This window comes from Sinorhizobium chiapasense (genome assembly GCF_045277575.1).
GTDB classification, from domain to species: Bacteria; Pseudomonadota; Alphaproteobacteria; order Rhizobiales; family Rhizobiaceae; genus Ensifer; species Ensifer chiapasense_A.
The window spans coordinates 171,205-285,412 of sequence record NZ_CP144206.1; the positions used below are offsets into that span (position 1 = coordinate 171,205).

Annotated in this window: 100 protein-coding genes and 4 pseudogenes (2 of these 104 running past the window's edge); 54 read left to right on the forward strand and 50 right to left on the reverse strand. The window is 62.8% G+C overall.

The window, feature by feature from the left end; translation table 11 throughout:
* The 4 genes in view from QM996_RS19760 to QM996_RS19775 are tightly spaced (each overlapping or abutting the next) and all read left to right on the forward strand, a layout consistent with a single transcriptional unit that may run on beyond the window.
* Positions 1-1,630, forward strand: the 3' portion of a protein-coding gene (locus QM996_RS19760) for an IucA/IucC family protein (protein WP_334197769.1). The gene continues 107 nt to the left of window position 1, outside the view; 1,630 of the gene's 1,737 nt are visible here — the last part of the coding sequence; its start codon lies beyond the left edge, outside the window; its stop codon occupies positions 1,628-1,630.
* Entirely contained in the window at positions 1,627-2,907 is a 1,281-nt protein-coding gene (locus QM996_RS19765; RefSeq protein WP_334197770.1) for an AMP-binding protein, read from the forward strand. The genes QM996_RS19760 and QM996_RS19765 overlap by 4 nt, the downstream gene beginning before the upstream one ends.
* Positions 2,904-4,214, forward strand: a complete 1,311-nt coding sequence (locus QM996_RS19770; protein WP_334197771.1) for a DUF6005 family protein — start codon at positions 2,904-2,906, stop codon at positions 4,212-4,214. The genes QM996_RS19765 and QM996_RS19770 overlap by 4 nt, the downstream gene beginning before the upstream one ends.
* Positions 4,211-5,056, forward strand: coding sequence for a sugar phosphate isomerase/epimerase family protein (locus QM996_RS19775; RefSeq protein WP_334197772.1), 846 nt, complete (start codon positions 4,211-4,213; stop codon positions 5,054-5,056). Before QM996_RS19770 ends, QM996_RS19775 begins: the two co-directional genes overlap by 4 nt.
* A gap of 121 nt (positions 5,057-5,177) precedes the next feature.
* Here the strand turns inward: QM996_RS19775 and QM996_RS19780 are convergent, their stop codons facing one another.
* Positions 5,178-7,013: an ABC transporter ATP-binding protein gene (locus tag QM996_RS19780; protein ID WP_334197773.1), complete on the reverse strand. Its 1,836-nt coding sequence runs from the start codon at positions 7,011-7,013 to the stop codon at positions 5,178-5,180.
* A 51-nt stretch (positions 7,014-7,064) separates the two neighbouring features.
* On the reverse strand, positions 7,065-8,264 hold the full coding sequence (locus QM996_RS19785; RefSeq protein WP_334197774.1) for an aminotransferase class V-fold PLP-dependent enzyme: 1,200 nt from the start codon (positions 8,262-8,264) through the stop codon (positions 7,065-7,067).
* 214 nt (positions 8,265-8,478) lie between these two features.
* Here QM996_RS19785 and QM996_RS19790 point away from each other — a divergent pair, with 214 nt between their 5' ends.
* Positions 8,479-9,288 carry an IclR family transcriptional regulator gene (locus tag QM996_RS19790; protein WP_334198731.1) on the forward strand — a complete coding sequence of 270 codons (810 nt, stop codon included), beginning with the start codon at positions 8,479-8,481 and terminating at the stop codon, positions 9,286-9,288.
* Between the two features lie 15 nt (positions 9,289-9,303).
* Here the strand turns inward: QM996_RS19790 and QM996_RS19795 are convergent, their stop codons facing one another.
* From QM996_RS19795 to QM996_RS19815, 5 genes are all read right to left on the reverse strand, one after another.
* Positions 9,304-9,795 carry a RidA family protein gene (locus QM996_RS19795; protein WP_334198732.1) on the reverse strand — a complete coding sequence of 164 codons (492 nt, stop codon included), beginning with the start codon at positions 9,793-9,795 and terminating at the stop codon, positions 9,304-9,306.
* Positions 9,796-9,841: 46 nt separating this feature from the next.
* Positions 9,842-11,053, reverse strand: coding sequence for an amidohydrolase/deacetylase family metallohydrolase (locus tag QM996_RS19800; protein WP_334197775.1), 1,212 nt, complete (start codon positions 11,051-11,053; stop codon positions 9,842-9,844).
* A 3-nt stretch (positions 11,054-11,056) separates the two neighbouring features.
* Positions 11,057-11,926, reverse strand: a complete 870-nt coding sequence (locus QM996_RS19805) for an ABC transporter permease (protein ID WP_334197776.1) — start codon at positions 11,924-11,926, stop codon at positions 11,057-11,059.
* On the reverse strand, positions 11,926-12,867 hold the full coding sequence (locus tag QM996_RS19810; RefSeq protein WP_334197777.1) for an ABC transporter permease: 942 nt from the start codon (positions 12,865-12,867) through the stop codon (positions 11,926-11,928). The genes QM996_RS19805 and QM996_RS19810 overlap by 1 nt, the downstream gene beginning before the upstream one ends.
* 112 nt (positions 12,868-12,979) lie before the next feature.
* Positions 12,980-14,509, reverse strand: a complete 1,530-nt coding sequence (locus tag QM996_RS19815) for an ABC transporter substrate-binding protein (protein ID WP_334197778.1) — start codon at positions 14,507-14,509, stop codon at positions 12,980-12,982.
* A gap of 259 nt (positions 14,510-14,768) precedes the next feature.
* Here QM996_RS19815 and QM996_RS19820 point away from each other — a divergent pair, with 259 nt between their 5' ends.
* On the forward strand, positions 14,769-15,467 hold the full coding sequence (locus tag QM996_RS19820; RefSeq protein ID WP_334197779.1) for an aspartate/glutamate racemase family protein: 699 nt from the start codon (positions 14,769-14,771) through the stop codon (positions 15,465-15,467).
* A gap of 113 nt (positions 15,468-15,580) precedes the next feature.
* Here QM996_RS19820 and QM996_RS19825 read toward each other — a convergent pair whose 3' ends face one another.
* Positions 15,581-15,874, reverse strand: coding sequence for a hypothetical protein (locus QM996_RS19825; RefSeq protein WP_334197780.1), 294 nt, complete (start codon positions 15,872-15,874; stop codon positions 15,581-15,583).
* A gap of 214 nt (positions 15,875-16,088) precedes the next feature.
* Positions 16,089-17,035 (reverse strand): annotated as a pseudogene (locus QM996_RS19830) (LysR substrate-binding domain-containing protein).
* Positions 17,036-17,180: 145 nt separating this feature from the next.
* Between QM996_RS19830 and ycaC the strand changes: the two are divergent.
* On the forward strand, positions 17,181-17,807 hold the full coding sequence (ycaC, locus tag QM996_RS19835; protein WP_173518979.1) for an isochorismate family cysteine hydrolase YcaC: 627 nt from the start codon (positions 17,181-17,183) through the stop codon (positions 17,805-17,807).
* A gap of 75 nt (positions 17,808-17,882) precedes the next feature.
* On the opposite strand, the gene QM996_RS19840 is transcribed toward ycaC, so the two are convergent.
* Together QM996_RS19840 and QM996_RS19845 are read right to left on the reverse strand one after the other, a co-directional pair.
* Positions 17,883-19,061 carry an MFS transporter gene (locus QM996_RS19840; protein WP_334197781.1) on the reverse strand — a complete coding sequence of 393 codons (1,179 nt, stop codon included), beginning with the start codon at positions 19,059-19,061 and terminating at the stop codon, positions 17,883-17,885.
* Between the two features lie 309 nt (positions 19,062-19,370).
* On the reverse strand, positions 19,371-19,787 hold the full coding sequence (locus QM996_RS19845) for a DUF2000 domain-containing protein (RefSeq protein WP_334197782.1): 417 nt from the start codon (positions 19,785-19,787) through the stop codon (positions 19,371-19,373).
* Between the two features lie 131 nt (positions 19,788-19,918).
* Between QM996_RS19845 and QM996_RS19850 the strand changes: the two genes are divergently transcribed.
* Positions 19,919-20,404: an Lrp/AsnC family transcriptional regulator gene (locus QM996_RS19850; protein WP_334197783.1), complete on the forward strand. Its 486-nt coding sequence runs from the start codon at positions 19,919-19,921 to the stop codon at positions 20,402-20,404.
* A gap of 16 nt (positions 20,405-20,420) precedes the next feature.
* Here QM996_RS19850 and QM996_RS19855 read toward each other — a convergent pair whose 3' ends face one another.
* Positions 20,421-21,326 (reverse strand): LysR family transcriptional regulator, encoded by a 906-nt coding sequence (locus tag QM996_RS19855; protein ID WP_334197784.1) that lies wholly within the window; start codon positions 21,324-21,326, stop codon positions 20,421-20,423.
* Between the two features lie 131 nt (positions 21,327-21,457).
* On the opposite strand from QM996_RS19855, the gene QM996_RS19860 reads away from it, so the two are divergent.
* The 4 genes and pseudogenes from QM996_RS19860 to QM996_RS19875 all read left to right on the forward strand — a co-directional run.
* On the forward strand, positions 21,458-21,937 hold the full coding sequence (locus tag QM996_RS19860) for a carboxymuconolactone decarboxylase family protein (RefSeq protein WP_334197785.1): 480 nt from the start codon (positions 21,458-21,460) through the stop codon (positions 21,935-21,937).
* Positions 21,938-21,994: 57 nt separating this feature from the next.
* On the forward strand, positions 21,995-22,747 hold the full coding sequence (locus QM996_RS19865; RefSeq protein WP_334197786.1) for an SDR family oxidoreductase: 753 nt from the start codon (positions 21,995-21,997) through the stop codon (positions 22,745-22,747).
* A 50-nt stretch (positions 22,748-22,797) separates the two neighbouring features.
* The gene (locus QM996_RS19870; RefSeq protein ID WP_334197787.1) at positions 22,798-23,205 is read left to right on the forward strand and encodes a cupin domain-containing protein; all 408 of its coding nucleotides are present in this window, start codon (positions 22,798-22,800) and stop codon (positions 23,203-23,205) included.
* A 67-nt stretch (positions 23,206-23,272) separates the two neighbouring features.
* A pseudogene (locus QM996_RS19875) lies at positions 23,273-23,371 on the forward strand (mechanosensitive ion channel family protein); the annotation flags it as partial.
* 101 nt (positions 23,372-23,472) lie between these two features.
* On the opposite strand, the gene QM996_RS19880 reads toward QM996_RS19875, so the two are convergent.
* On the reverse strand, positions 23,473-23,961 hold the full coding sequence (locus QM996_RS19880; protein ID WP_334197788.1) for an RrF2 family transcriptional regulator: 489 nt from the start codon (positions 23,959-23,961) through the stop codon (positions 23,473-23,475).
* 139 nt (positions 23,962-24,100) lie between these two features.
* A complete protein-coding gene (locus tag QM996_RS19885; RefSeq protein WP_500270458.1) occupies positions 24,101-25,375 on the reverse strand; it encodes a GGDEF domain-containing protein in 1,275 nt (424 codons plus the stop codon).
* A 187-nt stretch (positions 25,376-25,562) separates the two neighbouring features.
* Between QM996_RS19885 and QM996_RS19890 the strand changes: the two genes are divergently transcribed.
* Both QM996_RS19890 and QM996_RS19895 read left to right on the forward strand, forming a co-directional pair.
* Positions 25,563-26,129 carry a methylated-DNA--[protein]-cysteine S-methyltransferase gene (locus QM996_RS19890; RefSeq protein WP_334197790.1) on the forward strand — a complete coding sequence of 189 codons (567 nt, stop codon included), beginning with the start codon at positions 25,563-25,565 and terminating at the stop codon, positions 26,127-26,129.
* Positions 26,130-26,444: 315 nt separating this feature from the next.
* Entirely contained in the window at positions 26,445-27,218 is a 774-nt protein-coding gene (locus tag QM996_RS19895; protein ID WP_334197791.1) for a LuxR C-terminal-related transcriptional regulator, read from the forward strand.
* On the opposite strand, the gene QM996_RS19900 is transcribed toward QM996_RS19895, so the two are convergent.
* The 6 genes from QM996_RS19900 to QM996_RS19925 form a co-directional block, all read right to left on the reverse strand.
* Complete coding sequence (locus QM996_RS19900) at positions 27,187-27,456, reverse strand: transposase (RefSeq protein ID WP_334197792.1); 270 nt, start codon at positions 27,454-27,456, stop codon at positions 27,187-27,189. The two genes, QM996_RS19895 and QM996_RS19900, sit on opposite strands and share 32 nt — an antisense overlap.
* 96 nt (positions 27,457-27,552) lie before the next feature.
* Positions 27,553-28,980, reverse strand: a complete 1,428-nt coding sequence (locus tag QM996_RS19905; RefSeq protein WP_334197793.1) for an HlyD family type I secretion periplasmic adaptor subunit — start codon at positions 28,978-28,980, stop codon at positions 27,553-27,555.
* Between the two features lie 19 nt (positions 28,981-28,999).
* On the reverse strand, positions 29,000-30,715 hold the full coding sequence (locus QM996_RS19910) for a type I secretion system permease/ATPase (RefSeq protein WP_334197794.1): 1,716 nt from the start codon (positions 30,713-30,715) through the stop codon (positions 29,000-29,002).
* A 188-nt stretch (positions 30,716-30,903) separates the two neighbouring features.
* The gene (locus tag QM996_RS19915) at positions 30,904-31,500 is read right to left on the reverse strand and encodes a PE-PGRS family protein (protein ID WP_334197795.1); all 597 of its coding nucleotides are present in this window, start codon (positions 31,498-31,500) and stop codon (positions 30,904-30,906) included.
* A gap of 280 nt (positions 31,501-31,780) precedes the next feature.
* The gene (locus tag QM996_RS19920) at positions 31,781-32,845 is read right to left on the reverse strand and encodes a hypothetical protein (protein ID WP_334197796.1); all 1,065 of its coding nucleotides are present in this window, start codon (positions 32,843-32,845) and stop codon (positions 31,781-31,783) included.
* 184 nt (positions 32,846-33,029) lie between these two features.
* Entirely contained in the window at positions 33,030-34,019 is a 990-nt protein-coding gene (locus QM996_RS19925) for a GlxA family transcriptional regulator (RefSeq protein WP_334197797.1), read from the reverse strand.
* A gap of 404 nt (positions 34,020-34,423) precedes the next feature.
* Between QM996_RS19925 and QM996_RS19930 the strand changes: the two genes are divergently transcribed.
* Together QM996_RS19930 and QM996_RS19935 are read left to right on the forward strand one after the other, a co-directional pair.
* Positions 34,424-35,452, forward strand: a complete 1,029-nt coding sequence (locus tag QM996_RS19930; RefSeq protein WP_334197798.1) for a four-carbon acid sugar kinase family protein — start codon at positions 34,424-34,426, stop codon at positions 35,450-35,452.
* Positions 35,453-35,455: 3 nt separating this feature from the next.
* Positions 35,456-36,157: a FadR/GntR family transcriptional regulator gene (locus QM996_RS19935; RefSeq protein WP_334197799.1), complete on the forward strand. Its 702-nt coding sequence runs from the start codon at positions 35,456-35,458 to the stop codon at positions 36,155-36,157.
* Positions 36,158-36,320: 163 nt separating this feature from the next.
* On the opposite strand, the gene QM996_RS19940 is transcribed toward QM996_RS19935, so the two are convergent.
* The 3 genes from QM996_RS19940 to QM996_RS19950 are packed head-to-tail and all read right to left on the reverse strand — an operon-like array spanning position 36,321 to position 39,593.
* Positions 36,321-37,439, reverse strand: coding sequence for an iron-containing alcohol dehydrogenase (locus QM996_RS19940; protein ID WP_334197800.1), 1,119 nt, complete (start codon positions 37,437-37,439; stop codon positions 36,321-36,323).
* 4 nt (positions 37,440-37,443) lie between these two features.
* Positions 37,444-38,400: a 4-hydroxythreonine-4-phosphate dehydrogenase PdxA gene (gene pdxA, locus QM996_RS19945; RefSeq protein WP_334197801.1), complete on the reverse strand. Its 957-nt coding sequence runs from the start codon at positions 38,398-38,400 to the stop codon at positions 37,444-37,446.
* On the reverse strand, positions 38,397-39,593 hold the full coding sequence (locus QM996_RS19950) for a sialidase family protein (RefSeq protein ID WP_334197802.1): 1,197 nt from the start codon (positions 39,591-39,593) through the stop codon (positions 38,397-38,399). The genes pdxA and QM996_RS19950 overlap by 4 nt, the downstream gene beginning before the upstream one ends.
* 262 nt (positions 39,594-39,855) lie before the next feature.
* On the opposite strand from QM996_RS19950, the gene QM996_RS19955 reads away from it, so the two are divergent.
* The 6 genes from QM996_RS19955 (at position 39,856) to QM996_RS19980 (ending at position 46,682) form a co-directional block, all read left to right on the forward strand.
* Positions 39,856-40,695 carry a DMT family transporter gene (locus QM996_RS19955; protein WP_500270459.1) on the forward strand — a complete coding sequence of 280 codons (840 nt, stop codon included), beginning with the start codon at positions 39,856-39,858 and terminating at the stop codon, positions 40,693-40,695.
* A 56-nt stretch (positions 40,696-40,751) separates the two neighbouring features.
* Entirely contained in the window at positions 40,752-42,221 is a 1,470-nt protein-coding gene (locus QM996_RS19960) for an ABC transporter substrate-binding protein (RefSeq protein ID WP_500270523.1), read from the forward strand.
* Positions 42,222-42,308: 87 nt separating this feature from the next.
* Positions 42,309-43,223 (forward strand): ABC transporter permease, encoded by a 915-nt coding sequence (locus tag QM996_RS19965; protein WP_334198733.1) that lies wholly within the window; start codon positions 42,309-42,311, stop codon positions 43,221-43,223.
* A 10-nt stretch (positions 43,224-43,233) separates the two neighbouring features.
* A complete protein-coding gene (locus QM996_RS19970) occupies positions 43,234-44,157 on the forward strand; it encodes an ABC transporter permease (protein WP_334197805.1) in 924 nt (307 codons plus the stop codon).
* Positions 44,150-45,769 carry an ABC transporter ATP-binding protein gene (locus QM996_RS19975; protein WP_334197806.1) on the forward strand — a complete coding sequence of 540 codons (1,620 nt, stop codon included), beginning with the start codon at positions 44,150-44,152 and terminating at the stop codon, positions 45,767-45,769. Before QM996_RS19970 ends, QM996_RS19975 begins: the two co-directional genes overlap by 8 nt.
* Before the next feature lie 28 nt (positions 45,770-45,797).
* Positions 45,798-46,682: a dihydrodipicolinate synthase family protein gene (locus QM996_RS19980; RefSeq protein ID WP_334197807.1), complete on the forward strand. Its 885-nt coding sequence runs from the start codon at positions 45,798-45,800 to the stop codon at positions 46,680-46,682.
* A 42-nt stretch (positions 46,683-46,724) separates the two neighbouring features.
* On the opposite strand, the gene QM996_RS19985 is transcribed toward QM996_RS19980, so the two are convergent.
* The 3 genes from QM996_RS19985 to QM996_RS19995 all read right to left on the reverse strand — a co-directional run bounded on the left by QM996_RS19985 (position 46,725) and on the right by QM996_RS19995 (position 51,430).
* A complete protein-coding gene (locus QM996_RS19985; RefSeq protein ID WP_334197808.1) occupies positions 46,725-49,760 on the reverse strand; it encodes an AsmA family protein in 3,036 nt (1,011 codons plus the stop codon).
* A 76-nt stretch (positions 49,761-49,836) separates the two neighbouring features.
* Complete coding sequence (locus QM996_RS19990; protein WP_334198734.1) at positions 49,837-50,784, reverse strand: DUF817 domain-containing protein; 948 nt, start codon at positions 50,782-50,784, stop codon at positions 49,837-49,839.
* Between the two features lie 163 nt (positions 50,785-50,947).
* Positions 50,948-51,430 carry a hypothetical protein gene (locus QM996_RS19995; protein ID WP_334197809.1) on the reverse strand — a complete coding sequence of 161 codons (483 nt, stop codon included), beginning with the start codon at positions 51,428-51,430 and terminating at the stop codon, positions 50,948-50,950.
* 533 nt (positions 51,431-51,963) lie between these two features.
* Between QM996_RS19995 and QM996_RS20000 the strand changes: the two genes are divergently transcribed.
* The 4 genes from QM996_RS20000 (at position 51,964) to QM996_RS20015 (ending at position 59,665) form a co-directional block, all read left to right on the forward strand.
* Positions 51,964-53,682, forward strand: a complete 1,719-nt coding sequence (locus QM996_RS20000; protein WP_334197810.1) for a hypothetical protein — start codon at positions 51,964-51,966, stop codon at positions 53,680-53,682.
* A gap of 129 nt (positions 53,683-53,811) precedes the next feature.
* Positions 53,812-55,854: a type I secretion protein gene (locus QM996_RS20005; RefSeq protein ID WP_334197811.1), complete on the forward strand. Its 2,043-nt coding sequence runs from the start codon at positions 53,812-53,814 to the stop codon at positions 55,852-55,854.
* A gap of 172 nt (positions 55,855-56,026) precedes the next feature.
* A complete protein-coding gene (locus QM996_RS20010) occupies positions 56,027-58,318 on the forward strand; it encodes a type I secretion system permease/ATPase (protein WP_500270524.1) in 2,292 nt (763 codons plus the stop codon).
* 6 nt (positions 58,319-58,324) lie between these two features.
* Positions 58,325-59,665, forward strand: coding sequence for an HlyD family type I secretion periplasmic adaptor subunit (locus QM996_RS20015; protein ID WP_334197813.1), 1,341 nt, complete (start codon positions 58,325-58,327; stop codon positions 59,663-59,665).
* A gap of 49 nt (positions 59,666-59,714) precedes the next feature.
* Here QM996_RS20015 and QM996_RS20020 read toward each other — a convergent pair whose 3' ends face one another.
* Positions 59,715-60,338: a hypothetical protein gene (locus QM996_RS20020; protein ID WP_334197814.1), complete on the reverse strand. Its 624-nt coding sequence runs from the start codon at positions 60,336-60,338 to the stop codon at positions 59,715-59,717.
* A gap of 467 nt (positions 60,339-60,805) precedes the next feature.
* Between QM996_RS20020 and QM996_RS20025 the strand changes: the two genes are divergently transcribed.
* The 4 genes from QM996_RS20025 (at position 60,806) to QM996_RS20040 (ending at position 64,592) form a co-directional block, all read left to right on the forward strand.
* On the forward strand, positions 60,806-61,222 hold the full coding sequence (locus QM996_RS20025) for a hypothetical protein (protein WP_334197815.1): 417 nt from the start codon (positions 60,806-60,808) through the stop codon (positions 61,220-61,222).
* A gap of 117 nt (positions 61,223-61,339) precedes the next feature.
* Positions 61,340-62,311 carry an aldo/keto reductase gene (locus QM996_RS20030; protein ID WP_334197816.1) on the forward strand — a complete coding sequence of 324 codons (972 nt, stop codon included), beginning with the start codon at positions 61,340-61,342 and terminating at the stop codon, positions 62,309-62,311.
* 113 nt (positions 62,312-62,424) lie between these two features.
* Positions 62,425-64,158, forward strand: a complete 1,734-nt coding sequence (locus tag QM996_RS20035) for an adenylate/guanylate cyclase domain-containing protein (protein ID WP_334197817.1) — start codon at positions 62,425-62,427, stop codon at positions 64,156-64,158.
* A 53-nt stretch (positions 64,159-64,211) separates the two neighbouring features.
* Positions 64,212-64,592 carry a VOC family protein gene (locus QM996_RS20040; protein WP_334197818.1) on the forward strand — a complete coding sequence of 127 codons (381 nt, stop codon included), beginning with the start codon at positions 64,212-64,214 and terminating at the stop codon, positions 64,590-64,592.
* A gap of 66 nt (positions 64,593-64,658) precedes the next feature.
* Here the strand turns inward: QM996_RS20040 and QM996_RS20045 are convergent, their stop codons facing one another.
* Positions 64,659-65,084 (reverse strand): OsmC family protein, encoded by a 426-nt coding sequence (locus tag QM996_RS20045; protein WP_334197819.1) that lies wholly within the window; start codon positions 65,082-65,084, stop codon positions 64,659-64,661.
* Positions 65,085-65,242: 158 nt separating this feature from the next.
* On the opposite strand from QM996_RS20045, the gene QM996_RS20050 reads away from it, so the two are divergent.
* A complete protein-coding gene (locus QM996_RS20050) occupies positions 65,243-65,725 on the forward strand; it encodes a methyltransferase family protein (protein WP_334197820.1) in 483 nt (160 codons plus the stop codon).
* A gap of 56 nt (positions 65,726-65,781) precedes the next feature.
* On the opposite strand, the gene QM996_RS20055 is transcribed toward QM996_RS20050, so the two are convergent.
* Entirely contained in the window at positions 65,782-66,987 is a 1,206-nt protein-coding gene (locus QM996_RS20055; RefSeq protein WP_334197821.1) for an aromatic amino acid transaminase, read from the reverse strand.
* Between the two features lie 25 nt (positions 66,988-67,012).
* On the reverse strand, positions 67,013-67,924 hold the full coding sequence (locus tag QM996_RS20060) for a DMT family transporter (RefSeq protein ID WP_334197822.1): 912 nt from the start codon (positions 67,922-67,924) through the stop codon (positions 67,013-67,015).
* Between the two features lie 116 nt (positions 67,925-68,040).
* On the opposite strand from QM996_RS20060, the gene QM996_RS20065 reads away from it, so the two are divergent.
* The gene (locus tag QM996_RS20065; protein ID WP_334197823.1) at positions 68,041-68,496 is read left to right on the forward strand and encodes an Lrp/AsnC family transcriptional regulator; all 456 of its coding nucleotides are present in this window, start codon (positions 68,041-68,043) and stop codon (positions 68,494-68,496) included.
* A gap of 24 nt (positions 68,497-68,520) precedes the next feature.
* Here QM996_RS20065 and fabF read toward each other — a convergent pair.
* From fabF to QM996_RS20080, 3 genes and pseudogenes are all read right to left on the reverse strand, one after another.
* Positions 68,521-69,796 (reverse strand): annotated as a pseudogene (gene fabF, locus QM996_RS20070) (beta-ketoacyl-ACP synthase II).
* A gap of 125 nt (positions 69,797-69,921) precedes the next feature.
* The gene (locus QM996_RS20075; RefSeq protein WP_334197824.1) at positions 69,922-71,115 is read right to left on the reverse strand and encodes an acetyl-CoA C-acyltransferase; all 1,194 of its coding nucleotides are present in this window, start codon (positions 71,113-71,115) and stop codon (positions 69,922-69,924) included.
* 45 nt (positions 71,116-71,160) lie between these two features.
* Positions 71,161-71,766, reverse strand: coding sequence for a TetR/AcrR family transcriptional regulator (locus QM996_RS20080; protein ID WP_334197825.1), 606 nt, complete (start codon positions 71,764-71,766; stop codon positions 71,161-71,163).
* Positions 71,767-71,978: 212 nt separating this feature from the next.
* Between QM996_RS20080 and QM996_RS20085 the strand changes: the two are divergent.
* Positions 71,979-72,149: pseudogene (locus QM996_RS20085) on the forward strand (AraC family transcriptional regulator); the annotation flags it as partial.
* Here the strand turns inward: QM996_RS20085 and QM996_RS20090 are convergent.
* Complete coding sequence (locus QM996_RS20090) at positions 72,130-73,188, reverse strand: adenylate/guanylate cyclase domain-containing protein (RefSeq protein WP_334197826.1); 1,059 nt, start codon at positions 73,186-73,188, stop codon at positions 72,130-72,132. The pseudogene QM996_RS20085 and the gene QM996_RS20090 sit on opposite strands and share 20 nt — an antisense overlap.
* A 146-nt stretch (positions 73,189-73,334) precedes the next feature.
* Between QM996_RS20090 and QM996_RS20095 the strand changes: the two genes are divergently transcribed.
* Positions 73,335-73,793: an SRPBCC family protein gene (locus QM996_RS20095; protein ID WP_334197827.1), complete on the forward strand. Its 459-nt coding sequence runs from the start codon at positions 73,335-73,337 to the stop codon at positions 73,791-73,793.
* A 127-nt stretch (positions 73,794-73,920) separates the two neighbouring features.
* Here the strand turns inward: QM996_RS20095 and QM996_RS20100 are convergent, their stop codons facing one another.
* Positions 73,921-75,072, reverse strand: a complete 1,152-nt coding sequence (locus QM996_RS20100; protein ID WP_334197828.1) for an efflux RND transporter periplasmic adaptor subunit — start codon at positions 75,070-75,072, stop codon at positions 73,921-73,923.
* Between the two features lie 15 nt (positions 75,073-75,087).
* Positions 75,088-78,231 (reverse strand): efflux RND transporter permease subunit, encoded by a 3,144-nt coding sequence (locus tag QM996_RS20105; protein ID WP_334197829.1) that lies wholly within the window; start codon positions 78,229-78,231, stop codon positions 75,088-75,090.
* Between the two features lie 443 nt (positions 78,232-78,674).
* On the opposite strand from QM996_RS20105, the gene QM996_RS20110 reads away from it, so the two are divergent.
* The 7 genes from QM996_RS20110 to QM996_RS20140 all read left to right on the forward strand — a co-directional run bounded on the left by QM996_RS20110 (position 78,675) and on the right by QM996_RS20140 (position 86,650).
* Positions 78,675-79,277, forward strand: a complete 603-nt coding sequence (locus QM996_RS20110) for a TetR/AcrR family transcriptional regulator (RefSeq protein ID WP_334197830.1) — start codon at positions 78,675-78,677, stop codon at positions 79,275-79,277.
* A 228-nt stretch (positions 79,278-79,505) separates the two neighbouring features.
* Positions 79,506-80,732, forward strand: coding sequence for an MFS transporter (locus QM996_RS20115; protein ID WP_334198735.1), 1,227 nt, complete (start codon positions 79,506-79,508; stop codon positions 80,730-80,732).
* A 492-nt stretch (positions 80,733-81,224) separates the two neighbouring features.
* Positions 81,225-82,802: a nickel ABC transporter substrate-binding protein gene (locus QM996_RS20120; protein WP_334197831.1), complete on the forward strand. Its 1,578-nt coding sequence runs from the start codon at positions 81,225-81,227 to the stop codon at positions 82,800-82,802.
* 12 nt (positions 82,803-82,814) lie between these two features.
* Complete coding sequence (locus tag QM996_RS20125; RefSeq protein ID WP_334197832.1) at positions 82,815-83,750, forward strand: ABC transporter permease; 936 nt, start codon at positions 82,815-82,817, stop codon at positions 83,748-83,750.
* The gene (locus QM996_RS20130) at positions 83,741-84,649 is read left to right on the forward strand and encodes an ABC transporter permease (protein ID WP_334197833.1); all 909 of its coding nucleotides are present in this window, start codon (positions 83,741-83,743) and stop codon (positions 84,647-84,649) included. The genes QM996_RS20125 and QM996_RS20130 overlap by 10 nt, the downstream gene beginning before the upstream one ends.
* Positions 84,642-85,637, forward strand: a complete 996-nt coding sequence (locus QM996_RS20135) for an ABC transporter ATP-binding protein (protein ID WP_334197834.1) — start codon at positions 84,642-84,644, stop codon at positions 85,635-85,637. The genes QM996_RS20130 and QM996_RS20135 overlap by 8 nt, the downstream gene beginning before the upstream one ends.
* Positions 85,634-86,650, forward strand: a complete 1,017-nt coding sequence (locus QM996_RS20140) for an ABC transporter ATP-binding protein (RefSeq protein ID WP_334197835.1) — start codon at positions 85,634-85,636, stop codon at positions 86,648-86,650. The genes QM996_RS20135 and QM996_RS20140 overlap by 4 nt, the downstream gene beginning before the upstream one ends.
* A gap of 152 nt (positions 86,651-86,802) precedes the next feature.
* Here the strand turns inward: QM996_RS20140 and QM996_RS20145 are convergent, their stop codons facing one another.
* Together QM996_RS20145 and QM996_RS20150 are read right to left on the reverse strand one after the other, a co-directional pair.
* Positions 86,803-87,270, reverse strand: a complete 468-nt coding sequence (locus QM996_RS20145) for an SRPBCC family protein (RefSeq protein WP_334197836.1) — start codon at positions 87,268-87,270, stop codon at positions 86,803-86,805.
* A gap of 367 nt (positions 87,271-87,637) precedes the next feature.
* Positions 87,638-88,999 (reverse strand): dicarboxylate/amino acid:cation symporter, encoded by a 1,362-nt coding sequence (locus tag QM996_RS20150; protein ID WP_334197837.1) that lies wholly within the window; start codon positions 88,997-88,999, stop codon positions 87,638-87,640.
* Between the two features lie 515 nt (positions 89,000-89,514).
* Between QM996_RS20150 and QM996_RS20155 the strand changes: the two genes are divergently transcribed.
* The 5 genes from QM996_RS20155 to QM996_RS20175 all read left to right on the forward strand — a co-directional run bounded on the left by QM996_RS20155 (position 89,515) and on the right by QM996_RS20175 (position 93,962).
* The gene (locus tag QM996_RS20155; protein ID WP_334197838.1) at positions 89,515-90,867 is read left to right on the forward strand and encodes an LLM class flavin-dependent oxidoreductase; all 1,353 of its coding nucleotides are present in this window, start codon (positions 89,515-89,517) and stop codon (positions 90,865-90,867) included.
* Between the two features lie 9 nt (positions 90,868-90,876).
* Entirely contained in the window at positions 90,877-91,737 is an 861-nt protein-coding gene (locus tag QM996_RS20160; protein WP_334197839.1) for an ABC transporter permease, read from the forward strand.
* A 32-nt stretch (positions 91,738-91,769) separates the two neighbouring features.
* The gene (locus QM996_RS20165) at positions 91,770-92,750 is read left to right on the forward strand and encodes an ABC transporter substrate-binding protein (protein WP_334197840.1); all 981 of its coding nucleotides are present in this window, start codon (positions 91,770-91,772) and stop codon (positions 92,748-92,750) included.
* A 9-nt stretch (positions 92,751-92,759) separates the two neighbouring features.
* On the forward strand, positions 92,760-93,530 hold the full coding sequence (locus tag QM996_RS20170; protein ID WP_334197841.1) for an ABC transporter ATP-binding protein: 771 nt from the start codon (positions 92,760-92,762) through the stop codon (positions 93,528-93,530).
* Between the two features lie 141 nt (positions 93,531-93,671).
* Positions 93,672-93,962: a hypothetical protein gene (locus tag QM996_RS20175; RefSeq protein ID WP_500270460.1), complete on the forward strand. Its 291-nt coding sequence runs from the start codon at positions 93,672-93,674 to the stop codon at positions 93,960-93,962.
* Positions 93,963-94,059: 97 nt separating this feature from the next.
* On the opposite strand, the gene QM996_RS20180 is transcribed toward QM996_RS20175, so the two are convergent.
* The 5 genes from QM996_RS20180 to QM996_RS20200 form a co-directional block, all read right to left on the reverse strand.
* The gene (locus tag QM996_RS20180; RefSeq protein WP_334197843.1) at positions 94,060-95,790 is read right to left on the reverse strand and encodes an adenylate/guanylate cyclase domain-containing protein; all 1,731 of its coding nucleotides are present in this window, start codon (positions 95,788-95,790) and stop codon (positions 94,060-94,062) included.
* A 139-nt stretch (positions 95,791-95,929) separates the two neighbouring features.
* Complete coding sequence (locus QM996_RS20185) at positions 95,930-96,952, reverse strand: LLM class flavin-dependent oxidoreductase (protein WP_334197844.1); 1,023 nt, start codon at positions 96,950-96,952, stop codon at positions 95,930-95,932.
* 131 nt (positions 96,953-97,083) lie between these two features.
* Positions 97,084-97,398, reverse strand: coding sequence for a cupredoxin domain-containing protein (locus tag QM996_RS20190; RefSeq protein WP_334197845.1), 315 nt, complete (start codon positions 97,396-97,398; stop codon positions 97,084-97,086).
* Between the two features lie 8 nt (positions 97,399-97,406).
* The gene (locus tag QM996_RS20195; RefSeq protein ID WP_334197846.1) at positions 97,407-97,928 is read right to left on the reverse strand and encodes a DUF4142 domain-containing protein; all 522 of its coding nucleotides are present in this window, start codon (positions 97,926-97,928) and stop codon (positions 97,407-97,409) included.
* Between the two features lie 89 nt (positions 97,929-98,017).
* Positions 98,018-98,719 carry an RNA polymerase sigma factor gene (locus QM996_RS20200; RefSeq protein ID WP_334197847.1) on the reverse strand — a complete coding sequence of 234 codons (702 nt, stop codon included), beginning with the start codon at positions 98,717-98,719 and terminating at the stop codon, positions 98,018-98,020.
* A 333-nt stretch (positions 98,720-99,052) separates the two neighbouring features.
* Here QM996_RS20200 and QM996_RS20205 point away from each other — a divergent pair, with 333 nt between their 5' ends.
* The 3 genes from QM996_RS20205 to QM996_RS20215 all read left to right on the forward strand — a co-directional run bounded on the left by QM996_RS20205 (position 99,053) and on the right by QM996_RS20215 (position 102,800).
* The gene (locus tag QM996_RS20205) at positions 99,053-99,463 is read left to right on the forward strand and encodes a hypothetical protein (protein ID WP_173518918.1); all 411 of its coding nucleotides are present in this window, start codon (positions 99,053-99,055) and stop codon (positions 99,461-99,463) included.
* Positions 99,464-99,884: 421 nt separating this feature from the next.
* Positions 99,885-101,588 (forward strand): amidohydrolase, encoded by a 1,704-nt coding sequence (locus QM996_RS20210; RefSeq protein WP_334197848.1) that lies wholly within the window; start codon positions 99,885-99,887, stop codon positions 101,586-101,588.
* Between the two features lie 273 nt (positions 101,589-101,861).
* Positions 101,862-102,800: a LysR family transcriptional regulator gene (locus QM996_RS20215; protein WP_334197849.1), complete on the forward strand. Its 939-nt coding sequence runs from the start codon at positions 101,862-101,864 to the stop codon at positions 102,798-102,800.
* 95 nt (positions 102,801-102,895) lie between these two features.
* Here QM996_RS20215 and QM996_RS20220 read toward each other — a convergent pair whose 3' ends face one another.
* On the reverse strand, positions 102,896-104,290 hold the full coding sequence (locus QM996_RS20220) for an NAD(P)/FAD-dependent oxidoreductase (RefSeq protein WP_334197850.1): 1,395 nt from the start codon (positions 104,288-104,290) through the stop codon (positions 102,896-102,898).
* A 14-nt stretch (positions 104,291-104,304) separates the two neighbouring features.
* Positions 104,305-104,682 (reverse strand): cupin domain-containing protein, encoded by a 378-nt coding sequence (locus QM996_RS20225; RefSeq protein WP_334197851.1) that lies wholly within the window; start codon positions 104,680-104,682, stop codon positions 104,305-104,307.
* A 384-nt stretch (positions 104,683-105,066) separates the two neighbouring features.
* Here QM996_RS20225 and QM996_RS20230 point away from each other — a divergent pair, with 384 nt between their 5' ends.
* Positions 105,067-105,951, forward strand: coding sequence for a helix-turn-helix transcriptional regulator (locus tag QM996_RS20230; protein WP_334197852.1), 885 nt, complete (start codon positions 105,067-105,069; stop codon positions 105,949-105,951).
* Positions 105,952-106,235: 284 nt separating this feature from the next.
* Entirely contained in the window at positions 106,236-106,556 is a 321-nt protein-coding gene (locus tag QM996_RS20235) for a hypothetical protein (RefSeq protein WP_334197853.1), read from the forward strand.
* Between the two features lie 73 nt (positions 106,557-106,629).
* On the opposite strand, the gene QM996_RS20240 is transcribed toward QM996_RS20235, so the two are convergent.
* The 4 genes from QM996_RS20240 to QM996_RS20255 are packed head-to-tail and all read right to left on the reverse strand — an operon-like array spanning position 106,630 to position 110,554.
* Positions 106,630-107,427, reverse strand: a complete 798-nt coding sequence (locus QM996_RS20240; protein WP_334197854.1) for an ABC transporter permease — start codon at positions 107,425-107,427, stop codon at positions 106,630-106,632.
* A gap of 10 nt (positions 107,428-107,437) precedes the next feature.
* The gene (locus tag QM996_RS20245; protein WP_334197855.1) at positions 107,438-108,340 is read right to left on the reverse strand and encodes an ABC transporter permease subunit; all 903 of its coding nucleotides are present in this window, start codon (positions 108,338-108,340) and stop codon (positions 107,438-107,440) included.
* Positions 108,341-108,349: 9 nt separating this feature from the next.
* A complete protein-coding gene (locus QM996_RS20250) occupies positions 108,350-109,417 on the reverse strand; it encodes an ABC transporter ATP-binding protein (RefSeq protein ID WP_334197856.1) in 1,068 nt (355 codons plus the stop codon).
* A gap of 30 nt (positions 109,418-109,447) precedes the next feature.
* The gene (locus QM996_RS20255) at positions 109,448-110,554 is read right to left on the reverse strand and encodes a polyamine ABC transporter substrate-binding protein (RefSeq protein WP_334197857.1); all 1,107 of its coding nucleotides are present in this window, start codon (positions 110,552-110,554) and stop codon (positions 109,448-109,450) included.
* 238 nt (positions 110,555-110,792) lie between these two features.
* Between QM996_RS20255 and speB the strand changes: the two genes are divergently transcribed.
* Entirely contained in the window at positions 110,793-111,746 is a 954-nt protein-coding gene (speB, locus tag QM996_RS20260; protein WP_334197858.1) for an agmatinase, read from the forward strand.
* Between the two features lie 71 nt (positions 111,747-111,817).
* Here speB and QM996_RS20265 read toward each other — a convergent pair whose 3' ends face one another.
* Positions 111,818-112,786, reverse strand: coding sequence for a DUF808 domain-containing protein (locus tag QM996_RS20265; RefSeq protein WP_334197859.1), 969 nt, complete (start codon positions 112,784-112,786; stop codon positions 111,818-111,820).
* 248 nt (positions 112,787-113,034) lie between these two features.
* Here QM996_RS20265 and QM996_RS20270 point away from each other — a divergent pair, with 248 nt between their 5' ends.
* Positions 113,035-113,637, forward strand: coding sequence for a TetR/AcrR family transcriptional regulator (locus QM996_RS20270; RefSeq protein WP_500270461.1), 603 nt, complete (start codon positions 113,035-113,037; stop codon positions 113,635-113,637).
* A gap of 57 nt (positions 113,638-113,694) precedes the next feature.
* Positions 113,695-114,208: the start of an efflux RND transporter periplasmic adaptor subunit gene (locus QM996_RS20275; RefSeq protein WP_334197861.1), read on the forward strand. The gene runs 635 nt beyond the window's last position; the window shows 514 of its 1,149 coding nt (coding positions 1-514); it begins with the start codon at positions 113,695-113,697; the stop codon falls past the right edge of the window.

Genomic DNA, 114,208 nt, shown 5'->3' on the forward strand with positions numbered 1-114,208 from the left:
GGGGGATGCGGTCGAGTTTCAATGGTCGCTCGGCGGCCGGGACTATCATTGCCGCGGCGCCATTGGCCCCTTTGGACGGCTTCGCCTGGTGCCGGGTTCCGTGGAAGTCCGCGAAGGCGCGGACAACTGGATTACGCCGGCGCTGGCGCAACTGGTCGCCGCCTTGCCCGGCAGCGGTCCCACACGCGGAAAGCTGCTCGACGAGCTTTCGCAGACGATCGCCTTTTGCACGTGGAACGAACGCCATCTGCCCCAACGCGCTCGCCGTGCCCTGTCGTTCGCCGAGCTCGAAGGCGCGCTTGACGAGGGGCATCCGTACCATCCCTGCTTCAAGGCGCGCACTGGGTTTTCCTTCGTCGACCATGCAGCCTACGGGCCGGAAGCAGGTCGGGCGTTTCAACTCGTCTGGCTGCTTGTCGCGCGCAAACATCTTCACCAGGCGTTGCCCGGAGGCGAGGATGCATTCTGGCGGGCGGAACTCGGGCATGAGGCATGGTGCAAGCTGACCGCGAAGCAGCAGCAACTCGGCGTCTCGCCGGAAGAATTCGGGCTCGTCCCGCTCCACCCCTGGCAGTGGCGCGAACTGCGTGAAACCGAGCTTGCCGGGTGGATCGCGTCGGGGAAGGCTCTTTGCCTGGGGCCGGCGGGCGACCGTTATACGGCGACGCAGTCGGTGCGCTCGCTTTTGAACCGGGACCGGCCTGGTGCCGCCAGCCTCAAGCTGCCGCTCAACATCGTCAACACTTCGTCGCGGCGGACGCTGGAGCCGCATTCGGTCTGCACGGCGCCGGTGATCTCGCGCTGGATTGCCGGGATCGTTGCGAGCGATCCGGCTTTTGGTGAACGCTATCCGCTGACAATCCTTCAGGAATATGCGGGCATCATCGCCGATCGCGACGGACCTCTGGCGGGACAGGTCGCTGCCATATGGCGCGAAAATGCCGAAGCCACGCTTGCAGCTGGCGAGGCCGTCACTCCCTTCAATGCCCTGATGATGGTGGAAGGAGACGGACGTCCGTTCGCCGACGACTGGATCCAGCGCCACGGGCTGATGCCGTGGATCAACCGGCTGATCGAGGTCGTGGTTCTCCCGGTCTGGCATCTGCTCGTTCACCACGGTCTCGCGGTCGAGGCGCACGGGCAGAACACGCTGCTCGTCCATCGCGACGGCTGGCCGGCCAGGCTTATCCTGCGCGATTTCCACGAGAGCATCGAGTTCTCACCGAGCTTCCTGCGCGAGCCGGGCCACGCGCCGGATTTCCTGGCGCTGAACCCGGTCTACCGGGATGCCGAGCCGGACCGGTTCTACTGGACGGACAATCTGGATTCGCTGCGCGAATTGGTGATGGACACGTTGTTCGTCTTCAACCTCAGCGAAATCTCGCATTTGCTCGACCACGCTTATGACCTGCCGGAGGCGCTCTTTTGGCAACGCGTCGCAGCCGTGCTCGCTTCTTACGAAGTGGCGCATGCGGCGACGGAGCGGCTGGCCGCGCTCGGCTGCGGCCGACCCCGTATTCTCACCGAATCCCTGATGACCAGGAAGCTCCTCGCAGCCAGGCCGGAATACCACCACAGCATACCGAACGCCTTGGCCGCGAAAGTGCTTCAACGAAGGAGAAAGTCATGATCCGCATCGATGACAGGCTCTACGACGAGACCTATTTCAGCGAAAGTTCCGCGCGACTGGCAGCCGAGATCGGCCTTGGCGAGCGAGACACGGGCCGCTACGCGGTCTGCTTTGCAGAGACGGTCGACTGGCTGGCGCTGTTCTTTTCTATCCGCAAGGCGGGTGCAAGTGTGCTGCCGATCCATCCCGGCACGCCATACCCGGCGGCCCGCAGGCTCGCGATCGCTGCTGGCTGCGATCGTCTGTTTTACAATAGCCTTAAGGCCGAAGTCCTCGATGCGCCGGAGGTGACATCGACGCAGGGCATGCTGCTGCAGATGAGCTCCGGTACCACGGGTGCTCCGAAATGCGTTGCGCGGAGCTGGCAAGACATCGATGCGGAGATCGACAGCTACGTCCGTACCTTCCGCGAGCCGGAAGACATGACGCCGATCATTGCCTGCCCGGCCACCCATTCCTATGGGCTGATCTGCGGCATCCTGGTGGCGTTGAAGCGCGGCCAGACGCCGGTCATCGTCAATACGGCCAATCCGAAATACCTGCTGAAGGTGCTGCGCGAGATCGAGCGGCCTCTGTTCTATTCGTCGCCAGCGATCCTGTACACGCTGGCGCGACTGCTGCCTCAGGGCGAACAGATCCACGCGACGATGACCTCGGGCACGCTGCTTCCCGATCCCTGGTTTGCCGACATCCGCGTGAAGAGCCGGTTCATGTTCCAGCAATATGGCTGCTCGGAATCAGGCTGCATCGCGATCAATCCGGATGTTGCCGCCGCAGGCGACATGGGCTTTGTGCTGCCACATCTCTCTGCCGAAACGGGCACCAGCGCCGAGGACGCCGGCGAGATCGTCGTTAGCAATGGCGATGGCACACCGATCCACACGCGCGATCTCGGCTACCGTCGCGCCGATGGCATGCTGGTCTTCGTTTCGCGTTTGGACGACATGATCAACGTCTCTGGCCTCAACGTCTATCCGAAGGACGTCGAGGACACGGTCATGGCGATGCCGGCGATCACCGATGCGGTCGCCTTCCGCAAGAGCGACCGCTTCGCCGGTGAGCGCGTCGCTTTGCTCTTCAGCGCTGAAGGGCCGGTGCCGCCGCAAGCGGTGCGCGAATGGTGCAGCCGCCATCTCGCCGGCCACCAGTTGCCGATGGAAATCCTGCAGGTCGATGCGGTCCCCCGGCAGGCCAACGGCAAGATCAGCCGCCGGGACGTCGCGGCGCGCCATCTGGCCGGGGAATTCAACAAGCCGATGGCAGGAACCGCATCATGACCGAAATTGAAATCATGACGGCGATCGAGACCGTTCTGAATGAAAAGATGGTGCATGGGCATATGGAGGGCTTCGGTCCGGATGCCCGGCTCAACGAGGATCTCTATCTCGATTCCGTCCTGATCCTGGAGATATTCCTCAATCTTGAGCTCGAATACCGGCTGTCCGTGCCGGAGGAAGCGATCGCGAAACAGGAGATCGAAACGATCTCCGATCTCGTCTCGCTCTATCTGCCGAAAACGACAGCGACTGTCGTTCCAGCCTTTCCGCTCACCGGCGGGACGACGGACGAGGGTGTCCATGGTGAAGCCTATTATGACATCAAGGTCCATTGCTTCGTCAGTTGCGTCTCCGATGGCTTGAAACGAAACGGGCTGGACCAGCGGCCGTTCTATTTCGGTGTCTGGGACGCCAAGTTCGCGATGAGCGACCGGTTCGAGCTTCTCTATCACGCGCCCGACATCACCCAGGAGTTCTTCCGCGGCTGGTTCGAGCGACTCTACGGCGTCTCCGTAATCGAATGGTACGATCCGGAGCGCACCAAACTCGACAACCTGGCGGTGCTCACCGGTCTTCTCAAGCAGCGCAGCGAAACCGGCTCGGTCATGGTCATGCTCGACATGTTCCATCTGCCGGAGCGCGAGAACAAGTTCAATCAAAACCCGTTCCCGCATTACCTGATGCTGCAGGAGACCGCCGATCCGAAGACCTGGTTCGTGCATGATCCGGACTACCGCTGGGAAGGCGAGATCGCGCGGGAGAAGGTTATCCACGCCATCATGCAGCCGACCGTCGGCGGTGGTTACGTCTTCGACACTGCCGAAGCGCGGGCCCCACATGCCGAAGACCTGAAGGCTTATTTCGAGGCGTGCTTCGTCAGAGACAGAAACCCGCTGATCGATGCGGTCCGCGCGATCGTTGCCGCGCATCTTGAAGAACGGGATGGCCTCCCGCTTTCGAACCTTGGTGCCGCGGTCCGCGAACTGCCCGTCATCACCATCCGCAAATACGCCTATGAACACGGTTTCGCCTTCTATTGGCGGGCGCTAAAACTGCCGGCGGCAGAGTTCGAAAGGTGGTGCGAGGAGATCGAGGCGTTGGTTCAGGCGCTGAAGACCCTGCACTACGCCTGCATGAAGCTTGCCCAGACCGGCGATCGAACCCTGGCCGGCACCGTGTTCGAGCGCCTTGACGAGGCAGATCGGCTGGAGAGGAAGCTCAAGGTCAGGCTCGCCGAGGTCTTCGATCTCTGGTGCGATCTCGTCCTTCCCGAAGAAATTCCTGCGTTGAAGAGAATTGCACGATGAGAGTTTCGCTCTGCACCATTACGTTCCGGCATCATCTCACCTCGCTTGACGAGATTGCCGCCTGGGCTGAGGCCAACGATTTTCAAGGCATCGAGCTCTGGGGCGCGCACGCGCGCAACCTGGCGCCGCGATCGGATCGCAATGCCGAATGGCTCGACGGCTACGGCCTCGCGGTGCCGATGATCAGCGACTACCTGCCGCTCGATGGCGAGGTGGAGACCTTGCGACACAAGGCGGTGGAGCTGTGCCGGCTCGCGCGCCGATGGCGCACGCGCAAGATCCGCACCTTTGCTGGCAGCGTCGGAAGCCGTGCGGCCAGCGCAGAAGAGCGGCAGCGCGTTGTCGCCCGGTTGAAGGAGATCTGCGTGATCACCGCCAGCTATGGCATCCATCTGCTCGCCGAGACCCATCCGAAGACGCTGGCCGATACGGCGGCCTCGACCATGCAGCTCATCGAAGAGGTCGATCATCCCTATTTTGCAATCAACTTCGATACGCTGCATGTGTGGGAGGGGGGTGACGATCCCGTCGCGGTCCACCGAACGATGAAGCCGCATATCCGCCACTACCACCTGAAGAACATCGTCGCCCGCTCGGATTTGTCCGTTTTCGAACCGGCCAATGTCTATGCCGCCGCCGGCAGCCGGAGGGGGATGACGCCCCTGTTCGAAGGGATTGTCGACTACGACCGCATTCTTGGGGAGATTTCAGGCGATCCGCAGGCCGATGCGTCGCTGGAGTGGTTCGGCAATGATTGCCTGGAAACACTCGAGCGCGATCGCAGGCGCGTGCGCCAGTCGATCGAGAGCCGCGAAAGACCGCTGCGAGCGGCGCAGCTCTAAAGCACGGTGACAAGAAGTACCTTGGTGACGGCACCTTGGCTGTGCCGCGGACGGCGAGTGGATCGCCGCGCGTGGCCCGACTGGCCTTGCGGGCGGGTACTGCCGGATGGACGCAGTCCATCTACACCTGGACGAAATGGTCCTCCCCGACCTGCCGGTAACGCCGTTCGGCCGGAACATAGTCGGGCGCGCGCAACGGGCTCTTGAGTTCGTCGCTTGCAATGCCGCGGCGGGCATGGCGGCGTGTCGGATCGGCAATCGGCACGGCGGCGATCAGCTTCTTCGTATAGGGGTGCTGCGGGTTCTCGAACACCTGCGCGCGTGAGCCGATCTCGACGATTTCGCCGAGATGCATGACCGCGACGCGGTGGCTGACGCGCTCGACCACGGCCATGTCGTGCGAGATGAAGAGGTAGGCAAGACCGAGGCTCGCCTGCAGATCGAGCAGCAGGTTGATGACCTGCGCCTTGATCGAAACGTCGAGTGCGGAGACGGATTCGTCGGCGACGATGACCTTCGGGTCGAGCGCAAGCGCCCGGGCGATGCAGACGCGCTGGCGTTGGCCGCCGGAGAATTCATGCGGGTAGCGCGTGGCCATGTCGGCCTGCAGCCCGACCCGTTCCAGAAGGTCGGCAGCCTTCTCGCGCGCCTGTTTGGCCGTGCCGAGCCTGTGCTCGAGATAGGGTTCGGCGATCGCGGCCCCCACCGTCATGCGCGGGTTGAGGCTGGCAAAGGGATCCTGGAAGATCATCTGCATGGTGCGCCGCATCTCGCGGAGCCGCTTGCGGTCCATTGCCAGCACGTCCTGGCCGTCGAGCATCACCGAGCCGCTTTCCGGTTCGATCAGGCGCATGATGGCGCGGCCGGTCGTTGACTTGCCGCAGCCGGATTCGCCGACGAGCGACAGCGTCTCGCCCGGCTGCAGGCTGAAGGAGACGTTCTCGATCGCGTGCACGCGCCCCTTGAGCTTGCCGAGAAGGCCGGCGTGGATGTCGAAGCGCTTGACGAGGTTCTTGACCTCGAGGATCGGCTGGTGGCCGGATTGAACCGTATCGGTCGCTTCGGCCGAGGCCGTCGGCAGCCCTGTCGCCGCGTCGATGACAGGAAAGCGCATCGGCTGGCTCTCACCCTTCATCGAGCCGAGCATCGGCACGGCCGAAAGCAGTGCGCGGGTATAGGGGTGTTTCGCCCGGAGGAAGATGTCCTCCGTGCGGCCGGTTTCGACGGCGTCGCCACGGAACATCACCACGGTACGATCGGCGATCTCGGCTACCACGCCCATGTCGTGGGTGATGAAGAGCACCGAGGTGCCTTCCTCCTCCTGCAGCACCTTGATGAGGTCGAGGATCTGGCCTTGGATCGTTACGTCGAGCGCCGTCGTCGGCTCGTCGGCGATCAGAAGTTTCGGGCGGCTGGCAAGCGCCATGGCGATCATCACGCGCTGGCGCATGCCGCCGGAGAAACGGTGCGGATATTCGTCGAACCGGGACGCAGCGGAAGGGATGCGGACCTTTTCGAGCAGGCGGATGGTTTCTGCCCGGGCGTCGGCCTTCGACATGGGCTTGTGGCACAGCAGCGCCTCGGAGATCTGGTCGCCGATGGTGAACAGCGGATTGAGGCTGGTCATCGGCTCCTGGAAGATCATCGCAACGTCGTTGCCGCGCACATTTCGCATCTTGCTCTCGGGCAGGTCGAGGATGTTGCGCCCGCCCATCATCACCCGTCCCTCGATGCGGCTCGTCTCCTTCGGCAGGAGCCGCATGATCGAGAGCGAGGTGACGCTCTTGCCCGATCCGGATTCGCCGACGATCGCGACGGTTTCGCCGGGGGAAACCTCAAAGGAGATGTCGCGCACAACCGGCTTCCAGGCGCCGTCGACCAGGAATGAAGTTGTCAGGTTCTCGACAGAGAGAACGGGTGCCGTCGAACGGTCCTGCTGAGCTTGGGTCTCGGTCATATCGGCTCCTCCGCCTGGTATTGTGCGTCTCGTCGCTTTCGGATGCTGCGATCAGTCGGGCCAGCGCAGAAGGCCGGCGAAGCGGCGGGCGTTGCGCTCGCTGAGCGAGGTGGCAATGATCTCGTTTGATGCTCTCGCCTTGTCGAGTTCTTCGGCAAGGCGGCTTGCGACGATCTTCTCCTGACCGGGATGCAGGTTGCAGGGGTCCAGGTAGAAGTAATTATGTTCGACCTCGTGGTCGCGCACGATGATCGGCGGCGCGCCGCGCGCGAGCGCATCGGCGAGATCCCAGGCGGTGGTGTGGGCCTCCTGCGGATCGATGGCGACGCGCAGACGGTCGAGCGGGTTGTTGGTCGGATCGGCCTCGATCACCGGCTTGATGCCGGGACGACCGCTCAGCGTCTCGTGCCAGAGGTTCAGGTAACCGGTTTCGCGTTCGCGGATGCCGGCATGGTCGCGCCTCTCCCAGGCTTCGAGTGCCGCCATCACGCCGAGCATGCTTTCCTTGCCGACCTTCATGCCGCGGCCGATGCCGAGGTTCTGCAGGAAGGTGTTGCGCACCAGGTCCTTTTTGCCGGCGACGATGCCCGAGGTCGGGCCGCCCAGGAACTTGTGGCCGGAATAGAGCACGATGTCGGCGCCCTGCTCGAGGAAGATGCGCAGGTCATATTCGGAGGCCGCGTCAACGATGACCGGGATGCCCTTCGAATGGCAGACCTCGGCAAATTCCCTGAGGCCCACGAGCCCGTACTGCACGACATGGTGCGAGACGACATAGATGGCGCAGGCCGTGCGCTCGTTGATCGCACCTTCGATATGATAGCGATAGGCCGAGGTCGCCTGGCCGACGAGCACCGGCTTGGCGCCGGCGATGCGGATGGCCTGGTCGACGGGGGCGCCGTAGCTCACCACGTGGCCCATCTGGATGATGACCTCGTTCTTGAGGCCGGTCGTTTCCGGCAGGCGCTCGATTGCGGCGAGATTGTTGCCGGTCATGGTGCCGGCGACGGCGAGGGTGATGCCCGCGGAGCAGGAAGCGGTTACAAAGCCGGCCTCGGCACCCGTGAGCCGTGCGATGACCGGGCTGACCTTGCGCTGCAGATCGTTGATCTCGACAAATTGCGGCAGTATGCCTGTCATTGCGGCAATTGCTTCCGGGACCACGATCGATGCGCCGAGGCTGGTCATCGTGCCGGAGACGTTGATAACGGGACGAAGTCCGAGGGCTTCGCGAATGTCACGGTCAGGCATAGTGGTCTCCATGTGATTTTCTGGCAGGCAATTTTCTGGTTGTCGAGGCGGCTAGACTATTCCGTTTTCGCGGAATATCTACCATAGTAATGAAGTATGCGTGAGGCGTTTCGCCGTACGGTCCAGCCGTCTTGAGCGGACCTGCATGGCTGCAGCCTCGCATTTCGCTGTTGATGTTAGGTCCAAGCCGCGCGGGAGTGGAGCAGTGGACAAGATGACGACCGGCGCCGAGCCGAACGACGACATTGAAACGACCGGCAAGCCGCGCCGTTCGCGCGTGAGCGGCATGGACCGCGCCTTGCAGGTTCTGGATTTCCTTTACGAGACGGGCGCGCCGAGCGGCGTCTACGCCATCGCCAAGGCGGTCGGTGCACCGCTGTCGACGGCTTACGTCATCGTCGACGACATGGTCGAAAAGAACCTGCTCAGCCGTGATGCCGATGGTCTCGTCTGGCTTGGCGACCGGCTCTATCACTATGGCCTGGCCTACGCCCGCTCGCTCGATTTCCTCGGCGTTGCCACCCGCGAGATGCACGACCTCGGCCGTGTGGTCTCCGAGACGATCCAGCTTTGCGGTCGCGACGGCGACTACATGCAGGTGCTCGCCATGGCCGACGGTCCCGGCCATTTCCAGGTGACGTCGCGTGTCGGCACGCGCGTGCCACTCAACTGGACGGCCTCCGGCCGGCTGCTCGTCGGCCATCTGCCGGCTGATGAACGGCTCGAGCTGTTCCGCCGTTGCGCCCGCACGTCGCCGACCGGCCGCGCCGATATCGATCCGGCGACCCTTTCCGCCCAGGCCGAAAGCACGCTGGCCGCGCGGCTGTCGATCCAGGCGGGTGAATCCGATTACGCGGTCGCCTGCGTTGCCGCGCCGATCCTCGACGACAAAGGCAATTGCGCTGCCACGATCTCGATCGTGCTGCCGGAGCAGAAGATCCTCGACGATCGGGCGTTTTACGCCGATCACGTCAGGGTTTCCGCCGAGCGGATCGAGAAGATGATGGGCTGGCGCAGCCATTGATCCGACCTCCCGTCGTCACTCGTGCAGAGCGACGATCGCCTCGATCTCGACGGTGATGTTGCCGGGTAGAGACCCGAAACCCACCGCCGAGCGCGCATGGCTGCCGGCCGCTCCAAAAACGTCGATCATCAGGTCCGAGCAGCCGTTGATGACGCGCGGATGCTCGGCAAAATCCGGCACGGCGTTGACCATGCCGAGGATCTTGACGATGCGCTTGACCCGCGCGAGATCGCCCAGAGCGTCGTGCATGACGGCAAGCAGGTTGATACCGGTCAGCCGCGCATGGTCATAGGCGCTGTCGATATCGACATCCGCACCCACCTTGCCCGCATGCAGATGTCCGTCGACCTCGCGCGGTCCTTGGCCCGAAAGGTAGAGGATGTTGCCCTCGCGCACATGCGTCACGAAGTTGGCGATCGGCGGCGGTGCCGGTGGCAGGTCGATGCCGAGGGCCTGAAGCCGGTGATAGGGTGAGGCAGCTTCGGAGCTGTCTTTCTTCTGATCCAGACTGTTCACGCGATGTCCTGTCGTTTCTGTATTCGATGGCCTTGGGTCAGCGGTAGCCGTAGCCATGGCTGTGGTCCGGGCAATCGACGCGCTGCGGCTGATAGCGGTTGGCCGTGACCACATCGGTGCCCATCACGGCGTAACGCGGTTCGAAGAGGCGATTGAGATGCGCCTCTGCGCCGAGTGAATCGAGGACCCGCAGTTCGGAGTCGACGAGGTCGAAGAGGGTGAATTCGGCGCGAGCGCCGACAGCGAGCAGATTGTCCATCGGCAAGCGGATCACCGAGGCTGGCGCGTGGGTTACGGCCTCGACCACTTTCTCGAAGGGCATGCCGACGCTGAGCAGTTTCGACATAGTGGTGCCGAGGTCCCAGACGGACTGGTTCATGCTGCGCAGATGCACGTCGGTGGAGATGGAGAAGGGCAGGAGCCCGCGGGCGATTGCGACTTCTGCGACGCGGAAGGAGAAGGAGGCGCCGCCGTGGCCGATGTCGAGGCGGATGCCTTCGCCGGCGCAGCGCTCGGCAAGTTCGAACAGGTCCTCGTCCTCGATGATGCTCGACCCTGTCTTGCCGTTGAAGCAATGGGTAACGATGTCACCGGGACCGAGGATCTCCAGAACCTCGTCATAGAGCGCCGGCGGCTCGCCGACATGGACCATCATCGGGACCTTCAGGATCTTGGCGATCTTCTTGCCGAGCTTCACCGGCGTCACGCCCCAGGAACCGGTGATGACGTGGCTGGCGCGGACTTTCAGCCCGACGATGTGCTCGTGGTTTTCCTGGTAGCAGGCAATGATGCGGTCGATGTCGATCGAGCGGATGTCGGAGAGTTCGCTGACGCGATTGCAGGCGACGAGACCGATCGAGCCGAGATTGAGGAACGCCTTGATGCGCTCGCGTGCCGGCTCGATGATGTATTCGCGAAAGCCGTGGAAATTGGCCTCGCCGGCCGAACCCGCATCGACGATGGTGGTGACCCCGCGCTCCATGCCGCAGAGCTGCGGGCGCACGGAGATGTCGGTGCCGCCATGCCAGACATGGGCGTGAAGGTCGATCCAGCCGGGGGAGATCCAGGCACCCCTGCCTTCAATGCGGCGCACGCCGGCGGAAACCTCGAGGTTCGGGCCCAGTGCCGCAACGCGGCCTTCGCCGTCGACGAGAATGTCGATCGTCTCAGTCGGCGCCGCCATGCCGAAGGCGACGGGCTTCACCTGGCTGATCAGCACGGGATCAGCGCTGGGAGTTGCGTTCGTCATGACTTACAGATCCTTTCTGAGGCGGGGGTCGAGCATGTCGCGCAGGCCGTCGCCGACCATCTGCAGCGACAGGACCGAAAGCACGATGGCGATGCCGGGGAAGAGCGTCACCCAATCGGCCTGGCCGATATATTGGCGACCCGAGGCGATCATCGTGCCCCAGGTCGGAATTTCCGGGCTGACGCCGACGCCGAGGAAAGAGAGACCGGCTTCGGCGAGCATGGCGTGGGCGAAGAGGAAGGTGCCTTGCACGAGCACCGGTGAAAGAAGATTGCGCAGCACGTGCCGCGTCATGATGTGCGGCGTCGAGATACCGAGCGCGCGTGCCGCCTCGACATAGGGCAACTCGCGGATCACCAGCGTCGAGGCGCGCACCACGCGGGCGAGCCTCGGCGCATAGACGATGCTGAGCGCGATGATGACCGTCGTCAGCGATGGCCCGAGGGCGGCGACAAGCGCGATTGCGAGGAGGATGTCCGGGAAGGCCATCATCGCGTCGATGACCCGGGCGATCGGCGTGTCGAGCTTCGGGAAGAAGCCGGCAAGCAGCCCGAGCACGACGCCGATCACGGTCGCAAGCGTGACGACGGCCGCGCCGACGAAGAGCGACAGCCGGCCTGCATAGATGGTGCGGGAGAAAACGTCGCGGCCGAATTCGTCGGTGCCGAAGAACCATTGCATGCCGGGTGGCGTCAGCCGGTTGACGATCGACAGCTTGCCGGGCGCATAGGGCGCAATCAACGGTGCGAAGGCGGCGAGCAGCACAAAGACGGTGAGGACGATCAGGCCGAGAGCAACCGTCTTGCGCTTCAGGAGCCGGCGGATGAACTTGCGGCCCTCGCTCTCGGAGGGGACGGATACGGTGATAGCCATCAGTAGCGCACCCTTGGATCAACGAGGAGATAGAGCATGTCGATCGCAAAATTGATCAGCACGTAAAGCGCGGCGATGACGAGCAGTGCGCCCTGGATCACCGGATAGTCGCGGCGAAGCACGGCGGAGACGACGAGGTTGCCCACACCCGGCAGGCCGAACACGGTCTCCGTGACGACCGCGCCGGAAATCAGCACCGCGGCGGTAAGGCCGATGATCGTCAGGATCGGGATGAGCGCGTTCTTGAGCGCGTGTTTCATCACCACCTTGCGTTCGCCGAGCCCCTTGGCCCGGGCGGTGCGGATGAAATCGTCGCCGAGCACGTCGAGCATCGAGGCGCGGGTAAAGCGCAGGATCAGTGCGGAGGAGACGACGCCGAGCGCAATCGCGGGCAAGGTCAGGTGATGCATGCGCTCAGTGAACGAGGAGCCGGGACCGCCATAGCCGGAGACCGGAAACCAGCCGAAGCGGACGGCGAGCACCTGGATCAGGATCAGGCCGAGCCAGAAGCTCGGTATGCTCGCCGCCAGCATTGCGAGCGTCGTTGCCGCCTGGTCGACGAGGGAACCGCGCTTATAGGCGGCATAGATGCCGATCGGCAGCGCGATGGCGCAGGCGATCACGATCGAGAACAATGTCAGGAAGAAGGTCGGTTCGGCCCGTTCGGCAAGGGCCGAGGTGACCGGCTGATTGAGGAAGATCGACTGGCCGAGATCGCCCCGCAGCAATTGCCCGATATAGTAGACATATTGCAGCCCGAGCGACTGATCGAGGCCAAGCCGGGTGCGCAATGCCGCGATATCTTCCTGGGTTGCTTCCGGACCGAGCATCACCGCAGCCGGGTCGCCCGGGGTCACGCGGACGATAACGAAGACGATCGTGACGACGAGCGCCATGACGACGATCATGCCCATCAGCCGCTGGAGAATGTAGCGTAACATGGTGGCCTCGAAACTTTCCTGTGCGCGTCAACCGCCGAAGCGGATGAAGACCGGTGCGTCCTTTCGGCGGGCGATGATCGTGTGCCCGCCGAAATCCCTGGGAGGTGGGAGCTTACTTCTTGATCGAAGCGTTCCAGAAGTATGGCCACGGCGCCGGCGAGACGCCTTCCAGTGTCTTCGACTTCGCCGAGAGCGCGTTGAAGTCGCCGATCTTGATGAACGGAACTTCCTCGTAGATCACCTTCTGCACGTCAGCCCAAAGAGCCACACGCTTGGCCGGATCGGATTCGGCGTTGAAGGCATCGACCGCCTTGGCACGCGCCGGGGTATCCCAGTTGCCGGGTGCCTTGGTCGACATCATGCCGATCAGCGCCGGTTCCGGCAGGAAGGGGCTGTGGGTGATGTAGATGTCCCAGAGCGTCGGGTCGGCGCGGCGCTGCGTGAGCGTTGCCCAGTCGACCACCTGCAGATCGACCGTGAAGCCGGCAAGCTTCAGATACTCGGCCGCGACCTGGGCCATCTTGTAGTGGAACTCGTACTGGCGGCTGGTCAGGATACGCAGCGGCTCACCCTTGTAGCCGGCGGCTTTCAACAGTTCGCCAGCCTTCTCCGGATCGGCGATGTTGTAGGCGCCTTCGGTGCCTGCATCGGTCCGCCAGGCGTATTGCGACGGGTAGAGGGCCGCGTCGAGCGCATAGAAGTCGGTGCTGCCGAAGGCGGCGGCCATCATGTCTTCCATGCTGAGCGAGGCGCGGATCGCCTTGCGCAGCTCGAGATTCTTGGTCATGCCGTTGCCGGAGTTCAGCACGAAGACCGGCCAGCCGAAGGGCTGCAGCATGACAGGGTCGGAGGCGCCCGAACCCTTCACGCGCTCGAAGGATTCAACCGGCAGCGAGTCGACATAGTCATACTGGCCGGAAACGGCAGCCTCGACGCGGGTGTTCGGGTCCGGAACAGGCACGAAACGGATTTCGTCGGCATACTGATGGCGGGCGCCGCCATAACCGTTGGCCTCACCTTCTGGCGACTTGTAGGTGTCAAAGCGGGTGAGCTGGATATACTGGTCCGCCTTGCGCTCCTTGAGCTGATAGGGGCCGGTGCCGACGAAATCGGTCATCGGTTCGGCCTGCTTCTCCGACGGAAGCACGATCGCTGCGGAGTTGTTGAAGGCCAGCAGCGAGACGAGCGGCGCGTAAGGGGTGTTGAGCGAGATCTTCACCGTCAGCGGGTCGACCGCCTCGATACCGGCGATCGTCGTTGCCGTCTGTTTGCCGCGCGAGGCAACCTTGGTCCAGCGCGCGAGCGAGGCGACAACGTCCTTGCTGTCGAGGTCGGTGCCGTCATGGAACTTGACGCCGGAGCGCAGCTTGATCGTGTAGGTCTTGCCGTCGGCGCTGATCTCCGGCAGCGCGCTGGCCAGAAGCGGCGTCGGCTTCCAGTCCTTGTCGAAGGTGTAGAGCGTCTCGAAGATGTGCTGCGAGACGATGCCGACGAGATCGGCGGTCGAGGCCATCGGATCGAGCGTCGGCGGTTCGCCGACCGTCGCGACATTGATGACGCCACCCTTTTCCTGCGCAAAGGCGAAGGATGCCGATGCAATGAGCGCCGTTCCGACAAGCAAGGCAAGTTTAGTCGATTTCATGATTGCTCCACCTCTTATTCCATAGTTATGCTATGACGTTCTTTATTTTGGAATATAAAAGAACACAAAGTCGGAAATGTCAACCGGAGGCCGTCGTGTCACGGGCATTGTCGAACGCCAGGCTTGATGGAGGCGGGCAGGGCCGGCTCGGTTTCGGGCGAGGAAATGCCTGTCTCATCAGGGAAATCCCGCGCGCAGGAGCTTTCGCTATCGCCTGCGATTTGTTAGCCCGAAGATCGTTGGAAAGAGGAGACGCCAGGTGAAGGTCATTGGGCTAATCGGCGGGATGAGCTGGGAGAGCTCCGCCCAGTATTACCGCATCATCAACGAAACGGTCCGCGACCGGCTCGGCGGCGTGCATTCGGCAAAGTCGCTGATGTGGTCGATGGATTTCGGTGAAATCGAGCGGCTTCAGCACGATGGAAATTGGCCGGCGCTGACGGCGGAAATGATCGCGGCCGCCCGCCGACTGGAAGCAGGCGGCGCCGATTTCCTGATGATATGCACCAACACCATGCACAAGATGGCCGCCGACGTTTCGGCAGCCGTCTCCATCCCGCTGCTTCATATTGCCGACCCGACCGCCGAGAAGATCAGGGCGGCAGGCCTCGGCAAGGTTGGCCTGCTCGGCACCGCCTTCACCATGGAGCAGGATTTCTACAAGGGCCGCCTGAAAGACGCGTTCGGGCTGGATGTGCTGGTGCCGGAGGCGGAAGACCGCGCCAAGGTGCACGAGATTATCTATCGCGAACTCGTCGCCGGCATCGTCAAGGACAGCTCGCGCGACGCCTATCGCGCCATCATCGCGCGGCTTGTCGCTGCGGGCGCGGAAGCGATCATCATGGGCTGCACGGAGATCATGCTTCTGATTTCGCAGGTAGACAGCCCAGTCCCGGTCTTCGATACCACCGAGATCCACGCGCTCGCTGCGGTGGATCTCGCCCTCGAAGGCGCTTGAGTGGCTGAGATACCATCGGCTGCTGCCGGGTCGGGCAGGGGATGCTGGCGGAGGGGCGCAGGCCGCGCGATGCTTTGACGGCCGGCGGAACCGCCGGCCGTAGTCTCAAGCCTTTAGTGCAAGGTGAACGCTCGGGGCTCGCCCGGAAACAGGCTGAGCAACGCGATGCCCTGCTGCAGCAGAAGTTCGGCTGCCGGCAAGTCGCCAGCGATCAGATCGTCGGCACAACTGGTGATGATGTTGGCGAGGCTGATCGAATTCTCTGCGAACCGATCATCGCCGATCTCGTAGGCCTTTTCGGCCGTCGCCTCGAGTGCGTCTGCGACGAGCGCCATCATGTCCGAACGCTCGTGAAGCGTCATCTTGTCCAGTGTCTTGGCGTCAAGCGTCTTGGCAGATGTCTGCATGATTACCTTCCCTGTTGTTCAAGCCGGAATTGGCCGCGCCGGCCGAGGGCCGGGGGGAAAAGTCTACGACTGTGATGGAATGCTGAAGGGAGCCGGCGTCGAACGCGGCTTCCTCATTAAGATCGTGAATAGCGGCGCGGGATGCAAGGAATGGCTACTATGCGCCCCGCGCATGGGTCGGCGACCCGCGGCAGAGAGTTGCCTTTGAGGCGCTTCAGCCGCCCATATGGGTGGTCTTCGTCGGCCATGCCAGGCTCTCGTCGATCGTCAGGCGGTCGGCAGCGCATTCCAGGGCGAGGAAGTCGATGAAGGTGCGAACCGACGGCAAAAGCCCGCGTCGTGAGGGAAAGACGGCGTGCACGATGCCTGACGCCGGCCGCCATTGCGGCAGCACCGGCACCAGGGTTCCGGCCACCAGGTCCTTCCAGATCATCATCGTCGGCAATTGCACGATGCCGGCGCCGTCGAGCGCGGCTTCGCGCAGCGCCGCCATATCGTCGGTCAGGAAGCGTGGCTCGTGCCGGACGACCGCCTGCTCGCCTGCGGCACTTTCCAGCCGCCATTCATAGCTATGGGTGGCGGATGTCCAGGCGAGGCTCGCGAGCCCCGTCAGTTGTTCCGGTGCCTGGATCGGTTCCTTCAGGAATCCCGGTTTGGTGACGAGATATTGCGAGCTGTCGTCGAGCTTTCGCATGACGAGCTCGCTTCTTTCCAGCGGCGGAAACCGCACCCGGATCGAGACGTCGAAGCCCTCGGCGATCACGTCCACGCGGCGGTTGGTGCTTTCGAGCTGCAGGCTGATTTTCGGATGGGCGGTCATGAACCGGGCGAAGAGCCGGCCGAATTGGAAGGAGATCAGCGCCGTCGGGCAGCTCACCCGGATGGTGCCCTGCGTTCTCCCTGGTGCTGCGCGATGAAGGCGTCGGCCGCTTCGGCCTCGATCAACACGGCGACGCAGCGCTGATAGTATTCGCGGCCGACATCGGTGACGAAGAACCGGCGCGGCGAGCGCTGGATCAGCCGGACACCGAGCCGGTCCTCCAGCATCGCGATCCGTCGGCTCAGTCGGGACTTTTGTGTTCCGGTCGCCCGTGCCGCTGCCGCAAAGCCGCCATGCTCCACGACTTGCACGAAATAATAGAGGTCGTTTAGGTCTTGCATCGTTCTACAAATAGAACGCTGCGTCGAAACTCACAATCTTTTTGCATAGTTCGTCCTGCAGTAGCCTAAAGTCAATCACAGCGGATCAGGCAGCGACGAACGCACCGCCGGCGGTGATGAAACCAAGCGAAGGAAAGGACTTCCGATGACCAAGCCCTACGTACGTCTCAACAAGGATGATGTTGCCGTCCTGCTCGTCGACCATCAGACCGGTCTTCTGTCGTTGGTGCGCGACTTCGATCCGGACAAGTTCAAGAACAATGTCCTGGCGCTCGGCGATCTCGCCAAATATTTCAAGCTGCCGACGGTTCTCACCACCAGCTTCGAAGACGGCCCGAACGGCCCGCTGGTGCCGGAACTGAAGGAACTGTTTCCCGACGCGCCTTTCATTCCCCGTCCGGGTCAGATCAATGCCTGGGACAACGCGGATTTCGTCAAGGCGGTGAAGGCCACCGGCAAGAAGCAGCTGCTGATCGCCGGCGTGGTGACCGAGGTCTGTGTGGCGTTTCCGGCGCTTTCAGCGATCGAAGAAGGCTTCGAGGTCTTCGTGGTCACTGACGCCTCCGGCACGTTCAACGAGGTGACCCGCGATTCCGCCTGGTCGCGCATGACGGCCGCCGGCGTTCAACTGATGACCTGGTTCGGCGTTGCCTGCGAACTGCACCGCGACTGGCGCAACGACATTGAGGGTCTCGGTACGCTCTTTTCCAACCACATCCCCGACTACCGCAACCTCATCACCAGTTACAACACCATGGCGGCGCGCAAGTAAGCACGCCTGCCGCTGACGGCGAAAGCCCCGGTCGATTTCGGCCGGGGATTTTCGCATCGCATATCGCGGCGGCCGTTACGCGCGGCTGGCGGCCTGTCGAGCATCCTGCGTGGTTACGCGGGCGGCGGGCTTTAACCGGCCGGTCAAAAGCAGGCTGACGGCGAGGAAGGGCACGAGCACGCCAAGGCCGAAGCGCATGTCGCTGTGTTCGGCGACGAGGCCGATCAGCGGTGGTCCGAGCAGGAAGCCCAGAAGCGCGATAAACGACAGGATGGCGACGCTGGCGGCGGCCGGCCGGTCCTTCTGGTCGGCCGCAGCGGTGACGGCGAGCGGGAAGCCGACCGAAACGCCGAAGCCCATGGCGGCAAAACCGGCAAGTGCGACCCAGGCGGCGGGGCTCATGACCACCAGAACCAGCCCGGTAACGCTGGCGATGCCGCAGGCACGCGCGACGGCAACCGGTCCATAGCTCGCCTTCAGCCGGTCGCCGGCGAAGCGGCCGGCTGCCACCATGAAGGCGAAGATCGAATAACCGAAGCCGGCGCTGGCGCCGGAAAGCCCGTAGACGTCGCGAAGAAAGACGGCCGACCAGTCCGCCACGGCGCCTTCGGTCATGGTGATGCCGACGACGAAGAAGCAGACGCCAAGCAGTGCAAGGCTAGGCAACCGTCGCCTGGATGGCGTCGCCTCTGCAACCGCGGCCTCGCCGGTCTGGAGGCGCGGCAGCTGGCTGGCAAAGGCGACGCTGATCGGCAGCATGAGCGCGGCCGTCAGCGGCACGGCCCATTCCGGCGCGACGCGGAGCGCGGCGAAGCCGACACCGATCAGGCTCCCGGTCATGATGCCGAGGCTCCAGAACCCGTGGCAGGTGCTCATGATCAACTGCCCGGAGTGCTTTTCGATCGCGTCGGCCTCGACGTTGAGGCCGAGCTCGAGCGTTGCCAGCGCCACGCCGACGATGGCGAGTGTCACGAAGAGTCCTTCGATGCTTGACGCCCATGTCGGCAGCCAGACAAGTGCCAGAAAGACCACGAAACCGTAGAGGATGGTGGCGCGGCCGCCGATCCAGGCGACGAAACGCCCGGCGAAGGGCAGGGTAAGCAGGATGCCCACCGGCATGCCGAGGAGCGCAACGGCGAGCTCTGCCGGTCCGAGACCAAGCCGCTGCTGTACATCGGGAATGCGCGGCAGCCAGGCGCCGAAGGCAATCGGCTGAAGGAAGAAGATCAGCATGATGAGCCGTTGATTGGTCATGCGCATTGTTCCCCAATAGATGTCGGTATCGCACGCTCCGGCCTCGGCAGCGGCGGCGCCGTCGAGCCGATGCGGTTATGAAGCAATTCTGATATTCTGAAAATCGTTTTCAGAGCTTGTCGTGCACGACAGATGCCGTCAAGCTTGGAAAGAGCCTTTCTGGCGGAGAGGCAGCAATTCCGGAGCGAATGGCGGGAGGTGTTGCGAATGTGTCGCTACTTTCCCGTGTGATGTTGCGCTGATATGAAAAAAATATACATGGGCATGGGCGGCGTCCCTGCGAACGGGCGCCGCTCACTTCGGTGCGCATCACCTGAGCAGCTTCAGGGATCCCGTCAGCGATTTCACCCATTTGGCGGTGCCTGCGAGGCCAATGCCGTCGATCACTTCCTCAGCAAGGTCTCGTTTCGGGAACTGGGCTTCATAATCCGCAAAGATGTGCAGCGAGCGCGCGAAGGCCGGAAACGGCACAACGATCCGATCCTCCTGTTTCGCCAGCGCCTTTAGAAGCAGCGCGCCGATCGTGCGACTGTCGGCCTGCAGAACCGGAACGGGGCGGTTGGAACTGATATCGATCGTATTCTGCCTGCTGTCCGTCAGTCTCTGGTTGCCAAGGTGGGGCATCGCCGATCCGATGCCGATGGAAATCGCCGCGATGGTGTTGGCGAGGTGGCCCGGTGACAGCTCCGGATTGACGACGATGGCGAGGCGGATGTCCTGAAGCACGGCGGTCTATTCCTTTTGTGATTCTCGATCGGGAGAATAAACCGAGCTTCAAGGTAGGTTCTTTCGGATGTTGCGGAAAGTGGTTCGGATGGGGTAGATTCTACCCAAGCTAATGGCCTTCGAGGTAGAATATGCCTACGACTTTAACCCCTGCCGACGTGAAGATATTGACCGCCCTGCAAAATGACGGGCGCCTGAGCAACCAGGCGCTTTCGGAGGAAGTCGGCATGTCGACCTCGCCGTGCTGGCGGCGCGTGCGCCAGCTTGAGGATGATGGTGTCATTCAGGGCTACATGGCCGTCTTGAACAGGAGGGAAATCGGCTTGGGGGTGCTTGCCTTCATCCGGGTGAAGATCGACAGCCACACGGAGGCGGAAGCCGATGCCTTTGCCGACGAAGTGATGAAGCTCGACAGCGTCGTCGCCTGCTACAGCATTGCCGGCGATGCGGACTTCCTTCTCCAGGTCGTTTCATCCGACCTCGATTCCTACTCGGACTTCGCCATGAAGGTCGTGCGGCGACTGCCCTGCATCAAGGAAATGCAGACGACCTTCGTTCTGAAGGAGATCAAGGCCTTCAACGGTCTCCCTTTGCGCGCGACGACCGGCCACCGCTGAGCGAAGCGTTTCGTGGTTAGGAGGCGGACGCCATCAAGGGGTCCTCCCGGACGACCTGCACGAGGAAGTCGAGAACCGTCCGCACCCTCAGCGGCATGTTCCGGCGTGACGGATAGACGACGCTGATCGGCAGGCGTGCCGGAGGAAAGTCCGGCATGACGTTCACCAGCCTGCCGGCTTCGATGTCAGGGCAGGCCAGGATATGTGAAAGAACCGCAAGTCCGCCCCCTGCCAATACCGCCCGGTGCACGGCCACCGCGTTGTTGGCGACGAGACGCGGCGCGATGCGCACGAAGATGTCGTCGGATCCATCGGAAAAGGCCCAGGAGCGCCCGTCTCCGCCGCGGCTATAACAGATACATTCGTGGTCGCCGATCTCATCCGGCGTTTTCGGTGCGCTTCTTCCGTCGAGATAAGCGGGTGCTGCGACGAGAAAGGCGGTCGTCCAGCCGATGCGACGGCACATCAGGCTGCTGTCTGACACAGGGCCGAGGCGCACTTCGAGATCGATGCCTTCGCCGACGAGATCAGACGGTTCTTCGCGGAAGATCAATTCGACCGACAGGCCCGGATGCCCCCCAAGGAAGGCAGCGAGACGGTCGCTGACATAGAGGCCGAGTGGTGCAGGCAGTGTGAGCCGTACGCGTCCGGACACCATGGCGGTCTCGGCGCAGGACGCCTCGTTGAGTGCGTCCACCGCCTCGACCACTCTCAGCGCCATCGGAATCATATGTTCACCCTCGGCGGTGAGCGCCAGCGCGCTCGTCGTTCGATGCAGAAGGCGCGTGTTCAGGTGCTCTTCCAGCGCCGATACCTGCCGCGACACGGCCGGCTGTGTCAGGTTGAGGTCGAGCGCTGCTGCGGAGAACGAGCCCGTTTCCGCCACCCGCAGGAAGGCTCTCAGCGCAGAGACAATGTCCATTCAGGTCCCCAAACGTTTCGGCATAAGCCTTATGCGCCGAATGTATGCCCAATGCGCTTTACTGTCCAGAGATTAAGGATATCTTGTGTCCATAAGGATATTTATTGTCCTTAATAACGGAGCAAAAAGCCATGACACAGCGCCTGAACTACGCACAGCATTCCCCCGAGTTCGTGAAGAAGCTCTCCGACCTCAGCTTCAGCCTGAAGGACAGCGTTATCGAGCAGAAGATCCGCGACCTCGTGAACATCCGGGCCTCGCAGATCAACGGCTGCGCCTTCTGTCTCGACATGCATGTGAAGGAAGCGAAGATCCACGGCGAGAGCGAATTGCGCCTCTACCACGTCGCGATCTGGCGTGAATCGAATCTCTTCATCCCGCGCGAACGCGCAGCGCTGGCCTGGACCGAGGCGGTGACGAAATTGCCCGAAGGTGGCATTCCGGACGAACTTTACGAGCGTGTACGCGGCCAGCTTTCGGAGAAGGAAATCTCTGACCTGACGTTCGCAATCTCGGTCATCAATGCGTGGAACCGTGTCAGCGTTGCCTTCAAGAACGTACCCGGTTCGGCCGACAAACTCTATGGTCTCGACAAGGCCGGACTGAACTAACCCCTGTTCCAGAGTGATCGAGCAACGCGGCATGCGCCGCAGCGATTGGAGGGTTCCATGAAAATCGTCATCATCGGCGGGACGGGCCTCATCGGCTCCAAGACGGTCGAGCGCCTGCGAAAGCAGGGCCATGAGGTGGTCGCCGCCTCCCCGAATACCGGCGTGAACACGATCACGGGCGAAGGGCTCGCTGAGGCGCTTGCCGGTTGCGACGTCGTCGTCGATCTCGCCAATTCACCCTCTTTCGAGGACGAGGCGGTGCTCACGTTCTTCGAGACCTCCGGCCGCAACCTGCTTGCGGCCGAAAAGGCGGCGGGCGTCAAACATCATGTCGCGCTTTCGGTCGTCGGCACCGAGCGGTTGCAGGAAAGCGGTTATTTCCGCGGCAAGCTCGCCCAGGAGAAGCTGATCAAGGCTGGCGGCATCCCCTATACGATCGTGCACTCGACCCAGTTCATGGAGTTCCTGGGCGGCATCGCCCAGGCGGGAACGGTCGGCGACACGGTGCATATGTCCCCCGCCTACGTGCAGCCGATCGCCTCGGATGATGTTGCCGATGCCATGGCCGAGATCGCCCTTGCCACCCCTGCCAACGGCACGATTGAAATTGCCGGCCCGGAGCGCTCGCACCTCAGCGATCTCGTCGCCCGCTATCTCGAGGCCAGCGGCGACAGCCGCAAGGTCGAGCCGGACCGCGGAGCGCGCTATTTCGGTGCACTTCTGGAGGACGGTTCGCTCGTCTCCGACAACAACCCTCGGCTCGGCCGCATCACCTTCGAGCAATGGTTCGCCACCTCCGCTCGCAAGTGAAAACACCGTGTGCTTGGCGCACACCACCAGACCCCGAAAGGATTTCCGACATGATCAAGTCACTCGTTTCCGCTGTTGCGGTCGCGGCCGCATTGTTTGGATCAGCCGCTGCCGGCGACGCTTCCAAGGTCACGCTCGTCTACGAGCACGAACTGCCAAACGTCCCGGGCAAGAGCATCAAGGGTGTTCTGGTGGAATATGGGCCGGGCGGTTCCTCGGAAGCGCATACCCATCCGAGCACGGCCTTCATCTACGCAACGGTCCTCGAAGGTACGATCCGAAGCAAGGTCAATGACGGCCCGGTCAAGGAGTACAAGGCTGGTGAGAGTTTCTCCGAGATGCCCGGCGATCGTCATGGCGTCAGTGAAAACGGCAGCAAGACCGAACCGGCCAAGCTGCTCGCAGTCTTCGTGGTCGATACTGCCGAGAAGGAACTGACCTATCCAATGACGAAGTAACGCAAGGAGGGCCGGGTGCCGATCGCGCAGCCGGCCCTTCGTTCGGGCGCAACCTTTGGAGCCGATCATGTTCGCCGACAATCTGCCATTGCCGCTCGTTCTGATCAATCTTCTCGGGGTTGCCGGCATTGTCGTCTGGCACCTAAAGGGCCGTAACCGCCCCACGCGCGCGTCCACGGCCAATGCCGCCAAGACGGCCTTTCGCTCGCATTGCCGCCGCAGGCATATTTCTATGCCCCGCCTGCCGAGACAACCACCGGACTCCGTTCAGCCGGCGCGCTCTAGCACCCAGCCGAATGTACGCTTCATGAGGTCTGCGGGAATTTCCTTCGACAGGGTTTCGATCAGGTCGGACAAGCGCACATTGCGCAGTTTCTCCCGCCAGGCTTCGTCCGCTTCCCACATGATGCGCGCCACGGCGCATGGCGTGCTTTCGCAATAACCAGGTGCGCGACAGGGATTGTTGGACCTGATGTTGGTGCAGACGAAGGTTCGCCCCTTGCCTTCGACCGCTTCGACAATATCGAGAAAGGTCAATTCGGCCGGCGCTTTTGCCAGCCGGTATCCGCCCGACGGACCGAGGGTGGTGTGGACAAGGCCGGCTTGCGAGAGGCTCTGCAGCGCCTTCGACAGATATTCCTTGGGAAGCCCGTGGAATTCGGCAAGCGCCTTCGTCGAGAGGTAGCGGCCCTCAGGCAGGCCCGCGAGGATAGCGCAGCAATGCAACGCCCATTCGACTTGGCTCTTAAGGATCATGTGTTCTAACGATCATGCATTCGTTCGGCCGATGCCATCTGCACCTATTAAGGATAACAAATATCCCTATTTCCCCGCCGTGTAAACAGCGCTGCAACTTGCGGTGCAGGGAGCCCATTGCGGTGCGCGATGTCCCGGCTCAGGAAGCACTCGGCTGTCGCGGTGCGACCCCGCTTCGGGATGGCCTCAACGACAGCAGCGTCGCCGCGGATCCGTCGATGCCGGCAGGCCCGGCGGCGAACTGCGGCGCGCCGGATCCGTCCATCGACCAAACGGCATTTCGGCCGGCCGTTTTCGCCGCATAGAGAGCGGCGTCGGCGGCCGAGATGAGTGCATGCGAATCCGCATGGTCATCGGCGAAGGCGATACCGATGCTGACGGTCGCCGACAGCACGCCCTTGGTTGTGCCGAGCCGGCGCTCTTCGAGCGAGCTGCGAATACCGTCGGCGATGGCGATCGCAGCCGGACGGTCCACATGGGGCAGGCAGGCGGCGAATTCCTCTCCGCCGATCCGTGCGATGAAAGCGTCATCGGGCACGGCCTTGGAGACGATATCGGCAAATTCGATCAGCACCTGGTCGCCGGCCGCATGCCCAAAACGATCGTTGATGGCCTTGAAGTGATCAATGTCGAGATAGAGCAGCGCCCCTTTCACCGCGCCCGTGGCGAGTTGGGCGTCAAGCTGCCTGAGGAAGGCGCGACGGTTCGGTACACCCGTCAACGCGTCGGTTTCGGAGGCGAGCTTATAGCGTTGCTGTGTTCGTTCCTTTACGAGCGCGAAGAAGGCAAACCCGCCGGCAAGGCTGTGAAGAAACAGCTCGAAGGTCAGAAGTTGATACCAGAGCGGCTGTGCCGTTCCCGCCGCCGTGTTGCCGGCGAGCGGCCACAAGGCGATCAGCGGAATGCGGGCAAGATAGAGCACGCCATGCGTGGCGAAAACGAAGGCGACGATATAGGAGCTCGGCAGTCTGCGGAAGTTGTCGGAGCGGAAGATCTCAAGCGCGATCAATGCCGAATAGGCGAAGATCAGGATCGAGTAGAGAACGATCCTGCTCGTGACGCTTTCGCGGAAGAAATCGGAGAAGTAGGTCACTGCGATCCAGAGGATCGGTCCGAAAAGTGCGGAGGCGATCTTCAGCGACTGATTGTCGAAAGCGCGCAGACCGAGCCAGATCATCGCCAGCGCCAGCACGGCGAGCGCATTGCCGAGCGAGATGGTGATGAAATTGTAGCCGTCGCCGCGCAACGTCAGCAGGACGAAACCGATCGCGCCGACGGAGAAGGCCGAGGACCACAGAAGCAGTTCGAGGCTTTTGCGTTCCTGCCGCCAGGCAAGGCCGAAGAAAACGGCGAAGATCACCAGCGTCGCGAACGAACTGAGCATGATCGTCGGGGTATGCAGGATGTCCACCATCGTCTCCTGATGTTCGGCCGGAACCTTGCCCGACAACCGTAAAGCTTTCGCAAATGGCTGCGTTCGCGACGATGCGCCTGATTTCGAGCAACCACGCAGTCAAGCGGCGGGCCTGATGGCAGGAAACGGGTTGAATTCTTGCCTCTCAGGCACGATTTTGGTGGGGAGACACAGGGAGGCCGTACCGATGGACCAGGCAGGACATCGCTATTTCATCTTCGAAACTGCCGCCGGGTTTTGCGGCATCGCCTGGAACGACGTGGGCATCACGCGCTTCCAACTACCGACCCGTACGGCAGAGGCAACCGAGCGGCTGCTGTTGCGGCGTCTGCCGGCCGCCGAGGCTTCCGAACCGATCTCCGAAATCCGGGAAGCCGTGGAAGCCGTCCAACGCTACTTCGACGGTAAGGAAGTCGACTTCACCGGGTTTACGGTCGATCTGGAAGGGCAGGACGAGCTCTTCCGGCGCATCTATGCCGCGACCCGCGCGCTGCGCTGGGGACAGACGACCACCTACGGTGCGCTGGCAAAGGAGCTGGGTGCCGGGCCGGAGGCGGCGCGTGATGTCGGTCAGGCCATGGCCAGGAATCCGGTATCCTTGATCATCCCTTGTCACCGGGTGCTTGCCGCCGGCGGCAAGATTGGCGGCTTCTCGGCGCCCGGCGGTTCCACCACCAAGACCCGCATGCTCGAGCTGGAAGGCGTCCATTTGGGTCAGCCGGCCGAATTGACGCAACAGTCCTTCGGGTTCTGAAGACGTCGACGACCGCCAGACGGATCCGGCGCTTAAAGTCGCTTTTGCTGAATTGAATGGGACGCCGTGCGCGTGTGTTGTGGGAACGAGCGTGAACTGATGGTTGCGCCCTGCCGCCCTCTTTCCGAGAGGTTCTCAGGCATGCTGCTCAACATATGTTACAAGCTTCATCAGTATTTCAAGAAATACATAGTGTTTTCAAAGTGTTGCTGAAGCTGCCCGATCGGATTAATTCCGATTTTCTCATGACAGACTATCAGAACGGAAATATTTTAGCGTCACAATCTTGTCGCAAACGAATCCTGGGGGTGACGCATGTCCATCAGTTCAGGAACGCCGTGCCGCAAGGACCGTACGCCGACGGGGATCGTGATAGAACGTCAGACGCTGGTGCGCAGCGTCATCGTCGCCATTCTCGAGTGCGAACTCTCCGGTTGGAACTTTATCGATATGGTTTCGACCGACTGCCTTGACCAGGCGCTCGGCTACGACGTGCGTTTAATTGTGCTGGACTTGAGCGCTCGAGGCGACGTCGGGTACAGCTTGCATGACGCGCTTGCGAAAATTCGCAAGTGCTTTCCGGACGTACCAGTTGCGGTGCTCTCGGACACGGACGACAAGGCGACTGCCGCCGACGTTCTCAAGCTTGGCGTTCGCGGCTTCTTCACGACATCCTTGCGGATCGAGTTGGCGCTTGCAGGCTTGCGGCTGATCCTTGCCGGTGGCGTCTTCTGTCCAGACCCGCTTGCCGCGCTCACCGATTGTGCCGCTGCCGCTCGCCAAAGCGAAAGGGTGCCGATCAGCGCCTACCGAAGCGAGTTTGCGCTCGCCGACTTCACGCCCCGCGAGGCGGACGTCCTTGCCGAACTGCGCTGCGGGTCTTCGAACAAGGTGATCGCCGGAAAGCTCAATCTGTCCGACCACACGGTGAAGATGCATCTGCAGCACATCATGCGCAAATTGCAGGTGCAGAACCGAACCGAGGTCGTCGCCTTGCTGGCCGACCGGGCAACCGCCGGAGACGGTCATGCCGCCGCCACCAACGGCAGCAGCGTCGTCAACGTGATGTCTTTTCGAGCATCTCGCTGAGGGTGGCCGCCGTCAGCATGGCTTCGGCCAGCAGCCTCTTGAGCTTCTGATTCTCCACTTCGAGCGCCTTTATGCGGTCCGCATCGAAGTTGGGGCCCCTGCTTTGCAGCGATTGCCACCGATAGAAAGTCGGCGGGCTGATGCCATGCCGGTGGCAGACATCGGCGACGGTTGCACCGTGCTGATGCTCCTTCAGGATCTCCAGGACTTCGTCGTCATTGAACTTGCGTTTGCCCATCGCGGCTGTCCTTCGGGGGACCGAGTGGCACATGTGATCGCGAGGGCAAAAGACAGAGCCCATGGGATAGGCCACGGCGTACCCGCGCGGCATATCTCAGTTCTCGCGAAATGCGGTGTTGAAACTGTCAATCAACGGACGCAGCGCATAAAGCGCCACGCTGCTCGTACCGGTCTCTATCATGGCCCGCACCGGCATGCCCGGTACCATCTCCACGCCCGGCATCCGACCCAGCCGCTCATCGGTAACGCGGATCGTTGCGGCGTAGTAGGTGTGCCCGGTTTGCCGGTCGACCAGGTGATCGGCGGACACATAGGAGACCGTGCCCTTCAATAGCGGAACCCGCCTCTGGTTGTACGGAATGAGATGAACCTGAGCCTCGAGCCCGGCATGGACCTGGGCGATGTCTTCCGGTTTCACCCGCGCTGCCACGACCAGTGCGCCGGCGTCCGGCACGAGGTCGGCCAGCGGCTCTCCGGCACCGATGACGCCGCCTGTGGTGTGGACGCGCAGGTCCATGATCACTCCGTCGTCGGGCGCCCGGATCTCCGTTCTCGCCAATTGATCATCGATGGTGTTCAGGCGTTCGCGTAGCTGCGCCAGTTGGTTTTCCGTGTCGCGCAGCGTGAGCGCGACCTCATTCAACCGGTCGCTACGCAGCTTGACGATGTAGGACTGCGACTCGCTGATGACCTGGTGGGCACGGGATATGCGTGCGGAGACTTCGCCGATCTGGCCGCCGATGTCAGCCTTTTCCCGCGCCAGGACGAGGGCCCGGCTCCTTCGTTCTAGGCCTTTCTCGGTCAGCATCGAGACGGTTTCAAGCTCCTGGTGCGATATGGCGTTTCTTTCGACCAGGGATGCCTTCTGGGCGCTCAGGCCGGCGATTTCCTCCAGCACCTCCTTGATCTTCTGCTGCGTGATCACGATTTCCGACTGCATCACCTGGCGCCGCGCATCGAAGATGTTCTGCTGCCCGTCGAGGATGTCGCGAATCACGCGGTAGTTGCCGGCCTGCTCCACGAGATCGGGCGGAAACGCTAGGTGGTCCGAACCGTCCTGTTCGGCGGTCAGCCGCGCCTGCCGCGCCTCGGCATCCCAGAGTTGGCCGCGAAGGCTGTCCCGTTCCGAGCGGGGTTTCGTGTCGTCAAGCTTGATCAGCACCTGACCGGCAGATACCGCGTCGCCGTTGCGGACCAGGATCCGCCTGACGATCCCGCCTTCGAGATGCTGGATGGTCTTGCGGTTCGCTTCGGTCTCGACGACGCCGGACGCGATCGCCGCGCTGCTGAGCGGTGCAAGAACCGACCAGATGCCGAGGCCCACGACGAAGACGCCGACCAGCAGATTTCCCGTCCAGGCGACATGCCGCAGTCTCGACATCGGTGAAGCGTCGGCAAGTGTCAGCGGAAGGCTGGTGGCGACGGCGGTGGAGGGTTGGGGCCTGGCTATCTCCTTGCTGTCTGAGACGTAGCCATCGATTTCAGGTCCGCGTCGGGTCAGGTCGGATTTGATGAGCTCCATCGTTTTCGTGCCTCCCTGCTCACGTGCCTGCTCGCGCTGGTGGCTGCAGATAGGTATCGAAGACCCAGTCGCTGTCGCCGAAGGCTTCGATCGTGCCGTTGCGCATGATCGCGATCTTGTTGGTCACGGGGAGAATGCCCATGCGGTGCGTGATGATGACGATCATCATTCCCATGGTGCGCATGCGAGCGATTGCTGCAAACAATCGGCGTTCGCCGTCATAGTCCAAGCTGGAATTGGGATCGTCGAGGACGACGAGCGCGGGATTGCCGTAGACCGCGCGCGCCAATCCGAGCTGCTGGCGCTGGGCCCGAAGCAGGGTCGCGCCGCCGTCGCCGATATCCGTCTCATAGCCCTGTGGCAGTTGCATGATCACATCGTGCAGCCCGACAAGTTTTGCCGCTTCGATGACCTTGTTGACGTCGCCGCCGTCGAGCCGGCCGACGACGTCCTTCACCGCGCCGCCGAAGAGTTCGATGTCCTGCGGCAGGTAACCGATGTGACGCATGCCGCCTCCGAGCCGGAGGGTGGAGATATCGACGCCGCCGAGCAGGGCGTTGCCAAAGGTCGTCGGCTGCACGCCCGCGATGATGCGGCCAAGGGTAGACTTTCCGGAGCCGGAGGGACCGATCAGCGCAAGGCAGTCGCCCGGCATCAGCCGCAAGGTGACGGAATTCAATATCTGGCGGTTGCCCGAGGGAAGGGTGTAGCCAACGCGCTCGAGCACAAGGCCGCCCGCTTCGGGCATCGGTATCGTGCGCACACTGTCCTGCGCGGCGATCGAAATCAGCATCGTGTTGATGCGATTGAATGCAGCATAGGCGAAGGCAACGGCGCGCCACGCGCCGATCGCGCCCTCGACCGGTGCAAGCCCGCGACCGAGAAGCAGGCTGGAGACGAAGATGATGCCGGGGTTTCCGTTTTCCTCCAGGACGAGCCAGGCAGCCGACCCCATCATCAGGATCTGCGCCAGCATGCGCACGGATTTCGAGAGCCCGAGAATGGTCTCGGTGCGCTTCATCGCATCGTCCTGCGCTTGCCGCGCGGTCTCGGCGTCGCGGTAGACCAGTTGCGCGGCGCCGTTCTGCATGTTCATCGCACGGATGACCTGGATGTAGCGCAGTGCGGTCGCGAAGCGCATGTGACTGCGGGAGAGTGCCAGATTCGCTTTCGCCAGCGGTTGGCGGGTCGAGAATTCCGTCACGATGGCAAGCAGCAGCAAGGTCAGCGCGGTGACGAGGCCGATGGTTCCGAGCAGCGGGTGGACGAGGAATAGAAGCAGCAGGAAGATCGGCGCCCAGGGAACGTCGAAAAGCAGCGAACTGGCCGGGGCGTCGAGGAACTGGCGCAGGGTCGACAGGTCGCGGTAGCAGTCGTTGGCGAGGCCCGTTTCGGTGCGGGCGCCGTATTCGAAACATGCCGTCAGCACGACCGGCCGCAAGCGGTGGTCCAGCCAACTGCCGATCCGCGACAATGCTGCGCGCCGCACGATATCCAGGATCGAGCCGACCAATACCGCCGCCGCGATGATGAGTGTCAGCATGAGCAACGTGTCGGCGCTGCGGCTCGACAGGACGCGATCGTAGATCTGCAGCAGGTAGATGGAAGGAGCGAGCAGGAACAGATTATAGGCGCAGCTATAAAGGAAGACCAGCAGGAACGCCCCGGTGCAGGCCCTGAGAGCGATGACGAGATGGGTCGGAGGAAGGTGCGCTCCTGTCGGATTCGTTGTCATTATCAGATCTCGATACTGACACGGCGGCTCGGTTCCCGCAGGATTCCCTGGACCGAAACCGATCTCAGGACAAAATCCCGCAGCGGTTCAACGTGCTACGGCACCTTGCGTCCGAACGGAGGCGCGGTGCCGCAGGAAAGGCGAATAGGAGGATCGCCGGCCGTGGCCGGCGATCCTTGTCGAGCGACTCAGATACCGATGTCGCTGATGTTGCCTAAGGTGTTGTCGAAATTGTCGAGAACATTCGAGACCGCCGTGGTGTTGGTCGTCGTGGTGGTTTCCGAGATCGGGTTCGAATGAACCAGAGCGGCGGAAATGTCGCCACCGAGGGCCGCATTGCCGTTGCCGCCGGCACCGCCCATGCCTGCAATGATCGTTCCATGTTGGTCGGCAACGAGTGTATTGGTCTGGGTGGCGGTGGTGTCCGCCCCCATGCCCACGACGTTGCCGCCACTCGAATTGGTCTGGTCGCCACTCGAGGTCGGGTTCCCGCCTGCACCGCCGGCGCCGCTATTGGTGAGGGCTGCAAGGGTGGCGATCGGCGTCTGAACGAGGCCGCCGCCATTGGCGTCGCCGGTTCCCCAGGCAGCACCCTGCCCAACAGTGTCGCCATTGACGACCGTGGGGTCTGCGCCATCGACGGTCTGTGTGCTGGCGAGAGTGGCGACTGGATTGTAGAAGATATCGCCGCTGTTGGTGCCGTCGCCACCGTTACCTGCATTCGCGTCGCCCGCAGTGGGATTGGTCAGGTTAATCGTGTCTGATGTCGCAAAAGTAATAGGCATAGCGTCTCTCCTCTACTCGTTGCCCCGTAGTCTTGGACGGTTCAATGCCACAGCACACCGCCACGGGCGGGGGTCAGCGCAAATCATGGTGCGCGCGATCATCGAGGCGAACCAGCCGGACATTCGGAGACGTTCCTTTGGGTAGGGTCTGCAGTGCGGCGGGCCTTTGCCGGCGCGAACTGGTCCGGGGCTCGTTTCGATAGATGTTGATCGTGAGCAATGACCGGGGCGCTCCCCGGCGTTTAGCCCGGTCGCCGATCCTGATCTGGAGTTCCACGGATCAGCCGTGCAGGACGTCGTCGATCAGCGCGGCGTTGGTATCGGCGATGTTGCCTTCGCCGCCGGCTCCCCCGATGCCGCCGATCTGCAGCGTATGCTGGTCGACAAGCAGGTGGTTGAGCTGGTCCGCCTCGGCGATGCCGCCCGCGGGCACGGCGATGTTGATCGGATGGAAGTAGCCGATGTTGACGTCGACTGTGCTGCCGTTCGAATAGCCGTCACCGCCGCCGCCGGCGACCCCGCTTCCGGTGAAGATCGTGTCCGAGGAAAGGTTGAACCCGCCGCCCTTGCCGCCGATCCCGGCGATCTGCACGCCGCCCTGGTCGAAGATCACGTTGTTCGTCTGCGTGGCGTGGGCATCACCGCCGGCGGCGCCGACAGCGATGTTGATCGGTGAGAACACCGCGACGTTGACGTCGACCATGCTGCCGATGAAAGTGCCGTCGCCGCCATGGCCCGCATAGGCGTCGCCATTGAAAATGAACGTCGCGCCCTGCTGTTGGGCCGGCGCGGTATTGCCGGCAACGTTATGGTCCCCACCGGAACCGCCAACGCCGCCGATCTGGGTGGCGCCCTGGAGGAAAGCTGCGTTGTTTGTCTGCCCGGCCGTGGAGGTGGCGCCCGGACCGGCTGCGACAGCCAGGTTTAAAGGCGCAAACACCGCGGTGTCGGTGCTGACGAGGCCGCCAAAAAAGGTGCCATCGCCGCCACCACCGGCCACGCTGCCGCCGCCATGGCCGCCCGCCACGTTACCATTGCCGCCTTCGCCACCGATGCCTGCCATCTCGGTGACGTGCTGGTTCATCAGCGCGGTGTTGCCCTGGTGCGCATCGGCGTCCGTATGCGGGCCGGCGATTGCTGTATTCGACGGCGTGAACATCGCCAGCGTGTTGCTGGCGACCGTGCCCAGGCTGGTGCCGTCGCCGCCGCTTCCGGCGGAGTTCTGCGCCGGCGCTATGTCGAGCGGAAGCCAAGTCGGAACCAGCGCGAGATGTCCGCCGGCGACCGTGCTCTGATTGGAGCTCGCGTTCGGTGCCTCTTCCGACAAAAGACGAGTTTCCGCCATCGCCATGACTCCCATAGGCTCGATCCCTCGCAGCACGATCATGCGACGTGTGCGAGCGCGCATTGCGAACTATTTTGAAGGCGGTTGCGGCAAAAGGTGAGCCTGCAATTCGGCTACGTCCGTTCGGGGAGGTCATTAGTCGATCGGCTATCGCGGCCCGGGCCCCGAGAACCGCAAGCTAATTTCATTTCGACAGTGTCGCGCGCATCTGGCGCGGCGACTGGCCGAAGGTCTTGGCAAATGTCCTGGAAAAATGCCCCGCGCTCTCGAAGCCGACTTCGAGGGCGATTTCAATGAGCGAAGCATCGGTCTGGGTGAGAAGGTGCTTGGCGCGTTCCAGCCGGAATTTCCTGTAGACATGCGCCGGCGACATCTTCGCCTTTTCCATGAACAGGCGCTCGAGTTGCCTGCGCGACAGGCCGACGGAGGCCGCCAGCTCCGGGATCGAGATCGTGTTCTCGGTATTCTGCTCCATGATGATGAGAGCAGCGTTCAGGCGGGGATCGTTGCTCTCGATCGCGAGCGGCTTTCTCGGTTGCACATGAAGATGCGAGCGGGCCTTGTCGATCTGCAGGACTTCCAGTGCATTGCGTTCCGCCTCCCGGCTGATGTGGAGGCGTACGATATGGGCTGCCATGTCGGCTGCGCTGCTGCCGCCGGCGCAGGACCCGCGGGTGCGGTCGAGGTTGAAGAGGCGGTCCGAGCGAACCTTCAGATCCGGGAAACGCTCGCGGAACGCCTGATAGTGGAGCCAGCTGACACAAACGACGTGCCCCGCCATCAGTCCCGCTTCCGCCAGGATGAAGGTCCCCGTGCACAGGCCGATCAAAGGAACCTTCTTTGAGGCTGCCTTCTTCAGGAAAGCGATCGTCTCGTCGTCGATCGGGTGTTCGTTTTTGAGAAGGCCGCCCACCATCACGATGTAGTCGAACTGGCCGGGATCGACGAGGCCAGACGTCGGCGCTACCTGAACCCCGCAACTGGATGCGATCAGATGGCGGGTATTGCCGAGGACCTGCCAGTCGGCGCGCACGCGGCCCGATTTGTCGAGCTCGTCGCTGGCCAGCCGAAGCGTGTCGATGAAGAGAGCGAAGGCCGAGAGCGTGAACGATCGCGCCAGTACGAAGCCGATCTTGAGGCGGTTGGCTGCAGCATCATTGGATTTCGTGTTCATCGTCCTTGAAAACCCACTTTCAATTTCTCCTCCCAGGCCACCCGTCACGGCCGAGACACCTCCCGAGGATCGTGGCGCAACATCGCAAGAGCATCGACAATAGGAACCGCAAACCTCGCATTCTGCGACCATGATCCCGATCCGTTATCCTATCTGAAATCCGCGTGCCAGGGGATCACAATCATTCATGATGATCAGCCCGGCGCCCGATGCGGTCCATCTTTCAATCCTGTCCTGGCCGGTGCTCGTCGCGGGATGAAGCAGACCTGCGGCGGGTACCATGATGCGTGACGACGGCGTGTGGCCGCTAAACCCTCTTACTTGTAAGTTTGATTTAAAAAAGATTGACATTTCAATGGAAAGAATAGTTATAAAGATAACAACAAATCACCTGGACTCATGAGATGCTCGCCATTGTCGCTGATGACCTGACTGGCGCACTGGATGCCGCGGCACCGTTTGCCGCGAGGGGCTTCCACGTCGAAGTCGCGTTGGCCGCCGAAGCGATCGGTGATGCTCTGGAGGCGAAACCGGACGTGCTGTCGGTCAATCTCGGCTCGCGCGAACTGAGTGCGGAAATCGCCAAACAGCATTCCGCCGCCGCTCTCGCCGCCCTGCCTTCCGGTTCGCGGATCTTCAAGAAGGTCGACTCTCGTCTAAAAGGCAACATTGTTGCCGAACTCGACGCGATGGCCTTCCATTCTGCGCTGGTGGCGCCGGCCATTCCTGCCTTTGGCAGGCTGGTGACATCCGGCCGTGTCCAAGGCTTCGGAGTAGATGCGCCTATTTCCGTTGCCGAGAGGCTTGGCCGGCATGCGGCAAAAGCCTTGATCCCGGATGCATCCACCGAGGCCGAAATGCGCGCCCTGCTCGAAGAGGCGGAGCGAAGCGGCACGGATCTGCTGATCGGAGCGCGTGGCCTGGCCGAAGCGCTTGCCGAGCGGATGAGTGGCGGAGCTGAAGCGCGCGCTGCCGAACTGTCGGTCGGGCCGGCCTTGTTCGTCATCGGCTCCCGGGACCCGATTACGCTTGCCCAGGTTGACGTGCTTCGCAGCGCGATTGCTCTGTCCTATCTGCCGGCGCCGAATGGGCGACTTGTGAAAGAATACGACGCTGGCGGCGCGATCATCCTCGTGCAGGCAGTGCCAGGCGAGGGGGAGGCGACGCCGGAGGCGGTTTCCGAAGCGCTTGCCGACAGCGTTTGTCCAGACCTCGTCCAAGCGGCAGGGACAATGCTTCTGTCCGGTGGTGCAACCGCAGAGGCGGTTTTGAAAAGAATGGGCATTCGGCGTTTTCGGCTGGTTGGCGAATGCCTGCCTGGCCTGGGCTTGGCTGAGGTCGAAGGACGTTGCATCATCGCCAAGTCCGGCGGATTCGGCGCGCCGGAGACACTGAAGGAAATCGCGGAGGCTGTCCTCCGCAAGATGGGATGACGGATGGGACTGGAGAACGGAACAGCACGCAAAAGCCTCGGCGATCTCGTCTTTGAGCGCATGCACCGTGCGATCAAGTCCGGCGCCTACAAGCCGGACGAGCGCTTGCCGACCGAGCATGATCTGGCAAGCGAGTTCGAGGTTTCCCGGCCCATCATTCGCGAAGCTCTGCGCCGGCTGCGCGAGCAGGGTTTCATCTATTCGCGCCGGGGTGCGGGCAGCTTCGTTCGTGCCGTCGGCATGCGTGAGCCGCTTGGCTTCGGGCAACTGGAGAACGTCGCCGATCTTCTGAACTGCTACGAATTCCGCCTGACGGTCGAGCCGGCCGCTGCAGCGGCTGCGGCCGAGCGGCATGATGCGACCACCCTGGCTGCCATCCGCCAGGCGCTGGAACTGATGCGGGACGCCACCAACCGGCAATCGCACCGCGAGGACGCGGACTTCCAGTTTCACCTCGCGATCGCACGTGCCGCCCAAAACAGCTATTTTTTCACGGCAATGGAAGCGCTCAAGGATCACATCGCCGTCGGCATGCGGTTTCACGGCGCTTCGGTCAAGCGGGAGACCAGCGGGCTGACGCGGGTCTTCGCGGAGCACGAAGCGATTGCCGAAGCCATTGCCGCGCGTGAAGCCGCAAAGGCAAGACAACTCATGCATGACCACCTTGCCGGATCCCGCGAGCGCCTGTTCCAGGCGACGAAGTAGTCGGCAACTGCAAAAACCCCGGCGGCGCCGGGGCTTTGATTTCGGCAGCGGCCGATGAACTAAAGCGCGCCGCGATCTTTCAGATTCGCTCCTTGCGCTTTAAGCCCTTGATATTTCGCATGTCGTTATCGCAAAACCGCCGCACACTTTTGCGCGACATGCTTTAGAAGGCTGCCCTGTAGACGCCGAGCACGTCTTCCACGCTCATGTCGATCGGGTTGTTGTCCATAAGCCGGCGGTTGGCATGGGCCTCGCTTGCATAGAGCGGCAGGTCGTCGGCCTTGGCGCCGTGCGCGGCAAGCGACATCTCGATGCCGAGCTGGCGGCAGAAGCCGCAGGCTGCATCCAGGAGTTCGCTGGCGGGGAGATTTTCACCGAGGCCCAAGGCCCGAGCGACTTCCGCGGTCTTGTTCGCTGCAACCGGTTGGTTGAAGGCAAGCACGTGCGGAAAGATGATCGCGTTCGCCAGGCCGTGGGGCAAGCGAAGCCGCGTGCCCAGCGGATAGGCAATGGCATGGCCGGCGGCCGTGTTGACCGGACCGAGGCAGATGCCGCCGTAATAGGAGGCGAGCATCATCCCTTCGCGCGCTTCGGTATCAGCACCATCCTTGACGGCGCGCGCGAGGTACCTGCCGACGAGCTTGAAGCCCATGCGGGCAAAGTCGTCGATCATCGGATGGGCGCGGCGGTTGGTGAAGGCTTCGACGCAATGGGCCATGGCATCGACACCGGTAGCCGCGGTTACCGCCGGCGGCACGGAATAGGTGAGCTCCGGATCGAGAACGGCGAAATCGGCAATCATATGCGGGCTTTCGACCGCGATCTTGTTTCCCTTGACCGGATCGGTGATCAGCGAACGGATGCCGGCCTCGGAGCCAGTGCCGGCGGTCGTCGCCACCTGGGCAAGGCGCGTGTTGCGGCCCAGAACCCGGTTCGGCCCGGCAACATCGGCAAGCGTCTGCTCTGAATCCCAAAGTACGGCAACCAGCTTGGCAACATCGAGGACAGATCCGCCGCCAAGGCCGACGATAAGGTCCGGCTTGCACCGGCGCGCGGCGTCAAGCGCGGCGTTCAGGGTATCGACATCCGGTTCGCCTGGGATCGCGTCAAACACCGTGGCACGGCCCGAAAGCTTCAGGCGATCGACGAAGCGTGCGGTGATCGGTGTGGCGATGACGAGGACCGAGCCGGCCTCTGCCGCCCAGGCACCGACGTCTGCGATCGTGCCGGCGCCGACAGCCAGGCGGCGCGGCTGATGAAGGGTAATCGGAGCGATGGTCATGGGGTCATCCTCGCTTGGCAGCGCCCGCCACGAGCTTGCGGGCATAGGCAATGGCGGAGTTCATGTTGCCGTGGTTGGCGATGCCTTTTCCGGCGATGTCGAAGGCCGTGCCGTGATCGACCGAGGTGCGGTCGATCGGCAGGTCCACCGACACGTTGACGGCGGTGTCGAAGGCAACGAGTTTCACCGGGATGTGTCCCTGGTCGTGATATTGCGCGACCACGAGGTCGAAAGCGCCCGAATAGGCGCGGTGGAACACCGTGTCGGCGGAGATCGGGCCATAGGCATCGATGCCTTCCGCCCGCGCCGCCGCGACGGCCGGCGCGATCTGGTCGTCATCCTCGGTGCCGAAGAGGCCGTTCTCGCCGCAATGGGGATTGATGCCGGCGACTGCGATTTTGGGAGCCGCATAGCCGATGCGTTTGAGATGGGCGTCGCCGGCGCGGATGGTGGCGAGAACCCGTTCGGTCGTCGAGCGTCGGATCGCTTCCTGCAGCGCCACATGCGTCGAAACGTGGATGACCTTGAGCCGCTCGGAGGCAAGCAGCATATAGGCCGCCTTCGAGCCCGTCAGGCTGCGCAGCATCCCCGTATGGCCGTCATAGTGATGGCCGGCAAGGTTCAGCGCTTCCTTGTTGATGGGCGCCGTCACGATGCAGCCGATGACGCCGGCTTCGGCATCCCGCACCGCCTTTTCGATGAAGCGGAAGGCTGCGTCGCCGGCGACCGGGCTCAACTGTCCCCAGGGAAGCGGTGCACCCTCGATCGGCAGATCCACGACGTGCGGCGCCAGATCAACCTCGAGACCGAGGGCAGCACGGGCCGCTTCGAGCGTGGCGAGATTGCCGTAGATCCGGGTCGTGTCGCGCTCTTGCTGCGACATGTCGGCGAGGGCGCGCACCGAAATTTCGGGGCCGACGCCGCACGGGTCGCCCATGGTTATGCCGATGATATTGCTCATGAAGGTCTCCATTGGTCGGCGTGGTCCCAGCCAGGGGCCAGGCGGACATATTTGATGGCGCGCCGGTGATAGGTGTAGGCGAGGTGCATGGTGCCGTCCGGCCCCTCGAGCAGCCAGGGATAGGACATCTCCTTGTTGCGGCCGTCGGTCGAGTCGTTGGAAAGGCATGTGCCGGGGCCGTCTTCGATCAGCAGTCGAACAGGAAAGGTCCTGCCGCCATCCTCGGAGAGGCAGAGGGCGACGGGTGAACGCCGCACACCCCAGACCGGAACACAGCCGCCTGTCGGGTCGGCGTCGGGGCGGCTGTCGTCCTCGCCAAGTTCATCGTAAAGCGAGGCGCGCCGCTCGGCAGTGTCGGCCGCGCTGACGGGATTGCAGATCATCGCAATCCGGCCGTCGCTCAGGCGTAGGGCCGCGATTGAGGAATTGTTGTTGGGGACGTCGCTTGCCTCCGGCACGGACCAGGAGCGGCCCTCATCGAGGCTCTCGGTTCTATAAACCCAGTCGGCCTGCCGCCGGCGGAAGAGGGCGGCAAGGCGACCGTCGCCAAGCGACACCGGCGACATGTGCACGCAGCCGATGGATTGATCCAATTCGTCCAGCTGCCATGTCTCTCCCTGGTCGAGCGAAATGCCGAGGGCGGCGGTATCGTGGCTGCCGTTCCACTTTTGGCCAGGGCGCTGAACGCAGCGGAAGATCGGCAACAGCCAGGCGCCGTCACGGCGCACCACGAGGGGCGCACGGATGAAGCAGCCGCGGGGAAGGTCCAGATAGCGACCCTCGGTCGTCGTCAGTGACAGCGGGTCGGATGGATTGCGTCGGACCTCTGCCATCCGGATCCGGCACTCATCCTGATTGCCGGAGGGTTGGGAGGTGTGGAAGAGCCACAGCCTGCCGTCGGGCGCGGTGAAGAGCACCGGGTTCTGCTCCGAATGCGCGGCGTCGAAGCTCAGGCGCTGCGGCGGACCCCATTGCGTCGCGCCCTTCGGCAGGACGGAGGCAAAGATGGAGATATCCGACTTGCCCTCGAGCGTGCCACCGAACCAGGCGCAGGCGAGCGCGCCATCTGAAAGCAGATGCAGGAAGGCAGCATGGTTCTGGATCATCGGCGAAGGCAATAGCGCTTCCATGCGCCCGGACGAGGCGGCTTGAAGCAGGCCATTCATGCTGCGGGCGATTTCTTCCGGGTCCATGGGCTCCTCCTGTGTGCTTCGAAAATCGCCGAATTTTCAAAGTTGTCAAGTTTGATAAAGTTATAAATCGATGCCTTCTCCATCGACATGTCTACCAAATTATTGATTTTGAATGGTTATTAATGATGAAAATTCGACATTGAATTTTACATGGAGAATTAATTTGACAAACTTGAGTGAAAAGTGGATGGTCTGGGCAAGCCGGCAAGAGGATGCCGGGGAGGAGGATCTCATGCCGGAAGCCAGCCCCCAGGGGGCTAAGATGGCAGTCATGTTCGCGGTCGGTGCCGCGATCCTGGCGGCAGTCGACGCGGTGATCGTGCGGGCGCTGAATGGTGCCGTGCATCCCTTCGTCATTGGCTTCTTTCGCGCCTTCTTCGGTGCGGTCATCCTTTTGCCCTGGGTTGCCCTGCGCCCGTCCGTCCTCAGGTCGAGCCACCCCTTGCGCCAGCATGCGGTCCGTGCGGGCTTCAAGCTGCTGGCGATGGTCGCGTTCTTCGCCGCCTTCAGCTGGGGCCCGCTTGCCGACGTGACGGCCATCGCCTTCACGTCGCCGATCTTCCTGTTGCTCGGCGCCGCGCTGGCGCTGGGCGAGAAGCCCGGACCGGCGATGATCGGCGCGGTGGCGCTTGGCTTCGTGGGGGCGATGCTGATCATTGGCCCTTCGGGCGCCGGCTTCAACCTTGCCATCCTTCTCGCGCTTACGGGCGCGGTGCTCCAGTCGACCATTCAGTTGATCCTGAAGTCGATGTCGAAGGGCGATACGACCTCGACGCTTGTCGTCTGGAACCTTCTCTTGACCGTTCCGATCGCGCTTCTCTTCGCTCTGCCGTTCTGGACCATGCCGGGCGCAAGGGAGATGAGCCTCCTGGCGCTGCAGGGGGTCGTTGGAGCCGCCTGCATGGGGATGATGACCCATGCTTTTTCGCTTGCGCCCGCCACGATCGTCGCGCCGGTGGATTTCCTGCGCTTGCCGCTCGTGGCGCTCGGCGGCTTTGCGCTGTTTGGTGAACACATTGCCCTCACCACCCTTTGCGGCGGCGGGCTCATCGGTTGTGCGGCGCTCATCGCCGCGCGATCCGGAAAAGCAACATCCGGCTGAATGAATTTCACTAGGGAGGAAATGCCGTGAAGAAACTATTTGTCTTGAGTGCGCTCATGCTGGGTTCTGCCCTGTCACCCGCTTTCGCGGGATCGGGCCCGATCAAGATCGTGCTCGCCGAAGAAGCGGATCTGCTCGAACCCTGCATGGCGACGCGCTCGAACATCGGCCGCGTCATCATGCAGAACGTTAGCGAAACGCTGACCGAGCTCGACGTCCGCGGCGACAAAGGCGTCATGCCGCGCCTTGCCGAGAAATGGGAACAGAATGAAGACGGCAGTTGGCGCTTTCATCTGCGCCAGGGTATCAAGTTTTCCGATGGCACGACTTTCGACGCCAAGGACGTCAAGCACAGCTTCGATCGCATCATGAGCGACAAGAACACCTGCGAGTCGCGCCGCTATTTCGGTGGCATCACGGTGACCCCCACCGTGGTCGACGATTACACGATCGATTTCAGCGCCGATCCGGTTCAGCCGATCCTGCCGCTCTTGATGTCTCTCGTCACGATCGTGCCGGAAGAAACGCCGCTTGAATTCGTTCGCGAGCCGGTCGGTACCGGCCCGTACAAGCTGAGCAACTGGACGCCGGGCCAGCAGATCGTGCTGACCAGCCGTGACGACTACTGGGGCGCAAAGCCGGAGGTGACGGAAGCCACATATCTGTTCCGCGCCGACCCGTCGGTGCGCGCTGCCATGGTCCAGACTGGCGAAGCCGATCTTTCGCCGTCGATTTCGCAGCTCGACGCCACCAATCCGGCGACGGACTTCTCCTATCTCGATAGTGAAACCGTCTACCTGCGCATCGATCACAACATCGAGCCGCTGAACGACGTTCGCGTCCGCCGCGCGCTCAACATCGCCATCGACCGCCAGGCCTTCCTCGGCACGCTGGTTCCCGACAGTGCGCTGCTTGCCACCGCTATCGTGCCGCCCCCGACGCTCGGCTGGAACCCCGACGTCAAGGTCTTTCCGTACGATCCGGAAGGCGCAAAGAAGCTGCTCGAGGAAGCCAAGGCCGATGGCGTGAAGGTCGAAACGCCCATCACCATCATCGCCCGCTCGGCCAATTTCCCGAACGTCACCGAAATCATGGAAGCCATTCAGGCGCAGCTCCAGGAAGTCGGCTTTAAGGTCGACCTGAAGTTCGTCGAAGTCGCCGAGCACGAGCAGTACTATTCGAAGCCCTTCAAGGAAGGCCGCGGCCCGCAGATCGTCGCTGCCATGCACGACAATTCCAAGGGCGATCCGTCGTTCTCGATGTTCTTCAAATACGCGACCGACGGCACGCAGTCCGGCTTCTCCGATCCGAAGGTCGATGACCTGATCAAGCGCGCATCGGCCGCCGTCGGCGAAGAACGCGCCAAGCTCTGGTCGGAGCTGATCGCCTATCTGCACGACGACGTCGTTGCCGACGTCCTGCTCTTCCACATGGTCGGCTTCTCCCGCGTTTCCGACCGGCTCGATTTCAAGCCGACGATGGCGACCAACGGAACGCTGCAGCTCTCGGAGATCAAGATCAAGTAATCTGCCCTGGCGAACGATAGGTTCGCCAGTCACAACAGCAATCAAGGCGGTGGGATGATCCCGCCGCCGGATTTCTTCGAGGGTGCCATGCTGAAATTCGTTCGAAAACGCGCCGTGGCCAGTCTGATCTCGCTCGTCGGGCTGCTCGTCATGGTCTTCTTCCTGTCGCGGTTGACGGGGGATCCGGCCGCCTTATTCCTGCCGGTCGAAGCCTCCGCGGAGATGAAGGCGCAGTTCCGTGAACTGCACGGTTTGAACGATCCCATGCTGGTGCAGTTCGCGCGTTATGTCGGCGACGTCGTGACCGGCGATTTTGGCGAATCCCTGCGCAAGGCTCGCCCTGCACTGGACGTGGTCCTCGAGGCCTTCACCTGGACGCTCTGGCTGGCCGTCATCACCATGACGCTCGTCGCCGGCGCCGCGATCGTCGTCGGCTCGCTTGCCGCCTTCCGCGCCGGCGGTTTCTTCGACCGGCTATCCTCGCTCATTTCGCTGGTCGGCGCTTCCGTTCCCGATTTCTGGATTGCCATCGTCGCGATCGTCGTGTTCTCGGTAAATCTCACCTGGCTACCGACTTCGGGCACCGGCTCTTTGCTCCATTGGATCCTGCCGATCTCGGTTCTGTTCATCCGGCCCTTCGGCATCATCGTGCAGGTGGTGCGCGGCTCGATGATCGGGGCGCTCTCCTCGGCCTATGTGAAGACGGCGCGCGCCAAGGGCGTCAAATCCGGGCCGATCATCTTCGTGCATGCGCTGCGCAATGCCATGCTGCCGGTCATCACCGTCATCGGCGACCAGGCGGCGAGTCTTCTCAACGGCGCGGTGATCGTCGAGACCATCTTTGGCTTTCCCGGGGTCGGCAAGTTGATGATCGATTCTATCCTGCAGCGCGATTTCAACGTCGTGCTTGCCGCCATCCTCGTCACGGCGCTGGCGATTTTCTTCATGAACCTGCTGATCGATCTCGCCTACGCGCTGCTCGATCCGCGCATCCGGCACTGAGGAGGCGACCATGACCTTGCAGACCGCTGATACCGTCCTCGCCGACGAACCGCGCTTTGCGACGCGCATGTTCCGCATGCTGCTTGCCGACAAGTTTGCGCTTTGCGCCGCGATCTTCCTGTTTTTCGTCCTGGTCCTCGCGATCGTCGGGCCGAGCTGGCTCGGCGATCTCGCGACCAAGCAGAACCTCAGGGGGCGCAACGCCGTGCCTTTCGACTGGGAACGCGGCTGGGTCTGGTGGATGGGGGCCGATGCGCTGGGGCGGCCACTGCTTGCCCGCATCATCGTCGCGACCCAGAACACGCTGATGGTCGCCGCCGGCGCGGTCGCGCTTTCGGCAACCGTCGGTACCTTCCTCGGTCTCGTTGCCGGCTTCTCCTCGCCGCGCGTCAATCAGGTCATCATGCGGCTCGCGGACGTCATCATGTCGTTCCCGTCGCTGCTGATCGCCGTCATCGTGCTTTATATTCTCGGCTCATCGATCCTCAACCTGATGCTGGTTCTGGCGATCACGCGTATCCCGGTCTACCTCAGAACGACGCGCGCCGAAGTGCTGGAGATCCGCGAGCGCATGTTCGTGCAGGCCGCGCGCGTGATGGGCGCATCGACGAAGCGCATCCTCTTCCGCCACATCCTGCCCGTGGTGCTGCCGACGCTGACGACGCTTGCGACGCTCGACTTCGCCTATGTGATGCTGGCGGAAAGCGCGCTCTCCTTCCTCGGTATCGGCATCCAGCCGCCGGAGATCACCTGGGGCCTGATGATCTCTCAGGGACGCCAATACCTCACCAACGCATGGTGGCTTTCCTTCTGGCCCGGCCTTGCGATCATCCTCACCACCATGTCGCTGAACTTGCTCTCGAACTGGCTGCGCATCGCGCTCGACCCGGTGCAGCGCTGGCGCCTCGAAATGAAAGGTCGCAAGAATGGCTGACCATCTCCTGGAAGTCCGCGACCTTTCGGTCGAATTCCACACCGCAGTCGGCGTCGTGAAGGCGGTGCGCAACATTTCCTACCACCTCGACCGAGGCGAGACGCTGGCAATCCTCGGCGAGAGCGGGTCCGGCAAGTCGGTCTCCTCCTCGGCGATCATGAACCTGATCGACATGCCGCCGGGACGCATCAGCTCCGGAGAGATCCTGCTCGACGGTGTCGACCTGCTGACGATGCCGACGCAGGAAAGGCGCAAGGTTAACGGGCGCCGCATCGCCATGATCTTCCAGGATCCGCTGAGCCATCTCAACCCGGTCTATACCGTCGGCTGGCAGATCCGCGAGGCACTCACCACCCACGGAACGGATGCGACACAAGCCGCATCGGAAGCGTTGCGGCTGTTGACGCGGGTCGGTATCCCCGAGCCCGAGCGCTCGCTCGACAAATATCCGCACGAATTCTCGGGCGGCCAGCGCCAGCGCGTCATGATCGCCATGGCGCTGGCGCTTCGCCCGGACCTCCTGATTGCCGATGAGCCGACGACGGCGCTCGACGTCACGGTGCAGGCCGAGGTTCTCGCGCTGCTCGAGGTGTTGCAGCAGGAGACCGGCATGGCGGTCCTTATCATCACCCACGATCTCGGTGTCGTCGCAGAGATCGCCGACCGCGTCGTGGTGATGGAAAAAGGCGTCTTGGTCGAGGCCGGCACGGTGCGCGAAGTCTACAAGAACCCGCAGCACCCCTATACGAAGAAGCTCATTGCCGCCGCCCCCGGCAAGGGCGAGATGCATGCACCGGCCGCGCGCGCCGAGCCGGTTCTCTCGGTTCGAGACGTGCGCAAACGCTATGGCTCCTTCGAGGCGCTGAAGGGCTTGTCCTTCGATCTCATGCCCGGCGAGACCATGGCCGTCGTCGGCGAGAGCGGCTCGGGCAAGTCGACGCTGGCGCGCATCCTGCTGCGTCTCGACGAGCCGGACAGCGGCAGTGCCCTTTGGAAGGGCCGCGACCTCTTCACCATGTCGCCAGCCGAACTTTACAAGCTGCGCCGCGACCTGCAGATGGTGTTCCAGGATCCGACGCAGTCGCTCAATCCGCGCATGACGGTCTATCAGCTCATTTCCGAGGCCTGGGTCATCCATCCAGATATCCTGCCCAAGGCGAAATGGCGCGAGCGCGTGGCCGAACTTCTGGTGCAGGTCGGTCTCGGTCCGGAACACATGGGCCGCTACCCGCATCAGTTCTCCGGCGGCCAGCGCCAACGCATCGCAATCGCCCGCGCACTTGCGCTGGAGCCGCAGCTCATCATCTGCGACGAGGCCGTCTCGGCGCTCGACGTCTCGGTGCAGGCTCAGGTGATTGCGCTGCTCGACAGGTTGCGCAAGGAAATGGGCATCGCCTTCATCTTCATTGCCCATGACCTGCCCGTCGTGCGCGACTTTGCCGACCACGTCATGGTCATGCAGAAAGGCAATATCGTGGAGCTTGGGACGGTGCGCGACGTGTTCGAGACACCGCGGCAAGACTATACCCGCGCGCTGCTCGCCGCCGGCCTCGACCCCGATCCCGACGTCCAGGCCGCCCATCGTGCCGCACGTCTTCAGCGCGCGTCTTGAGGCGCGCACATTCAAAAAGGATACCCGCATGACCAAGCAAGCCTTCGTTGCCCTCGTGACGTGCTTCAACGAGGACGAGACCATCAATTACCAGGCGACGCGCGCCCAGGTCCGCCGCCAGGTCGCCGCCGGCAACAACATCATGTGCGCCGGAACCAACGGCGACTTCACCGCACTGACATCAGACGAAAAAGTGCGCCTGACGGAAGAAGTGGTCGACGAGGTCGGCGGCCGGGTCAAGGTGATCGTCAATGCCGGCATGCCCGCAACCTTCGAGACGGTGAAGCTTGCGCGCGAATTCGACCGGATCGGCGTCGACGGGATCGCTGTCATCACGCCGTTCTTTATCGCCTGCACGCAGGATGGCCTTGTCCGCCATTTCTCCACCGTCGCCGACGCCGTGCAGACGCCCGTCTACCTCTACGACATTCCGGCCCGCACCCAGAACCACATCGAGCCCGACACCGCGCATACGCTCGCGGGCCACGGCAACATCGCCGGTATTAAGGATTCCGGCGGCGCAAAGGAGACGCTGGAGGCCTATCTGCAGGTTGCTAAGGAGGTTGATGGTTTTGAGGTCTATTCCGGTCCCGACCATCTCGTGCTCTGGGCGCTGCAGAACGGTGCGGCCGGCTGCATTTCGGGCCTCGGCAATGCTATGCCGCAGGTGCTTGCGGGCATCCTGAAGGCCTTCAATACGGGCGAGATCGGTGAGGCCGAAAAGCAGCAGGCGGTCTTCGCCGCTTTCCGCACCGACCTTTATGCGCTGGGCTTCGCCCCGGCCATGGTCAAGCGCGCGCTCTTCCTGCAGGACCCCTCCGTCGGCGCGAGCCGACAGCCCGCCCTGCTTCCGAACGCAGGGCAGGACGACCAGATCGCGACAATCCTTCGGAAATACGACCTTCTGGGGTGATGTTCCTCGGCGGCCGGGTCGGTGAGGAAGGCGAGGCGCCGGCTATTGCAGAAGCTGGTTGAACAGTTTTCCCAAGGTGCCGCTTTCCTCGGCAGGCTGCTCCGCTTCGGCGGGTTGCTGGTCGGGCTGCTGCACTTCCGGTACCGGTTGTTCGGCGGCGATGTCGGGTGTCGCCGCTTGTTCTTCAGCCGGCGGCGCGGGCGGCGTCTCGCTGCCCTCGGTCGCTTTGCCACCGATGATCTCTTCGATGGAGAGCTGATCCTCTCCCTCTTTGGCAGGCTTGCCGATGGCGCCGCCGATGATGTCGCGGATCGATCCGGCCTTCCCGCCGCCGGAGAGAAGTTCGTCGAGCTTCAGCTTTTCGGTGGGCAGTCCCAGCTTCTTCAGCGCCGACAGTGCGGCGTCAGGGTTCTTCAGCAGGCCTGAGAGATCGGGATAGATGCGCGGAGCAGCAAAGGAACCCTCGATCATCACAGGAACGCCGATGCCTTCGGTCGCGATATCGGCGCCTTGGCCTTCCAGCGAGGCGACGACGCGCGGATCCAAGCGGAAGTTCAGCTGGCCGTTCGGAAGGTTTGCCTCACCGCTGCCGCTCATGCGCACCAACGGGCCGATGAGCTTGATATCTTCGGTGCGTGCGACGCCGTTCTCAATCGCGAAGGAAGCCCCGAGCTCGGTAAAGCCGGTTGCGTTGTTTTCGTTCTGCTTGAAGCCCGACGACATCAGGCCGACGAGGTTGTTGTAGACATCGGCGACGTCGATGCCGCGGATAGCACCGTCGGAAAAGCGGACGTTCGCCGACCCCTGAAGCGCACGCTTGAGCGCACCGGCCGTGGCGCCTGCTCCTGTGATATCAAACTGGGCCTGCAATGCCCCTTCAAGATGCTTGAAATTCGCCAGGTCGATCAGCAGCGGGGCGGCCGAAGCGCCGGCAATCGAGGCCTTCAAGGTAATCGAGGCCTCTTCTCCGGTGCCATCAGCCTTGAGGTTCGCGGCCATCCGACCGCCATAGAACGGGCTTTCAGGCAGGTCGAGGCTGGCCACACCCTCGGAGATCACCAGGGTGGTTGCCACCGGTCCGGCAAAGACGTGGCCATATCCGAGCCTCTCGGCATCGACCTTGATGGACGCATCGATCGTTCGAAGCGACGACAGGTCCAGCGGCGCGTCGGCAGCGGGGCTGCCGGCTTTGCCCTTCGCTTGCGGCGATGCCGGTCGGGCACCGGCAAGACGCGCCAGGTCCAGTTCGGCGAAATGGAGCGCACTGGCTATCTTGAGCGGGGTACCCAGTTGTACCGAACCGTTGCCGGTCCCTTCGACCCCATTGACCGAAAGAGTGGCTTTTTGAAACTCGACGCCGGAGGCGCTGGCGTTGACCTCGCCCTTGAAGGCAAATTGCTCCACGCTGTCGCCGCCGCCTTGGCCGATCCAGGCCAGAAGCGCGCGCATATCGGCTGCCGCGAAATTCACCTTCCCGACATAGCTGCCCGCAAGTGCCACCTTGCCGTCAAGCGAGAGTGTCGCTTCCGGCATGCGCAGGTCGAGCTTCACGGGCAGCTCACCTGGCACCGAGCCCGAGAGCAGGTCGCGGACAGGCAGCCGCAAATCGGCATCGGCCGCTTTCCCGCGCCAAACCAGGTTGCCGGATAGGAGCACCGGCTTGGTAAGATCGTCGATCTTGACTGCCAGCTTCCTGATCTTCACCTCGCTCATCGACGGGTCACTGATGCCTGGCGCCACGAAGGTGGCGTCGCGCAGGCTCGCCGTGCCGCTTGCATTGACGGTCTTTCGGAATATGTCTCCGCCGAGGCCGCGGAACGCGAACCCGGTATTCATCGCAAGGGTGCCGGATAGTGGAACCGATTGGCCCGCGAGGCTCGCGAGCTTCGAAATGTCGAGCCCCTTGCTTGCGACGCGGCCCTTGAAGGTCGGCTCGCCCTTGCGGACGTCGGCGGTGATCTCGGCCGAAATGCCGCCGGCGTCTATGCCAAGATGCTCGAGCCGGGTCGTGAGCACTCCATCCTTCAGCGTCGCCGTCAGCGCCACATCAGCGGCGGAAATATCGTTGACGGAAATGGCGCCCACATTGACGCTGACATCGGCATCAAAACCGGCGAGTGCCTGCAAGCCGGCCGAAGGCGACTGCTTCTCCGATTGCCCCGCGGATTTGGACGACCCCGAGGCGCTGGTTTCGACAAAGGCGCTGAAATCCAGCTGGTCGGCACTGAGATCGGCCAAAAATCGCGGCCGGTCACCGGGAATGAACAGCGCATCGAGGCTGAGCTCTTCCCCTCCGACAAGCAGTTTGCCGCCGCGGATCTGGTAGCTGCCATTGCTGTTGAGCGCCACTTGCCCGCTGGCCTTGAGTTCGGTCAGGCCTGGTGCGAGCACGGGATCGGCTTCCACCGAGAGGCTGAGATTGGCCGGCTTGCGCTCGAGCAATGGGCGAAGCGGGGAGACGGAGAGCGCGATCTGATAGCGCCGGTCCTTGAGCCGGGCACCGGCCGACAGCGAAAGTTCGCCGTCGATGTCAGGGGCCTGAAGTGTAACGTCGAGATCGCTGACGACCTCATTCGCCCCGCCGTCATTCACCTGTCTCAGCGTGCCTTCGGTGATCGATATCGTATCGATCGCACTTCGTTCGAGGAAGGCGACCAGGGCGGCAAGCGGGTCATTCGGCTTTGCCGCGCCATTGCCGCCACCGTCGTCTTCCGCGGCTGCTGCGTTTACTGATTTCTGCCGTATCACCGCGACCGGTCGCGTGAGCCTGACTTCCTTGACGTGCAAGCGGTCCGACCAAAGCGAGGAGAGTGTCACCGAGCCGGCAACTTCGCCGATTTCCGCGGTCACGCCATCGCCTTCCGCGTCGAGCGAAACATTCTCGGCCACAACTGCCAAGTGAGGGATGACGGAAAGCCGGACGGGACCCTTCAGTTCGATCGAGCTGCCCGTCGCGCCCGAGAGCTGTCGGCTGAGTTCGGCACGCATCCAGTCGCTGGAAACGAAGCTCGGCAGGACAATGAGAGAGATGACGGCGAGAACCCCGAGCGCCAGCAGGCCAAGAAAGAAACGCCACATGTGTCTCTCCGTTGCGAAAGCGATTGATTCGGTATCGTTTTCCACGGCGGCGTGATTTGCAACTCTTGCGGTGTGATCACCTGGACGTCGCGGCACCTCCTGCGCCCGCGCTGACATCCTTCCTTACTTCCGCATCGCTGTTCGTCGTCAATACGTTCCGAGCCGCCGCCACGCATGTTCGCGGGCGATGCACGAGCGTGACCAGTACGAAGGACAGGATCATCAGCAGGTACCAGGCGCCGAGCTTCTGGAGCGATACCGGAGTCCAGCCATGGTGCTGCGAAGGATAGATCCAGGCGCGCGACCAGGTGCCGATATTCTCGGCAAACCAGATGAACAGGGCGACCAGCAGGAATCCGAGAAGCAACGGCATGCGGTGCCGAAACCGGAAGACGCGATAGTGCACTGTGGTGCGCAAGAACAGTGCCGCGGTGATCGCAAACAGCGCGTAGCGCAGGTCGATGACAAAGTGGTGCGTAAAGAAATTGGCATAGATTGCCAAGGCGAGCAGCACCGTCGCCCAGAGCGGCGGATAGCCGCCATAGCGCATGTCGAGGATGCGGGTCACGCGGGCGAGATAGGAGCCGACGGCGGCATACATGAAGCCTGAGAACAGGGGGACGCCGCCGATGCGGAAGATGCTTGGCTCCGGGTAGATCCACGATCCGACGGAGGTCTTGAAGATCTCCATCACCGTGCCGACGACGTGGAAGATCAGAATGACCTTGGCCTCGGCAATGGTCTCAAGCTTGAAGACGAGCAGACAAACCTGGATGGCAAGGGCGGCGAGGAAAAGGAAATCATAGCGGGCGAAGCCCATCTCCTCCGGCCAGAACAATTTCGTCGCGAGCATCAGGGAAAGCATGGCAGCGCCGAAAAGGCAGGCGAAGGCCTGCTTGATGCCGAACACGAGGAACTCCGTCAGACCGCCGAGGAGGCCGCTCGCCGGAAATCGGTCGAGCAGGCGATGCGCCACGGCGTCAATGCGCGCTTCCCGGCTCGTGAAACGCCTGCCGTCCGACATTTGAGCCACCGTTTCCGCCTCCGCTTCGCCGTTGGAGACGCGATGGCGGGACAATGCGGTTGAATTATGGATGGACGGCAACTGCCAGGTGGATGGACATGCGGACGCCTCGTTGCGACACTGGCTCATTCTATCTTTCGGCAGTGCCTGCGGGCCAGTGGCCTCAACGTGGGAAGGAATAGCGTTCGACGATCGCCCAGATGTCCTTGTTGACCCCCTGGAGCTGCTCGATGACGTCGTTGATCCGGGAGATCTCGGCATCGTTGATCTGCTCGATCTTGCCGTACTTGATCGTGTCCTTGCTGTCGAAGATCGCCATCAGCTGGGTGCTTGCCTGGTCTCCGGTCTCGTCGAAGGAATAGATGCAGTGGCTGTACTTGTTGCGAAGCTTCGCCTGCCGACCGAGCTGTTGCGTCAGCGCGAGAATTTCCTGCCGTTGGTTCGGCGGAGTCTTGTTTGTCTTGGCCAATCGCTCGACGAGCTCGATGCGAGCTCGCGTCGTGTTCAGCGTCAGGAAGATGACGATCGCCGTTTCCTTGTCCACCCGCGCAAGGCCGGCGATCAGATAGATGAGCAGGCTTTCCGTATTGGTCCAGGTGTAGTTGAGCTGCCCGATCAGGAGAAGGATGTCGTGAAATCTCGCCATTGGGCCCCTGCCAAAACCTTGCTGTCCAAGAACCATTCCGTTCCAGAATAGCGCATTCCCGTTTTCAGTAAATTCTTCCAATAGGACGATGCGGCGCACGTATTCGGTGCCGGCTCGGTCGCGTGCAATGACTCCGTTTAAAAGCTACTTCTAATAGGTAATACCTTGGGCGGACCGAGGGCAACGGTCGCGCTACCCCGGCGAGGTTAACCCGAAGTGGCAGCTTACAACACGTGTCTGTTTGCGACAGACTGCTGGCGCAACCGGAGAGCAGGATGCACTCAGGCCTTTGAGGGCTGGTCACTGCACCGAATGGAATAATGCCCTTTTTAGAACCTGATCAGCTCTTCTCGACCAAGTGGGAGAGAGAGCAGCTCTATTTTAGTTGATTGCAAATTATTGACATACGGGCGCGCAAGCGCCTCGGAGGATCCAAACTTTCATCAAAACCAACCGCAGCCCGCTGATGGCCCAAATCCGCGTAAGAGAAGAATGCGGTTCGGCTATAGCGGTCTCAACTTGAGGTGATCGTTATGAGCAAGGACAAGAATTTCCTGTTCCCATGGGACCCGAGCCAGGACCAGAGCCAGGACCAGGATCAGGGTCAAGGCCAGGGACAAGGACAACTGCAAGCTGAGCTCCAGGGCCAGCTCCAAGGTCAGGGACAAGGCCAGGGCCAGGGGCAAGGACAAGATCAGGGCCAGGGGCAAGGACAAGATCAGGGCCAGGGCCAGTCGCAGTACAGCGAATCCTACAACGGCAACCTGAATGGCAACGGCAATCTGAACGGTAACGGCAATGCTAACGGCAACGGCAACGGCAACGCCAACCTGAACGGTAATGGCAACCTGAATGCCAACGGCAACCTGAACGCCAACCTCAATGAAAACACGTCGAACACCCATGTCGACGTCGACAGCAAGACCAATGTCGACGTAAAGGTCGATGTCGACCTCGATGGTTACAAGCCGTCCGACGATGACTTCAACGACATCGACCACTCGACGATCGACGGCATGGCGAGCACGAGCTTCAAGGACATCTTGAATGACTCGCTCAACGGCAACAACAACGTGGCCAACGTCTTCAGCCAGAACGCCATCATGTCGGATGACGACAACGCTGAAAACATCCACAACAGCGGGCAGCTGAACCAGAACGGCAGCGCCTGGGGTGGCATCGCTACGTCCGGCGACGGGATCCAATCCGGTGCTGACGGCGGCGCAGGCGGAAGCAACGCCTCCGCCAATGGTGGCTACGGCGGCGACGGCGGTCACACGATCGGCGGCTTTGCTGCCGGCGGCGAGGGTGAGGGCGGCGATTCCGACAACGACGGCGACGCAACCGGCGGGCATGGCCTTGGCGGTATCGCAGCCAGCGTCGGCGTCGGTGCGGACGGCACGAGCGGTGACGCCAACGGTGGTGCTGCCACGGGTGGTGCCGGTGGCGCCGGCGCCGCGGGTCTCGGCGTTGGCCTCGGTCTTGGCGTCGGCCTGGGTGTCGGTGCCGCAGCCGGCGGCGACGGCGGTGATACCACTGCCGGGAACGGTGGGGAGTCGGGTGACGTCGAAAGCGACGAAGCCAACGCGTCGGACGCTGGCGACGGTGGGGATGCCGGTGGGTTCGTGCTTCCGATCCTCAACTTCGGTGGCGACGGTGGTGACAATGACGGTGGCAACAGCGTAGCACTGGGGCAGACCGGTGACGCCGGCGGTGGTAGCTCAGGCAATGCCGGCAATGGCGGCAACGGCTTTGGCGCAGGCTTCGGTGCCGGCGGCGGCTTTGGTGCAGGCGCTGGCTATGGTGGCGATGGCGGTGCCGGCGGTGCTGCCAATGCGAGCGCTGGAACCAGTGGTGACGCCTTCGGCGGCGACGGCTCCGGCGGCGCGGCTGCCGGCGGTCATGGCCTCGGCGGTCTTGCCCTCACGGGCGCGTGGGCCAGTGGCGGTGAAGGCGGTGCGGCCCATGGTGGCGATGCCTGGGGTGGCGACGGCGGTGCCGGCGGCAACGGCGGCTTCGCGACCAACGGCGATGGCGGCATGGGCGGCGATGCGGGCACCTGGGGTTCCTTCAACGGCGGCGACTCTGTGGTCGAGGGGCTCTCCCAGGCGACGGCAGATGCCACGATCGACACCAATGCCTTCAACCAGCAGATCGTGCTAGGCGCGAACCTGCAAGGCAACACGATCGACATGACGGTCGTCGGTGGTGACTACCACGCCGACGTGATCGGTCACGACGACAACGCCTGATCGTGAGGTGACGCGGCCGGTTCCAACGGTTCGCAATCGGTTTCGAACAGGGCTGCGCGGGTTCCCGCGCAGCCCGTCATGACCCGATCCGCTAAGGGCACTACCGGCAACAAAGAGGAGACACTAACCATGTACTCCGCGAAAATCTCCGAATCCATCGCCCATTTCATCGGCCTTTTCCAAGTCTCGATCGAAGATGTTCGCCTACGCGAAGCGCACGAGAAGTTCGACCCGGAACGCGAAGTTCATAAGGATCCGAACGACATCGAGGCCGCGCCCGTCAAGGTGCAGGCTCCCTACGATCTCGACGACTTCAATCCCGACGTTCCCTACCATCCGCTCGACACGGACATCTCTGGGCCCGTTCCGGACGGATATGCCGGACTGCCCTTTCCGGAGCCCCCGCTCACGGAAGGTGTGATTGACTGCAGCGACGTTGAAGGTGTCGCGCAAACCTGGTCCATCAAGGCGTCCGATGTCGGCACGCCGCACACCATCAATCCCCCGGGGTCGGTGGCGGTCTACAGCCAGCAGACCGTCGAGCTCTCGGATAACGATTTCGTCGATATGGGTGGGCACGGATTGAAATCCGGCCTGCATATCGACGACAGCGCGACGATGGCTCAGCTCATTGACGCCGCGCAGCAGGTTTCGCCGCTGGGCCCCGTGGACGTTGCCGGCTCCGATGCAACGATCGCCAGCCTGGTTACGACGACGGCCGCGACGCTTGATGCCTACTCTCCCGACGATACGGGACAAGTGGATGGGTTGGCTGCCAGCCAATTCGTCGCCAAAGGCGACACGCTTGAAGGCATCCATGTGAACGGTGAACTCGTCGAGAAGGCGCCGGTTCTCAAGGATCATCTGCCAAACCCCGACGAACCGTCGAACGAACCCGATGAGCCTGAACTGACGAACGGCCCGAAGGAAGCCAGTGGTGCTGTCGCGCACGGCGAGGGCCCCGTTGCAGTCACGGCTGCGGTTGAACTGGATACCGGCAGCAATACGCTGGTCAACGAGGTCGTCATTTCAGGTAACTGGCTGCAAGCGAATGTCCTTGCAGCTGCCGGCGATCACGTCCAGCACAACGCCATCATCCAGACCAATGTCTATTCCGACAACGACGCCGTGGGCGCCACGCTCGCCGGCGGGGAGCTTGCGGCGGAAAAGGCGACCGAGGCGCTCAATATCGCATCGTTCCAGCATGTCGAGCCTACGGAAACCGCACACAACGAGACGAACGCTTTTCCCAAAGCTTGGGCCATCACCGAAATCAAGGGTGACCTGATGATGGTGAATTGGCACCAGCAATTCACCTTCATGTCCGACAACGACACCGCGATCCTGGCCGCCTCCGGCTCCAAGCTGTCGATCATCGCCGGCGACAACACCGCCGCCAACCAGCTCTCGGTATTGGAATTGGGATATCGCTTTGATCTCGTCTTCGTCGGCGGAAACGTCTTCGACGCTAACATCATCCAGCAGACCAACATCCTGCTCGACAACGATTTCATCGGGGCTGTCGGCGGTTTCCATATGAGTGGCCATGGGTCCGTTTCGACGGGCGGCAACCTCTTGTGGAACTATGCCAGCATCGTTGAAGCCGGTGGTGCGGGTCCGGTGAACCCGATGCCCGAAAGCTACCTGTCGGCCCTGCAAGATCTCTCCGAAGGCAAGAACCCGTCGTCGAAAGACTTCATGCACGATGCCGCCTTTGCCGGATTATTGGGCCTGAGAGTGCTCCATATTTCCGGCGACCTTCTCAGCCTCAACTACATTCAGCAGACCAATATTCTGGGCGACAGCGACCAGGTGACGCTGGCCATGAATGCGCTGATGGAGCGTCCGGATGCGGACTGGACAATTTCGACAGGCAAGAACGCCCTGATGAACTACGCCGGCATCGTCGACGTGGATACCGGCAAGACCATCTATGCCGGTGGCAGTATCTATTCTGACGAAGTGCTCGTGCAGGCCGAACTGATCAAGAACGAGCCCTTCCTCGAGGGGCAGGATCCGAATGCACTGGCGAGCGAGGCAGTCGTCTTCCTCGGCGACGACATGCTGAGTCCGGATACCGGTCATCAGTCACAGGGCCACGCATCGCCGCATTCGGCCATGCATACGCCAGACACCGTCAGCGTCGATCCCATGCATAGCATGGTCGCCTGAAGGGGCGCGGGAGGATTCCATGACCGACCGCACCGACCCGTCGCGGCAAGACGTTACCGAAGCCGGAAACGCGCTTTCTGCGGATGCCGATGGGAAACCACGGCAGGCCGAATGGCCGGATGCGCAAGCCACTCAGCAGCGGTTCCTTCGCAGACTTGATCATCAGGAGAGCATCTTGGACCGAGCCGTAAAGGAGATCGACGGGGTGGCAGAGCAACTGCGCAGAGCGGCGGCCAACGGCGCCAGCGAAAATGAGGGCAGGGCAAACCCCAGCGGGGCATCCGTTGCGGGCCCAAGCGCCAGGGCTGCGAGCCAGACACCTCTGGCCGCCCACGTGACCCCACCGCCGACGAATATCGTGCCCCAGCCAGTCAAACCCGTGCCGACGACCACAAACGCGGCGCCTCCGGCAGACAATGCCGCGCAGATGGGCAGCCTCGCACAGCGCGCCTGCCCCCCGAAAGCCGAGATCCCGGCCAAGGTAGAAACGCTCTCGGCCCTGCGTGATCGGATGTCGGCGGAACAGCGGCCAGCGCAAGAGCAGCGCAAGCCCGATGTCGACAAACCGGTTGTCTGGCCGGCGGCCGAAGTGAAGGAGAGGAACTCGCCGCCGGGCATGGTCGTGATCGATGGCGATCGCGGGCCGATCACGGCAGAGGCGCGACCATCCGGCAAGGATGGCGGCTCTTCGAGCGGCAATGGTGGTCACGGCGGCGGCGCAGGCGTCTTTCACAAGCGCCTGGGGCCGGTGGATTTCACCACGAGCCTCAAGGCCGGCCTCAAAGCGATCAGGCAGAACCTGATGATCGTTATGGTGTTCACGATCGCCACCAACGTCCTCGTCCTCGCGATACCGGTCTATCTGTTTCAGATTTCCGACCGGGTACTGACCAGCCGCTCGATCGACACGCTGGTGATGCTGACGGCCCTGATCGTCGGCGCGGTGGTGCTGCAGACGATTTTCGACGGTATCCGCCGCATGATCCTGATGCGGACGGCGGTGGAGGTCGCCGCCCAGCTGGGCGCACCGATCCTGAGCGCCGCCGCAAGAGCCGCCCTTCACAGCAACGGGCGTGAATATCAGACGCTCGGCGACCTGCAGCAGCTTCGCGCTTTCCTGGTATCGGGAACGCTGCTTTCCTTTCTCGACGCGCCGATCGCGCCCTTCTTCGTGCTGGCGGTATTCCTCATCCATCCGCATCTCGGCGCGATCGTCATTACGTCGGCCATTCTTCTCCTGATCGTGACGCTCTTGAACCAGCGGGCGACCGCGGCCGGGTTCGGGGAGGCGACCAACTACCAGACGAAAGCGAACCTTCATCTGGATTCGATGTCGCGCAATTCGCAGATCATCAATGCGCTGGCGATGATCCCCGAAGCCGTCCACATCTGGGGCAAGGACATGGCCGGCTCGCTCAAGGCCCAGGTTCTGGCACAGGACCGCAACATCGCCTTCGCGTCGCTCTCCAAGGCGGTGCGGCTGCTTACCCAGGTGACGATGCTCGGCTGGGGCGCGAACCTGGCTCTGCACGGCCAGCTGACGGGCGGCATGGTCATCTCCGCCTCGATCATCGCCGGCCGCGCGCTCGGCCCCATCGAAGCGGCGATCGAGGGCTGGCACCAGGTGATCCAGGCCCGGGCCGCCTATGGGCGGATTTCCGCGCTGCTGCATACGTCTCCGCTCAATTTCGAGCGGCTGAAACTGCCGCGGCCCGAAGGACGCCTCGACGTCGAGCGTCTGCTCTTCGTTCCGCAGGGCACCAAACGGGTCGTGCTCAACGGCATTACCTTCGCGCTCGAGCCGGGCGACTCGCTTGCCGTGATCGGCAGTTCCGGTGCCGGCAAGACGACGCTCGGAAAGATGCTGGTCGGCTCGATCCTGCCGACGTCAGGCAATGTCCGCCTCGATCTCATGGACCTTAGGAACTGGGACCAGCGCCAGTTCGGTGAGAGCATCGGGTATCTGCCGCAGGACGTGCAGCTTTTCCCGGGGACGATCAAGGCCAATATCGCCCGCATGCGCGAAGATGCCACCGATGCGGAGATCTACGCCGCTGCCAAGCTCGCCGACGTCCACGACATGATCGCCATGCTGCCACATGGATACGAGACCGTCGTTTCGGCCGACGGTTCGCCGCTCTCGGGCGGCCAGAAGCAGCGCGTCGCGCTGGCGCGCGCCTTCTTCGGCAATCCACGCATGGTCGTGCTCGACGAGCCCAATTCCAATCTGGACACGTCAGGCGAAACGGCGCTCACGCGCGCGCTGGCGCATGCAAAGCGCGAGAAGATCACGGTCATCACCATCACGCAGCGCCCCGCGCTTCTCAACAGCGTCGACAAGGTCCTGCTGCTGGTGAACGGCACCGTGGCCCTCTTCGGCTATCGGCAGGATGTTCTCAAGGCGCTCGCTGCGCGCGGGGTGAACACCGAAGGTAATCCACTCGACCAGACCCAACTTCCGTAGGCGATCATGACGGACGTAGCCAAAGTACAGGACCTGACATGGTACGCGGAGGTACCGCGCTCCATATGGCAACACACGCTGATCGGTTTCGTGCTGATCGGCGTCACATTCGGCGGCTTCGGTGTCTGGGCCGTCACCGCACCGTTGGCGGCGGCGATCATCGCGCAGGGCAGTTTCGTCGCCACCGGCCAGAACAAGGTGATCCAGCATTTCGAAGGCGGGATCATCAAGGAGATCCTGGTCAGCGAGGGCGATCGCGTGACGGCAGACCAGCCGCTGATCCGTCTCGATGAGACGGCCGCGCTTGCCAATGAGCGCCAGTTCTTCCTGCGGCGGGCGAGGCTTGAGGCGATCGTCGCCCGCCTCAATGCGCAGGCGCATGGTCTCAAGGAGATCACATTGCCCGATGTTCTGACATCGCACCTGAAGGATGATCCGGAAATCGTGCCGATCGTACAAAGCCAGCAGCTCAATTTCCAGACGTGGAGAAGCAAGCTCGATAGTGATATCGGCCTGCTGAAGCGCAACATCGAGAGCCTGCAATTCCGGTCCGAAGGCTTCCAGGAGCAGTTGAAGGCGGTCCGCGAGCAGCGCGCCCTTCTCGACGAGGAATACGCCGGCAAGAAAGTGCTGCTGGCGAAAGACCTGATCCGCAAGACGGAGATCAAGACCATCCAGCGGGCGATCGCCGATGCCGAAGGCCAGATCGGCCGGCTGATGTCGGAAGTCTCCGAAACGGGTGCACAGATCCTGAAGCAGGAGCAGCAGGTGAACCAGACGGAAGAGAGCTACAAGGAGGCGGCTCTCGACGAGTTGCAGAAAGCTGAAGCCGAACTGGACACAGTGCGCGAGCAGTTGCGCGGGGCCACCAATGTGCTGCGCCGTGCCACGATCAACGCCCCGGTGAGCGGGACGGTCATCAGGATGCACTATCACACATCAGGCGGCGTCATCGAAAGCGGCAAGCCGATCATGGAAATCCTGCCGGCCGACGTGCCTCTCATCATCGAGGCACAGGTCCTGCGCACCGAGATCGACAATATCAAGGTCGGCGAGAAGGCAACCGTGCGACTGACGGCGCTGAATCAGCGCACGACGCCAGTTCTCAACGGGCAGGTATTCTATGTGTCTGCCGACGCCTTGCCCGTGCAGACGCAGGACGGGACGCGCGAGGTTTACCTGGCCCGCGTCAGCCTGCCGGCCAGTGAACTCGCACGCGTCCATAACTTTGCCGTGACGCCGGGCATGCCGGCCGAAATCCTCATCCAGACGGCCGAGCGGACCTTCTTCGATTATCTTACGAAACCGATCCGCGACAGCATGGCCCGCGCCTTCATGGAAAACTGATCGTGGCCTTTCGACGGTCGTTCGCAGAGCGTGCCAATCGCCCGGGATATCAATTCGCGGCGAAGCAATAGAAGAGGCCCTCGCCACCGGTACCCTTGAAGGCTTCGATGGTGCAGCCTCCGCGCGTCACATGCGAGGAGTTCCAGGATTTCGCTTCGGCGGAATCGTTCAGGCCCGTACGGTCGCTGTGGCCGACGATCGCCGCCCCGTCCGCGCCACCCATCGTCCAGTTGCCGCAGGTGTCCGGTGCCGCGGTGCCATCTGGCTTCGAGCCGGTCAGAATGTCATGGCGGTTGGGTGTGTCGCCACGCCCGCTGATGACCTCGCCCTTCTCGTTGAGCGTGGTCTGTTTGGTGAGGTTGTTCTTGTCGCTGTGGAGGGAAGCAACGTCGTCGGCGATCTTCTCGCCCTTGGCGTTGTACCATGGGCCCTTGCCGATCCGGTCCTTGGCATTTTCGCTGTCGGTGGACAGATAGGCTTTCCACGTCTTGCCGGTCGATCCGGCCGCTTTTGCCAGGGTGTCGCAATAGGCGTCAGCGCCCGTGAGGCCGCCAAGATCGCCGCCCTTTCCGGGGTTCACGCTGGTGACGAAGAAACTCATGCTGTTGTCCTGAGCAAAGGCTGCTCCGGAGCAGGCCAGGACGAATGCGAGAACTGCAGGTCGGCTTCTCATGGCTCTCTCTCCCATCGGTTTCAGGAAAGCCTAATGGGCGTGCTTGGCCGAGTAAAATCGAATTGGCGTGATGAATGGACGAGCGCTGGTCACCGGGCAACGGGCAAGGCACCCGTTGCGCGCAGGACGCATGGCTGGCTTGCGAAATCCCCGCTACGATTTCGGCGCGATCGCTATATATTCAAAAACATCGAAGCGATGCTCCTCCTCCCGCAGAGCTTCGACAGGCGAACGACTTTCTCCTCCTCCCAAAGGTCGTTTGCGAGATCAGCGCCACTCCTCCTCCTAAGGCTGCTGATCGGTTTTCCAAAGAGCCTGCCGCTCCTCCCGCGGCGGGCTCTTTTGTTTTTCGCCGGATGGAAACCTCACCTTGCGCCCATGCACTGGGAGCGACGGCGGGTGCATGGGGCGCTCCAACTTTGCGGAACAAAGCGCCGGCTGGACGGTTGAATATCAAGGAGGTTCCAATGTCTATCCGGCAGTTGAAATCCAGTGTGGAACTGAAATCACCGCGATGGGCGTTTCACCACGGCGCCGGGCGTATCCGGCGGGCAGAAGGCGGTGATGCGCGCGGCCGAGCGACGGCGGAAGAACCGCGGGCGCAGGTCGTCGACGCGGGCGATGGCGGTCTGGTAGCCCCCGATCTCGATGCCACCCTTGAACCCGATCGCAGCCACCAACCGTCTCCGCACGACTACAGCCGTCCGGCGGTCAAGCTTGGCAAGCTGGTTTCCGTCCAGGATATGCGTGACGAGGACTGCTCCGGCGGGCCGGTGTGGTTGGCCGTGCTCGGCGATAATACCAGCGACGCGATGCGACAGTTCATCGGCCTGGTGCTCGCCTTCATCTTCCTGTCAGCAGTCTTCTTCTGGTTCCTCGCATAGGGCGACGAAAACGGGCGACATTGCCCGATCTCTGCAGTGCCGCGACGGTTGACGAGGGAAGGCCAAACCCTAGATAACCGGCGACACCCCGCCCCTTCCAACGCCAGCGAGCTCATCATGTACTATAGAACCTTCGGCCGCAGCGGCCTCCGCATATCCGAAATCGGCTATGGTGCCTGGGGCATCGGCAAGAGCCATTGGCGGGGAGCGAGCGACGACGAGTCCGCCCGCGCCCTTAACCGCGCGGTCGACTTGGGCCTGAACTTCATCGATACCGCACTCGGCTACGGGCAGGGCCACAGCGAGAAGCTGATCGGGGCTTTGCTGCGCGAGCGGTCGGAGACGATCCATGTTGCCACCAAGATTCCGCCGAAGAACATGCAATGGCCTGCCCACGCCGGCACGCCGGTTGAGCAGACCTTTCCTGCCGACCATGTGATCGCCTGTACCGAAATGAGCTTGCGCAATCTCGGCGTCGACACGATCGACGTCCAGCAGTTCCATGTCTGGTCCGATGAATGGGTCGGCCGTGGCGACTGGCTGGAGGCGGTCGAGCGGCTGAAGCGCGACGGCAAGATCCGCTACTTCGGCGTCTCGATCAATGACTATGAGCCCGACAATGCGCTGAGGCTGATTGAGACCGGTGTGGTCGACAGCGTGCAGGTGATCTACAACATCTTCGAGCAGGCGCCGGAGGAAAAGCTGCTGCCCGCATGCCTCGAACACAAGGTCGGCGTCATTGTTCGCGTGGCGCTGGACGAAGGCGGCCTGACCGGCCAGATCCGCGCCGACACCGTCTTCCCCGAAGGGGATTTTCGCGAGACCTACTTCCGGGGCGAGCGCAAGCGCGAGGTGGAGGAGCGCACGCAGAAGATCGTCGAAGACCTGGAGATCGCGCCCGATGCGCTCGCCGAAACGGCGCTGCGCTTCGTTCTCAGCCACCCTGCGGTTTCGACGGTCATTCCCGGCATGCGCTCGGTGCGCAACGTCGAGCGCAACTGCGCCATCGGCGACGGTCTGGGCTTGCCGGATGCTCAGCGCGCAAAGCTGAGCGCCCATCGCTGGCGGCGCAACTTCTACCGGGATTGAGCGGCCGCGCCGCGCAGCTTGGCGGTCATTATCGACACGAGCGGCAGCGCTCCTTCGGTGCCTCCGACGCCCGGATGTGCTATCCATAGGGATGGTCGAGCCTGGGGGCGCCGATGGAACAAAAACTCGCGGTCATCATGGCCGCCGACGTGGCCGGCTACAGCAGGCTGATGGAGATCGACGAGAAAGGTACCCTGGCGGCGCTCCTGGGGCATCGGCAGCAGCTTCTGGACGTGGAGGTTGCCGCGCATCACGGCCATATCGTCAAGCTCATCGGCGACGGCATGCTGGTGGAGTTTGGCACCGTGGAGGATGCGGTCCTGTGCGCGGTCGAGATCCAGCGCGGCATGCGCATGAGGAATGAAAATGCGCCCCGGGATCGACGGATCGAATTTCGTATCGGGATCAATATCGGCGATATCCTGTTCGAAGACGGCGATGTTTATGGTGACGGGGTCAACGTGGCGGCCCGCATCGAGGGCCTTGCGAAGCCCGGCGGCGTCGCCGTCTCGTCCTCGGTCCACGACACCCTGGGCAGCCGTCTCGGCCTCGTCTTCGAAGACACCGGCGAGCAGGTGCTGAAGAACATCGGTCGTCGCGTACGTATCTACGACATCGTCATCGACGATGCTGGCATGCCCGAGGAGGGCGCCGCTCCGGCGCCGCCATTGACGGAGATAGGAGGCGATCCGCCGCTCAAATCGAGTCGTGTGCTCATCCACGTGTCGCGATTTGTGAACCTGAGCGGCAATCCCGATCAGGAGTATTTTGCCGTTGGGATAACGGAGGACGTCGCCGCGGGCCTGTCGCGTTTTTCCGGATTGAACGTGATCGTCCGCCCGCCGCGCCCGGAAACCCACCACCAGACAGCTGCCACCTACTACACACTTGAAGGCAGCGTCAGGCGAGTTGGCGACCGCGTCAGGGTCAACGCCAACCTGGCCAACGCCGCTGGCGAGCGCATCTGGGCGGAGAAGTACGATTTCGATCTGGTCGACATGTTCGAGGTGCAGGACGAACTGTCCCGCTCCATTCCGGCGGCCCTGAACGTCAAGATCGAAGAGGCTGAACGATACCGGGTGCTTGCCAAGCCACTCAAGGGCTCGAACGCCTACGATTTCTATCTGCGCGGCCGGCATCTCGAAAAGAGCCTGAAGCCGGATGAGACCAGGGTCGCCAAAGAGATGTTCCTTGCAGCCGTCGCTGACGATCCGAGCTATGCGCGTGGGTATCTCGGGCTTGCCTGGCTGGAGATCCGCAAACTGAAGTGGAACGAACGTGTCGACATGGAGGAGACCCTTGGCAGTGCCTTCGCGTCGGCAAACAAGGCACTGGAGCTCAGCCCCTATGACGCCGACGTTCATTGGGCGCTCGGTGTCGTCCATTTGTGGAGGGGAGAGGCAGAACGCGCCATCGGCTGCTACGAGCGCGGCCGCGAGCTGGCGCCGAACAATTGCGACCTGCTCGCGGAATATTGCGATGCGCTGGGCTATCTCGGCCTGCTCGAAGACGCGATCAGGATTGGCGAGCTGGCCCTGCGACTGAACCCCAGTCGCCCCGACTGGTACTTCTGGAACGTCGCGGCTGCCAAATATCTCTGCGGCCAGTATCACGAGGCGCTGGCTCTCCTGGAGAAGATGGCCGACCATGGCTCCGCCTACCGCTTGCTTGCCGCGACCTATGCGCAAGTCGGCCGCCTGGAGGATGCGCGCCGCGCCGCGGCCGAACTCTTGAAACTCAATCCGGAATTTTCGATCGAGCGATACAGTTCTCGCGCACCCTACCGGGACAAGGCACTCCTCGCGCGTTACGTTGAAGGGTTGCGGCTGGCCGGACTGCCGGAATGAAATCCGATCGGCGTGCCGGAGCCGCAGAGGCCTAACCAGTTGGAGGAAAGGCAATGTCGGAAACAGTCAATGTCCGGTACATGGTCGACGACGTAGAGGCGGCGATCGCCTGGTACACGACCCATCTCGGCTTTTCGGTTCTGTCGAGCCACGCGCCGGCCTTCGCGGATGTCCAGCGCGGTGCACTGCGGCTCCTGCTCAGCGGGCCGACGAGTTCGGCGGGCAGGCCGATGCCGGATGGCCAGAAGCCGGGACCCGGCGGCTGGAACCGCATCCATCTGATTGTCGACGACCTCAAGGCCGAAGTGGAACGGCTGCGCCACGCCGGCGTCACGTTTCGCAACGACATTGTCACCGGTCCTGGAGGGGCGCAGATTCTGCTGGTCGACCCCTCCGGAAATGTCGTCGAACTGTTTCAGCCAGCGGGCCGATGACTTTCGCGCCCCGAGGACGTTCGTCGATGCCACGCGTACCGCTGGGGTGCGAGAGATGGGCGGTTTTCAGCCGGCGCTGGTGTCGACCACTTCGAAATCGTGCGTGATGGTTGCGGTCTTGGCGAGCATGGCCGAGGCCGAGCAGTATTTTTCGATCGAGAGCGAGATGGCGCGTTCGACCTTGTTGACCGCCAGCCCGCGCCCCTTGACGATGAAGTGCATGTGAATGCGGGTGAAGACGCGGGGTTCCGTCTCGGCGCGATCCGCATCGAGTTCCACGACGCAGTCCTCAACCGGTTCGCGGCCCTTTTCGAGGATATGGACGACGTCATAGGCCGAGCAGCCGCCCGTGCCGATCAGCACCATCTCCATGGGGCTCGGCCCCGGGGTGCGCCCTTCCTCACCGAAGGCGGTTCCCAATACGACTTTGTGGCCGCTTCCAGACTCTCCGACGAAGGTCCGGTCTTCCACCCATTTGACGCGTGCTTTCATGTGTCTCGTCCCGTTGCAGCAAATGCCCGGATCATGGACCAGGGAGGTCGATGATCTCCAGTTCACATAACGTCTCGAAGGGTTTTCGCAAATGGCTCGCTTCCGCTAAAATGGAGCCTGTGTTCATTTGCACGCGAAACAGGGCGAGGATCAGTCGGATGAACGAGACGACCGGAAAATCGGCTGACAGTTCCGGCGCGGTGGTCCATCCGCCGATCGCCTGGGTGTTGGCGGTGGGCGGTGGCCTCGTGCTTGACCGCCTCTACCCGCTGCCGTTCGTGCCTGACGCGGTACCCGGCGTTGTGATCGGTGGCATCGTCTTTCTCGCCGGTCTGGCACTGCTGATCTGGTCAGCCATGACCTTCGGCCGGGCGGGAACCCAGATCCAGATCGACCGGCCGACCACCACGATCGTTGAATCCGGGCCTTACCGCTTCACGCGCAACCCGATCTATACGGGCATGTTCCTCGGCTTGATCGGCTTTTCCATCGTCTTCGACAGCCTGTGGCTGCTGATCCTGCTGGTCCCCTTCTACCTTGTCATCCGCTATGGCGTCATCGCCCGCGAGGAGGCCTATCTCGAGCGCAAGTTCGGTGACGTCTATCGCGCTTATAAGGGGCGTGTCAGGCGCTGGCTCTAGATCACGACGATCCGTGAGAGGGGGAGGGATGCGAGCGGAAACCGCTCGCACTTTCCTCATCCCGCTCGAGCATGAATCAGGTACGGAGAGCTTGAAACCGCCCGGAGGGCGGTGGCCAGGCGCTCGATGTCGCGAGGCAACAGCCCGGCAATGTTGATGCGACCGTTCGCGGTTCCATAGACGCCGAAATCCTCGCGGAGTCGGCTCATCTGGCGCTGGTCGAGCGGCAGCAGCGAAAACATGCCTTTTTGACGGCGCAATGCCTGGAACGTCTCCGGAGCGCCGCAGCGAGCGAGCGCCGCGGTGAGGTCGCGGCGGATCTCGGCGACGCGCCGGCGGCTTGCTTCGAGTTCGGAAAGCCACATTCCGGGGCTTTCGAAGAGGTGAGCGGCAATGGCGGCGCCGTGCTCCGGCGGCATGGAATAGTTGGCTCGCGTGATCCTCTCCAGTGTGGCACGAATGTTGCCGAGCAGGTTTCGCTCTGGCGCGATCACCATCGCCGCACCGGTCCGTTCGCAGTAAAGGCCCATGTTCTTGGAGCAGCTTGCCGCAACGAGCACCGTGTCGAGTTCTTGAGCGAAATGGCGCAAGCCCGCGGCATCCTGTTCGATCCCGTCGCCGAAGCCCTGATAGGCCATGTCGATAAGGGGGATCAGTCCTCTCTCCTTGCAGAGCATGGCAAGCCGGCGCCATTGCTCTGATGTCGGGTCGATACCGGTCGGATTGTGGCAGCAGCCATGGAGGAGAACCACGTCACCCCGGCGGGCTTCCTCGAGATCCGCGACGACCGCGTCGATATCGGGGCCGGTCTCGTTCTCCTGCCAACGGAACGCCCGCACGATCAGGCCCGCGGCGGTCATGATCGGGCGGTGGTTCACATAGCCGGGATTGGTGTTCCAGACCGTCGCGCGCGGCGAGACGAGAGCGATGAAATCGGCGAGGACTCGAAGCGCGCCAGTGCCACCAACCGTTTGGATCGTGCATTGACGGTCGAGCGCCTCGGCGCCTTCACCGAGAAGCAGTCTCGACATTCCCTCGTTGAACGCCAGGTTCCCGGAGAGTGCCCTGTAGGATTTGGAGGCAGCGGCGGAAGCGAGACGCGCCTCAGCATCCTGCACGGCTCGCATGACCGGAGTTTGGCCGGAAGCATCGCGATAGACCCCGACGACGAGGTCGATCTTGTCGCCGCGACGATCCTGTCGAAACGCGTTGATGAGGGCCCACAACGGATCGGGGTCGGCGATTGGCAGAGCAGCGAGCATGCTTGGGTTCCTGTCGTTCTTGAAACTAATGGCGGTTTGCCAAGATTACGCCCGTGGTGGTGACCAGGATGCCGATGGCGGTCGCGAGCGCGAGGGCCTCGCCCAGGATCGGAATGGCCAGCAGGCTTGCAAGCGCCGGTGCGAGTGAGCCGAGCGTCGCGCTTCTGGCAGCGCCGAGCCGCGAGATCGCGAAGGCGTAGCCGACGGTCGAGACGAGACCGACACCGAGCCCCTGGACCAGAATGAAGGGCAGGGCCTGGTGCCACGAAAATTGCCCGATATGCGTGGTGACGGCGCCCGTGAGCAGCAACGGGGCGAGGATGACGAGCGAGCCGATGGAGAGCAGCAGACCGTTGCAGATCGCATCCACGCCGGTGCGGCGAAGGCCGATCGTGTAGGCGCCCCAGATAAGGCTCGCGATCAGCAGCAGGCCGACGCCGCGCAGCGTCTCGATCGTTACTGCATGCTGCTGCCCGACGACGATGCCGATGACGCCGGCAAGGATCAGCGCGAGTGGCAGCCAGCGCTTCCTCGCAACGCCCTTTCGCTCGAGCAGAAAGGCGAGCAAGGCAACGGAAAGCGGCGTCGTTCCGGCAACCAGCGCGCCGACATAGGCCGCGGATGTCGCCTTTGCGCCCTCGGAGACGATGAAGAAGAACGGCACGCCGCCGAGCAAGACCAGGACCGCATCCCGTAGCTTGACCTTGCGAAGCGCAGAGAGCCGCTGGGGAATGGCCGGCAGCAAAGCGATGATGGGGATCGCGAAGCGGATGACGGCGACGTCAGCGGTGGCGAGCGGCGACGCCCCGATGGCCCGCATGGTCAGCGCAAAACCCGCCCAGACCAGGACGACAATGGAGAGCACAACGTAGCCGGTTGCCGTTGGCGTCAGCCATCCGGTTCTCGATTGCTGGAAATCTGACGTCACATCGGTCATGCGGAGCCTCGCTGTCTGGATGGCTCACATGATATGCTTCTCGGGCAGTCGATTTCTTGCTATTTCACTGGCCTGACACATGGACTTTGGCAGAATCTGCCAACGGGGAGGGGTGAATGGACGAAAAGGACAGGCAGCTTATCTGGGCGCTGCAGAAGGACGGCCGCCTTTCCAATCAGGACCTTTCCGAGAAGGTCGCGCTGTCGCCGTCGCCGTGCCTCAGGCGGCTGCGTTTGCTCGAAGAGGCGAAGATCATCAAGGGCTATACGGCGATCGTCGATGAGGAGGCCTATGGTCTACCGATCACGGCGTTCGTCCGCATTCGGCTCGAGCGCCACTCCGAAGCCTCCGTCGCCGCTTTCGAACGCAAGGTGAGAACGATCGACAACATCCAGGATTGTTATGTCATGACCGGCGAGGCGGACTATCTGCTGCGTGTCCTGGTGACGAGCCTCAAGGACTACGAACAGTTCGTCCGCACGCAGTTGCACAACATCGAGGGCATTGCGGCGATCGATACAAGCTTTGCCTATGGCACGGTCAAGCGCGCGACCGTCTTTCCGCGTCTGTAAGCGGCCGGCGAATGCCGGGCCTCGTCACGCCGCCCAACGTCGGAAGATGACGCTGGCGTTAACGCCACCGAACCCGAAGCCGTTGGAGATGGCATGATCGAGCGGCATCTTTCGTGCCGCCCCGGAGACGATGTCGATACCGTCGGCAGCCGGATCCGGCGTTTCGAGGTTGAGCGTCGGCGGCACCGTCTGGTCGCGCAGCGCAAGCACGGTAAAGACCGCCTCCAGACCACCGGCAGCACCCAGCAGATGTCCGGTCGCGGATTTCGTCGCGCTGACGGCGATCTCGCCGTTGCGGCCGAAGACCGATTTGATCGCCTCGATTTCGCCCCTGTCGCCGACGGGCGTCGATGTGGCATGGGCATTGAGGTGACGGATATCGCCCGGCCGGATGCCGGCCTGGGCAATGGCTATTTCCATGGCTCGCCGGGCACCAGCACCGTCCTCCGGGCCCGAGGTGATGTGGTGGGCATCGGCCGTCGTGCCATAGCCGACGAGTTCGGCGATCGGCGATCGGCGTCGCGCCGCGCGCCAATGCGTGCTCCAGCGCCTCGATCACGACGATGCCGGCGCCTTCACCCATAACGAAACCGTCACGACCGACATCGAACGGCCGCGAGGCGCGATGAGGCGTCTCGTTGAATCCGGTCGACAGGGAGCGGGCGGCGGCGAAACCTCCGAGGCTGATGGTGTTGATGCAGGCTTCCGCCCCGCCGCAGATCGCAATATCCGCCTCCTGTGCGCGGATCATCCGGGCCGCGTCGCCGATTGCCTGGACACCGGCGGCGCAGGCGGTTACCGGGGCGCCGATCGGCCCTTTGAAACCGTGACGGATCGAAACCTGGCCGGCGGCGAGGTTCACGAGAAACGAGGGCACGGTGAAGGGCGAGAGCCGCCGCACACCGCGCTGGTCAACCGTGCGGACCGCCTCCGAGATTGCCGGGAAGCCGCCGATGCCGGACGCGATCACCGTGGCCGTGCGCTGCTGTTCAATCGCGCTTGCAGGCTTCCAGCCGGACTGCTCGATTGCCTCTTCCGCCGCCGCCAGCGCCAGCAGGATAAAGCGGTCCATCTTGCGCTGGTCCTTCGGCGGAACGATCCGATCGGGATCGAAGCCATCGGAGGCATCCTCGGCAAGGGTGGGCACCGTCCCACCGATCTTGCTGCTGAGTTCGCCGACGACTTCTTCCGGCAGAAGCCGAAGCCCCGAGTCTCCGGCAAGAAGCCGCGACCAGCTTGCCTCCACGCCCGCTGCCAAAGGGCTGATCGCCCCCATTCCCGTTACGACGATGCGACGCATCGGTTCTCCTGACCTGGGTTACGCAACCCGAACGGAAAACCATTCGTGTTGTTCCGAAATTGCTCTGGTTTGCGGGGCGCAACGGGCGTGCAACAGCGCGGATGTCTCTTCTATGTTCAGTGCTCTCAGCGTGGGCGCTCGATGGCGATCGCGGTAGCCTCACCGCCGCCGATGCAGAGGGCCGCGATACCCTTCGAAAGCCCCCGGCGTTCCAAGGCGTGAAGCAGGGTCACGATCAGCCGCGCGCCGGTGGCACCGATCGGATGACCGAGCGCGCAGGCGCCGCCATTGACGTTCAGCCGGTCGCGGGCGATGCCAAGGTCCTTGGCCGCCGCCATCGCGACGACGGCGAAGGCTTCGTTGATTTCGAAGAGATCAACGTCATCGACGCGCCAGCCGGTCTTTTCCAATAGCTTGCGGATCGCAGGAACGGGCGCCGTCGTGTACCAGGAGGGTTCCTGACTATGCGTCGCGTGCGCCCTTATTTCAGCGAGGACCGGCATGCCTTCGCGCTCAGCGATCGAGCGGCGGGTCAGGACGAGAGCGGCCGCGCCATCGGCATTGGCCGACGCGCTGGCGGCCGTGATCGTGCCATTGGCGCGAAAGGCGGGTTTCAGATTTGGGATCTTTTCGGGCGACACTTTCAGCGGATGTTCGTCGCTACCGATGACCCTGTCTGCCCCCTTGGCAGCGACGGTGATCGGCGCGATCTCGTCGGCAAAGGCGCCGGTTTCGATCGCGGCGCGGGCGCGTGTCAGTGTCTCCACCGCATAGGCGTCCTGATCGGCGCGGGTGAACCCATAGGCTTCGGCCGCAGCCTCGCCGAAATCACCCATCGGGCGACCGGGCTCATAGGCATCTTCCAAACCATCGAGCATCATATGGTCGAAGATCCGGTCGTGCCCGGCGCGGTAGCCGGCCCGCGCCTTGGGGAGCAGATAGGGCGCGTTCGACATCGACTCCATGCCGCCGGCGACCGCGACATCGATCGATCCGGCGAGAATGAGATCATGCGCCAGCATGGTCGCCTTCATGCCGGAACCGCAGACCTTGTTGATCGTGGTGGCGCCGACGGCATCGGGCAGGCCGGCGCGGCGGGCGGCCTGCCTGGCCGGTGCCTGTCCCTGGCCAGCGGGAAGCACGCAACCCATCAACACCTCGTCCGGGCGATCGGGCGAGAGTTGTGCCCGTTCAAGCGCGGCGCGGATGACGTGCGCGCCGAGCGCGCTCGCCTGGACCGGGGCCAGATCGCCAAGAAAGCGGCCAAGCGGCGTGCGCACCGCTGATACGATGACGATCGGATCAATGGGACTGGACATGTCGAAACCTTTCCGGCTGGAAATTGACGGTGCGGTGCCCGCCGCTCACTGAGGCAGATGTTGGGACGCGTCCCCGGTAGACGGTTCCGGAAACAGATGGTCCGCGGCCGCTTTCAGGAACCTCTTGGAGAGTTGCTCGTCGTCGACGGCCCGAGACAGCATCAGTGCACCGACCATGGTCGAGAGCGCGACGATCGATTGGTCACGCACCTCCTGCCCCGGCGCAGGTGTCATCATGCCATCGAGCATATCGAGATGGCTTTCGACGCCGGCCTCGAAAACCTGGCGAAGCGGCTTGCCGCGGCGGGCAGCCTCCGGCGCGAGCGCTGCCAAGGCGCATCCGTCCGCCTTTTCGTGGCGATGCGCATCCGACAGGTAAAAGCGGAGCAGGGCGCAAAGCGGCTTGCCCGCCGCTTTGGAGACGACGCCGGTCCAGTTTGCCACGCCCTTCTCCAAGGCCTTGGAGGAGGCCTGAACGATGAGGTCGTCCTTGGATTCGAATTGCTTGTAGAAGCCGCCTTGGGTCAGGCCGGCGCCCTTCATCAGGTCGTTCAGGCCAATGCCATCGAAGCCCTTCTCCCGAAAGAGGCGACTGGCGACGTCGATGACCGTTCGGCGGTTTTCCTCCGCCTGCGCGCGGCTCACTCTCACTGTCTGCTCCCATCAGGAAAATGCGACAGCAAGAATATATTGCGATCACCATCTATTCGTCAAGTATAGATGGTGATCGCAATCTTAGTGGCCGCTTGAGTGGCGGCCGAGGGCGCTTCATGCGCCTAGCCGCACACCGGTCATCGTCTCACTGATGGCAGATTATCGACGAGCAGCCTGCTCGCAGTGCCGAGGTCGATATGGCCGCCCATGTCGCGCGGTCGGTCGGCTACGCCTCGGAAGCCGCCTTCAGCACCGCGTTCAAACGTATCATGGGCCGCTCGCCGCGGCAGCGCATGACCGCTGGCCGTTTTTTGGCCAACTCTTGCCGAGCGCGCTCTGACCGGCAGCCCAACGGCGGCCCTACGCATCCGGCAGAGTGAAGACGGCACAAGGTGTTGCGATGCCGCGCAAGGTGTGATCGCCGAGCGGCAGGAGCGGCGTCGAGGTCGCTGCGGCAACGGCGCCCGAGACCAGCACCGACCGGCCGAGCGGCCGGCACAATCCCTCAAGGCGGCTGACGAGATTGACTGCCGAACCGATGGCGGTGAAATCGAGCCGGTCGGCTGCGCCGATGTTGCCCCAGAGAATGTCGCCGAGATGCAGGGCCACGCCAAAGGAGAGCGGTTCCAGACCCTCAGCCTGCCGTGTCGCATCGAGATGGGCCATGCCGGCGCGAGCGGCCGTGACCGCGCGCAAAGCCGCATCACAGGCTTCGGTCGGCGAACCGGTGACCGGGAAAATCGCCAGGACGCCATCGCCGATGAATTTCAGCACCTCGCCGCCGAAGGCATGGATCGCGCCGGCCACGCGATCGAACCAGGCGTCGAGTGCCGCGATCACCAAAGCGGGTTCCGTCGCTTCGGACAGAACGGTGAAATTGCGCAGGTCGGCGTAAAACAATGCTGCGCGAATGGTTTCCCCGGTTCCGCGGGTGAGCGCCCCGGCCCGGACGCGGGCGGCGCTGCGGCGGCCGAGGTTGGCTTCGAGCAGCGCAGCGAGCGCTGCCCGCTCGACAAGAGCGGCCAAAGGGGCGGCGGCAAAGCGGGCGACCTGACGAAGCTTTGCCGTCTCGGTCGGGTCGAACGGGCGGGTGCCGGCCCAACCGAGCGTCGCCCGATCCGTTCCCGAACCGGTCGATTGTTCCAGCACCGGCCCCAGCCCGGCCAGCCAATCTTGACCTGCCCGATCGGAGACTGCGCCCGCAAAGCCCAGGCTCTCGATCACCACGCCGGTTTCTGCCCGCCACAACCAGCTGCGGCGAGCGATGATCGGGTGCGGCACGGAAAGGGTAAGGGCACCGCCGGCAAGCGGCAGTTCGTCGGCGACAAGCAGACGTCCAAGCTGCGCCAGGAAACGGTCCGGTTCAGGCGCGGCGCTCGCTTCATCCACCAGCCAGGCGAGGGGTGCGGACAAATCCATGCTGGAATGATAGCGCCGGGACCCGTTCGGACAAGAGCCATACCGGTGGCGCCATTGGCCGCGCGGGTCTATGATCGCAGCGGCCCGGGTTCCGTGCTTCCTCTCTTAAGAACCGGCGGGCAGGCCAAACAGCAAAGGGAAGACCGATGGAGGAAGCCCTCGTCGTCCGCCGCGAAACGCATATTCAGGCACCGCCTGCCGCCGTCTTCGCGCTTCTGACCGATCCGGAGAAGATTCTCCGCTGGATGGGAACGGAAGCCGACACCAAGGCGGAGCCCGGCGGTCTCTATCTCGTCAACGTGACCGGTGCACGGTTTGCCCGCGGTTCCTTCCGTGAGGTGGTGCCGGTGCATCGGCTCGCCTACAGCTTCGGCTGGGAAGGCAGTGACATCGTCCCGCCCGGTTCCAGTCTGGTCGAGATCGACTTGATCGAACAACCGGATGGAACGTTGCTGCGTCTCACCCACACGGGATTGCCCAATTCCGAGCAATGCGCCGGTCATGCGGAAGGTTGGGCGCATTATCTGGAGCGCTTGGGGCAGGTCGCGTCGGGGCGCGATCCCGGGCCGGATCCATGGCTCGGCCGCGATGGTAGCAGCAGCTGACAACCTCTCTCAAGAGGGCACCCGGCGTGACATCTGCCACCGACGCGTAGCTATGACGGCGGCCTTCGCCGGAATGGTGGTGCTCGGCGAAATACCGGCACCGGCTCCCGCAGGGCGTAGAGAACCGCTACTTCTGCGCCTGTTCTGCAGGCATCGGTTTGACCGGTGCACCGGGGAAGATCTTCTGCAGGTTTCCGGCGATCACTCGATCGCCCTCCGAAACCCCCGATGTCACGCCGATGAGATTGCCGCTCGCCGGGCCGAGGGAGACCAGCCGCTGTTCGACCGTGTCGCCCTTGCCGACGACATAGACGTATTTGCCGAGCTGGCTCGAACCGAGCGCCGTTTCCGGCACCATCAGCACGTTCTGCTCATCCCTGATCTTTAGCCGCACGCGGACATATTGGCCGGGGAGCAGGGTCAGGTCCGTGTTGTCGATCGTCACGCGCGCCACGACCGTCCCGGTATTGCCCTCGACCGAGTTGTTGATGAAGCTGAGGTCGCCGCGATAGCGCGGCTCCGTATCGCCGGGCAGAAGCACTTCGGCCTCCACCTTGCCTTTCGTCCGAGCCTTCTGGATGTCGGCGAGCTCGGATTCGCTCGGGTTGAACGAGACGTAGATCGGGGAAAGCTGCACCAGGTTGTTGAGCGGAGTTCCGGTCGTGTTGCTGACCAGCGTACCCTCCGGCGCCTGGTTGCGGCCCAAGCGGCCGGCGAAGGGAGCGTGGATCTCGGTGTAATCGAGGTTGATCTCCGCGGTGCGAACCGCCGCCCGCGACATGGCCAGCGCCGCCTCCGCCTGATGCACGGCACTCTGGCGCTGGTCGAAACTGTCTTTGTCGAGATAGCCTGTGGTCGCGAGCTCGTTGCCGCGTGTGAGATTGGAACGAAGGTAGGCAAGCGATGCCTCATCGCGTTCGACCTGGGCCTTTGCCTGATCGAGTTCAGCGCGATAATCGCGGGCGTCGATCCGGTAGAGAAGGTCGCCTTGCTTCACATCCGCGCCGTCAGGCACCGCCTGTGACTCGATATAGCCGGTGATCTTGGCGCGAAGCGTCACGTTGCGGATTGCCTCGGTGCGCGCCGAATATTCGAAATAGATCGGGACCGTCTTTTTGACGACCGACGCGACGGGAACGGGCATCGCCTGCTGCGGCGGCCCCACTGCTGCGCCGGCATCGCCGCCTTTGAGCTCAAAGCCCCCGTTCTTGTAATGATAGGCGGCGGCGAGGGCGGCGATCACGACCGCTGCGGCAAGGACCAGTTTTGAACCACGCATATCAGGCTCCAATTCCTATTCCGCCGCCTCCGGCTCCTGGCTCGCACCCACCGGCTTGGACGAGACCCCCTCCCGCCATTGCTCGATGACCGCGTAGAAGACCGGGACGAAAATGAGTGTGAGAATGGTCGCCGCCAGCATGCCGCCGAAGACCGTGGTGCCGATCGACTGGCGGCTGGCGGCCCCCGCGCCCCTGGCGTACATCAGCGGCAGCACGCCGAGGATGAAGGCGAAGGCCGTCATCAGGATCGGCCGCAGGCGCAGGCGTGCTGCTTCCGCAGCCGCTGCGACCACATCCAGCCCTTCCGCGCGCCGGCGACGGGCGAATTCAACGATCAGGATGGCATTCTTGGCAGCAAGTCCTACCAGCATCACGAAACCGATCTGCGAATAGACGTCGATCTGCATTCCGCGCAGCCACAGCGCCGAAAGCGCACCCAGAAGCGCGAGCGGCACCGAAAGCAGCACCATGAAGGGCATCGACCAGCTTTCATACTGGGCGGCCAGGATCAGGAAACAGAAGACGAGGGCGAGCGCAAAGACGAGCGCCGCGATCGAGCCTGCCCGGATCTCCTGATAGGTAATGCCGGTCCATTCGAATGTGTAGTCCCGCGGCAGCGTCGTACGGGCCACGCGCTCCATTGCCGCCACCGCCTGGCTCGAGCTGAAGCCGGGCGCTGCCGCACCGTTGATCAGCGCCGACGGGTAGTTGTTGTAGTGGGTGACGGTCTCGGGACCGACCGTCGGCCTGAAGGTTCCAAGCGTGTTGAGCGGCACCATTTCACCCCGGGTGTTGCGCACATAAAGGCGCGAAAGATCCGTGGCCGAGGCCCGGGCGGCCTGGTCGGCCTGCAGCGTCACGCGGAACGTGCGGCCGAAGAGGTTGAAGTCGTTGACATAGAGCGAGCCGAAATAGATCTGCAGCGTGTTGAAGATATCGGGCAGCGTGAGCCCGAGGAGCTTTGCCTTGTCGCGGTCGAGGTCATAGTCGAATTGCGGGCTCGACGTGCTGAAGGTGGTGAAGAGCTGATAGGGGTTGATCTCCGGCTGCTTGCGCGCCTCGGCAATCAGTGCCTGCGTTGCGTCGTTCAGCGCTTGGGCGCTGCGTCCGCCCAGATCCTCCACCTGGAATTCGAAACCGCCCGTAGCGCCAAGCCCCTGGATCGATGGCGGATCGAAGGCAAGCACGAGGGCATCCGGGATCTGCAGGAGCTGCGGCTGCACGGCCTCGCGCAACGCCGAGGCGCCCTGTTCCGGCGGCCGCTCGTCCCATGGTTTCAACACGGCGAATTGCACGGCGGAGTTCGATTGGGCGGCGAAGGACAGGAAATTGAAGCCGACGACGGAACCGACGAAATCGACGCCTGCGGTGCCGCGAAGGATTTCCTCGGATCGCTGCGCGACGGCCTCGGTGCGTTCGAGCGAGGCGCCATCCGGAAGCTGGATGACCACGAAGAAATAACCCTGGTCCTCGACCGGCAGGAAGGTTGACGGGGTGCGCTGCCATAGGGCGTAGGTGGAGCCGATCGCCAGCAGGAAGAGGGCAAACAGCGCCCAGTGCCAGCGCACGAGCCCGGCGACGCTGCGCGCATAGCCGTGCGACAACGCATGGAAGCCGGTGTTGAACCAGCGGAAGGGTGCAAAGCGCGGTTCGCCGCGATAGCGCAGAAAGGCGGCGCTCAACGCCGGGCTGAGGGTCAGCGAATTGAAGGCAGAGAAAGCAACCGAAATCGCGACCGTCAGGGCAAACTGGTTGTAAAGGCTACCAGCGACGCCCGGAATGAAGGCGACCGGCACAAAGACGGCGAGAAGCACGGCCGTCGTCGCGATGATCGGACCCGTGACCTCCTGCATGGCCTTGCGCGTGGCGGCAAGTGGCGGCAGCCCGGACTCCAACTGCCTTTCGACGTTCTCGACGACGACGATCGCGTCGTCGACCACGAGGCCGATGGCAAGCACCATGCCGAGCAGGCTCAGCATGTTCAGCGAGAAGCCCAGCAGATACATGACGACGAGCGTCGCGATCAGCGAGACCGGAATGGCGATCGTCGGGATGATCGTGGTGCGCAGGTTCTGCAGGAAGATGAAGACGACGAAAACGACGAGGGCAAGCGCCTCGAGCAGCGTGAAGACGACATCCTTCATCGCCGCCGAGACGAAGCGCGTGGTGTCATAGAACATGTGATAGGCGATGCCTGCGGGGAAACGCTGCGAAAGCTCGTCCATTTTCGCCTGCACGCGGCTCTGCAGGTCGAGCGCGTTGGAGCCAGGCGCCTGGAACACGGCAAGCACCACGCTCTCCTTGCCGTTGAAGGTGACGGACGAAGAATAAAGCAGTGCCCCGAGTTCGATGCGCGCCACGTCGCGCAGCCTGGTCGTCGCCCCGGTCGTCTGGTCCGCCCGCAGCACGATATCGCCGAACTGCGAGGGATCGCTCAACCGGCCAAGCGCATTGATCTGCATCTCGAAGGGCGTTCCGGCTGGCGCCGGCGACTGCCCGATCTTGCCGCCCGCGACCTGGATGTTCTGCTCGGCGATGACGTTCTGGACGTCGACGGCAGTGATGCCGAGATTGGCCATGCGGTCGGGATCGAGCCAGACGCGCATCGAATAACGGCGCTCGCCGAAGAGCTGGACGTCGCCGATGCCGGGCAGGCGCTTCAGCGGATCGAGTATTTGTAAGTAGGCGTAGTTGCTGACCGAGGCGAAGTCGACCGAATTGTCCGGTGAATCCAGGCTCACCAGCACGGTGAAATTGGGGATCTGCTTGGCGATGGTGACGCCGGTCTGGTTGACGAGTGCGGGAAGCGAGGAGGCTGCCTGCGATACGCGGTTCTGCACGTCGAGCGCCGCAACGTCGATCGGATAGCCCACTTCGAAGGAGATGATGATCCGTGACGAACCGTCGTTCGAGCTCGTCGAGGTCATGTAGAGCATGCCCGGCACGCCGTTGATCTGCTGTTCAAGCGGCGTCGTCACCGTGTCGGCAACCACCTGGGCGCTGGCACCCGGATAATTGGCGGCGACGACGATCTGCGGCGGCGTCACGTCGGGAAACTGCGAGATCGGCAGCAGGAAATAGCAGATACCGCCGGCGAGCGTCATGATGATCGCGATCGCCGATGCGAAGATCGGCCGGTGAATGAAGAAGTCGATCATGGCGGGATCGATCCTTTTGGAGCGCCGCCAGCCCGTCGGGCGGCAAGTCGGAATGTTTTGATACCGGTCACGCGGACGCCTGCCGCGCAGACCGTCAGGTCAGCGACGTATTTTCCAGCCTTCAGCCCATCCAGCATGCGCATCGTCAGGCTCCAGCACGAGATCATGATGGGTCGGATCGACCCAAATCACGAGCGTTATCGAACTTTAAATGTCTCTGCGGTGTACGCTCTGGCTAAAAGACGCCTGACGACCGCGCCCACCGACACTGCGCTAGAAATTTTTCTGCAGTTACCGCCCTGTCTGTAACGGTCTTCGCGGCAAGCGGTTACTTTCTCGATATGCCGCGTTGGCGAAAATGTTACTGGTCGGTAACATCGCTGCATGTTATCGACCAATGCCAGGGCGTCAAGGGGCCAGATTTTCCACGCCGAGCCAATGCGATGACAACGGATACCTGCAAGCCATCACGTCGTTCGCCGCGCGATCGTATCGTAGAGGCCGCGCGTGACCTCTTCCGCCGGCACGGCATTCGCGGGACCGGCGTCGATGCGATCGCCGATGCCGCCGGCAGCAACAAGATGACACTCTACCGCCACTTCAATTCGAAAGACGAGCTGATCGTCGAATGCCTTCGCCACGCGGGAATGGAGATGGACGACTTCTGGCGCGAGCTGGAAGACGCACATCCGGGTGACGGGTTGGAACAGCTCAGGGCCTGGGTCCGGCGGATTGCCGATCATCTGGGTGACGACAATTGCCACTGCGAATTGATGAACGCCGCCGTCCAGCTCACGGACGAGGATCATCCCGGTCGATCGGTGATCCGCAAGTTCAAGGATGCGCAACGGGATCGCGTTGTGGGGCTTTGCCGCACGGCCGGCATCGCCGATGCGGAACTGCTTTGCGACACGCTGCTGCTTTTGATCGAGGGCGCGCGCGCCGCTCAGCAAAGCAGCGGCGCCGAAGGGCCGAGCGCCCGTTTTGCGGAGATCGCCGACGCGGCGATCCGGTCCTTTGCCGGGAGCGGCGCTGCTTTGGAATAGGTGGTGAGGCCGCTGCAGAGATTTCAGTGCAACTGCTGCCGAACGCCGGCGGCCTACAGCGCCGCGCGGCTTATTAGACGCGCAAAGGTCACTGTAAATTTTGATCTACTGCATGCCTCCGTCGGTAAATCGAGGTCGATTTAAGGAGACATGCAGTAGTGACAACCGACACTCCGCTCCGCATCATATCGCGACTTCAGGCGGCGATCGGCGAAAGCCATGACGCTGATGCAAGCGACCAAAGATCGAGAGACCAGATTGGTGCTGCGGATTCATCCGGTAACATTCCTTTTCGCAGCGCGTGCCTTGCGCGACATGGGCGACGGTTTCGTGGCCGTGCTGTTGCCGGTCTATCTGCTCGCGCTCGGATTTACGCCTCTGGAGGTCGGTGTCATCGCGACCGCGTCGCTCCTCGGTTCCGCGCTGCTGACGATCTGTGTTGGCTTCCTCGGGGGCCGGCATGATCACCGCCAACTTCTGCTGGCTGGCGCCAGCTTGATGATCGCGACGGGCGTGGCCTTTGCCGTGGTCCACGATTACGCGCTTCTGCTGGTCATCGCGTTCGCTGGCACGATCAACCCCTCAGCCGGCAGTGTCAGCGTGTTCGTGCCCTTGGAGCACGCCGTGCTCACGCGCGAAGTCATGGAACGTGAGCGCACCAGCATGTTCGCACGCTACAGTCTCGTGGGCGCATTCGCCGGAGCCATTGGTGGACTTGCTGCAGCAGTACCGGATTTCTTGATCCCGCTCGGGCTCGACCGGCTTGGCGGTATCAGGACCATGTTCGTCCTTTATGCGTTTCTGGGGCTGCTTGGCGGCTTGCTCTACGCGCGCATCCCGCGCCGCCCGGTACAAGCCGCGAGCACGACCGCCGCCTTGGGTCCATCGCGCCATATCGTTTTCAAGCTGGCGGCGCTGTTCAGTCTCGATGCCTTTGCGGGCGGATTTGTCGTCCAATCGCTACTCGCTCTTTGGCTTTTCGAGCGATTTGGCCTGTCGCTTCCACAGGCGGGTGTTTTTTTCTTCTGGTCGGGCGTGCTGTCGGCATTCTCGTTCCCAGTGGCCGCATGGCTGTCGCGGCGCATCGGGCTGATCAACACGATGGTGTTCACACATATACCGTCCAGTATCGCCCTGATGCTGGCGGCGCTTGCGCCGACATTGCCGCTTGCGCTTGGCTTTCTGCTTGTCCGGGCGGCACTGTCGCAGATGGACGTGCCGACGCGCTCGTCCTACGTGATGGCCGTCGTGACCGAGACGGAGCGGGCCGCCGCTGCAAGCTTTACGTCGGTGCCACGTAGTCTTGCCGCTTCGGCGAGCCCCGTCCTGGCGGGCGCACTGTTCGCCGCTTCATATCGCGCATGGCCGTTGTTCATCTGTGGTGCTTTGAAGATCATCTACGATCTCCTGTTGTTGATGCAGTTCCGGAGGCTGAAACCGCCGGAGGAATGCTGACGCAATCGTCAGCGACGGAAGAGAGCACTCCACAGCATCCAGGTTCCGATGAGACCGAGCAGGCCGCGGCTCATATTCTCGAGCAGTGGCGCTTCAAGCATGGCTGGTCCGGGCAGTTGAGACGCGAGCTTGCTCGGCTCGTTCAATCTCGCGAGAGCTTGCCGGCGAGCGAAACGGTCGTCTCCACATTGTATGCAATTATAGGTCAGTCGCCTCCGGGCATCTTTTGCTGGTCAGGGCCGATCTGGCCGCTTCGTACCGGCAGCGCAGCCAAGGTTTTGCTTTGGTAAGCGTCGAGAAATGGCGTTTTCGCAACCATTTCGCCTGTCGTAATCGGTGAATTTTCACTCAAGGTTCAAAAGTGTCTGCAATATAAAATACGATATTGACGCAAGATTGCATACATGAGAGAGTCCTTTTGTCTATACAAAACGGTGTGGAGGCCGATTGTGTCGACGGCGCGAGGAGCGCCAAAAAAGGAGGAGAAAATCCATGTCAGTGAAGAGACGTACGTTCCTGCAAGGGGCGGCCGGCGCTATCGGCTTGGCCATCGCGCAGGGTGCCTTGTCGAAAATCGCCTATGCGCAGGGGGCGGCCGGCACGCTCCGGGTCGCCATCGCCAAGCCCGCCGGCAATCTCGATCCGCAGAGCCACTACGCCATCTGGGCGATCCAGGATCTGATGTTCGAGCCGCTCGTGAAATACGGCAAGGGTGGCCAGATCGAGCCGTGCCTGGCGACCGACTGGAAGATCGAGGACGGCGGCAAGACGCTGCAGCTGACGTTGCGCCAGGGTGTGACGTTCCAGGACGGCACCAAGTTCGATGCCGCGGCGTGCAAGTGGAACCTCGAGCGCTGGATGGGTCTCGACCAGTTCAGCTGGATGAACTGCTCCAAGCACTTCCAGTCGCTGGACGTCATCGACGACTATCACGTCACCCTGCATTTCAAGGAGCCGGTCCTCGCGCTGATGCAGGAGCTGTCCTACACGCGGCCGACGCGCTTCCTTTCGCCCAAATCGGTTGGCGCCGACGGCAAGTTCAAGGATCCGGTCGGAACGGGACCGTGGGTCCAGATCAGCGCGGACGACACCCAGAGCGTCTTCGAACACTATGACGGCTATTGGGGCGACAAGCCGACCTATGAGCGTCTCGAGGCCAAGGTCATCCCCGATGCGCGGTCGCGGGTTGCGGCGCTGCGCGCGGGGGAGATCGACCTCATCGGCGGCTTCTGGATCGCGCCTCTGACCCCGGAGGAGGGCAAGCAACTCGAGTCAGCCGGCTTCAACGTCGTCGTCGATCCGGGTAATGTCACGTTGGTGATGGCGTTCAACCCGGACCGTGCCGAGGCGCTCAAGGACCCGCAGGTGCGCAAGGCCGTCAGCATGGGCATCGACCGCGCGGCGATCTCCAAGGTGCTCTACCACGGCTACGCCAGGCCCGCCGGCAACATGTTCTCCGGCGCTCTGCCCTATGCCGGGACGCAATATGATGCGCCCGTCCGCGATGTGGCGGCTGCATCGGCGCTGCTCGAAAAGGCCGGCTGGACGGGAAGCCCCATCCGATCGAAGAACGGCAAACCGCTGACGCTCGAACTGGTCGTCAGCCCGGATGCGGTGCCGGGATCGCGCGTGATCGCCGAAGTCATCCAGTCGGAGATGAAGGAGATCGGCATCGACCTGGTGATCCGCTCCGTCGACCATGCCTCCAAACACACCGACATGCTGGAGCAGAAGTACGACCTCGGCTTCTTCCTGACCTATGGCGCGCCTTATGATCCGTTCGGCTCGATCGTGGGGCTGTGCCTGTCGACGTTCAAGAATGACGTCGAGGGCAAGCTGGTCACCGATCCGACCAATCTGGACCCGTTGATCAATGCGGCGATGGCTGCGACCGGCGACCAGATCCAGCCGACCATTCAGAAGGTCTTTGACTGGCTCAGGGACAACGACGCCATTGCGCCGCTGGTCTACGTGCCGAGCATCTGGGCGCATTCCAAGCGCGTCCAGGGTTTTGGCAGTCCGGTCACCGAATACGACATGCCTTACGAAAACATCGTATTGGCCGATTAGCGGGAGGGTGCCTTGATCCACTTCATCAGCAAGCGGCTGAAGCATTCCCTGGTCCTTTTGTTCATGGCGTCCCTGGTTTGCTTCACACTCGTCGTGTCGGCACCTGGCAATGTTGCCGTCCTGATTGCCGAACTGCGGGGAGCCGTCGCCACGCCTGGTTATGTTGAACAGGTTGAGGAAGAGATAGGACTGAACAAGCCACTGCTGATGCGCTACGTGGATTGGCTTGGTGACGCTGTTCGCGGAGATTTCGGCATCTCCTATAGAACCGGTCAGGACGTCAGTGCGGATCTCGCAAACCGGATGCTCGTGACCGGAACGCTGATTGCGGGTTCGGCCGTGATCGCCACCCTCATCAGCCTGGCTCTGGGATTCCTCGGTGCCTTCTGGCCCTACAGATTGCCGGACCGCGTATCGCGCGGTCTGGCGCTCCTTGGCGCGTCCACACCGACGTTCTTCGTCGGCGCGCTGATGATCTACGCCTTTTCCGTCACCTTCCAACTCCTGCCTTCGTTCGGTTTCGACGGTCCGAAGAGCTGGATCCTACCTTGGCTCACCATCGCGGTCTTGCCAGCGGCCGTTCTCAGTCGCGTCGTGCGGGTGGGTCTGGAAGAGGCGATGACCAGTCCCTTCGTTCTGACCGCAAAGAGCAAGGGTCTCGGTCGTACCGCCATATTATTCCGTGAAGCGTTGCCCAACATCACGCCGATCTTCATCAACGCGCTCGGCACCCAGGTCGGCTTGATGACCGCGACGGCCATCATCGTCGAGCCGTTGTTCGCCTGGCAGGGCGTGGGTGACTACTTCCTCGCCGGCGTACGCTTCCGCGATTTCATGGTGGTGCAGGCGTGCCTGCTCATCTTCCTCACTTTCTTCATCGTGGTGAACCTGATCGTCGATCTGGCAGTCCTGCTGACCGATCCGCGCATCCGCCGCCAATGGAGCTGACCATGAACATGCTCAATCCCATTCTGGCCCGATTGAACAAGATGCCGCGCGCGGCGCTGATCACCATCGGCCTCTTCGTTGCTCTCGGAACCTTCGCGCCCTGGCTTGCACCTCAGGATCCGAGCACCCAGAACCTGCTGGACGCCGGACTTGGCCCGTCCGCCGCCCACTGGCTCGGAACCGATCACCTCGGACGCGATACCTTCAGCCGCCTGATCATCGCCGCAAACACCTCGCTCGTCAGCGTCGGTTCCGTTCTCGGCGTCGCCATGACCATCGGCATCCTGCTCGGAACGATCGCCGGTTATCATCGCGGCTGGGTCGACGACCTCTTGATGCGCGTCGTCGATGTCGGTCTGTCGGTGCCGAGCCTGATCATCTCGCTGGCTGTCATCGGCATTGTCGGCCCTGGATACTGGACGATGGTGCTGGCGCTGGCGCTCGCCTGGTGGCCGATGAGCGGCCGCATCAGTCGCGCGGTTGCCGTCAGCATCATGAGCAAGCCGCATATCGAGGCCTTGCGGGTACTGGGCGCCAGCCCCTGGCGCATCTATTTCGGCCACCTTCTGCCCGGCACGATCGGCTCGGTGATGGTCTATGCGACGGCCGATGCCGGCACCGCCGCCCTCGCGGTCGCGACGCTGAGTTTCCTCGGTCTTGGCATCCAGCCGCCGACGCCGGAATGGGGGCAGATGCTCGTGGATGCGCTGCCCTATCTCGAGTCCGACCCGCGCCAGGTTCTGCTGCCGGGCCTTGCCCTCACGGCCGCAGTTATCGGCTTCAACACGCTTGGGGAATCCATCGCGCTCAACCGCATTCCGAAACCGCTCACCCGGCGCATGCTGGCAATCCGTCGTGCCGAGGTCGCAAGCTGGGGCAAGGAGAATTCCGATGCATGACGAACCCCTCCTGAACGTCAGCAATCTGACGGTCAACTTGCTGACCGCGAAATCGGCGGTCCGCCCCGTCGACGGCGTCAGCTATTCGGTCCGCCAGGGCGAGTGTCTCGCCATCGTCGGCGAAAGCGGCAGCGGCAAGACGGTGATGAACTTCGCACCGCTCGGCCTGATGCCAACAGGCGTGACGACAATGCTCTCCGGCTCCGTCAAGCTCGAGGGCCGCGAACTGATCGGCTTGTCCGAGGCCGAGATTCAGAAACTGCGCGGCAAGTCCGTCGGCTTCATCTTCCAGGACCCGATGAGCGCCCTCAACCCGGTGCGTCGGATCGGGCGGCAGATTGCCGAGATGGCCGAACTGCATCTCGACATGACGCCGAGGGCCGCGGAAGCGCGCGCGTTGGAACTGGTGAAGCTCGTCGGTATATCCGATCCCATGGCACGGCTCCGGCAATATCCGCATGAGCTCTCCGGCGGCTTACGGCAGCGCATCGTCATCGCCAGCGCGCTTGCGGGCGAACCGAAGCTGTTGATTGCCGACGAGCCGACGACCGCACTCGACGTCACGGTTCAGGCGCAGATCCTGCGATTGCTGAAGGACGTGCAGCGTCGGCTGAACATGGCGATGGTGCTGATTACCCACGACATGGGCGTCGTGGCGGGCGCGGCTGACAACATCGTCGTCATGTATGCCGCGCGCGCTGCAGAATGTGGTCCGGTGGACAAGGTTCTGGTGAGCCCGCGCCACCCCTACACCCGGGGCCTGATCAACGCGATCCCGAGGCGGGAGGACCCGATCGGTTCGGAGTTCCGCGGGCTTCCCGGCATCCCGCCGACGCTCGGTGCGCCGATCAAGGGCTGTGCCCTTGCGCCGCGCTGCGAACTGGCCGTCCCGGAATGCGGCAACAGCCGCCCGCCGCTGGTCCGCTCCGACGACAGCGCCGTTCTCGTGGCTTGCCCCGTCGTCAATCAAGGAAAGGCTGCCGCATGACACAAGCACCCGTTCTCAAAGTCGAAAACCTGCAGACGCGCTTCAAGAGCGTTCAGCGGGGCAAATATGTGCATGCTGTCGACGACGTCTCGATCGAACTCTATCCGGGCGAGATCGTCGGCCTGGTCGGTGAATCCGGCTGTGGCAAGTCGACCCTCGGGCGCACCATCGTCGGGCTCGAGAAGGCAAGCAGTGGCCGCGTTCTGCTCGACGGCGTCGATCTCAGCGCCCTCTCCGGAGCTGCCCTGCGTGACAGTCGCCGGGCGCTGCAATACGTCTTTCAGGACCCCTATTCGTCGCTCAACGATCGTCAGACGGTAGGCGAGGCGATCGACGAAGCGCTCGTGATCGCCGGCACCCGGTCACCGGAGGAGCGCGATCGTCGTACGAAGGAGCTCCTGGATCAGGTGGGTCTCGCATCCGCGGTAAGGGACCGTCACACGCGCGAGCTTTCGGGCGGTCAGCGCCAGCGCGTGGCGATTGCGAGATCGCTCGCCGTGAACCCGCGGGTGCTGATCTGCGACGAGCCCGTAAGCGCTCTCGATCTTTCCATCCGGGCGCAGGTGATGAACCTCTTCCTGCGCTTGCAGAAGGATCTCGGCGTGGCATGTCTTTTCATTGCCCATGATCTTGCGCTGGTGCGGCAGGCGGCCTCACGCGTCTACGTCATGTATCTCGGCAAGATCGTCGAGCATGGCCCGTCCCAGGAGCTTTACGACCATCCGAGCCACCCCTATTCGCAGATGCTGCTGGCTTCGGCTCCCGAGGTGGATCCGCGGATCGAGAAGAACCGCAGGGGACCGCTGATGATCGGGGAGGTGCCAAGCCCGACAAATCCGCCGTCGGGCTGCCGGTTCCGAACGCGCTGCCCTCTTGCCGTCGACGACTGTGCCAAGGCACTGCCGCCATCCCGAGTGCTTTCACCGGGTCATACGGCGGCCTGCACCTTCGCAGCGGATCTTCATCGCGGCAAGCGATCGGCTCTCCTTCAGCAGGAGGTGTCGGCCGCATAGAGCCGCGAAGGGCCCGCCCATGCGTTGCTCTCCAAGGAGCGGCGCCTCGGAGCTGCCAGTCTGGACGTGGCCCCTACCGAATCCACAGTTCCCTCGCATCCTTGTAAGCTGGGGATGCGCGACTGCCCCGCCACCGAGCGGGGCTCTTTTTATCAGCCGCTGCCGGCCAGGCGACGCTGGAGGCCGCGCCGGCCACGTTCCATGACGATCCCGTGGTTCCAACGGAAAACCGGCTTTAGAATGAATGAGAGCCTGATCATCCAGGGTTTGGTGATCTTGACGATCCAGTCGTAGCGCACCCGGCAGCGGGAACCGTTGCTCTGCAGCGTCCAACGGCCGACCCCCTCCAACTCTCCCGAGGCCCTGCCTTCGATGAGCGATTGCGGTTCAACCTTCACGGTCTCCATGTCAAAGGCCAGTTCATAGGGCAAGGCCGTCACCCATTCCAGGCGGCGAACCGCGCCGACGCCGTGTTCATCGCCCTCGCGCAGGAGCGAAACCCGCTTGACCGATGGCCACCATTCGGGCCAGGCCTCCGGCGTGCTCAGTTCCCGCCACACATCCTCCACCGGCGCATCGACGGCCCATTGGGTGACGAGGTGGAATTCGGTGAGAGACATCGCCGGTCCTCTTCATAGCCGGAGGACGCCGCCGGCGATGCTTGAGCAAAGCGCAGGCCAGCGCACGTGATCCGGCCAGATATTCGATAAGTCTCGGTAAAAGATCCGCCTCTTGGCTTGCTTGTGCAAGCTCTGATCGGCGGAAGGCGGATTGGCAGCCGCTGCCATCAGACGTCGTGCAGGCGCGTTTGACCGATGGCGGCCGTACACCTTGTCGAGCGGGCACATGCGGGCCGTCGTGGCCCGCATGTATTTCCCTACTGCATGTCTTTGTCCTTAAATCGACCCCGATTTAAGGACAAAGACATGCAGCAACTCGTATAGCGACCTTTTCGCGTCTGAAAAGACGCGCGGCGCTGTAGGAGCGTCAGGCTGCGCGGGCGGCCGCTGCGAGCGGCTCGAGGTCGTCGACGGCCTTGTCGCCGTTGTATACGGTCTCGTCGAGAATGCCCTCGCGTTTGGAGACGATTGTCGGCACCAGCGCCTGGCCGGCGACATTGACCGCTGTACGGCCCATGTCGAGGATCGGGTCGATGGCGAGCAGCAACCCGACGCCTTCGAGCGGCAGGCCGAGTGTCGAAAGCGTCAATGTCAGCATGACGGTCGCGCCGGTCAGACCGGCCGTTGCTGCCGAGCCGAGCACCGAGACAAAGACGATCAGCACATATTCCTGGATCCCGAGCGGCAGGCCGAAGAACTGCGCGATGAAGATCGCCGAGATTGCCGGATAGATCGCGGCGCAGCCGTCCATCTTGGTGGTTGCGCCGAGCGGCACGGCGAAGGCGGCGTATTCGCGCGGCACGCCGAGGCTCTTTTCGGTCACGGTTTCGGTGACGGGCAGGGTGCCGACAGAGGAGCGCGAGACGAAGGCGAGTTGGATGGCCGGCCAGGCACCGGCAAAGAAGCGCGACGGCTTCAGGCCATGGCCGACGAGCAGCGCCGGATAGACGACGAAGAGCACGATCGCGAGGCCGATATAGATGGCGGCGGCATACCAGCCAAGCTGCGCCAGCGTTTCCCAGCCATATTGCGCAACGGCGCGACCGAGCAGGCCGATCGTGCCGATCGGCGTCAGGCGGATAACCCACCAGAGGATCTTGCGGACGACCGCCAGCAGCGACTGGTTGAAGGCAAGGAACGGCTTGGCGGCGTCACCGACTTTCAGCGCAGCCGCGCCGACGGCGATCGAAACGACCAGGATCTGCAGTACGTTGAAATTGAGCGAGGTGCTGGCACTGCCTTCGGTGATCTTCGTGCTGGCCTCGAGGCCGAGCACGTTGGCAGGCACGAGACCCTTCAGGAAATCAAGCCAGGAGCCGGAGTAGGAGGGCGCCTTGGCGGCTTCCTGCGAAACGGCCGAGCCGATGCCCGGCTGAAGGATCAGGCCGAGTGCGATACCGATGACAACGGCGATCAGCGAGGTGATCGCGAACCAGAGCAGCGTCTGCCAGACGAGTTTTGCGGCGTTCTGCAGCGTCGCGAGATTGGCGATCGAGGCGACGATCGCGGTGAAGACGAGCGGCGGCACGAGCGCGCGCAGGAGCTGGACGAAGATCGAGCCGATCGTCTGGAGGGTAACGGTCAGCCAATTGGCATTGCCGGCGGCATCGACGCCCATGTTACGGGCGATCAGGCCGAGCAGCAGGCCGATGATCATGGCGGCCAGGACTTGGAAACCGAAGGAGGCGAAAATCGGCTTCGGTGGGGATTTGGTGATTGCTTGCGACACGTCTTACACTCTCATTGGATGGCGGCGGCTGAAATTTTGGGCAATGGCCGCCGCAAGTGCTCGAAAAATAGTCGGGTGTCCGGTTCGGGGTAAGAAACTCTTTGGCTCGAAAACCACTCAGAGTGGAATAATTTCTCCGGTAAAATTTCCCTGCGGTTGCCCAAGTGCACAGCCGAGGCCCGGACAGAGACGATGGCCGGGCCCAAACAGCTTGCGCAGCGGCGCGTTCCGCTGATTCCTCGGCTCGTTGGGTTGCCCGTGCAGCAAGGTCACACAGCGGCTGGCTTCCTTTGACGCGCATTCAGTCCCGGGCCTACGGCGACTGATCCTGCTTTCTGCGTCTGTGTCGAAAATCATTTCACTTGCTTCCGGTGCGAGAGAAATACTCTTTCTCTATAAATATAATAGATAATGTAACTTGTCTGTATGACGTGCCCGAGATCTGGGTCTGTCTTCAGACGATCCTTCATCCGGCCGCGCCCACGCATTTGCAGCGAGAAGAGGAGAGGATTGAGATGACACGCAAGATCCGGCTTGGAGCATTTCTTCCCGGCGGCGGACAACATATCGCCGCCTGGCGCCATCCCGACCATCCAGCCGACGGGGCGACCAGTTTCGAGTTTCACAAGCAACTGGCGCTGACGGCAGAACGTGGTCTGTTCGACGCCTATTTTCTGGCCGATGGGCTGGCGATCGGTTTCGGCGGTGCGCGCGAGGGCGGCAACGCCCGGGTGGCGGGCTTCGAGCCCGTGACCCTGTTCTCGGCGCTTGCGCCACTGACCACTCATCTCGGCTTCATCGCCACGTCGTCGACGACCTATGAAGAGCCCTACACCACGGCGCGCAAGTTCGCCTCGCTCGACCTGATCTCCGGCGGTCGCGCCGGATGGAACGTGGTGACGACAACCGGCGACCCGACGGCGCAAAATTTCAATCGCGATACCCAGCTTCCGCATGCCGAGCGCTATCGGCGCGCCGCCGAGCATGTCGAGGTGGTCAGGAAACTCTGGGACAGCTTCGAGGACGACGCCTTTATTCGCGACAAAGAAACGGGTGTCTTCTTTGATCCGTCGAAGCTGCACGACACCGACCATCGCGGCGAACATTTCAAGGTGCGCGGCCCGCTCAACATCTCGCGCTCTCCTCAGGGCCACCCTGTGATCGTACAGGCAGGCCAGTCCAATGACGGCCGCGGGCTGGCAGCCGCAACGGCAGAGGTGATCTTCACCGCCCACCAGCACATAGAGACGGCACAGGAATTCTACCGTGACATCAAGGCCCGCGCCCGGGGGCTCGGCCGCAACCCGGACCACATTCTGGTCATGCCGGGCGTCTCGCCCTTCGTTGGCAGGACGGAGGCCGAAGCACGCGAGAAATACGATCGCCTCACTTCGCTTATCGTCGAGGAGGATGGCATCGGCCTGCTCAATGGCCTGACCGGCGGCACGCTCGATCTGCATGGCTACGATCTCGATGGGCCGCTGCCGCCGGCCCCGCCGACCGAGGGCATGAAGAGCCGGCAGGCGCTGATCCGCCAGATCGCCGACGAAAACAACTTCAGCATCCGCCAGCTCTATCAATGGATCGCTTCGGCGCGCGGCCATTACACGATTATCGGAACCGCCGAGCAGGTCGCCGACACTCTGCAGGATTGGTTCGAAAACGAAGCCGCCGATGGCTTCAATATCCTGCCGCCCTGGTTCCCGACGGCCCTCGACGATTTCGTCGAGCTGGTGATCCCGGAACTGCAGCGCCGTGGCCTTTTCCGCACCGCCTACGAGGGCAGGACGCTCCGGGAAAATCTCGGCCTGCCCGTTCCCGTGAACCGCTGGGCCGCCGCGCGAGCGGCCGTCCAGGCAGCAGAGTGAGGTGGGATCATGTCCTACGAACACGTCAACACGTCGCTTGCGGCAGGCTTTGGGCTCGGCCGCGCTCAGGGGCACACCACTGCGATCCCGGCGATTGCCTCGCGCTGGCGCGCCTTGTTTGGCTCGATCGTCGCACGCTATGGCTTGGTGCTCGCCTTTCTCGCCTTCTGGCAACTCTCAAGTACAGTCGGCTGGGTTAATCCGGCGGTCTTTCCGCCCCTCGACGTGATCCTGTCCGCGCTCTGGAGCGGTCTTGCCAGCGGCGCGCTGCTGGACGATATCGCCATCAGCCTGCAGCGATCGGGCATCGCCTTTGCGGCCGCTGTTGCGGTCGGTATCCCTCTCGGACTGTTCATGGGGCAGGTTCGCTTCGTCGAGCAGGCGCTCGACCCCATCCTGCAGCTCTTCCGCCAGACTTCAGCCCTGGCGCTCTATCCGGTCTTCATCCTGCTGCTCGGCCTCGGCGAGACCTCGAAGGTATTCGTGATTTTCTGGGCCACGTTGTTTCCGATCCTGCTTTCCACCATCGGCGGCGTCAAAGAGGTCGACAACAAGCTCGTCGAGATGGCACGGACCTACGGTGCCGGGCCGCTCACCGTCTTCCGTCGCGTCGTGCTGCCGGCCTCGGTGCCGGCGATCTTCGTCGGCCTGCGCCTCTCGGCCACCACGGCGCTTCTGCTCTTGATCGCCGCCGAGATGATTGGCGCGAACAAGGGCATCGGCTTCCAGGTCATGAACGCCCAATACAACTTCCAAATCCCGCTGATGTTCGCGGCGATCCTGCTGCTCGCACTGCTCGGGCTCGCCGCCAACGCACTGCTCGTTCTCGCCCAGCGCAACCTCTGCCGCTGGTCGCAGCCTAACACCTGACCTCCCATTCTCTCTTGCGAAAGGACAACGCAATGACTTTCCACCCCCGCAATCTTCTTCTGTCTGCCGCGCTCACTCTCGGCCTTGCCGCACCGGCGGCAGCCGCCGACGCAGTGAAGCTGCGCTACCTCGCGAGCCAGGGCGGTCTGTCCGCCCATGAACTCGCCCAGGAACTCGGCTATTTCGATGGCACCGGGATCACGATCGAGAATATCGGCTACGCTACCGGTGGCCCGGCATCGCTGATTGCATTGGCCTCGGGCGATGTCGAGATCGGCAGCGCGGCAACGTCGGCCGTCTTGAACTCGATCATCAGCGGCAACGATTTCGTCGCCGCCTACCCGTCGAACGGCATCAATGACGAGGTGCAGTCGATCTTTTACGTGCTGGAAGACAGCCCGATCAAAAGCATCAAGGACATCGCCGGCAAGAGCATTGCGGTGAACACGCTCGGAGCGCATCTCGACTATACGATCCGCGAGGCCTTGCATTCGGTCGGCCTGCCGACGGACGCCGCCAACCAGGTGGTCGTGCCTGGTCCGCAGCTCGAGCAGGTGCTGCGTTCCGGCCAGGTGGACATTTCTGCTTTCGGCTATTGGCAGACGACCTTCGAGGGCGCAGCGCGTAAGAACGGCGGTCTGCGGGCGATCTTCGACGACACGGACGTGCTGGGGGAAATTGCCGGCGGCTTCGTGGTGCTGCGCCGGGATTTCGTCAAGGCGCATCCCGAGGCCGCAAAGACTTTCGTTGTTCAGTCGGCCCGTGCGCTGGATTACGCGCGGGAACATCCGGAGGAAACCAAGGAGATCCTGGCAAAGGCTTTGCAGGCACGCGGCGAAAACCCTGAGATCGCCCAGTATTTCCGCGGTTACGGGGTGCGAGCGGGCGGCCTGCCCGTCGAGCACGACGTCCAGTTCTGGATCGACGTCCTGGTGCGTGAAGGTAAGCTCAAGGAAGGCCAACTGGCGCCCAAGGATGTGCTCTTCGCCGTCGACGCTCCGGTCAGCAACTGAGGAATGGCTATGAGCGCTTCCCAGAGCCTTCGTCGTGGAGAGGTGGCAATTCGCCACCTCTCCAAATCCTATCGCCTGAACGGCACGCCACTGCCTGTCCTTAGGGATATCAACCTCAACATCCGGTCCGGTGAGACACTTGCCATTGTCGGTGCCAGCGGCTCGGGCAAGACGACCCTGCTGCGGGTACTGGCGGGTCTCGAGGACCCGGATGCCGGAGAGGTGCTGATCGACGGCAAGCGGAAGAGAGGCGTCGGCACCGACCGTGCGGTGATTTTCCAGGAGCCGCGGCTTTTGCCCTGGCTGACTGTGCTCGACAATGTCGGCTTTGGGCTGGAGACGCAGGGGCTTTCCCGCGGTGCGGCGAGGGAGCGGGCTCGGCGCTACGTCCAGCTCGTCGGCCTGCAACAGTTCGAAGGCGCCTATCCCCGGCAACTCTCCGGCGGCATGGCGCAGCGCGTCGGCATTGCCCGCGCGCTCGCGGTCCAGCCTGAAATCCTTTTGCTCGACGAGCCGCTCGGCGCGCTCGACGCGATGACCAAGATCAGCATGCAGCAGGAACTAGCGCGGATATGGCGTGACGAGGACGTAACGACCGTTCTCGTTACGCACGACCTCGAAGAGGCGATCTATCTCGCCGATCGCATCCTGATCCTGCCGCGCGAGAAGGGCGGTGAGCCCAGGCTGATCGAGATCGGCTTGCCGCGACCACGCGATCGCAGCGCACCCGAATTCGTCCGTCATCGCGAAGAATTGCTCCACCTCTTCGGCCTGCATTGAGGCTTCGGCGGAACGGTTGCAGCGATCAAGCGTTACCCCCTTCAAGGCCGCATCCGACAGGAGGTGCAGCCTGCTGGGCCTCCTGTGCAGGGCCGGATGCCGAGTCGAGACAGGAGCAACGCTATGAGAATTTCCAAAAGAATGTCATTCGCCGCAATCGTCTTTGCCCTAAGTGGGGCGGCTGGTCCGGTGCTGGCTCAGTATTACGTCGAACCCGCGCCTGCACCGGTCTATGTGGCGCCGGCGCCAGGGGCGGTGTATGTCGATCCGATGCCGACAGGCAGCATCTATGTGGCTCCAACGCCGGGTTACGTCTATCGCCCGCCGGCGAGGACATTGGGCGATGCCCGCCAGCGCTACACGGGTGAGTACCAGGGTCCCCACGAGGGCGACTACTATCTCGGTGTCGCGCATCCGCCACAGGTCCCTTGAGTCTGATACTGCGGATCCAACCGACAGTGCCTGGAGGCAACGCGTGGGACAGCGATCTCACGCGTCGTTCCGTTGACGCACCTCATCGCGGCGTGGCCTACTCGGGCAGGTTGAGCAGGCGGTAGCCTTCCACGAAGTGCTGCCGCATCTTCTCGTCCCGGAACGGTTGAGAGGCGGCCCATTGGGTGATCGTGAAGTTTGGATTGTTCATCAGGAACAATTGCGCTTCGGTTCGCGCCTCGTCCAGGCGACCGAGCCGCGCCAGACTCGCAGCGAGCAGGCGGCGTGATGTCGCCCGGTAGGTCGCAGGGTGGCGCAAGGTTTGGACCGCGGCCTCGTAATCCCGAATGCCATATTGAGCCTGACCAAGCATCCAATAGTACCAGCCCGGTGGGTGCGGGTTGAGGCGCAGCGCCTTGTGAACATGCTCGATCGCCTGCGCCGGTCGGCCGCAAAGGACGATGAGATCGGAGCGCATCGCCCAGGCATCGGCATGGTTGGGATCAAGCGTCAGGGCCAGGTCGAACTCGGCGTCGGATTCCTCCCAACGGTGCTCGTGACCGAGAATGATGCCGAGGACCCAGCGGTTCCCGGCGTCGTTGGGGTCGAGCGCGACCGCCCTTTGCGCTTCGTCGACGGAGCGCTGCCGATAGGGAACGATCGGCTGGTCCCAGAACTCCCAGCTCAGCCAGAGGTTCAGCGCCAGCAGTCGATGCGCCTCCGCATAGTCCGGATCGAGTGTGAGTGCCCGTTCGAGAAGGAAGATCGCCTCCCTTGCTGCCCCTGCGGTCTGCAGACCGAGCGAGCGCGCGCGCACGCAATAGTCGTAGGCTTTCAGGTTCGATGGGCGGTTGCGCGCCGGCGCGTCAGTGAGGCGCCCGACCAAGGCTTCGACGATCCTGATCGTCACCTCGTCCTGAACGGCGAACATATCCTCCAGGCTGCGGTCAAACCGCTCCGCCCACAGGTGATCGCCCTCCAAGGCATCGATCAGTTGGGCGTTGATGCGAACGCGGCCCGCCGCCCGTCGGGCGCTGCCTTCCAGCACGTAGCGAACGCCGAGTTCGCGCGCGATACGGCGCACATCCTCATGCCGGCCCTTGTAGGCAAAAACCGAATTGCTGGCGATGACGAACAACCCGCCGGCCCTGGAAAGGTCGGTGATCAGGTCTTCGGTCAGGCCATCGACGAAGACCTCTTGCTCCGGCTCGTTGCTCATATTGGTGAAGGGGAGGACGGCGACAGATGGTTTGATGGGCAACGGCAAGGAGGCCCTGGCGCTGCTGGCCTGGCTCAAGGTCGTCGTGCTGATGCGATAGAGAGAAACCGGCTCGACGATGTTCTTGATCGCGTGGGGGCCAAGCGCGTCGAAGTCGCAAAAGAGGCGCCGCCTCACCTGGTCGTATATGTTGCCGGAGACATAGATTTCGCCGGGTCCGGCCATGGTCTGAAGCCGCGCGGCGACAATGACGCCGTCTCCATAGAGATCGCCGCTTTCGACGACGACATCACCGAGGTTGATGCCGATGCGCAGGAGAATGCGGCGATCATCGGCAAGCCCCTGATTGGCAACTGCCATGCCCTTCTGGATGTCGATCGCACAGGTGACCGCATTCACGGCGCTGGCAAACTCCACCAGCACACCATCGCCCATTGTCTTGACGATGCGGCCGTTGTGCTCGCGGACAAGGGGATCGAGGATCTGCTTGCGGCGTTCCTTCAGCGCTGCAAGCGTACCGCCTTCGTCCAGCTCGACGAGGCGGCTGTAACCGACGACATCGGCAGCCACGATTGCCGCGAGACGCCGTTGAGCGCGTTCTTCAGCCATGTCGCGTGCTTCCGCAGAATAGGGTGCACGGAATTGTAGGACGTCGGCCGGAAATGTCTATGAGGGAGTGCTTATGCGCCCGATCGACGGCAACCGAGTTCCATGGCGACATCCCTGCCTGCGTTCGCCGAGGCAGGCCTCAACGCCAGCCGAGCGCCGGCGCGACATGTTTCAGGATCGCCTCGATCACATGGGCGTTGTAGTCGACGCCAAGCTGGTTCGGGACGGTCAGGAGCAGCGTGTCGGCCTCGGCAATCGCTTCGTCCTTTGCCAGTTGCTCGATGAGAACGTCCGGTTCGGCGGCGTAGCTGCGCCCGAAGATCGCCCGCGTCTTGTCGTCGATGAAGCCGATCTTATCCTCGTGCTGATTGCCGTGCCCGAAATAGGCGCGGTCGCGCTCGTCCACCAGCGCGAAGATGCTGCGGCTGACCGAGACGCGCGGCGCGCGCGTATGGCCGGCGGCTTTCCACGCTTCCCGGTAGGCCCGGATCTGGTCGGCCTGCTGGACATGGAACGGCAGGCCGGTCTCGTCGTCCTTCAGCGTCGAACTTTGCAGGTTCATGCCGAGCTTGGCGGCCCAGACGGCGGTGGCGTTGGAGCTGGCGCCCCACCAGATGCGGTCTCTCAGACCAGCGGAGTGAGGTTCGACGCGCAGCAGGCCGGGAGGATTGGGAAACATCGGCCGCGGGTTGGGCGCAGCGAAGCCTTCGCCGCGCAGAATGTCGAGCAGCACTTCCGCGTGCCGTCTTGCCATGTCGCTTTCGGTTTCGCCGTCGGCTGGCTGGTAGCCGAAATGGCGCCAGCCATCGATCACCTGTTCCGGCGAGCCGCGGCTGATGCCGAGCTGCAGGCGTCCGCCGGCGATGATGTCGGCAGAACCGGCATCCTCGGCCATGTACAGCGGGTTCTCGTAGCGCATGTCGATGACGGCGGTGCCGATCTCGATCCGGCTGGTCTTGGCGCCGATCGCCGAAAGCAGCGGGAACGGCGAGGCGAGCTGGCGGGCAAAGTGATGGACGCGGAAATAGGCGCCGTCCGCGCCCACTTCCTCGGCCGCAACGGCGAGATCGATCGACTGCAGCAGCGCGTCGGCCGCGGATCGCGTCTGCGACTGGGGCGAAGGTGTCCAGTGTCCGAAGGAAAGAAAACCGATCTTCTTCATGGTCGTGCCGCCTGTCGAATGAAACCGACCGCTTCATGACACGATTCCGGTTTTGGATACAGACGGCGATCGGTGACTTCGCCGTGAACGGAGTGGACCCTGCCCCTCTACGGAACAGGGGCCTTCCGGTTTTATCGCACTTGCAGACGCGCCTTCATGTTCGGGTGAAAGCGGCAGTAATAGGCGAAGGTGCCGGCCTTTGTGACGATAAGTGTCGCCGTTTTTCCGGGCGGTATCACGATGTCGAAATCACCCTTGGCCGTTGCCGTATGCGCCATGACGTCCTTGTTCTGCCACTCGATCACGTCGCCCGCGGCGGCGCTGATCTCGGCGGGCGAAAAGACGAGTTTTTCAATCGTGACCCGGATGGTCTCCGCCCGCACCGGCGATCCGGCCAGCATCAGGGCCAGACCGCCAATGGCACCAAGCCTCAGCTTCGAGATCATGACGTGGCCTACTTCATCATGGCCGCGACATGCTCGGCATGTTGCTGGTGGCCCTGAAACAGCTTGAGGCCGGTCTCCAGCAGATCCTTCAGCTCGGCATTCTTCGCAGACGGGATCAGCAGGGTTTCGAGCGCGCCGTTGACCTGCTTGTGGTAGGCGACCTCGTTGGCGACATAGGCCTTGTCGAAGTCGGCGCCGCTCAGCTTCGCGAGCTTTTCGCGCTCCTGCGTGGCTGCCTTCGTCAGCGAGCGGCTGGTGTCATTGTCCTCGGGTTTCACCTTCAGTTTCTTCACGAGATCGAGCGCCTGTTTGTTCACGGCCTCGTGGTCGCGCAGCATGTCGTTGGCGAAGGCGAGCACCTCCTTGTCCTTCGAAATCTTCAGGGCCTGCTTGGCCGCCTCGATGTCGATGACGCCGGCGGTATAGGCGATATGGGCAATCTGGGGATCGGTGATCTTGCTCCCCGCCGCAAGGCTGGCGCCACTGATGAGGCAGGCGAGGGCGAGGGCTGAGGTCAGGCGGGCATACATCGGGAACTCCTCTCCGGCGGCGCGTTGCCGCCGGTTTCTGTGGATGACACCCATTGGATGCGCGCTATCGACGAAGGTTCCCGAAAATATTACCTGACGAGCCCGAGCCGGCTCATGACGGCCGCCGTCAGCCGTTCGCAGCGGCGACCGGCAAAGGGAAAGGCATTCATCAGCACGGGTCCGATCTTGCGGTCGATATGTTGGCGCAGGAGCTGGCGGGCCCGGTGCAGGCGGCTTCTGACCGTCTCCGGCTTGATGTCCAGCATGGCGGCGGTTTCCTCGACGCTCATCGCTTCTATGACGCGCGCGGTGAAGACCAGGCGAAACGCTTCCGGCAAGGCGTCTGTCGCCTCTTCCACCAGACGCAGAATTTGCCGCTGGGCGAGGGCTCGCTCCGGATCGTCCGAAACTGCCGCATTTGGAAACGGCACGATATCGGCGCTCGCCGGTTCGGTTGCCAGGGGAACCTCATGTCGCGTGGACGACTTGCGCAAGCGTCCGAGCGCCTCATTGAGAACCACGCGATGAAGCCAGGTGGTGAGACTGGCGTCACCACGGAAAGTTTCAAGGTGCTCGAAGGCGCGAAGATAGGCCTCCTGCACCACATCCTCGGCGATGCTGTCGTTGCGCACGACCGAACGCGCGATGCGGAAGAGCCGTTGATTGTGCCGACGCATGATGGTGCGGAACGCCTCGGGATCATTGGCGAGAGCGCGCTGGACGAGATCATGGTCCGTCAAGTGATCGGCCTGAGGCGTGAGCCGTGGTATTTGCAAGAGAACATCCTTCATCATCCACCTCCAAACCAACGTTTGATGCGGATCCGGCAAAATCGTTCCCGATCGGTCAAAGGGAAGACTACCCGTTGCCAAGGGCGACCGGAACAGAAAACGAGTCTCCGCGGTACGCGCGGTCGCGTGATTTTGCCTGCGCGGAGGGAGAATCCGGGCATCTTCGCCAGTGATAGTTGGAGGCGGGGCCTGGTTTCGCGCGAGGGTACGCATCAGCGGTCTTTTTTTTATCGAGGAGGGAACTGTGGTTCCTGCTGGCGAGTTGGTGAAGCGGCGATCTCCGTGTGGAGGGGCGCGCACCGAGGTCGCATCTTCGGACCAGGAGAGACGACTATGAAGCATCAATCGATTGAACAATTGCAAGCGCTCGCCGAAATCCGTCCCGATCCCGTGATGACGAGAACGGAACGGCTTCAACGTTGGGCTGAACTCTTGGAAAGCAATCCCGATCGCCGACTGGGCACGCTTTCCGGTACCGAACGTGCGACCGCTGCCGTTCGGCAGGCCATGCAGGTCAACGGTTCCCCCATGACCGTTGCATTCGAGGATCCGCAATTGCGGCTCGCGGGCCTTGCCGATGACAGCTATGGCGAAGCAAAACGGTTCTTCGAAATATCGGACCACCAATTGCACGACATCGTCTGCGACTGCAATTTCGGCAGCTCGGTACGTGCCGCCTATGCGGCCCGGCGGGTTCGCTCAGCCATCGGCCTCTGGCCGCGACTGAAAGCGCTCTTTAGCTGAGCCAGATCGGCCTCACTTAAGGGAAGCCAGGGCGCCAGCCGAAAGCTTCCCTCACCTTCCGTCCTCGATGCCCGGCGACAGGACTTGATCGCCGGGAGATAGACTGCGGTGAATTATGGCGGCCAGCCATGGCCATTTCCAGTCGCCGGGCTCCACGCCCGCAGCGACGTAGTGCGATCGCGCCGCTTTGTAGGTGCGCGCGGAGTGGCGGCCTCACCTCAGCTTCGACCCGGCGCGCAAGGGGCTCTGCCGCGGTGACTCGACATCCGCTTCGATGGGGGCATCCATGAGCATGGACGAAGGGCAAACCTAGCCCGAGGGAGTATATCGCTGCCTTCCCGACTTGCAGCATCATCCATCCACGCCGGTGTCGCGCGGCTCGCCGGGGGGTGGAGGGATGCAGTCGCGGGAGGAGGACTTCATGACATTGGCAGCAACAACCCGGGCGCTGAGCGCGACCTCGGTCCTGGCGATCATGGTTTGCGCAGCGCAGCCGGTTTGGGCGGCGCCCGACCTGATCGTGCTGAATGGCGACGTGCGCACGGTCGATGAAAGCAAGGCCAAGGCGCAGGCCTTCGCCGTCGAGAACGGCAAGTTCACCGCGATCGGCAGCAATGACGAGATCAAGGCGCTCGCCGATGCCGGAACCAAGGTGATCGACGCTGGCGGCAAGACCGTTACCCCGGGCTTCATCGACAGCCATACCCATCTCACATCCGGCATGGACATGGTGACCGGAGTCGATCTTTCCTACATCCCGGACAAGAAGACCTGGCTTGAAAAGATCAAGGAGGCCGATCAGCGCCTGCCCAAGGGCGTCTGGCTGATGGGCGGCGGATGGGACTACACGCTCGGCGAAGGCAAGCTGCCGACCAAGGAGGATCTCGACGCCGTGGTGCCGGATCGCGTCGTGGTCCTGCGCGACATTGATTTCCACTCCGTATGGGTCAACTCCAAGGCGCTCGAAGTCGGCGGCGTGACGGCAACGTCGAAAGTCGAAGAGGGCGGGCAGGTACTGCTGAACGACAAGGGCGAACCGAGTGGTATCCTGCTCGAAAAGGCCGGTGATCTTGTCGAGAAACACCGCCCGGTCGCCAGCGATAGCGAACGGCGCGAGGCGCTGCTGCAGACGATGAAGTTTGCCAACAGCCTGGGGATCACCGGCGTCAACGACATGTCGGATCTCGCGGCGGTGCACGACTACGCCGCGATCCTCGCCGATAAGAAGATGCCGCTTCGCGTCTGGTACGGCTTCTTCGAGGGCGACCCGAAGAAGATCGCCGCCGCCGTCAAGGATCGCGACGAGGTCGATAAGGTCGCCGCGGATTCGGGCGAGCCGGAGACGAAGGGACCGCTGCTCAAGCTCGGCTACACCAAGTCGGTGATCGACGGCGTGCTCTCGACCCGCACGGCCTATATGCATGAGGATTACTCCGACCAGCACGGCTGGAAGGGCAAGCCTTTCGAAACCAAGGAGCAGCTTGCCGCCGCGATCAAGGCTTCCAACGAAAACGGCTTCCCGACGGCGGTGCATGCGATCGGCGACGGCGGCGTCAGTCTCGTGCTGGATGCGTTTGCGGAGGCGTCCGTTCCGCGGCCTCAACCGAACCGCATCGAACATATCGAGGTGGTCGAAACCAAGGACATTCAGCGCTTCAAGGAACTCGGCGTCGTTGCCTCGATGCAGCCGAACCATGCAACCGGCACGATCGGCAAATACATCACCGAGCGCATCGGTACCGAGCGCGAGCCGCGGGCTTATGTCTGGCATTCGATGCTCGATGCCGGCGTGCCGCTGGTGTTCGGTTCGGACTGGCCGACTTCGCCGCTCAGCCCGCTGACCCAGATCAACGACGCCGTCTTCCGCGAAAGCCCGTTCGGCCTGGGGGATGGCCCCTGGCATCCGGAGCAGGCGGTGAGCTTCGACCAGGCACTGCACGGTTTGACGCAAGCGGGTGCGGACATGACACCCTGGGGCAACCAGATCGGCTCGATCAGCGTCGGCAAGTGGGCGGATTTCGTCGTGATCGACGGCACCCTGCCGGATCCGCTTGACCGTTCCATCCGGGAACGCAAGGTCGAAGCGACCTATCTCGCCGGAAACGAGGTCTATCGCCGGCCGTAGGTCTGGAAGAGAGCTCACCGATACTGTCGATCGCCTTCTGAGCCAAGGCGATCGCGCTTTTGGGTCGTCTGATCATTTTCGGCCGGCGCCTGTGGCGCCGGCCGATTTGGCGCGCGGGCTTTGCCGTTACCGGTTTTCGGAGCTGTTCGGCGCTCATCTGAAGTTTGGTAGGCTGTTGCCCCTGGATCGTCGCAGCCTGCCCTAGCTTAGTGCCTGAATATGCATAATAATCGCGCCTCACTTGGACTTTTATCAAGGTAAGGGCGCGTTGTAATGGCACTGGACTCGTTGGACGTGAGGCTGCTGCGCATCTACGTCACGATCGTGGAGGCGGGCGGCTTCGCGGCCGCGCAGGGAGAGCTCAACCTCTCGCTGTCGACGATCTCCAACCATATCTCGGCTCTGGAGGGTCGGCTGGGCCTCACCCTTTGCCAGCGCGGCCGGTCCGGCTTTCGTCTCACGGAAGAGGGGCGCGCCGTCTACGAGGAAGCCAAGCGCCTCTTCGGCTCGATCGACCAGTTCGACATCCGCATGAAGGGATTGCAGCACCAGTTGAATGGCACGCTCTGCGTCGGCCTCATCGACAACACGCTCTCCGATCCGTCCTCCCGCCTCAACCGCGTCTTTGCCCGTATGACGGACGAAGCGCCGGAAGTGGCGCTTTCGATCGTCACACGGCCGCCGCATGAACTCCTGAGGGACGTGATAACGGGCGAGCTTCAAATCGCGATCGCCAGTTTTCCGCGCACGACGCTGGGGCTGGAATATATCGCCCTCTACGAGGAGACCCAGCGCTTTTATTGCGGCGCCGAGCATCCGCTTTATTCCCGTGATGACAGCGAGATCGAGATCGACGACATCCGCTCCTACAATCTGATCGGCCGCTCCTATTGGAACGCCCGCGATCTCAAGATCTTCTCGATTGCCAATCCGCGCGCAACCGTCAGCGACATGGAGGCCGAAGCGCGCCTGATCCTTTCCGGCCGCTACCTCGGCTATCTGCCCGACCACTTCGCCAGCCGTTATGTCAGCGAAGGGTTGCTGCGGCCGATCCGTCCGGATCTCTTCAGCTACAAGGCGCCGTTCCAGGCCGCATTCGACAAGTCGCGCGCAAAGTCGGGCCTGGTCCCGTTTTTCGTGAAATTGCTCGTCAGCGAATTCGATGTCTCACAGATGGGGCGAGGCGCTTCGCGCCTGCGGGCCGGGCGATAGCCGCATCCTCGAACAATTCAGCGCTGACGTACGGACAGGGGCGGGACCGGTAAAACCGATTCCGCCCCTGTTCAATGCTCTTGCTGGAGAGAGCGTCAGCTCAGCGGAAAGCCCATGGCGGAGACTATCTTCAGCCAGGGCTTGCGCCAGCCGCCGGACTTGTCGGCGGTATCGAGCGCATACATGGTGACCTGCGCGCCGAGCCAGCGGAATGGCTCTGGCGGGATCGCGTTCGGCAGGCTGGTTGCGAAATCGAGCCGGCTTTCCGGCGTCTTCGAACCGTCGAGGATATCGAGCGCGATGCGCGCGCCGAAGCGGGAAGCCGAGACGCCGAAGCCGGAATAGCCGCCGGCATAGACAACCTTTTCGCCGTAATACCGCTGGAAATGCACCGCCATGCGGGTACTGAGGTCGATCGGTCCGCTCCAGGCGTGGGTGAAGCGCACATCTTCGAGCTGCGGGAAGGTGTCGAAGAAGGCGGATGCCAGGGGCTCGTAGGTTTCGAGTTCCTTGTCGACCGAGGGGAAGGGATCGCCGGCAAAAGCGTAGGCGAGGCGTCCGCCGAAGATGATGCGGTTGTCCTTGGTGAGCCGCATGTAGTTCATCTGCGTGCGAGTGTCGTAGACGCCCTGGCGGTGGCTCCAGCCGATCGACGCCATGCGTTCTGCCGATAAGGGTTCCGTCGCCAGGACCCGGTCGCGAACGGCGACGACGCGGTGCTTGATCTTCTTGTGGCCGGAGGCAAAGGCATTGGTGGCGAGAAGAACCTTCGGTGCCGTGACGCTTCCTGAGGACGTCATGGCCTTCATCCGGTCGCCGAGGTCCTCAAGGCCGGTGAGCTCGGTGTTCTCGAAGATCTGAACGCCGAGGGTGAGCGCAACCCGCTTCAGCCCGAAGGCAAGCAGTGCCGGATGCACGGTGCCGCAGATGTGCTTCGACCAGACGCCAGCCTTGTAGCGCGGAGAATTGATCTCGGCGCGCACGGCGCTCTGATCAAGGAAGTCGGCCTGGTGGCCATATTTGAGGTGGAGTTCGTGCTCCTCGTGCAGCGCCTCGATATGGGCGTCGTCGACGGCGACCGTCAGCTCGCCGCCCCATTCGGCGTGGCAGTCGATCTGATGTTCCTCAAGCGTCTGCAGGAAACCGTGCATGTTCTCCTGGCCGAGCTTTTCGAGCGCGGCGATGTCCTTGGGAAAGATACGCACCGCATTCGAAAGTCCGTGCATGACCGAGGTCGAGACGACGCCGCCCGGCCGGCCCGAAGCGCCATTGGCGACCGAGCCTTTCTCGACCAGCACCACGTCGATTTCGGGCTGGCGCTGCTTGGCCTGGATGGCGCCCCACAACCCGGTAAAGCCGCCGCCAACGACGAGCAGATCCGCCTTCAAATGATGCGTCAGCCGCTCTCGCGGCTCGGGTGCATCCGGCCGATCGAGCCAGAACGGCGTCATCTTCACATCGGCAAGGGCTTTGCTATTTACCTTGGTCATAGAGGCGCCTCACATCACTTCGCGGCTGGTGCCGTGTAGAGGACGTAGATCTTGCGCATCGTCTCGAGCACTTCGAAACGTACCTCGACGCCGGCGGGCAGGACGTAGCTTTCGCCGGCTTCGAACGTCTCGACGGAGCCGTCGGGGTTGGTGATTGCGACCTTGCCCGAGAGGATGACGCTGTATTCGCTGCCATCGGGATAGGAGAGCATTTCCGCATAGGGCGTCGACTGCCAGGTGCCGATCACGACCGCCTTGTCGGGGCTTTCGAAATGAACGTCGCCGAGCTCATCCGCAAAACCGGAAAGGATCGCCTCAGGGGGCACGACGCTGCATTTCTCAAGCTCGCGCAGGCCGACACCATTGCGCCCGAGTTTGATGACCTTCGACATGTTCACTCCAGTTCAGAAAGACGAGCGGCAAGCTGATCGGCCGTGCTCAGGGTTTCGTTGCTTCAAATCTTCGCAATACGACGCGGTGCCAGGAGATCAATGTTGTCTCGGCCGTCGCGCTTTGCTTTGCAAGTCGGCGTTCTTACTGCGCGACTTGCCCTGTTTTTCTAAGTGGTTGGAAAGACCTTAGGTATACGCCAAAGGGCTAGGTTGTGGGCGTAAACAGCGCCGCGCCACGGGGCTACAGGCCTTGCCTTGCTGGGCTTTGGCGGCGATTGCCGTTGTTTTGCCCGGCCAAACGATAGTTTTGGAAATCCCATAGTGAAAATCCGTTACTTGCGACGAGTTCAACCTTCGCCTAATCTGCGCCTGGAGGAGAACACCATGAACGACGATACGATCATCAAAGTCTGTGCGGCGACGCAGCGGGCACCCGGTGTGGGAGATCTGGCGCTATCCCTGATGGAGGGGGTTGGGCGTTCGGATTTCCAGGATCGCCTGGCGCAGTCGCTCAAGCGCCACGTTGCGATCGATGCAGGTCTGATGCTCTTGTATCGGCGAAACGCGCCGCCGAAGATCCTGTTCAACGATTGGCGCACGGACAAGGGACTGTCCGATATTCGCGCCTATCTTCAGGGCCCGTACCGGCTCGACCCGTTTTATCGGTTGGCGCTCGACAATGGCGACGACGGTCTTTACCGCCTGAGACAGATCGATCCGTCCTTCGACCGGTCGCAATATTACCGCGACTATTACCGCCACTCGGGCCTGCACGACGAATTCAATTTCTTCATCGGCATCGATGCCGACACGAAGATCGCGATCTCGCTGGCGCGGCGCCATTCGCACGCGGCCTTTAGCGGAGAAGACCAGGATTTTCTGCAGAGCGCAGCACCGCTGCTCAGCATGGCCGTGCTTCGGCACTATCGCGACCTCAGGCCCGAAAGCCTTGGCGATGACGGTTCGCCGCTCCAGAGCGCATTGGCGCAGGCGGTCCGGAACTTCGGCCGCAGCCTGCTCACTGATCGCGAATGCCAGGTCGCGCAAATGATCCTGCGCGGCTATTCGGTCAAGGGTGCCGCTGAAAAGCTCGGCATATCGCCGGCGACCGTCAAGCTGCATCGGCGCAACCTCTACGCCAAGCTCGACATCACCTCGCAGACCGCTCTGTTCTCGCTGTTCATCGACGCCGTGTCGTCGGCGAGCAGTGCGTTCGAGGACCCGCTGGCCACGTATCTTTCGCCGGGTCGTGCGCTAAAGCCACACTGATTTCAGCTCTTTGCGCGGCAAATTCCGGGACGAATTTCCGGTTCGAACTGGGTGATTAACCAGTCGCGCCGTTCCAGGGGGGAGCTTAAACACGGACTCGAAGTCGCTCTCGTCGGTGTGCCCGACCGGTGGCTGCCGGCGACCATTCCCCGGCAGCTTCGAGATTCCTTGAAAAGCTTCACGGGTGTTCCCGGTGGTCCGAGGGGAACATTTCCGGAAGCGGGAGGTTCGTCGGGTAGGCTAAGCGCAAGAGACCGCTTGGGAACGATAAATGGAGTTTAGACATGAAACTTGCTGTATCCGCTGTCTTAGCGGTCGCCCTTTTCTCGGCGGCCAGCCTGACTGCTTCTGCGCAGTCCGGCACCAGCGCTACCGGAAATCAGCCTTCGACGACGATGGAAAAATGCAAGCCGGGTAGCCCGAATTGCAAGGCGGAGCAAAAGGGGAATAAGCCGTATTCCAGCGAGACCACCGGCACCGTGAAGAGCAATGATAACAGTGCCGCTGGGGAAGCGCAGGACACGGTCCCGAACAAAGATTGCCCGCCTGGCCTCGCCAAGAAAGACGTGAACCCCAGTAAGGGACGGGATATGACGGGCTGCTGAGGAGCCCGAATCCCGAACCAATGAAAAGACAGTTCTGGTGGGGCAAATCGCGCGCCCAGTCTCTCGACTTGCTTCAAGCCGCGGCGCTTCCCCCTTGTTCCGGTCGCCGCGAGACCAGTTGCGCGGCCACCAATCCAAGCACGACGATGCCGAGGATGATCGTCGAGATCGCGTTGATCTCCGGTGTCACCCCGAACTTGATCTGCGAGTAGATCTTCATCGGCAGGGTCGAGGCGCCCGGCCCCGTCGTGAAGCTGGAGATAACCAGATCGTCGAGCGACAGGGTGAAGGACAAGAGCCAGGCGGAAACGAGCGCCGGGATCATGTTCGGTAAAGCAACGCTGACGAAGGCCTTGGCCGGCGTGCAGCCCAGATCGCGCGCCGCCTCTTCCAGTGAGGGGTCGAGTTCGACCAGCCGTGACTGCAGCACGACGGTAGCAAAGCAGAGCGTGAAGGTGGTGTGTGCCAGCGTGATGGTCAGCGGCCCGCGATCGATCCCGAGCGTCACGAACATCAAGAGCATCGAGACGGCCATCACCACTTCCGGCATGACCATGGGCGCGAGCAGCATGCCGTTTAACAGCGCCCGGCCACGGAAGCGGCGAAGCCGCACCATGACAACGGCGGCGAGCGTTCCGAGAATGGTCGCTGCCGTCGCCGAGACCGCGGCCACCAGGAAGCTGACCTTCGCGCCCTCAATGATCGAGGGGCTGGCGAGAACCGTCGCATACCACTGGGTCGAGAAGCCGCCCCAGACGGTCACGAGCTTCGAGCCGTTGAAGCTGTAGACGACGAGAACGACGATCGGCAGATAGAGGAAAGCAAGGCCGAACAGGATCGACAGCCGATTGAACCAGCTTGGTTTCGTCATGGCCATCTCCTTAAGCCCGCGTGCGCGCCTGGCGCGACTGGAAGCAGACGATCGGAACCACCAACAGGGCGAGCAGTACAATCGTCACGGCGGCGGCCATTGGCCAGTCACGGTTGTTGAAGAATTCGAGCCAGATGGCGCGGCCGATCATCTGCGTATCGGCACCGCCGAGCAGATCCGGGATGACGAATTCGCCGACGACCGGGATGAAGACCAGGGCGCAGCCGGCCAAGACACCGGGAAGGCTCAAGGGGAAGGTGACTCTCCAGAAGGCGGAGATGCGGGAGCAGCCGAGGTCGCGCGCCGCTTCGATCAGCGTGCGGTCGGCACTGCTCAAGTTCGAGTAGATCGGCAGCACCATGAAGGGCAGGTAGGTGTAGATGATGCCGATATAGATCGCCGTCTCGGTGTTGAGGATGCGCAGCGGCTCGCCGATCAGGCCGAGTTTCAAAAGCAGCGCGTTCAGGAGACCATCGTTCCTGAGGATGCTCATCCAGGAATAGACGCGGATCAGCATCGAGCTCCAGAAGGGTATGATCACCAGGAAGACCAGCAGAGACCTTGAGGAGGGCGAGCAGGACGCAATGCCATAGGCGAGCGGATAGGCGATGAAAAGCATGGCGGCGGTCGATATCGCCGCAATCTTGAGGCTGGTCAGATAAGCCAGCAGATAGGTGTCGTCGGTGAGAACGTAGAGGAAGTTCTCGAAGTTGAGCCTGAGGTTCAGTATCGATCCGTCCCAGGCCGTCAGCGGTTCGAAGGGTGGCATGCCGAGCCGCACGGTCGAGAGGCTGATACCCGCAACCAATGCAAAGGGTGCCAGGAACAGGACCAGAAGCCAGGCATAGGGAATGGCGATCAGAAGACGCCTGCCCCAGTACGTCTTTGCGGACGGTGTTGCTGTCGTGAGCATGGGGACCTCCTATTCGGCCAAGAGCCGGCTTGCCTGCGGCGACCAGCTCGCAAACACCCGATCACCGACGCGAAGGTCGCTTTCGGCGCCGAGATTGACCCGACGCGCGTCGAGCGTTGCCCCCGATTTCAGCCGCACCCGATAGTGCCGCTCGACGCCGGTATAGGTAAGTTGCTCCACGGTGCCTTCGAGGCCGCTGCCCGAAGTCGCAAGTTCCACCCGCTCGGGACGAACCGAGACCCAGAACGGCCGATCGAGCGCCACCCGGTCGGTGAGAGCGGCGCGGACGCGTCCGCCGGCTTCGTCGCTGTCGATCTGCAGTTCGCCGCCGCTGCGATCTGCGCGGCCACCGGCAAACACGTTCGTTTCGCCAAGAAACTTGGCGACATAGCGCGACTGCGGTGTTTCGTAGACCTCCGAGGGCGTACCCACCTGCAGCACCTGGCCCTGCCTCATGATGGCGATGCGGGTTGAAACCGTCATTGCCTCATGCTGGTCGTGGGTGACGATGATGAAGGTGAGGCCGAGTTCCCGCTGCAGGCGGACGAGTTCGAGCTGCGTTTCCGTTCGCAGGTTCTTGTCGAGCGCGCCGAGCGGTTCGTCGAGCAGCAGTACCTTCGGCCGCTTGACCAGCGCGCGGGCGAGCGCCACGCGCTGGCGCTGGCCGCCGGAAAGCTGCGCCGGCTTGCGATCAAGCAGTGCGGTCAGTTGCAGCTTTTCCGCGACCTCGTCGATACGCTTCTTGATCTCACCCTTGTCGAGGCCGTCCTGCTGCAATCCAAACGCGATGTTCCTGCCCACCGTCAGATGCGGGAACAGGGCATAGGACTGGAACATCATGTTGGTTGGGCGCTTATGCGCCGGCACGTCGGTGACATCTGCCCCCTCCAGCTTGATGGCGCCGGATGTCGGGGTCTCGAAGCCGGCGATCATCCGGAGCAGCGTTGATTTTCCGCAGCCCGAGGGTCCGAGAAGCGAGAAGAACTCGCCCTTCTCGATACCGAGATTGATGTTGTTGACGGCGGTGACGATGCCATAGGACTTCGCCAGGTTCTCGATCGAAATATAGGATTGCACGGGGTCTGGTCCTGCCGTTGACGGTTGGCGCTATTGGCCGGCCCTGAAGGCCGACCAGACGCGGGTGCGCTCGCGCGTCTGGCGCGGCGGCAGCGACTTGTCGACGAAGAGCTTGGAACGGACGTCGGCAGGGGGATAGATGTTCGGGTTGTCACGGATGGCGGCATCGACTTCCGGTGTCGCCGCGGCATTGGCGTTGGCGTAGAAGACGTGGTTGCTGATCGCCGCGACCGTCTTCGGTTCGAGGATATAGTCGATGAAGGCCAGCGCCTGTTGCGGATCCGGCGCGTCGGCCGGGATCGCCATCGTGTCGAAGGAGATGATCGTGCCTTCCTTCGGTATCGAATAATCGACCTCGACGCCGGTCTCCGCTTCCTCCGCGCGGGCAGCCGCAATGCCGGCGTCCCCGCTCCACATCAGCGCAAGGCAGAGCTGGCCCGACGCCATGTCGGCGACGAGCTGCCCGCTCTGCATGTGGCGGATATAGGGGCGGAGCTTGAGTAGAAGCTCTTTCGCCTTGTCGAGGTCATCCGGTTTGGTGGAATAGGGATCGAGGCCGAGGTAGTTGAGCGCGATCGGGATCACCTCGTTCGGCGCGTCGACGATGCCGATGCCGCAATCCTGGAATCTTTCGGCGACCTCGGGCTTGAAGAACATGTCGAGGCTGTTGACGGGCGCATCCGGCAGCCGCTCGGCGACGAGCTTGGCGTTGTAGGCGACGCCCGTCGTCAGCCACATATAGGGCACCAGGTATTTGTTCTCCGGGTCGTGTTCGGCGACGAGCTTCAAGAGGTCCTTGTCGAGATTGCCGTAGTTCTTGAGCGCCGTGACATCGATCGGCTTCAGCGCACCGGACTGGATCAGCCGCTCTCCGACCGTGGCGCTCGGGAAGGCGACGTCGAAGCCGCTGCCGCCGGCGAGTAGCCGCGTTTCGAGCACTTCGAGCGAATCGTAGAAATCGACCCGCGTTTCGACGCCGGTGCGCGTCTGGAAGTTCGAAGCCGTGCCTTCGGCGAAATAGTCCGAGAAATTGTAGATGAACAGTTTGTCCTGCGCCTGGGCGGTCGTTGAGACCGCAAGTGCGGCAAGCGACGCAGCGAACATGGAGCGCAACGCGGTGCGACGAAAGTTTTGCATGGTTCCTCCCAAGAACGGCGTATTTTTGTTTTCGCCAAAGTGATCGGTAGGCCTAAAGACGGCAACACTCCCTTTGGCTAGGTGCGGGAGGCGGGACAGCGTCGTAAATGGCAATCGACCTGCCTTGGCTGCATCAAGCCATGTTTGTTTGACCCGCATCGAAGTAACATTCGATCAATGGGTATTTCTCGGCCCGCGGTGCCTGCTAGGGTTTGGCGAACTAAAAGGGAGAGCTTCCATGGAGCAGAAATTCAATCAGCCGCTCGGCGGCAACGACATGCCCCGCTTCGGTGGTCCGGGCACGATGATGCGCCTTCCCGCTGCGACATCGGCTGAGGGCCTCGATGCTTGCTTCGTCGGCATCCCCATGGATATCGGCGCGTCCAACCGCTCCGGAACGCGATACGGACCACGCCAGATCCGTGCCGAATCCGTGATGATCCGCCCCTACAACATGGCGACGGGCGCCGCACCCTTCGAAAGTCTGCAGGTGGCCGATATCGGCGACATCGCCATCAACACCTTCAACCTGCCGGCCAACATGGAGATCATCACCCGTGGCATCGGCGAGATCCTGAAGCATGATTGCATCCCGCTGACGCTTGGTGGCGATCACACGATCAGCTATCCGATCCTGAAGGCGATCGCAGAAAAGCACGGGCCGGTTGCCCTCATCCATGTCGATGCCCATGCGGATATCAACGACACGATGTTCGGCGAGAAGATTGCGCACGGCACGCCGTTCCGCCGCGCCTTCGAGGATGGCTGCCTCAATCCCAACCTCGTGTTCCAGATCGGCCTGCGCGGTACGGGTTACGCCTCCGACGATTTTGACTGGTCGCGCGACAAGGGCTTCACCGCCGTCCCGGCGGAAGAATGCTGGCACAAGTCGCTGGTGCCGCTGATCGAAGGCATCCGCGCCAAGATCGGGAACCACAAGACCTATCTGACCTTCGATATCGACAGCCTCGACCCGGCCTATGCGCCGGGCACCGGCACGCCGGAAATCGGAGGACTAACCGTCATCCAGGCGATCGAGATCATTCGCGGATGCCGCGGCCTTAATCTCGTCGGTGCCGATCTCGTCGAGGTGAGCCCGCCTTTCGACACCACAGGCACGACGGCGATCACGGCGGCAAACCTTCTCTACGAGATGCTCTGCGTGCTGCCGGGCGTGAAGTACAAGCGATAGGCCGCGGGAAAGCTCGGAAACGAAATATCAGGAGGTCAGGAGCGGCCTCCTGGACACGCTTGCGAGCGCCTCTAGCTCCTTGCCGGCCGCAGGCGGCTCCAGATCGGCGCGACCACATTGCCCATGACGATGATGGTTGCGGCGCCGACGGCGATGGCGAGCAGGGCCTGGAGCGCCGAGGTCGTGAGCCAGCCGACCACCGCCGGGGCGAGGGCCAGCGTGTGGGCGACGCCCTCGGAGACATCGTGGATGAGGTGTTCCGGACCGGCCAGTCCCAGTTGCGCCATGCCATGCACGAGGATGCTGCCTCCGACCCAGAGCATGGCGGCGGTGCCGATCGCGGCAAGAACTTTCAGGAATGCGGGCATGCCGAGAACGAGGCTGCGACCGAATAATCGCAAGGCGGACAGCGGGTTTTTCGCGAGCGCGACGCCGGCATCGTCGGCTTTGACGATGAGCGCCACGACGCCATAGACGGCGAGCGTGATCAGGATGCCGACGCCGGCGAGCACCATGCCCTGCGTGTAGATGCCGGCATCGGTGACCGTCGAGAGCGTCAGCGCCATGATCTCGGCAGAGAGAATGAAGTCGGTGCGGATGGCGCCCGAGACTTTCTCGTTTTCCAGCGCCACCGGATCGCTCTTCTCGCCGAGCACCGCTTCCTCGTGCGCGTGGGCCGCATGCGGAAAGACTGCGGCGTAAAGCTTCTCGGCGCCCTCGTAACAGAGATAGATGCCGCCGAGCATCAGGAGCGGCGTAATTGCCCAAGGTGCGAAATAGCTGAGCACCAGTGCGCCGGGCAGCAGGAAAAGCAGCTTGTTCTTCAACGAGCCAAGGGCGATCCGCGCAATGATCGGCAGTTCCCGCTCTGGCGTCAGCCCGACCACATAACGCGGGGTCACCGCAGCGTCGTCGATCACGACGCCGGCCGCCTTGGCGCTGGCCTTCGCGGTTTGGGCCGCCACGTCGTCCAGCGAAGCGGCCGCCATCTTGGCGATGGCCGCGATGTCGTCGAGGAGGGCGATGAGACCTGTGGCCATAAGTTGCTAACCCCTTGAGAAGAATCCGAGAAACGAGGCTCCAGTAGCGCCAGTAACCACCATGGCGTGTCGAGTCAACGACCGTCGGATGCCGTTCGCGGGCTGTCGGCCGCGCGCGGTAAGCGCAGTCTTGGTTATCAAATCGTGATCGTGCGGACGGATTCTTTCGTTGACGGGTGTCTCATTTCGATTTACGACTGACGAAATACGAAATTCGTCAGTCGTAAATCGAAAGGCAAGCAATGCCGGTGAGCAACGATACCGTCGTGGACCAGACGCGCCAGGACAACATCACGCGGATCCTCGATGCCGCGGAGCGGCTGTTCCGGCATTTCGGCTACAGCAAGACCAATGTCGCCGACATCGCCAAGGAGCTCGGCATGTCGCCGGCAAACATCTACCGGTTCTTTGCCTCCAAGACGGAGATCCATCAGGCGCTCTGCGGCCGCATGCTCGCGGCCAGCTATCAGATGGCACAGGAGATCTGCTCCTTGCCGTTGAGCGCGACGGAGCGCCTGCGCCGTTACGTCCATGCGCAGCATCAGATGACCGTCGAGCTCATGCTCGATGACACGAAGGTGCACGAGATGGTGGTCGTTGCCATCGAACGCGAGTGGCACGTCATCGACAAGCATATCGACAGGATCGATGCGCTTCTCGCCAACGTCATCCGCGAAGGCATCGCCGCAGGCGAGTTCCCGGAACAGGACGCCGATGCCGCGTCGCGCTGTTTCGGTGCAGCGACGGTCACGCTCTGTCACCCGCAAATGGTTGCCCAATGTCTCAGCAAGACAAACCGCGCCTCGCCGGAAGAACTGGTCGAATTCGCGATCAAGGGATTGAAGGTCTAGCCGGACTGTTTCCGGCGCAGCCAGAGGCGGCGTCGGCCTATTTTCAGGAGTGCGACTATGTTTATGCCTATTGAATTTCACCGCCGTATTTCATTCGTTGCTACCATTGCGCTGATTTCCACCCTCTCGACAGCGCTCGCCGGCTGCTCGGAAGAAAAATCCGAAACTGCCGACGTTGTGCGTCCGGTCAAGGTCGTCGAGATCGCTCAGGCCGACGCTGCGCGACAGCTCAGCTATTCCGGTGCGGTTCGCGCGCGAACCGAGATGAACCTCGGCTTCCGTGTCAGCGGCAAGATCGTCGAGCGGATCGTCAATGTCGGCGATCGCGTCAATGTCGGCGATCTCCTTGCCCGCATCGACGCGACCGACTACGAGCTCGCGGTGCGCAGCGCCACCGCCAATCTGGAGGCGGCCGAACGCCAGGTCGAGACGGTCGAGCTGGTGCGTGATCGCGCCAAGCAGCTGCTCGCCAGGAAATTCGCCTCGCAGGCCCAGTTCGACCAGGCGGTGCTGAGCTACAACCAGGCCGTTGCCACGCGCGATGCAACGAAGTCGGCGCTATCCCAGGCGA

Excerpts from the sequence above, each read along its gene's own strand:
- QM996_RS19935 (WP_334197799.1), top strand. The coding sequence starts at position 35,456 with ATGGGACTGGAGAACGGAACAGCACGCAAAAGCCTCGGCGATCTCGTC.
- QM996_RS19995 (WP_334197809.1), bottom strand. The coding sequence starts at position 51,430 with ATGGCGAGATTTCACGACATCCTTCTCCTGATCGGGCAGCTCAACTAC.
- QM996_RS19910 (WP_334197794.1), bottom strand. The coding sequence starts at position 30,715 with ATGACAACGAATCCGACAGGAGCGCACCTTCCTCCGACCCATCTCGTC.
- QM996_RS19960 (WP_500270523.1), top strand. The coding sequence starts at position 40,752 with ATGCTGGGTTCTGCCCTGTCACCCGCTTTCGCGGGATCGGGCCCGATC.
- QM996_RS20265 (WP_334197859.1), bottom strand. The coding sequence starts at position 112,786 with ATGGCCACAGGTCTCATCGCCCTCCTCGACGACATCGCGGCCATCGCC.
- QM996_RS19870 (WP_334197787.1), top strand. The coding sequence starts at position 22,798 with ATGATCAAGTCACTCGTTTCCGCTGTTGCGGTCGCGGCCGCATTGTTT.
- QM996_RS20045 (WP_334197819.1), bottom strand. The coding sequence starts at position 65,084 with ATGAAAGCACGCGTCAAATGGGTGGAAGACCGGACCTTCGTCGGAGAG.
- QM996_RS19885 (WP_500270458.1), bottom strand. The coding sequence starts at position 25,375 with ATGGTGGACATCCTGCATACCCCGACGATCATGCTCAGTTCGTTCGCG.
- QM996_RS20235 (WP_334197853.1), top strand. The coding sequence starts at position 106,236 with ATGAAACTTGCTGTATCCGCTGTCTTAGCGGTCGCCCTTTTCTCGGCG.
- ycaC (WP_173518979.1), top strand. The coding sequence starts at position 17,181 with ATGACCAAGCCCTACGTACGTCTCAACAAGGATGATGTTGCCGTCCTG.
- QM996_RS20165 (WP_334197840.1), top strand. The coding sequence starts at position 91,770 with ATGACTTTCCACCCCCGCAATCTTCTTCTGTCTGCCGCGCTCACTCTC.
- QM996_RS19850 (WP_334197783.1), top strand. The coding sequence starts at position 19,919 with ATGCCTACGACTTTAACCCCTGCCGACGTGAAGATATTGACCGCCCTG.
- QM996_RS20020 (WP_334197814.1), bottom strand. The coding sequence starts at position 60,338 with ATGAGAAGCCGACCTGCAGTTCTCGCATTCGTCCTGGCCTGCTCCGGA.
- QM996_RS20135 (WP_334197834.1), top strand. The coding sequence starts at position 84,642 with ATGCATGACGAACCCCTCCTGAACGTCAGCAATCTGACGGTCAACTTG.
- QM996_RS19975 (WP_334197806.1), top strand. The coding sequence starts at position 44,150 with ATGGCTGACCATCTCCTGGAAGTCCGCGACCTTTCGGTCGAATTCCAC.
- QM996_RS20095 (WP_334197827.1), top strand. The coding sequence starts at position 73,335 with ATGGAGGAAGCCCTCGTCGTCCGCCGCGAAACGCATATTCAGGCACCG.
- QM996_RS20115 (WP_334198735.1), top strand. The coding sequence starts at position 79,506 with ATGCAAGCGACCAAAGATCGAGAGACCAGATTGGTGCTGCGGATTCAT.
- QM996_RS20160 (WP_334197839.1), top strand. The coding sequence starts at position 90,877 with ATGTCCTACGAACACGTCAACACGTCGCTTGCGGCAGGCTTTGGGCTC.
- QM996_RS19890 (WP_334197790.1), top strand. The coding sequence starts at position 25,563 with ATGGACCAGGCAGGACATCGCTATTTCATCTTCGAAACTGCCGCCGGG.
- QM996_RS19990 (WP_334198734.1), bottom strand. The coding sequence starts at position 50,784 with ATGTCGGACGGCAGGCGTTTCACGAGCCGGGAAGCGCGCATTGACGCC.
- QM996_RS19790 (WP_334198731.1), top strand. The coding sequence starts at position 8,479 with ATGACGACCGGCGCCGAGCCGAACGACGACATTGAAACGACCGGCAAG.
- QM996_RS20060 (WP_334197822.1), bottom strand. The coding sequence starts at position 67,924 with ATGACCGATGTGACGTCAGATTTCCAGCAATCGAGAACCGGATGGCTG.
- QM996_RS20230 (WP_334197852.1), top strand. The coding sequence starts at position 105,067 with ATGAACGACGATACGATCATCAAAGTCTGTGCGGCGACGCAGCGGGCA.
- QM996_RS20200 (WP_334197847.1), bottom strand. The coding sequence starts at position 98,719 with ATGAAGGATGTTCTCTTGCAAATACCACGGCTCACGCCTCAGGCCGAT.
- QM996_RS20075 (WP_334197824.1), bottom strand. The coding sequence starts at position 71,115 with ATGTCCAGTCCCATTGATCCGATCGTCATCGTATCAGCGGTGCGCACG.
- QM996_RS20215 (WP_334197849.1), top strand. The coding sequence starts at position 101,862 with ATGGCACTGGACTCGTTGGACGTGAGGCTGCTGCGCATCTACGTCACG.
- QM996_RS20220 (WP_334197850.1), bottom strand. The coding sequence starts at position 104,290 with ATGACCAAGGTAAATAGCAAAGCCCTTGCCGATGTGAAGATGACGCCG.
- QM996_RS19900 (WP_334197792.1), bottom strand. The coding sequence starts at position 27,456 with ATGGGCAAACGCAAGTTCAATGACGACGAAGTCCTGGAGATCCTGAAG.
- QM996_RS20015 (WP_334197813.1), top strand. The coding sequence starts at position 58,325 with ATGACGGACGTAGCCAAAGTACAGGACCTGACATGGTACGCGGAGGTA.
- QM996_RS20190 (WP_334197845.1), bottom strand. The coding sequence starts at position 97,398 with ATGATCTCGAAGCTGAGGCTTGGTGCCATTGGCGGTCTGGCCCTGATG.
- QM996_RS20025 (WP_334197815.1), top strand. The coding sequence starts at position 60,806 with ATGTCTATCCGGCAGTTGAAATCCAGTGTGGAACTGAAATCACCGCGA.
- QM996_RS19825 (WP_334197780.1), bottom strand. The coding sequence starts at position 15,874 with ATGCAGACATCTGCCAAGACGCTTGACGCCAAGACACTGGACAAGATG.
- QM996_RS20170 (WP_334197841.1), top strand. The coding sequence starts at position 92,760 with ATGAGCGCTTCCCAGAGCCTTCGTCGTGGAGAGGTGGCAATTCGCCAC.
- QM996_RS19925 (WP_334197797.1), bottom strand. The coding sequence starts at position 34,019 with ATGAACACGAAATCCAATGATGCTGCAGCCAACCGCCTCAAGATCGGC.
- QM996_RS20055 (WP_334197821.1), bottom strand. The coding sequence starts at position 66,987 with ATGCTCGCTGCTCTGCCAATCGCCGACCCCGATCCGTTGTGGGCCCTC.
- QM996_RS19785 (WP_334197774.1), bottom strand. The coding sequence starts at position 8,264 with ATGCCTGACCGTGACATTCGCGAAGCCCTCGGACTTCGTCCCGTTATC.
- QM996_RS19955 (WP_500270459.1), top strand. The coding sequence starts at position 39,856 with ATGGCAGTCATGTTCGCGGTCGGTGCCGCGATCCTGGCGGCAGTCGAC.
- QM996_RS20050 (WP_334197820.1), top strand. The coding sequence starts at position 65,243 with ATGAACGAGACGACCGGAAAATCGGCTGACAGTTCCGGCGCGGTGGTC.
- QM996_RS20245 (WP_334197855.1), bottom strand. The coding sequence starts at position 108,340 with ATGCTCACGACAGCAACACCGTCCGCAAAGACGTACTGGGGCAGGCGT.
- QM996_RS19860 (WP_334197785.1), top strand. The coding sequence starts at position 21,458 with ATGACACAGCGCCTGAACTACGCACAGCATTCCCCCGAGTTCGTGAAG.
- QM996_RS20240 (WP_334197854.1), bottom strand. The coding sequence starts at position 107,427 with ATGACGAAACCAAGCTGGTTCAATCGGCTGTCGATCCTGTTCGGCCTT.
- QM996_RS19775 (WP_334197772.1), top strand. The coding sequence starts at position 4,211 with ATGAGAGTTTCGCTCTGCACCATTACGTTCCGGCATCATCTCACCTCG.
- QM996_RS19980 (WP_334197807.1), top strand. The coding sequence starts at position 45,798 with ATGACCAAGCAAGCCTTCGTTGCCCTCGTGACGTGCTTCAACGAGGAC.
- QM996_RS19895 (WP_334197791.1), top strand. The coding sequence starts at position 26,445 with ATGTCCATCAGTTCAGGAACGCCGTGCCGCAAGGACCGTACGCCGACG.
- speB (WP_334197858.1), top strand. The coding sequence starts at position 110,793 with ATGGAGCAGAAATTCAATCAGCCGCTCGGCGGCAACGACATGCCCCGC.
- QM996_RS20035 (WP_334197817.1), top strand. The coding sequence starts at position 62,425 with ATGGAACAAAAACTCGCGGTCATCATGGCCGCCGACGTGGCCGGCTAC.
- QM996_RS19805 (WP_334197776.1), bottom strand. The coding sequence starts at position 11,926 with ATGGCTATCACCGTATCCGTCCCCTCCGAGAGCGAGGGCCGCAAGTTC.
- QM996_RS19915 (WP_334197795.1), bottom strand. The coding sequence starts at position 31,500 with ATGCCTATTACTTTTGCGACATCAGACACGATTAACCTGACCAATCCC.
- QM996_RS19865 (WP_334197786.1), top strand. The coding sequence starts at position 21,995 with ATGAAAATCGTCATCATCGGCGGGACGGGCCTCATCGGCTCCAAGACG.
- QM996_RS20090 (WP_334197826.1), bottom strand. The coding sequence starts at position 73,188 with ATGGATTTGTCCGCACCCCTCGCCTGGCTGGTGGATGAAGCGAGCGCC.
- QM996_RS20120 (WP_334197831.1), top strand. The coding sequence starts at position 81,225 with ATGTCAGTGAAGAGACGTACGTTCCTGCAAGGGGCGGCCGGCGCTATC.
- QM996_RS20000 (WP_334197810.1), top strand. The coding sequence starts at position 51,964 with ATGAGCAAGGACAAGAATTTCCTGTTCCCATGGGACCCGAGCCAGGAC.
- QM996_RS19940 (WP_334197800.1), bottom strand. The coding sequence starts at position 37,439 with ATGACCATCGCTCCGATTACCCTTCATCAGCCGCGCCGCCTGGCTGTC.
- QM996_RS19810 (WP_334197777.1), bottom strand. The coding sequence starts at position 12,867 with ATGTTACGCTACATTCTCCAGCGGCTGATGGGCATGATCGTCGTCATG.
- QM996_RS20210 (WP_334197848.1), top strand. The coding sequence starts at position 99,885 with ATGACATTGGCAGCAACAACCCGGGCGCTGAGCGCGACCTCGGTCCTG.
- QM996_RS20255 (WP_334197857.1), bottom strand. The coding sequence starts at position 110,554 with ATGCAAAACTTTCGTCGCACCGCGTTGCGCTCCATGTTCGCTGCGTCG.
- QM996_RS19765 (WP_334197770.1), top strand. The coding sequence starts at position 1,627 with ATGATCCGCATCGATGACAGGCTCTACGACGAGACCTATTTCAGCGAA.
- QM996_RS19930 (WP_334197798.1), top strand. The coding sequence starts at position 34,424 with ATGCTCGCCATTGTCGCTGATGACCTGACTGGCGCACTGGATGCCGCG.
- QM996_RS20130 (WP_334197833.1), top strand. The coding sequence starts at position 83,741 with ATGGAGCTGACCATGAACATGCTCAATCCCATTCTGGCCCGATTGAAC.
- QM996_RS19985 (WP_334197808.1), bottom strand. The coding sequence starts at position 49,760 with ATGTGGCGTTTCTTTCTTGGCCTGCTGGCGCTCGGGGTTCTCGCCGTC.
- QM996_RS20225 (WP_334197851.1), bottom strand. The coding sequence starts at position 104,682 with ATGTCGAAGGTCATCAAACTCGGGCGCAATGGTGTCGGCCTGCGCGAG.
- QM996_RS20065 (WP_334197823.1), top strand. The coding sequence starts at position 68,041 with ATGGACGAAAAGGACAGGCAGCTTATCTGGGCGCTGCAGAAGGACGGC.
- QM996_RS20030 (WP_334197816.1), top strand. The coding sequence starts at position 61,340 with ATGTACTATAGAACCTTCGGCCGCAGCGGCCTCCGCATATCCGAAATC.
- QM996_RS19965 (WP_334198733.1), top strand. The coding sequence starts at position 42,309 with ATGCTGAAATTCGTTCGAAAACGCGCCGTGGCCAGTCTGATCTCGCTC.
- QM996_RS19800 (WP_334197775.1), bottom strand. The coding sequence starts at position 11,053 with ATGACGAACGCAACTCCCAGCGCTGATCCCGTGCTGATCAGCCAGGTG.
- QM996_RS20100 (WP_334197828.1), bottom strand. The coding sequence starts at position 75,072 with ATGCGTGGTTCAAAACTGGTCCTTGCCGCAGCGGTCGTGATCGCCGCC.
- QM996_RS20145 (WP_334197836.1), bottom strand. The coding sequence starts at position 87,270 with ATGTCTCTCACCGAATTCCACCTCGTCACCCAATGGGCCGTCGATGCG.
- QM996_RS20180 (WP_334197843.1), bottom strand. The coding sequence starts at position 95,790 with ATGGCTGAAGAACGCGCTCAACGGCGTCTCGCGGCAATCGTGGCTGCC.
- pdxA (WP_334197801.1), bottom strand. The coding sequence starts at position 38,400 with ATGAGCAATATCATCGGCATAACCATGGGCGACCCGTGCGGCGTCGGC.
- QM996_RS19950 (WP_334197802.1), bottom strand. The coding sequence starts at position 39,593 with ATGGACCCGGAAGAAATCGCCCGCAGCATGAATGGCCTGCTTCAAGCC.
- QM996_RS19970 (WP_334197805.1), top strand. The coding sequence starts at position 43,234 with ATGACCTTGCAGACCGCTGATACCGTCCTCGCCGACGAACCGCGCTTT.
- QM996_RS19815 (WP_334197778.1), bottom strand. The coding sequence starts at position 14,509 with ATGAAATCGACTAAACTTGCCTTGCTTGTCGGAACGGCGCTCATTGCA.
- QM996_RS20040 (WP_334197818.1), top strand. The coding sequence starts at position 64,212 with ATGTCGGAAACAGTCAATGTCCGGTACATGGTCGACGACGTAGAGGCG.
- QM996_RS20110 (WP_334197830.1), top strand. The coding sequence starts at position 78,675 with ATGACAACGGATACCTGCAAGCCATCACGTCGTTCGCCGCGCGATCGT.
- QM996_RS19905 (WP_334197793.1), bottom strand. The coding sequence starts at position 28,980 with ATGGAGCTCATCAAATCCGACCTGACCCGACGCGGACCTGAAATCGAT.
- QM996_RS19770 (WP_334197771.1), top strand. The coding sequence starts at position 2,904 with ATGACCGAAATTGAAATCATGACGGCGATCGAGACCGTTCTGAATGAA.
- QM996_RS20140 (WP_334197835.1), top strand. The coding sequence starts at position 85,634 with ATGACACAAGCACCCGTTCTCAAAGTCGAAAACCTGCAGACGCGCTTC.
- QM996_RS19855 (WP_334197784.1), bottom strand. The coding sequence starts at position 21,326 with ATGGACATTGTCTCTGCGCTGAGAGCCTTCCTGCGGGTGGCGGAAACG.
- QM996_RS20205 (WP_173518918.1), top strand. The coding sequence starts at position 99,053 with ATGAAGCATCAATCGATTGAACAATTGCAAGCGCTCGCCGAAATCCGT.
- QM996_RS20105 (WP_334197829.1), bottom strand. The coding sequence starts at position 78,231 with ATGATCGACTTCTTCATTCACCGGCCGATCTTCGCATCGGCGATCGCG.
- QM996_RS20175 (WP_500270460.1), top strand. The coding sequence starts at position 93,672 with ATGTCATTCGCCGCAATCGTCTTTGCCCTAAGTGGGGCGGCTGGTCCG.
- QM996_RS20155 (WP_334197838.1), top strand. The coding sequence starts at position 89,515 with ATGACACGCAAGATCCGGCTTGGAGCATTTCTTCCCGGCGGCGGACAA.
- QM996_RS19880 (WP_334197788.1), bottom strand. The coding sequence starts at position 23,961 with ATGATCCTTAAGAGCCAAGTCGAATGGGCGTTGCATTGCTGCGCTATC.
- QM996_RS19780 (WP_334197773.1), bottom strand. The coding sequence starts at position 7,013 with ATGACCGAGACCCAAGCTCAGCAGGACCGTTCGACGGCACCCGTTCTC.
- QM996_RS20005 (WP_334197811.1), top strand. The coding sequence starts at position 53,812 with ATGTACTCCGCGAAAATCTCCGAATCCATCGCCCATTTCATCGGCCTT.
- QM996_RS19840 (WP_334197781.1), bottom strand. The coding sequence starts at position 19,061 with ATGACCAATCAACGGCTCATCATGCTGATCTTCTTCCTTCAGCCGATT.
- QM996_RS20185 (WP_334197844.1), bottom strand. The coding sequence starts at position 96,952 with ATGAAGAAGATCGGTTTTCTTTCCTTCGGACACTGGACACCTTCGCCC.
- QM996_RS20195 (WP_334197846.1), bottom strand. The coding sequence starts at position 97,928 with ATGTATGCCCGCCTGACCTCAGCCCTCGCCCTCGCCTGCCTCATCAGT.
- QM996_RS19920 (WP_334197796.1), bottom strand. The coding sequence starts at position 32,845 with ATGGCGGAAACTCGTCTTTTGTCGGAAGAGGCACCGAACGCGAGCTCC.